This is a genomic window from Lacticaseibacillus rhamnosus (assembly GCF_900636965.1).
Taxonomy (GTDB): domain Bacteria; phylum Bacillota; class Bacilli; order Lactobacillales; family Lactobacillaceae; genus Lacticaseibacillus; species Lacticaseibacillus rhamnosus.
The window spans coordinates 2,882,712-2,988,387 of sequence record NZ_LR134331.1 but is presented as its reverse complement, the minus strand read 5'-3'; the positions used below and the strand labels follow the sequence as shown (position 1 = coordinate 2,988,387).

Annotated in this window: 91 protein-coding genes, 1 tRNA gene, 1 riboswitch and 1 other annotated feature (1 of these 94 running past the window's edge); of the genes, 52 read left to right on the top strand and 40 right to left on the bottom strand. The window is 46.7% G+C overall.

Features of this window, described 5'->3' with window-relative positions:
- Nucleotides 1-745 precede the first annotated feature (745 nt).
- From rpmH to mnmG, 6 genes are all read left to right on the top strand, one after another.
- On the top strand, nucleotides 746-886 hold the full coding sequence (gene rpmH, locus EL173_RS15015; protein WP_003568442.1) for a 50S ribosomal protein L34: 141 nt from the start codon (nucleotides 746-748) through the stop codon (nucleotides 884-886).
- Between the two features lie 760 nt (nucleotides 887-1,646).
- Nucleotides 1,647-2,003 carry a ribonuclease P protein component gene (gene rnpA / locus EL173_RS15005; protein WP_005685694.1) on the top strand — a complete coding sequence of 119 codons (357 nt, stop codon included), beginning with the start codon at nucleotides 1,647-1,649 and terminating at the stop codon, nucleotides 2,001-2,003.
- A gap of 29 nt (nucleotides 2,004-2,032) precedes the next feature.
- The gene (gene yidC, locus EL173_RS15000; protein ID WP_005685695.1) at nucleotides 2,033-2,869 is read left to right on the top strand and encodes a membrane protein insertase YidC; all 837 of its coding nucleotides are present in this window, start codon (nucleotides 2,033-2,035) and stop codon (nucleotides 2,867-2,869) included.
- A 17-nt stretch (nucleotides 2,870-2,886) separates the two neighbouring features.
- The gene (gene jag, locus EL173_RS14995) at nucleotides 2,887-3,654 is read left to right on the top strand and encodes an RNA-binding cell elongation regulator Jag/EloR (RefSeq protein WP_005685697.1); all 768 of its coding nucleotides are present in this window, start codon (nucleotides 2,887-2,889) and stop codon (nucleotides 3,652-3,654) included.
- Nucleotides 3,655-4,127: 473 nt separating this feature from the next.
- Nucleotides 4,128-5,516, top strand: coding sequence for a tRNA uridine-5-carboxymethylaminomethyl(34) synthesis GTPase MnmE (gene mnmE / locus EL173_RS14985; protein WP_005690409.1), 1,389 nt, complete (start codon nucleotides 4,128-4,130; stop codon nucleotides 5,514-5,516).
- A gap of 40 nt (nucleotides 5,517-5,556) precedes the next feature.
- Nucleotides 5,557-7,458, top strand: coding sequence for a tRNA uridine-5-carboxymethylaminomethyl(34) synthesis enzyme MnmG (gene mnmG, locus EL173_RS14980; RefSeq protein ID WP_014571747.1), 1,902 nt, complete (start codon nucleotides 5,557-5,559; stop codon nucleotides 7,456-7,458).
- A 125-nt stretch (nucleotides 7,459-7,583) separates the two neighbouring features.
- Here the strand turns inward: mnmG and EL173_RS14975 are convergent, their stop codons facing one another.
- Nucleotides 7,584-9,203: an ATP-binding cassette domain-containing protein gene (locus EL173_RS14975; protein ID WP_015764796.1), complete on the bottom strand. Its 1,620-nt coding sequence runs from the start codon at nucleotides 9,201-9,203 to the stop codon at nucleotides 7,584-7,586.
- A 299-nt stretch (nucleotides 9,204-9,502) separates the two neighbouring features.
- Here EL173_RS14975 and EL173_RS14970 point away from each other — a divergent pair, with 299 nt between their 5' ends.
- The 5 genes from EL173_RS14970 (at nucleotide 9,503) to EL173_RS14950 (ending at nucleotide 12,722) form a co-directional block, all read left to right on the top strand.
- Nucleotides 9,503-9,721 (top strand): hypothetical protein, encoded by a 219-nt coding sequence (locus EL173_RS14970; protein ID WP_005690413.1) that lies wholly within the window; start codon nucleotides 9,503-9,505, stop codon nucleotides 9,719-9,721.
- A gap of 139 nt (nucleotides 9,722-9,860) precedes the next feature.
- Nucleotides 9,861-10,067: a hypothetical protein gene (locus tag EL173_RS14965; RefSeq protein ID WP_014571746.1), complete on the top strand. Its 207-nt coding sequence runs from the start codon at nucleotides 9,861-9,863 to the stop codon at nucleotides 10,065-10,067.
- Nucleotides 10,068-10,271: 204 nt separating this feature from the next.
- Nucleotides 10,272-11,036 carry a threonine/serine exporter family protein gene (locus tag EL173_RS14960; protein WP_005690417.1) on the top strand — a complete coding sequence of 255 codons (765 nt, stop codon included), beginning with the start codon at nucleotides 10,272-10,274 and terminating at the stop codon, nucleotides 11,034-11,036.
- 1 nt (nucleotide 11,037) lies between these two features.
- Nucleotides 11,038-11,526, top strand: coding sequence for a threonine/serine exporter family protein (locus EL173_RS14955; RefSeq protein WP_005685708.1), 489 nt, complete (start codon nucleotides 11,038-11,040; stop codon nucleotides 11,524-11,526).
- Entirely contained in the window at nucleotides 11,523-12,722 is a 1,200-nt protein-coding gene (locus EL173_RS14950; protein ID WP_014571744.1) for an amidohydrolase, read from the top strand. The genes EL173_RS14955 and EL173_RS14950 overlap by 4 nt, the downstream gene beginning before the upstream one ends.
- Before the next feature lie 209 nt (nucleotides 12,723-12,931).
- On the opposite strand, the gene EL173_RS14945 is transcribed toward EL173_RS14950, so the two are convergent.
- The 3 genes from EL173_RS14945 to EL173_RS14935 form a co-directional block, all read right to left on the bottom strand.
- Entirely contained in the window at nucleotides 12,932-13,129 is a 198-nt protein-coding gene (locus EL173_RS14945) for a hypothetical protein (RefSeq protein ID WP_005690424.1), read from the bottom strand.
- A complete protein-coding gene (locus EL173_RS15195; RefSeq protein ID WP_014571743.1) occupies nucleotides 13,122-13,298 on the bottom strand; it encodes a hypothetical protein in 177 nt (58 codons plus the stop codon). The genes EL173_RS14945 and EL173_RS15195 overlap by 8 nt, the downstream gene beginning before the upstream one ends.
- 380 nt (nucleotides 13,299-13,678) lie before the next feature.
- Complete coding sequence (locus EL173_RS14935; protein WP_019728286.1) at nucleotides 13,679-14,764, bottom strand: iron-containing alcohol dehydrogenase family protein; 1,086 nt, start codon at nucleotides 14,762-14,764, stop codon at nucleotides 13,679-13,681.
- Nucleotides 14,765-14,956: 192 nt separating this feature from the next.
- Here EL173_RS14935 and EL173_RS14930 point away from each other — a divergent pair, with 192 nt between their 5' ends.
- From EL173_RS14930 to EL173_RS14895, 7 genes are all read left to right on the top strand, one after another.
- Nucleotides 14,957-15,556 carry a type IV toxin-antitoxin system AbiEi family antitoxin domain-containing protein gene (locus EL173_RS14930; protein ID WP_005690430.1) on the top strand — a complete coding sequence of 200 codons (600 nt, stop codon included), beginning with the start codon at nucleotides 14,957-14,959 and terminating at the stop codon, nucleotides 15,554-15,556.
- Nucleotides 15,553-15,678: a hypothetical protein gene (locus EL173_RS15365; RefSeq protein ID WP_005690432.1), complete on the top strand. Its 126-nt coding sequence runs from the start codon at nucleotides 15,553-15,555 to the stop codon at nucleotides 15,676-15,678. Before EL173_RS14930 ends, EL173_RS15365 begins: the two co-directional genes overlap by 4 nt.
- 81 nt (nucleotides 15,679-15,759) lie before the next feature.
- Nucleotides 15,760-15,978 (top strand) — a binding site (T-box leader).
- Nucleotides 15,979-16,273: 295 nt separating this feature from the next.
- Nucleotides 16,274-17,113 carry a MetQ/NlpA family ABC transporter substrate-binding protein gene (locus EL173_RS14915; RefSeq protein ID WP_005690435.1) on the top strand — a complete coding sequence of 280 codons (840 nt, stop codon included), beginning with the start codon at nucleotides 16,274-16,276 and terminating at the stop codon, nucleotides 17,111-17,113.
- 29 nt (nucleotides 17,114-17,142) lie between these two features.
- Nucleotides 17,143-17,925 (top strand): carbon-nitrogen family hydrolase, encoded by a 783-nt coding sequence (locus EL173_RS14910; protein WP_014571739.1) that lies wholly within the window; start codon nucleotides 17,143-17,145, stop codon nucleotides 17,923-17,925.
- A gap of 66 nt (nucleotides 17,926-17,991) precedes the next feature.
- A complete protein-coding gene (locus EL173_RS14905; protein ID WP_014571738.1) occupies nucleotides 17,992-19,161 on the top strand; it encodes a pyridoxal phosphate-dependent aminotransferase in 1,170 nt (389 codons plus the stop codon).
- A gap of 265 nt (nucleotides 19,162-19,426) precedes the next feature.
- The gene (locus EL173_RS14900) at nucleotides 19,427-22,585 is read left to right on the top strand and encodes a leucine-rich repeat protein (RefSeq protein ID WP_019728397.1); all 3,159 of its coding nucleotides are present in this window, start codon (nucleotides 19,427-19,429) and stop codon (nucleotides 22,583-22,585) included.
- A 96-nt stretch (nucleotides 22,586-22,681) separates the two neighbouring features.
- On the top strand, nucleotides 22,682-29,581 hold the full coding sequence (locus EL173_RS14895; RefSeq protein WP_020752329.1) for an MBG domain-containing protein: 6,900 nt from the start codon (nucleotides 22,682-22,684) through the stop codon (nucleotides 29,579-29,581).
- Nucleotides 29,582-29,680: 99 nt separating this feature from the next.
- On the opposite strand, the gene EL173_RS14890 is transcribed toward EL173_RS14895, so the two are convergent.
- The 3 genes from EL173_RS14890 to EL173_RS14880 form a co-directional block, all read right to left on the bottom strand.
- Nucleotides 29,681-30,916: a hypothetical protein gene (locus tag EL173_RS14890; protein ID WP_014571735.1), complete on the bottom strand. Its 1,236-nt coding sequence runs from the start codon at nucleotides 30,914-30,916 to the stop codon at nucleotides 29,681-29,683.
- Between the two features lie 123 nt (nucleotides 30,917-31,039).
- On the bottom strand, nucleotides 31,040-31,471 hold the full coding sequence (locus EL173_RS14885) for an SRPBCC family protein (protein ID WP_005690452.1): 432 nt from the start codon (nucleotides 31,469-31,471) through the stop codon (nucleotides 31,040-31,042).
- A 71-nt stretch (nucleotides 31,472-31,542) separates the two neighbouring features.
- Nucleotides 31,543-32,364: a helix-turn-helix transcriptional regulator gene (locus tag EL173_RS14880; RefSeq protein WP_014571734.1), complete on the bottom strand. Its 822-nt coding sequence runs from the start codon at nucleotides 32,362-32,364 to the stop codon at nucleotides 31,543-31,545.
- A gap of 164 nt (nucleotides 32,365-32,528) precedes the next feature.
- On the opposite strand from EL173_RS14880, the gene EL173_RS14875 reads away from it, so the two are divergent.
- The gene (locus tag EL173_RS14875) at nucleotides 32,529-33,446 is read left to right on the top strand and encodes an NADP-dependent oxidoreductase (RefSeq protein ID WP_005690455.1); all 918 of its coding nucleotides are present in this window, start codon (nucleotides 32,529-32,531) and stop codon (nucleotides 33,444-33,446) included.
- A 14-nt stretch (nucleotides 33,447-33,460) separates the two neighbouring features.
- Here the strand turns inward: EL173_RS14875 and EL173_RS14870 are convergent, their stop codons facing one another.
- The 9 genes from EL173_RS14870 to nagB all read right to left on the bottom strand — a co-directional run bounded on the left by EL173_RS14870 (nucleotide 33,461) and on the right by nagB (nucleotide 41,622).
- Nucleotides 33,461-34,654, bottom strand: a complete 1,194-nt coding sequence (locus EL173_RS14870; RefSeq protein WP_005690456.1) for an ABC transporter permease — start codon at nucleotides 34,652-34,654, stop codon at nucleotides 33,461-33,463.
- Nucleotides 34,641-35,330, bottom strand: a complete 690-nt coding sequence (locus EL173_RS14865; RefSeq protein WP_005685721.1) for an ABC transporter ATP-binding protein — start codon at nucleotides 35,328-35,330, stop codon at nucleotides 34,641-34,643. The genes EL173_RS14870 and EL173_RS14865 overlap by 14 nt, the downstream gene beginning before the upstream one ends.
- The gene (locus tag EL173_RS14860) at nucleotides 35,323-36,393 is read right to left on the bottom strand and encodes an efflux RND transporter periplasmic adaptor subunit (protein WP_005690458.1); all 1,071 of its coding nucleotides are present in this window, start codon (nucleotides 36,391-36,393) and stop codon (nucleotides 35,323-35,325) included. Before EL173_RS14860 ends, EL173_RS14865 begins: the two co-directional genes overlap by 8 nt.
- Nucleotides 36,394-36,770: 377 nt before the next feature.
- Nucleotides 36,771-37,952, bottom strand: a complete 1,182-nt coding sequence (locus tag EL173_RS14855; RefSeq protein WP_005690460.1) for a spr1629 family repressor/antitoxin — start codon at nucleotides 37,950-37,952, stop codon at nucleotides 36,771-36,773.
- 11 nt (nucleotides 37,953-37,963) lie between these two features.
- Complete coding sequence (locus tag EL173_RS14850) at nucleotides 37,964-38,740, bottom strand: spr1630 family ClpXP-sensitive toxin (protein WP_014571732.1); 777 nt, start codon at nucleotides 38,738-38,740, stop codon at nucleotides 37,964-37,966.
- A 328-nt stretch (nucleotides 38,741-39,068) separates the two neighbouring features.
- Nucleotides 39,069-39,245 carry a hypothetical protein gene (locus EL173_RS14845; RefSeq protein WP_005685725.1) on the bottom strand — a complete coding sequence of 59 codons (177 nt, stop codon included), beginning with the start codon at nucleotides 39,243-39,245 and terminating at the stop codon, nucleotides 39,069-39,071.
- A 10-nt stretch (nucleotides 39,246-39,255) separates the two neighbouring features.
- Nucleotides 39,256-39,516, bottom strand: coding sequence for a hypothetical protein (locus EL173_RS14840; RefSeq protein ID WP_005685727.1), 261 nt, complete (start codon nucleotides 39,514-39,516; stop codon nucleotides 39,256-39,258).
- A 331-nt stretch (nucleotides 39,517-39,847) separates the two neighbouring features.
- On the bottom strand, nucleotides 39,848-40,633 hold the full coding sequence (locus tag EL173_RS14835; protein WP_014571731.1) for a Cof-type HAD-IIB family hydrolase: 786 nt from the start codon (nucleotides 40,631-40,633) through the stop codon (nucleotides 39,848-39,850).
- A 278-nt stretch (nucleotides 40,634-40,911) separates the two neighbouring features.
- A complete protein-coding gene (gene nagB / locus EL173_RS14830; protein ID WP_005685729.1) occupies nucleotides 40,912-41,622 on the bottom strand; it encodes a glucosamine-6-phosphate deaminase in 711 nt (236 codons plus the stop codon).
- 468 nt (nucleotides 41,623-42,090) lie between these two features.
- Here nagB and EL173_RS14825 point away from each other — a divergent pair, with 468 nt between their 5' ends.
- The 5 genes from EL173_RS14825 to EL173_RS14805 all read left to right on the top strand — a co-directional run bounded on the left by EL173_RS14825 (nucleotide 42,091) and on the right by EL173_RS14805 (nucleotide 48,669).
- Entirely contained in the window at nucleotides 42,091-43,908 is a 1,818-nt protein-coding gene (locus EL173_RS14825) for a PTS mannitol transporter subunit IIBC (RefSeq protein ID WP_014571730.1), read from the top strand.
- Nucleotides 43,909-43,943: 35 nt separating this feature from the next.
- Nucleotides 43,944-46,001: a BglG family transcription antiterminator gene (locus EL173_RS14820; protein WP_005690479.1), complete on the top strand. Its 2,058-nt coding sequence runs from the start codon at nucleotides 43,944-43,946 to the stop codon at nucleotides 45,999-46,001.
- A gap of 4 nt (nucleotides 46,002-46,005) precedes the next feature.
- Nucleotides 46,006-46,449 (top strand): PTS mannitol transporter subunit IIA, encoded by a 444-nt coding sequence (locus tag EL173_RS14815; protein WP_005685732.1) that lies wholly within the window; start codon nucleotides 46,006-46,008, stop codon nucleotides 46,447-46,449.
- Between the two features lie 3 nt (nucleotides 46,450-46,452).
- A complete protein-coding gene (locus EL173_RS14810; RefSeq protein ID WP_005690481.1) occupies nucleotides 46,453-47,607 on the top strand; it encodes a mannitol-1-phosphate 5-dehydrogenase in 1,155 nt (384 codons plus the stop codon).
- Nucleotides 47,608-47,715: 108 nt separating this feature from the next.
- On the top strand, nucleotides 47,716-48,669 hold the full coding sequence (locus EL173_RS14805; RefSeq protein ID WP_005685734.1) for an alpha/beta hydrolase: 954 nt from the start codon (nucleotides 47,716-47,718) through the stop codon (nucleotides 48,667-48,669).
- Nucleotides 48,670-48,836: 167 nt separating this feature from the next.
- On the opposite strand, the gene EL173_RS14800 is transcribed toward EL173_RS14805, so the two are convergent.
- Nucleotides 48,837-49,766 (bottom strand): alpha/beta hydrolase, encoded by a 930-nt coding sequence (locus EL173_RS14800; RefSeq protein ID WP_005685735.1) that lies wholly within the window; start codon nucleotides 49,764-49,766, stop codon nucleotides 48,837-48,839.
- Nucleotides 49,767-49,966: 200 nt separating this feature from the next.
- On the opposite strand from EL173_RS14800, the gene EL173_RS14795 reads away from it, so the two are divergent.
- The 6 genes from EL173_RS14795 to EL173_RS14770 all read left to right on the top strand — a co-directional run bounded on the left by EL173_RS14795 (nucleotide 49,967) and on the right by EL173_RS14770 (nucleotide 54,922).
- On the top strand, nucleotides 49,967-50,887 hold the full coding sequence (locus EL173_RS14795) for a ribose-phosphate diphosphokinase (RefSeq protein ID WP_005685736.1): 921 nt from the start codon (nucleotides 49,967-49,969) through the stop codon (nucleotides 50,885-50,887).
- Between the two features lie 205 nt (nucleotides 50,888-51,092).
- Nucleotides 51,093-51,165, top strand: a tRNA-Lys gene (locus EL173_RS14790).
- Nucleotides 51,166-51,399: 234 nt separating this feature from the next.
- Nucleotides 51,400-52,329 (top strand): HAD family hydrolase, encoded by a 930-nt coding sequence (locus EL173_RS14785; protein ID WP_005690529.1) that lies wholly within the window; start codon nucleotides 51,400-51,402, stop codon nucleotides 52,327-52,329.
- A 178-nt stretch (nucleotides 52,330-52,507) separates the two neighbouring features.
- On the top strand, nucleotides 52,508-53,188 hold the full coding sequence (locus EL173_RS14780; RefSeq protein ID WP_005714251.1) for a type 1 glutamine amidotransferase: 681 nt from the start codon (nucleotides 52,508-52,510) through the stop codon (nucleotides 53,186-53,188).
- 172 nt (nucleotides 53,189-53,360) lie between these two features.
- Nucleotides 53,361-53,759, top strand: a complete 399-nt coding sequence (locus EL173_RS14775; protein WP_005685739.1) for a hypothetical protein — start codon at nucleotides 53,361-53,363, stop codon at nucleotides 53,757-53,759.
- A gap of 308 nt (nucleotides 53,760-54,067) precedes the next feature.
- Complete coding sequence (locus tag EL173_RS14770; protein ID WP_005690533.1) at nucleotides 54,068-54,922, top strand: NAD(P)-dependent oxidoreductase; 855 nt, start codon at nucleotides 54,068-54,070, stop codon at nucleotides 54,920-54,922.
- A gap of 812 nt (nucleotides 54,923-55,734) precedes the next feature.
- Here EL173_RS14770 and EL173_RS14760 read toward each other — a convergent pair.
- Nucleotides 55,735-56,709, bottom strand: coding sequence for a D-2-hydroxyacid dehydrogenase (locus tag EL173_RS14760; protein ID WP_024129619.1), 975 nt, complete (start codon nucleotides 56,707-56,709; stop codon nucleotides 55,735-55,737).
- Between the two features lie 252 nt (nucleotides 56,710-56,961).
- On the opposite strand from EL173_RS14760, the gene EL173_RS14755 reads away from it, so the two are divergent.
- Nucleotides 56,962-57,477 carry a hypothetical protein gene (locus EL173_RS14755; protein ID WP_005690541.1) on the top strand — a complete coding sequence of 172 codons (516 nt, stop codon included), beginning with the start codon at nucleotides 56,962-56,964 and terminating at the stop codon, nucleotides 57,475-57,477.
- Between the two features lie 183 nt (nucleotides 57,478-57,660).
- Here the strand turns inward: EL173_RS14755 and EL173_RS14750 are convergent, their stop codons facing one another.
- Entirely contained in the window at nucleotides 57,661-58,350 is a 690-nt protein-coding gene (locus tag EL173_RS14750) for a response regulator (RefSeq protein WP_005690542.1), read from the bottom strand.
- The gene (locus tag EL173_RS14745; RefSeq protein WP_014571729.1) at nucleotides 58,328-59,872 is read right to left on the bottom strand and encodes a Spo0B domain-containing protein; all 1,545 of its coding nucleotides are present in this window, start codon (nucleotides 59,870-59,872) and stop codon (nucleotides 58,328-58,330) included. The genes EL173_RS14750 and EL173_RS14745 overlap by 23 nt, the downstream gene beginning before the upstream one ends.
- Nucleotides 59,873-60,028: 156 nt before the next feature.
- Between EL173_RS14745 and EL173_RS14740 the strand changes: the two genes are divergently transcribed.
- From EL173_RS14740 to EL173_RS14725, 4 genes are all read left to right on the top strand, one after another.
- Complete coding sequence (locus EL173_RS14740) at nucleotides 60,029-61,354, top strand: 2-hydroxycarboxylate transporter family protein (protein ID WP_014571728.1); 1,326 nt, start codon at nucleotides 60,029-60,031, stop codon at nucleotides 61,352-61,354.
- A 36-nt stretch (nucleotides 61,355-61,390) separates the two neighbouring features.
- A complete protein-coding gene (locus EL173_RS14735) occupies nucleotides 61,391-62,569 on the top strand; it encodes an NAD(P)-dependent malic enzyme (RefSeq protein WP_014571727.1) in 1,179 nt (392 codons plus the stop codon).
- Nucleotides 62,570-62,789: 220 nt separating this feature from the next.
- Nucleotides 62,790-63,038 carry a hypothetical protein gene (locus tag EL173_RS14730; RefSeq protein WP_005690549.1) on the top strand — a complete coding sequence of 83 codons (249 nt, stop codon included), beginning with the start codon at nucleotides 62,790-62,792 and terminating at the stop codon, nucleotides 63,036-63,038.
- A gap of 93 nt (nucleotides 63,039-63,131) precedes the next feature.
- Nucleotides 63,132-63,422 carry a hypothetical protein gene (locus EL173_RS14725; protein WP_005690552.1) on the top strand — a complete coding sequence of 97 codons (291 nt, stop codon included), beginning with the start codon at nucleotides 63,132-63,134 and terminating at the stop codon, nucleotides 63,420-63,422.
- Between the two features lie 177 nt (nucleotides 63,423-63,599).
- Here the strand turns inward: EL173_RS14725 and EL173_RS14720 are convergent, their stop codons facing one another.
- Nucleotides 63,600-64,616, bottom strand: coding sequence for an IS30 family transposase (locus EL173_RS14720; RefSeq protein ID WP_019728331.1), 1,017 nt, complete (start codon nucleotides 64,614-64,616; stop codon nucleotides 63,600-63,602).
- A gap of 412 nt (nucleotides 64,617-65,028) precedes the next feature.
- On the opposite strand from EL173_RS14720, the gene EL173_RS14710 reads away from it, so the two are divergent.
- Nucleotides 65,029-66,423, top strand: a complete 1,395-nt coding sequence (locus tag EL173_RS14710) for an aspartate ammonia-lyase (RefSeq protein ID WP_005690556.1) — start codon at nucleotides 65,029-65,031, stop codon at nucleotides 66,421-66,423.
- Nucleotides 66,424-66,634: 211 nt separating this feature from the next.
- Here EL173_RS14710 and EL173_RS14705 read toward each other — a convergent pair whose 3' ends face one another.
- From EL173_RS14705 to EL173_RS14690, 4 genes are all read right to left on the bottom strand, one after another.
- On the bottom strand, nucleotides 66,635-67,744 hold the full coding sequence (locus EL173_RS14705; protein ID WP_005690558.1) for a glycosyltransferase family 4 protein: 1,110 nt from the start codon (nucleotides 67,742-67,744) through the stop codon (nucleotides 66,635-66,637).
- A 546-nt stretch (nucleotides 67,745-68,290) separates the two neighbouring features.
- On the bottom strand, nucleotides 68,291-70,456 hold the full coding sequence (locus EL173_RS14700; protein WP_005690560.1) for a transglutaminase-like domain-containing protein: 2,166 nt from the start codon (nucleotides 70,454-70,456) through the stop codon (nucleotides 68,291-68,293).
- On the bottom strand, nucleotides 70,449-71,441 hold the full coding sequence (locus EL173_RS14695) for a DUF58 domain-containing protein (protein ID WP_005690561.1): 993 nt from the start codon (nucleotides 71,439-71,441) through the stop codon (nucleotides 70,449-70,451). The genes EL173_RS14700 and EL173_RS14695 overlap by 8 nt, the downstream gene beginning before the upstream one ends.
- Before the next feature lie 4 nt (nucleotides 71,442-71,445).
- Complete coding sequence (locus tag EL173_RS14690; RefSeq protein WP_025014114.1) at nucleotides 71,446-72,381, bottom strand: AAA family ATPase; 936 nt, start codon at nucleotides 72,379-72,381, stop codon at nucleotides 71,446-71,448.
- A gap of 224 nt (nucleotides 72,382-72,605) precedes the next feature.
- Between EL173_RS14690 and EL173_RS14680 the strand changes: the two genes are divergently transcribed.
- Entirely contained in the window at nucleotides 72,606-73,229 is a 624-nt protein-coding gene (locus tag EL173_RS14680; RefSeq protein WP_005690568.1) for a stage II sporulation protein M, read from the top strand.
- A gap of 176 nt (nucleotides 73,230-73,405) precedes the next feature.
- Here EL173_RS14680 and EL173_RS14675 read toward each other — a convergent pair whose 3' ends face one another.
- Nucleotides 73,406-73,954 carry a GNAT family N-acetyltransferase gene (locus EL173_RS14675; RefSeq protein WP_005690569.1) on the bottom strand — a complete coding sequence of 183 codons (549 nt, stop codon included), beginning with the start codon at nucleotides 73,952-73,954 and terminating at the stop codon, nucleotides 73,406-73,408.
- 206 nt (nucleotides 73,955-74,160) lie between these two features.
- On the opposite strand from EL173_RS14675, the gene EL173_RS14670 reads away from it, so the two are divergent.
- The 3 genes from EL173_RS14670 (at nucleotide 74,161) to EL173_RS14660 (ending at nucleotide 78,095) form a co-directional block, all read left to right on the top strand.
- The gene (locus tag EL173_RS14670; RefSeq protein ID WP_015764789.1) at nucleotides 74,161-75,621 is read left to right on the top strand and encodes an amino acid ABC transporter substrate-binding protein/permease; all 1,461 of its coding nucleotides are present in this window, start codon (nucleotides 74,161-74,163) and stop codon (nucleotides 75,619-75,621) included.
- A 282-nt stretch (nucleotides 75,622-75,903) separates the two neighbouring features.
- A complete protein-coding gene (locus EL173_RS14665; protein ID WP_014571724.1) occupies nucleotides 75,904-77,358 on the top strand; it encodes an amino acid ABC transporter substrate-binding protein/permease in 1,455 nt (484 codons plus the stop codon).
- Complete coding sequence (locus tag EL173_RS14660) at nucleotides 77,355-78,095, top strand: amino acid ABC transporter ATP-binding protein (protein WP_005687898.1); 741 nt, start codon at nucleotides 77,355-77,357, stop codon at nucleotides 78,093-78,095. Before EL173_RS14665 ends, EL173_RS14660 begins: the two co-directional genes overlap by 4 nt.
- A gap of 138 nt (nucleotides 78,096-78,233) precedes the next feature.
- Here EL173_RS14660 and EL173_RS14655 read toward each other — a convergent pair whose 3' ends face one another.
- The 5 genes from EL173_RS14655 to EL173_RS14635 form a co-directional block, all read right to left on the bottom strand.
- Nucleotides 78,234-79,100, bottom strand: coding sequence for a fructosamine kinase family protein (locus tag EL173_RS14655; protein WP_005690576.1), 867 nt, complete (start codon nucleotides 79,098-79,100; stop codon nucleotides 78,234-78,236).
- Between the two features lie 110 nt (nucleotides 79,101-79,210).
- Nucleotides 79,211-79,987, bottom strand: coding sequence for an AAA family ATPase (locus EL173_RS14650; protein ID WP_014571723.1), 777 nt, complete (start codon nucleotides 79,985-79,987; stop codon nucleotides 79,211-79,213).
- A 31-nt stretch (nucleotides 79,988-80,018) separates the two neighbouring features.
- Nucleotides 80,019-81,533: a PH domain-containing protein gene (locus EL173_RS14645; RefSeq protein ID WP_014571722.1), complete on the bottom strand. Its 1,515-nt coding sequence runs from the start codon at nucleotides 81,531-81,533 to the stop codon at nucleotides 80,019-80,021.
- On the bottom strand, nucleotides 81,526-81,996 hold the full coding sequence (locus EL173_RS14640; RefSeq protein WP_005714237.1) for a PH domain-containing protein: 471 nt from the start codon (nucleotides 81,994-81,996) through the stop codon (nucleotides 81,526-81,528). The genes EL173_RS14645 and EL173_RS14640 overlap by 8 nt, the downstream gene beginning before the upstream one ends.
- Nucleotides 81,997-82,476: 480 nt before the next feature.
- Entirely contained in the window at nucleotides 82,477-82,800 is a 324-nt protein-coding gene (locus tag EL173_RS14635) for a hypothetical protein (RefSeq protein ID WP_005687889.1), read from the bottom strand.
- Nucleotides 82,801-82,951: 151 nt separating this feature from the next.
- Between EL173_RS14635 and EL173_RS14630 the strand changes: the two genes are divergently transcribed.
- The 4 genes from EL173_RS14630 to EL173_RS14610 all read left to right on the top strand — a co-directional run bounded on the left by EL173_RS14630 (nucleotide 82,952) and on the right by EL173_RS14610 (nucleotide 86,190).
- Entirely contained in the window at nucleotides 82,952-83,290 is a 339-nt protein-coding gene (locus tag EL173_RS14630; RefSeq protein ID WP_005687888.1) for an iron-sulfur cluster biosynthesis family protein, read from the top strand.
- A gap of 70 nt (nucleotides 83,291-83,360) precedes the next feature.
- Entirely contained in the window at nucleotides 83,361-84,077 is a 717-nt protein-coding gene (locus EL173_RS14625; protein WP_015764788.1) for a DUF975 family protein, read from the top strand.
- Nucleotides 84,078-84,609: 532 nt separating this feature from the next.
- Nucleotides 84,610-85,887 (top strand): ABC transporter substrate-binding protein, encoded by a 1,278-nt coding sequence (locus tag EL173_RS14615; RefSeq protein ID WP_014571718.1) that lies wholly within the window; start codon nucleotides 84,610-84,612, stop codon nucleotides 85,885-85,887.
- Nucleotides 85,888-85,914: 27 nt separating this feature from the next.
- The gene (locus tag EL173_RS14610) at nucleotides 85,915-86,190 is read left to right on the top strand and encodes a hypothetical protein (protein WP_014571717.1); all 276 of its coding nucleotides are present in this window, start codon (nucleotides 85,915-85,917) and stop codon (nucleotides 86,188-86,190) included.
- A gap of 112 nt (nucleotides 86,191-86,302) precedes the next feature.
- Here the strand turns inward: EL173_RS14610 and EL173_RS14605 are convergent, their stop codons facing one another.
- Both EL173_RS14605 and EL173_RS14600 read right to left on the bottom strand, forming a co-directional pair.
- Nucleotides 86,303-87,049, bottom strand: a complete 747-nt coding sequence (locus tag EL173_RS14605; protein ID WP_005685051.1) for an amino acid ABC transporter ATP-binding protein — start codon at nucleotides 87,047-87,049, stop codon at nucleotides 86,303-86,305.
- A 3-nt stretch (nucleotides 87,050-87,052) separates the two neighbouring features.
- Nucleotides 87,053-88,660, bottom strand: coding sequence for an ABC transporter permease subunit (locus EL173_RS14600; protein ID WP_014570209.1), 1,608 nt, complete (start codon nucleotides 88,658-88,660; stop codon nucleotides 87,053-87,055).
- A gap of 97 nt (nucleotides 88,661-88,757) precedes the next feature.
- A riboswitch (Lysine riboswitch) is annotated at nucleotides 88,758-88,931 on the bottom strand.
- A gap of 222 nt (nucleotides 88,932-89,153) precedes the next feature.
- Here EL173_RS14600 and EL173_RS14595 point away from each other — a divergent pair.
- Nucleotides 89,154-91,259: a glycoside hydrolase domain-containing protein gene (locus EL173_RS14595; RefSeq protein WP_005690597.1), complete on the top strand. Its 2,106-nt coding sequence runs from the start codon at nucleotides 89,154-89,156 to the stop codon at nucleotides 91,257-91,259.
- Here EL173_RS14595 and EL173_RS14590 read toward each other — a convergent pair.
- From EL173_RS14590 to EL173_RS14570, 3 genes are all read right to left on the bottom strand, one after another.
- Nucleotides 91,245-91,856 carry a hypothetical protein gene (locus tag EL173_RS14590; protein WP_005690599.1) on the bottom strand — a complete coding sequence of 204 codons (612 nt, stop codon included), beginning with the start codon at nucleotides 91,854-91,856 and terminating at the stop codon, nucleotides 91,245-91,247. The two genes, EL173_RS14595 and EL173_RS14590, sit on opposite strands and share 15 nt — an antisense overlap.
- A 1,089-nt stretch (nucleotides 91,857-92,945) precedes the next feature.
- Entirely contained in the window at nucleotides 92,946-93,518 is a 573-nt protein-coding gene (locus tag EL173_RS14575) for a hypothetical protein (RefSeq protein ID WP_019728550.1), read from the bottom strand.
- Nucleotides 93,519-93,854: 336 nt separating this feature from the next.
- Nucleotides 93,855-94,199, bottom strand: a complete 345-nt coding sequence (locus EL173_RS14570) for a hypothetical protein (RefSeq protein WP_015764785.1) — start codon at nucleotides 94,197-94,199, stop codon at nucleotides 93,855-93,857.
- A 149-nt stretch (nucleotides 94,200-94,348) separates the two neighbouring features.
- Between EL173_RS14570 and EL173_RS14565 the strand changes: the two genes are divergently transcribed.
- A complete protein-coding gene (locus EL173_RS14565; RefSeq protein ID WP_005690608.1) occupies nucleotides 94,349-95,224 on the top strand; it encodes a helix-turn-helix domain-containing protein in 876 nt (291 codons plus the stop codon).
- Nucleotides 95,221-96,069: a helix-turn-helix domain-containing protein gene (locus tag EL173_RS14560; protein ID WP_005690610.1), complete on the top strand. Its 849-nt coding sequence runs from the start codon at nucleotides 95,221-95,223 to the stop codon at nucleotides 96,067-96,069. Before EL173_RS14565 ends, EL173_RS14560 begins: the two co-directional genes overlap by 4 nt.
- A 176-nt stretch (nucleotides 96,070-96,245) precedes the next feature.
- Here the strand turns inward: EL173_RS14560 and EL173_RS14555 are convergent, their stop codons facing one another.
- Nucleotides 96,246-97,265, bottom strand: a complete 1,020-nt coding sequence (locus tag EL173_RS14555; RefSeq protein ID WP_005690612.1) for an Rgg/GadR/MutR family transcriptional regulator — start codon at nucleotides 97,263-97,265, stop codon at nucleotides 96,246-96,248.
- Between the two features lie 90 nt (nucleotides 97,266-97,355).
- Here EL173_RS14555 and EL173_RS14550 point away from each other — a divergent pair, with 90 nt between their 5' ends.
- The 5 genes from EL173_RS14550 (at nucleotide 97,356) to EL173_RS14530 (ending at nucleotide 102,295) form a co-directional block, all read left to right on the top strand.
- Complete coding sequence (locus EL173_RS14550; protein ID WP_019728549.1) at nucleotides 97,356-98,627, top strand: MFS transporter; 1,272 nt, start codon at nucleotides 97,356-97,358, stop codon at nucleotides 98,625-98,627.
- Nucleotides 98,628-98,861: 234 nt separating this feature from the next.
- Nucleotides 98,862-99,839 carry a mannose/fructose/sorbose PTS transporter subunit IIA gene (locus tag EL173_RS14545; protein WP_005685036.1) on the top strand — a complete coding sequence of 326 codons (978 nt, stop codon included), beginning with the start codon at nucleotides 98,862-98,864 and terminating at the stop codon, nucleotides 99,837-99,839.
- A 25-nt stretch (nucleotides 99,840-99,864) separates the two neighbouring features.
- Nucleotides 99,865-100,677 carry a PTS mannose/fructose/sorbose transporter subunit IIC gene (locus tag EL173_RS14540; RefSeq protein WP_005685035.1) on the top strand — a complete coding sequence of 271 codons (813 nt, stop codon included), beginning with the start codon at nucleotides 99,865-99,867 and terminating at the stop codon, nucleotides 100,675-100,677.
- 17 nt (nucleotides 100,678-100,694) lie between these two features.
- Complete coding sequence (locus EL173_RS14535) at nucleotides 100,695-101,606, top strand: PTS system mannose/fructose/sorbose family transporter subunit IID (RefSeq protein WP_005685034.1); 912 nt, start codon at nucleotides 100,695-100,697, stop codon at nucleotides 101,604-101,606.
- Between the two features lie 323 nt (nucleotides 101,607-101,929).
- Nucleotides 101,930-102,295, top strand: a complete 366-nt coding sequence (locus EL173_RS14530; protein ID WP_005685032.1) for a DUF956 family protein — start codon at nucleotides 101,930-101,932, stop codon at nucleotides 102,293-102,295.
- Nucleotides 102,296-102,410: 115 nt separating this feature from the next.
- Here EL173_RS14530 and EL173_RS14525 read toward each other — a convergent pair whose 3' ends face one another.
- From EL173_RS14525 to EL173_RS14515, 3 genes are all read right to left on the bottom strand, one after another.
- Nucleotides 102,411-103,340 carry an aldo/keto reductase gene (locus EL173_RS14525; RefSeq protein WP_005712070.1) on the bottom strand — a complete coding sequence of 310 codons (930 nt, stop codon included), beginning with the start codon at nucleotides 103,338-103,340 and terminating at the stop codon, nucleotides 102,411-102,413.
- Between the two features lie 64 nt (nucleotides 103,341-103,404).
- Nucleotides 103,405-104,595, bottom strand: coding sequence for an MFS transporter (locus tag EL173_RS14520; RefSeq protein ID WP_019728352.1), 1,191 nt, complete (start codon nucleotides 104,593-104,595; stop codon nucleotides 103,405-103,407).
- Nucleotides 104,596-104,687: 92 nt separating this feature from the next.
- Nucleotides 104,688-105,676: the 3' portion of an MFS transporter gene (locus EL173_RS14515; RefSeq protein WP_005690620.1), read on the bottom strand. Its footprint extends 433 nt past the window's final position; the window shows 989 of its 1,422 coding nt (coding positions 434-1,422); its start codon lies beyond the right edge, outside the window — the gene reads right to left on this strand; the stop codon is at nucleotides 104,688-104,690.

Here is a 105,676-nt window from a genome sequence, read left to right as displayed (position 1 = left end):
AAACGCCCCTCCTCTAATAACGGTTGGCATCGGCGTCCCAAAACCGATAGCCAACATTGATGGTAGTCAAACATAATGATTAGCGCACAAAAAGCCAAGGCAACCGCAAAAGTTGTCGACAGGTGGATAAGTGTACACTAGTTTCGATTTAGGTAAAGCCAATCAGTTACCCAAACGCCGCAACAAGCGAGATAACGGCATTATTTAGGCGAATCAGCTTAGTTAGATCATGGATTTTCGGTTAGTGCCAAAAATGTTCTGCAAAAATAAGTTTAGCATTGCAGAAAGGAGTTTTCCACAGAAATCACAGTTTTCCACAAACAAAAAATCGAAAAAGAAACAGGGTGCGAACAAATTATCCCCAAGGCTGAGGATGATTGCAGCCAAAATCCCCAAATTGCAAGTTATGCACAATTTGTCTGTGGAACCAAAACCTTGTAGCCGTAAGTGTTTCACAAGATATGAACAGGCGATTTACAGCCTGTGGATAACTATGTAAACATGGATGTGAACTTGCAAATTACTTGTGCGCAGCCTGTGCATGAAATAAGCTTTGTATTTTAACAACACACAAGTTATCCACAAACCCGATTGCTGCAACTGACCCAGTTCAAATCCTAAAAAGATGTACGATGTCAGTGAAAAAGCCTTGACGCGGCTTGCTTCCTCGTGTAAACTCGGATGATGTCTGATAATGCAAGTCATCTTAATAAGATAAATCGGTTTTAACTAGGAGGTGTCGTCAATGACAACCAAGCGGACTTTCCAACCAAAGAAACGTCATCGCGAACGTGTTCATGGTTTCATGAAGCGGATGAGCACAAAGAACGGCCGCAAAGTTTTAGCACGCCGTCGCGCTAAAGGACGTAAAGTATTATCTGCCTAAGCCACTGACCGCGTCAGTGGTTTTTTTTAGAGCAGAGCGCGAACCAGCGCGGTTAGAAACCGGAGTATAAGTGGCTTCAGACCCCAATGGCCGGGTTTTGGCCATTGGGGTCTGAGGTCCTTATACGCAGGTTTCTGCGCTGGAGAGCGCGTTTCGGAGCCGTAATTGGTCGGCCGGGCTTTGGCCATTGCGGCTCAGGTCCTTATACGTAGACTTCTGCGCCGGCGAACGCGTTTCAGAGCCGTAATTGGTCGGCTGGGCTTTGGCCATTGGGTCCAGAGGTCCTTATACGCAGGTTTCTGCGCTGGTGAGCGCGTTTCGGAGCCGTGATAAGGTCGGCCGGGTTTTGGCCATTGCGGCTCAGGTCCTTACACGTAGACTTCTGCGCTGGTGAGCGCGTTTCGGAGCCGTCAACAGTTGCGATAGGCAGCTCTGTTACAGAGAGCGCGTTGTCTGCAATCAATCGGTACGTTCTTGAACCACTCGCAACATCACCAAGCGACTAATTAGCACAGCAAAGGCAGTCACCCAAAAACGCTTACCCGCATTTTTCCATGAATGACCCGGCACCGCGTTTAACCCATGCGCTGACACGTCACAACCAATGAACGGCAATGACCCGATTGTTGGTCGTTGTCGTTCATTTGCGTTTATGAGGCTGTTTAGCGGGCTGAAAAGAAACCTGTCGTTAGCCGCTGATACATATAGGAAAACATCTTGTCATCTTGTATACTTAGAACCAGATTGTGAGGGAGCATCATTGCGCAAGTCATATCGGATCAAAAAAGAAGTTGAATTTCAAAATGTGTTTGACCATGGTGATTCGGTTGCCAATCGTAATTTTGTGATCTATCACATGAAACGCGATCAACCGCATTTTCGGGTGGGCATCTCTGTAGGCAAAAAAGTCGGCCACACTGCCGTCATGCGTAATCAGATAAAACGCTATATTCGCCAGAGTCTGTTGGAGCTAAAGCCTGAGATTGATCCCCAGACTGATTTTTTGGTTATCGCGCGTAAGTCCGCTAATCAGCTTGATATGGCTGAGACAAAGAAGAACCTGATTCATGTCATGCGGTTGGCGGGCATCCTGAACGAAGATATCGAGGTCATTTGACCATGTTGAGATTAAGAGAGGGATTATTTGTGAAAAATCGTCAATTCAAACGCCTGCTCGTCATTGTGAGCATGCTGAGTCTAGTCTTTCTTCTGACTGCCTGTGGAACGGCGCCGGTGTCAGAAAACAGTACCGGATTCTGGGATCGCTATGTGGTTTATACTGCCGGTCAATTTGTTATCTGGCTGGCCAATTTGTTTGGCGGAAATCCTGGTGTCGGGATCATCGCCTTTACCTTAATTATCCGGATTTTGATTTTCCCGTTGAGCTATCTGTCCATCAAGAGCATGGCCAAGCAGCAGGAAATCGCCCCGCAGTTAAAAGAACTACAGAAAAAATACAGTTCAAAAGACACCGAAACCCAAACCAAACTCCGCGACGAGACGCAAAAGCTTTATGCATCAGCTGGCGTTAACCCGGTGATGGGCTGTTTGCCGATTGTGATCCAGATGCCGTTCCTGATCGCACTATATCAAGCGATTTTACGAACTTCTTCATTGCAATCCGGGACTTTTCTATGGATGAACCTGTCACAACCTGACCCATTGTGGATTATGCAGATTCTGGCAACCTTATTTACGTTGGGAACCAGTATTTTATCGATGATGGCCCAACCGACCCGCAATTCAAGCAGCTGGGTGATGATGATCATTTCACCGGCTATGATTTTTGTATTCTCCGTTACCTTACCAAGTGCGCTGGCCATTTATTGGGTTGTTACCAACGCCTTTTCAATGGTTCAGCAATTGTTGATTCAAAATCCATTTAAGATTCGGCGCGAACGTGAAGAAAAAGCACGGGCCGAGAAGGAAAAAGAACGCGCACTTAGAAAAGCGTATAAAAAAGCGACCAAACGGCGTAAATAACAACGGGAGGAAGCAAGATGCCAACCTTTCAAGGCAGTACGATTCAAAGAGCCATTGAGGCCGGACTCAAGCAACTGGGCTTACCGCGTGATGCCGTGAGCGTCCAAGTGGTTCAGGAAAATAAGAATGGCTTCCTTGGATTCATGCGCAAGCCAGCGATTGTTAACTTGAAACCACTCGAACCACCGGCAGATCCCGCGCCTGATCCTAAAGCAAAAGAACCTGCCACCGGGAAATCAAGCGCCGGCAAACTGGCGGTAGCGTTAACTGATAGCGCCGGTAAAAAGATTGCCAGCGCATTTAACGACATCACCACTAAAAAGCGCGATAATCAAACGGCGCTGGCGATGGTACAAAGTTATTTGGAAGATATTACTAGCGGCATGGGCATCAAAACCCAAGTCAGCAGCGAGCGCCAAGGTAATACCGTTACCTTCCAACTCAAAACCGATGAGGAAGGCTTGCTAATCGGCAAACATGGCAAGATTATCAATGCGATTCAATACTTAGCGCAAACCGAGTTTAACCATTATGGTAAAAGCAAGTGGACCATCATGCTGGACGTCGGCGACTATCGCGAACGCCGCCAAGCAACCGTGACCCGCTTAGCTGAACGAACCGCGCGCGAAGTTCTGGCAACCGGCAAAGCCATTTACTTAGACCCAATGCCATCGTTTGAACGCAAGGCGATCCATACAACACTGGCGGACAATCAATACGTCGACACCCATTCCGAAGGCGTCGATCCCCGGCGCTATGTCGTCGTCACCCCCAAACGCCCATAACTAACTTTTGACAAGTAAGCAACATTTCAGTATGATGATCACAGTTTAATCACGATGAAGTAGTCAAAGTGCTTTATCCAGCCTTTTCTAACGATAGGGAAAGGCTGGGTTCTGCGCTTTTTTTGTGAGCGCGAGCCGGAGCGGTTAGGGACCGGAGTGTAAGCGGCCTTGGTCGTGATGGCCGGTCTTTGGCCATTGCGACCAAGGTCCTTACATGCAGGTCCCTGCGCCGGGGAGCGCGTTATGATCGAGCGCGAGCCGGAGCGGTTAGAAGTTGGAGTGTAAGCGGCCTCAGACGTGATGGCCGGTCTTTGGCCATTGCGACTGAGGTCCTTACACGCAGACTTCTGCGCCGGGGAGCGCGTTATGATCGAGCGCGACCCAGCGTAGGATTCAAACGTCTCACACCGCGGCATCCACCCATTTTCCAACCAACACAGCGATTCTCACATCATCAAAAGGAGTTTTTGCATATGGCGACATCTATTACGGCTTATGACACAATTGCAGCCATCTCGACACCACCTGGCGAAGGGGCGATTAGTATTGTTCGTTTAAGTGGCGAAACGGCTGTTGCCACTGCCAATAAGGTTTTTAAAGGCAAAGATCTCACCCAAGTTAAAAGTCATACCATTCATTACGGTCATATTGTCGATCCCGAAACCGGTGATTTGATTGATGAAGTCATGGTCAGCGTTATGCTGGCACCAAAGACGTTCACGCGTGAAGATGTTGTGGAAATTAACTGTCATGGCGGGATCGTGGCGACCAATCGGATTTTGCAGTTGTTGCTTGGCGAAGGGGCGCGTATGGCTGAGCCGGGGGAATTCACCAAGCGCGCCTTTTTAAATGGCCGCATTGATTTGACTGAAGCGGAATCGGTGATGGATCTGATCCGGGCAAAAACGGATCGCGCTATGCAGGTGGCTGTCAATCAGCTTGATGGGAACCTGCACCATTTAATCAAACAGCTGCGGCAGGAAATTCTTGAAGTGTTGGCTCAAGTCGAAGTTAATATCGACTATCCGGAGTACGATACGGACGAAATGACAACTAAAATGCTTTTGGAAAAGGCTCAAACCGTCAAAAAGGCGATCGAGCAGCTCCTAACCACTGCCAGCCAAGGAAAAGTGTTGCGTGAAGGCTTGGCCACTGCCATTGTCGGCCGGCCAAATGTTGGGAAAAGCTCGTTACTGAATCACATGTTGCACGAGGAAAAAGCGATTGTGACCGATGTTGCCGGAACGACGCGCGATGTCCTTGAAGAATACGTCAATGTTCGCGGGGTCCCGTTGAAGCTCGTTGACACAGCTGGGATTCACGACACCACCGATAAAGTCGAAAAAATCGGCGTGGAACGTTCTCGGCAGGCCATTACGCAGGCAGATCTGATTTTACTGGTTTTGGATCAAAGCGAGCCGCTGACAACGGAAGACAAGCAGCTGCTTGCGGCAACGGCTGATAAGAAACGGATCATCGTGTTGAACAAACAGGATTTGCCTGCGCGTTTAGACACGGCGGCGTTGCTGCAATTGGTTGATGCCGATGAAATCATCAAAACCGCCATTCCAACTAGTGATGGCATGGATGCACTGGATGAGCGAATTGCCAAACTCTTCTTTGGCGGCATTGAAAATAGTCAGGGAACAGTCATGGTCTCCAACGCGCGCCAAATCGGCTTATTGCGGCAAGCTAGCAAAAGCCTGGATGCGGTCATGGCCGGGATTCATGCCGGGATGCCAATTGATTTGGTGCAAATTGATATGACCGCGGCATGGGACAAGCTTGGCGAAATTACCGGCGAAAGTGCCCCAGATGAATTAATTACCCAACTATTCAGTCAGTTCTGTCTGGGTAAGTAGCGCATGAGCGTGTGAAAAACAGATGCTTGGAGGAAAACAGATGCCTGAAGTAAAGAAATTTGAAGCCGGCACTTATGATGTCATCGTTGTCGGTGCTGGTCACGCTGGTTGTGAAGCGGCCTTGGCTGCAGCACGCATGGGCGAAAAGACATTATTACTGACGATCAGCCTGGAAATGTTGGCATTTATGCCATGTAATCCCAGCTTAGGCGGTCCGGCCAAAGGAATTGTGGTCCGTGAAATTGATGCCCTCGGCGGTGAAATGGGGAAGAATATTGATCGGACCTACATCCAGATGCGCATGCTCAACACGGGTAAAGGTCCGGCAGTGCGCGCATTACGTGCCCAAGCAGATAAAGCGGCCTATCACCGCAGTATGAAACACGTCATTGAAGATACGCCGCATTTGGACTTACGGCAGGGACTCGCTACCGAAGTGCTGGTCGAAGATGGTAAGGCAGTCGGCATCGTGGCTGCTACCGGGGCCATTTATCGCGCCAAGAGTATTGTGCTAACAGCTGGCACCAGTTCCCGCGGTAAAATTATTATCGGCGAACTCATGTATAGTTCCGGCCCTAACAATAGTCTGCCAAGCATTAAGCTCTCTGAAAATCTGGAGCAGCTGGGCTTTAAGCTGCGCCGCTTCAAAACCGGAACTCCGCCGCGTGTTAATGGCAATACGATTGACTTTTCCAAAACCGAAGAACAACCAGGCGATAAAACACCGAATCATTTTAGTTTTACAACGCCGGATTCGGTTTATCTCAAAGATCAGTTGAGTTGTTGGATGACGTACACCAACGCGACGACTCATCAGATTATTCGGGAGAATCTGGATCGCGCGCCGATGTTTTCCGGCGTGATTAAGGGAGTCGGGCCGCGTTACTGTCCATCCATTGAAGATAAAATTGTTCGCTTTGCTGATAAGCCGCGGCATCAATTATTCTTGGAACCTGAAGGCCGCGACACCTCGGAATATTATGTGGGGGACTTTTCAACGTCCATGCCTGAGGAAATCCAGTTGAAAATGCTGCACAGTGTGGCGGGATTGGAACATGCCGAACTCATGCGCGCTGGTTATGCCATCGAGTATGATGTTATCGAGCCATGGCAGTTGAAGGCAACGTTGGAAACTAAGGTTGTGCGGAATTTGTATACCGCCGGACAAATGAACGGTACCAGTGGTTATGAAGAAGCTGCCGGGCAGGGAATTGTGGCCGGGATTAATGCTGCCCGCCGCGCTCAAGGCAAAGGACCCTTCACGTTGAAGCGTTCAGATGCTTATATTGGCGTGATGATAGATGATCTCGTGACAAAAGGAACGAATGAACCTTATCGTTTGTTAACCAGTCGCGCCGAGTATCGGTTGTTACTGCGTCATGACAATGCGGATCTGCGCTTAACGCCAATGGGACATGAACTTGGCCTGATTAGTGATCAACGCTATGCAGACTTTTTGGCTAAGCGTCAAGCCATTACCGATGAATTAGCACGCCTTGAGCACACCCGCCTGAAGCCCAAGGATGTCAACCCGTGGCTTGAGGCTCATCATTTTGCCCCACTTAAAGATGGGGTCTTAGCCAGTGACTTCTTGAAGCGTCCGGAAATCAATTATCAGACGCTAGCGCAGTTCTTACCGGAAACCCCAACCTTGGATCATCGGGTGATTGAACAGGTTGAGATCCAGATCAAATACGCCGGCTACATCGCCAAAGAAGAAGCTAGTGTGGCCAAGTTGAAACGGCTTGAAGGCAAAAAGATTCCGGCGCGCATCGACTACGAAGCGATCAATGGCTTAGCAACCGAGGCACGGCAAAAGCTGGTTAAGATTCAACCGGAAACCATTGCCCAAGCAAGCCGAATCAGTGGTGTCAATCCGGCTGATGTCGCTATTTTGTCCGTGTATATTGAACAGGGACGAATTAGTAAGGTGGCACAGTAACGGGTTGCTGGAGAAGGTACTAAGAATATTTGTATTAAAAAAACCGCGGTCAGTGTGATCGCGGTTTTTTTAATACAAAACTGCTCCCGGTAGATTCTTTACACCTATGCAGAACACCATGGCGATTAGCTAGTAAGCGATGCACCCAGTAAGTTCTTCTTTACGTGAATCCCGTTTTCTTTGGCTAACGCGCTATCGTAATGGTGAGCGACTTCGATGACAATTGAAGGGAGTGAGTACATTAATTTTCTGATCTTATAAGCATTCGCATCATCTAGGTTTGCAGAAATTTCATCGAATAAGAAGATGGGGCTTTGTCTTAATAATCCTCGAGCAATCGCGATTCTTTGCGCCTGCCCGCCTGACAAATTGGAGCCATTGTCGCGGATGTGTGTTTCCAACGCATTGCTACCTAGTTCGCGATCTAAGCCGACTAAATTCAAAATATGATGAAGCGTTTCATCCGAGTAATTTTGATACAACGTAATATTTTCACGCAAAGTTGCATTAAACAACCATACATCTTGGGAAACCAGAACAAAATCACCTGTAGTAATCGGGCGCCCCTGGAAGCGAATCGAGCCGTTTGTCGGTTTTATTCTTCCGGTAATGGTCTTTAACAGTGTCGATTTACCAATACCAGAGGGACCGGTTACAATGATTTTTTCACCTGGAGCCAGAGTTAGGTTTAGATGGTTGAATATAACGTGCTGGTCACGCTGAACCGATAAGTTATTAATTGCTAATGTTTTCGGATCTTTGGCGGCGGGCTGAGATTCCTTGGCGTTAGGCGTAAGAAAGACATTTTTGACAATAGGCACGCGTCGTAACTTTTCAGTGCTGACAATCTTGGTTTGAATCTGCGTGAGTTGGCGAATACCACTGATTACGGAGTCTGCGGTTAAAGTTAACGTCACAATAATGCCTTTAGTGACCCCAAACCACCCATTTCTTAAAAAGATAATGCCAATAAAGATAGGGGATAAATAAGCAAAAATGGCAAACGACCATGACACAAACTGAATCCAATACTGGTACGTGTTCATTCGTTCATACTCAGCTTCTTCAAGGTTAAGCTTGTTGTTAAAGCGAGCATAAAAGGCGGGTCCGGCCCCAAAATTAATGATGTCAAATCTGCCGCGAAATAAATCCTTAATGATGAGCATCAAATCAGCATTGGCATGTGTCCATTTCTCGGTTTGGCGCGTCAGTTTATTTCTGCCAAAAGCGCTTGGCAATAGCGATATTAATGAAAACAGTAGATAAATTAAACTTAAAACGAAATTAAGTTTGAGTAGGACAATCACCGATCCAATTAAAGTAATACTGCTTTGAAGGACTGTTAGCAACGACTCAAAGTAGCTTTGTTCAACTTGTTTGGCTACACCGTCAACACGGTTAATGACGTCGGATACTTCAGATGACTCGGAAAGTGACTTCGAGAGGGCATCATCAAAATAGTCCTTCTTTAGTGCTTGGTTAAGTAACCTAATGGCTCGTTGTCCGGCTTTGACAAAGTAATATTCGGCAACGGCAGTGATCGCAAAGGAACCAACAGCAAAGAAAATGAATTCAGCTAGCTTCAGGTTATCCGAAAAGTCAAGTTCAACAAGCTGGCCCAAAACCAAGCCTGACAAGAGTTGCTGGAAGGCACTAGCAAGCGCAAAGCAAACAAGTTTGACTTTTAATAAGGCGGGTAATTGATGCGACACCCAACGCAAATTGATTTTTCTGTATGTATTCATTTTAATCACTCCTTGCACGCTATCAAAACCCGTTGCTAAAGCGGAGTCGCAAAATTGAAGGAAGTGTATCAGTATATGGACGAAAACGACTCCTAAAGATATTAGTTACCAGTCAACCCCTTTTTTTGAGATTGTCAAGATAAACCGCGAACAAATTGCTGAACTAGGGATTAAACGAGCAGAAGTTGCCCTATGAAAACAAATAAATTTATATTATGCTGGTAGCTGTATTAGCTATACCACCTAGTCAATTTTCAAGTGTCGTTCGTGCCCGCGTTTAAAAGGAGTTGTCCAGTTTGATGAAGCAAAGTCTAGTCCAGTCTGTGTGGTTTGTTTTCCTGTTGATCCTAGCTTTTGTGCCTATTTTCGGCATTTTACCCGGTGTTTATCTGTTAGTAACCAGTCAACATGCAGTTAACTTGCAGCCGATGAAGGGATGGATCAGAGGGGCGCTTGTTACTCAAGGATGTTACGTGGTCGCACTGCTTTTAATTGCGGTCTTCTTCGTCCCGCGGTAATCTTCATTTGTGTGCCGCCGATAGCCGCTGAGGCAGGATTTTTGTGCTGGAGGCAGAACCTTGGTATCCTGAGAGCGGTCAGCGATATTCGCGATGAATGGCGACCAATCGCAGGCACAAATTTGTGAGGTATACCGGTATGATCGCTTTTTTACCCCGGATCTTGTTGTCTGGGCTCATGCTACTGATGGTTGTGATGTTGGTACTCTGGCTGTTTGCTATTTGGAAGAAAAGCCAGTTTTCGCTCCTGTTGAAATGCGCGCTGACGCTGTTGATCGTCGTGCTGATGCTGGCAACACTTTATGTCATTTTAGGCATCTTATTGTTTGCGGTTAATACGCCTTAGTTGGATGAACATAACGTATGCTGAGAAAAAGTGTTTGCTTAGGCAGGCACTTTTTCATTGGTTAACACTAGAAACCAATGAAACTAATTTTCGACTTCGTTAGTACGTTTCAATAAAAAACGTGGCAGGTTGCTTGCCACTGACGCGAAAAAAGCCGACAATTAGTAAAACGCCATGCGATAACGCGGTAAGGAGCAAGGGATCATGAGCCAGCCTGATACAGAGGAAATCTTAGAGGTATGCGGCAAGGTCGGGGAGATCATGCTCAATGCGGGCGCGGAAACGTCCCGCATTGAGACGACGGTTGAATATATTGGCCATGCTGCCGGTGCCAAGGTGGCTTGTTATGCAACTATTACAGCTGTTTTTGTCAGTTTGGAGAATGAAAGCCGCACGCGATTGATCAAATCCTCTTTGGGTGGGTTTAATTTACAGAAAGTCGATGAATTGAATCAGCTTTCCCGTGAGTTTGTGGCGCATCAGATTACGTTTGATGCCCTGAAACAAGAAGTGGCCCGGATTGAGCGGCAAGTGATCAATTTTCCTTGGTGGGCGCGGATACTTGGCGCTGGCTGGGTGTCGGTGGCGCCGATGCTGCTTTTTAAAGCGACCAATGGCGACTTGGCTTGGGCTTTTTTTGTCGGGATCTTTGGTTATCTTGCGGCTGAGTTGGTTGCCCGGAAAACGACGACGCCTTATTTTAAAGAAGCAACAGGTGCGTTTGTGGTGGCCATTTTAGCGGAGTTGCTGGCTAATATTGGCTGGGGTGCCAGTTCGGGGAACATTATTATCAGTGCCTTGATGCCGTTGGTGCCGGGGGTGGCGATTACCAATGCGATTCGGGAAATCTTGTCGCGTCAGATTATTAGCGGCATTGTCCGAACAGTTGATGCGGTTTTTGTTGCCGGGGCGATTGGTTCTGGCGTTGTCATTGCCATTGTGTTGACCCAAGTCGTAGGGGGACGGTAACGTGCGATTATTGGTTGAGTTTATCGTGAGTGTTTTATCAAGCATTGGTTTTGGCGTGATCACCAATATTCCTAAACGGGCATTGCTACCGGCAGGCATTACGGGTGGCGTGTCGTGGTGTGCGTATTGGCTGATTAGTCTTCAGGATCATAGCCTAGTGTTGCCTAACTTTACCGCAACGGTGGTGATTGGCTTGTTAGGTAATTATTTTGCCATCCGTCATCGGGTGCCGGTCAATACCATTTACATACCAAGCTTAGTCTCACTTGTCCCAGGCGGCATTGCGTATCTAGGCGCGCGTAGTTTTACCATGGGAAAAGCCGCGAGTGCAGCCCAGCAGATTTATAATGTCATCTTGATTGCCATGGCCTTGGCAGTCGGGTTTGTCGTGGCGGAGGTTATTTTCAAAGCCATGCGCCCATTTTTGATTCGTTTCATTGCTAAGTTACCTAAAGTTCAGACAAAATCACGGAGGGGAAAATCAGCATGAGTTTATTGGCAACCTTGTTACAGGCGCTGGAAGACGATGAACAGGAAATGATTGCGATTCGCCGGCATCTGCATGCACATCCGGAAGTATCGTTTCACGAGAAACAAACGGCTGCTTATATCAAAGCCTATTACACTGCGTTGGATATGTCAGTCGTGCCATGTGGTGACGGTTATGGCATGTACGTCGATATTGAAGGCGGGCAGCCGGGGCCGAAATTGGCGTTACGGGCGGACTTTGATGCCTTGGCGATTCAGGAAGATAATGAGCTCCCGTTTAAATCGCAAAATCCCGGGGTCATGCACGCTTGCGGCCATGATGCGCACACGGCTTACTTATTGGTATTGGCCAAGGAATTGAACAAAATTAAAACCCAATTGTCAGGTTCGATTCGGATCATTCATCAACCTGCAGAAGAAGTATCGCCTGGTGGGGCAAAAGGCATGATTGCAGCTGGGGTCTTAGCTGGGGTTACAAATGTCATCGGAGTTCATGTGATGTCGTCAATGCCAACGGGACTCATCGGCTATCATACTGGCGCAACCCAAACTGGCCGGGCCAATTTTACCGATACGATTATCGGCAAAGGCGGCCACGCTTCCATGCCGCATTTGAGCAACGATGCGATTGTGGCTGGCAGTTATTTGGTCACGGCGCTCCAAACGATCGTATCGCGGCGAATCGATCCTTTTGATACGGCCAGCGTCACGATCGGTTCGTTTGACGGAGTTGGCTCATTTAACGCCATCAAACAGGCGGTGGTGTTAAAAGGCGACGTGCGCGTGATGAAGGAAAGTACCCGGCAGACAATTCACCAGCAGATTGTGACGATGAATCACGGGTTGGAAGCCATGTTTGGGGTACAAACCAAGCTGGATTATGACGATAATTATCCGGTTTTAATCAATGACGCAACGTTGACGAATCAAGCCATGACAGCGATCAAAGCAGCCAAAATTCCCCAAATCACGGCGATCAAGGATACCGGTGTTCAGGATCCGTCTGAAGATTTTGCTTATTTTGCGCAGAAGGTTCCCAGCAGCTTCTTCTACATCGGCTGCCAGCTGCCTGATGGCTCAAACCATCCCCACCACAGTCCTGACTTTATGCTGGACGAAGATGCCATTCTAATCGCGGCTAAGGCTGTGGCTGCGGCGACATTGGGGTATTTGGATCAAAATAAAACCGTACAGTAGTGGCAAAAAATTAGTTGTAAGCGGCTGATCCCTTTGACATTACGAGATGCTACGGGACAAAGTTATGTGACGAGCTGCTAAGGAGATTAATTTGGATTAGAAAAAAGAATCGAAGCACTTTGCTGCGATTCTTTTTAAGTTGGAATTGTTTGGAATTCTTTGCCAAATACTGCAATTCAAGTTCTTTTTGTTCCCTTCGCTTATCCTATTCATGATTTCTGGTCTTCGTCTGCGAATCGCTTGGTCAATATTTCTATTATTGTAACAACTATCCAAATTATTGGGATTATTGTTAATATATTTAAAAGAGATTGCATCAATGTCGCACCAAGCAGCATTCCGAGACCAATATTGGCCAAGGCGAGAATCACCCAAAAGACAAGCTCAAAAACAGGTTTGCTAAACATCAAAAGCTGCGCCTCCGACACCATCCAAATGATCCAATCTCTCAATAACTTCCGGATTTTTGGATTTTGCACCTGATCCTGCGACAGTGGCACTGGTGAGGTACTTTCGCGCACCAACGTGGTTAATGGTTTGTCGTTTGGCTGCCTTCACAATAGTAGCGTTCTTCATGTACATTTCCCCCATCGATCAATTCATGACGTTGCGTTCCTGTCATTAAAGCATCGGTTTCCTTACGCATAATATAGAACAACAGATCGGTAACGGGGCAAAAATATTTTAACGTTGGGTTTTCCGGAATAACCGTCATTTTTTGGAACAAATAAACGTTAAATCGAGTTTTCTCTACGTTAATTTAAGGAAAAATTCAAGCATGTGATGATGTACTCCCAGATCTTTACTAGTTTCAAAAAGGTGAGCCAGACTCTCAGTAATGAAACGAACAAATCAAATCTAGCCGCAGATGTTATACGGAGGATTAAAAAAGCCTTAGTGAGCATTTCCCCACTAAGGCTTTTCAACATCACTAACCCGCTGAACATATCGGTTGATTATGCAGCCGCTTCACTCGTAACTGCTTCGACTTTTTCCATTGCAGCCGCAACTTTTTGCGGCGTCAATGACTTGTCGACTAAGATGAAGGTTTCTTCTGGCTTGGCTGCAAATTCGGCTACTTGAAGGATTTTTTCAGCAACATTTTCGGTAACGTGTAAATCTTCAAGGTTTGTCGGCAGGCCAATCTTTTCATAGAAAGGCAATAATGATCGGATCTCGTCATCGTCACCGGTTTCGGCCAGCTGAACTAAGATACCATAGGCGACTTTGGAGCCATGTAAAACAGCGTGGGTTTCCGGCAAATATGAAAGTCCGTTATGCGTCGCGTGGGCACCTGCAGCACGACCGTCAATACCGCCAAAACCACCGACTTCACCAGCAAGGCCGATGATGGTGTCAGCAACTGCTTCAAACGCTGGCGTATCACGACCGGCGTCAAGATCAGCTAAGGCTTGCTCGGCGTTTTTAAACAGAATTGCCTGAATGGTCTTGGCGGAGGCGCGACTCAATTGACCGTAAGCATTCAGTTGATCGACTTTGTGGCGGGTGATGCCGTCCATTTCGTACCACTTGGCAAGCGTGTCGCCAATCCCGGCAACGAAAAAGTCGTGCGGTGTGCTAAGCAGCAGGTTGTAATCGACCAAGGTGATGTAGGCTGATTTTTTAAAATATTCTACGTAACTGAAGGTGTGGCCCTGCGCATGATAAATGGCGGCCAAGGGCGTGAAGGGTGCACAGTTAGAGGCGAGGGTAGGGATACTGACGAGTTCAGCGCCCAAAGTTTCGGCCGCGACTTTCGCGGTGTCGATCAAGCGGCCGGCACCAATACCCACCACGGCATCGGCTTGACCGATTTCGTCAGCCAAGGCATGACCGTTCTCGTCACTGGCAGAGCCATCATAATGATAAATCGGTAAGTTCAACTTGCCAGGATAAGCCTTGGTGAAGGCTGCGAAACTTTTCTCGCCAGTAATGACGACTGGGTTGGTAAAATCCTTTAAGATCGTATCCAAGTATGCAAGTGCCCCCGCTTCACTGACAAACCGATTAGCGCCGGGACGCAATTCTAAATCCAGCTTCATCGACAAAACCCCTCTCATGTAAATCTCATTTAATGTGATAATTGTTAACATACGCGATGTTATCAATGAAGTCAACCTTAATTTTTAAAAGTTGAAAGTTTCTCAGTATTGAGGGAGAAAGGGGTGTAGACATTTTCGCTTATCGAATTGTTTTTAAAGTGATATACTAACTAATGTGGTGGAGGTTAGTATATGAGTCGAATTAGTGCCAACTTAGCTAAATTAATGAATGATTACACTTCATTCACGTTTGGAACTGCCAGAAGATACAACGTCAGTGCGTATCAACTAGAGAAGAGTATTTCCCAAGGTGTTTTAACAAAACTGAGTATAGGAACGTATGTGGTCTCAGGATATCTAGAAGACGAGATGAGTATTATATCTCAGCGTTTTTCACGAGGGGTATTTTCACAAGAAACAGCACTTGCTTTTTATGATTTAAGTGACGAAATGCCTTGGCGATATACGATGACGTTCCCAAGAGGCTATCACGCAGCCCCTAATGCTTTGAAAGACAATCATATTCACGCACAATACCGAACTGGTCGTTACTATTCAGCAGGCATCACGACAAAGTTAACAGCTGATAAGAATAAAATTTCGATCTACTCTGTTGAACGAGCACTGCTGGATGCCTGGAATTCTCCGAATACTCAGCTTTATGTTAAAAATGATGCGGCAAAGCGTTATATGCAACGAAAAGACAGAAATTATCAAGAGCTGCTGACTCTGGAGAGAGAACTGTATCCAAAATCGACGCTTTCAGAAGTTTTGGAGGTTATTGCCCAATGACGGCTAATCAGATACTCGATAAAATCAACCAGCGAGCTCAAAATCTTGACCTGCCTAAACAATATTTCCAGAAAATGTTTTACTTGGAAAGTTTCTTAAAGCAAGTGTCACAGTTGCTGTAGGAACAGAAAAAACAAAATGCTTGACATTTCCCAGCGACGCAGATAAACTGCTTTCAACTTTAAAAATAACTGATAAAATGATGAAACATCATGAAGTGGAGAGTAATCAGCAACGCAGCTTTAGAGAGTCGATGGCAGGTGGAAATCGATGCAGGCGTCTGATGAAAATGACCGCGGAATGGATTCGGCGATGAGTCGGGTACGCATTAGGCCTGCGTTAAACGGTCTCGGTGTCAACAGGCATCGTAGAGGTTACACGGTAACGAACCAGGGTGGTACCCCGACATTGTCGGCCCTGCTGAATCAATTTTTTGATTCAGCAGGGCCTTTTTTTGTTAAGCGTGAGCCAGCCCGCTTAGAAACCGGAGCATAAGTGGCCTTGGTCGTGATGGCCGGGCTTTGGCCATTGCGACCAAGGTCCTTATGTGCAGGTTTCTGGGCTGGCGAACGCGTTATGGCTTGAGCACCAGCCGACCCTAGTGACCATGTTATCTTTTTCGTTTTCTTAATCCGCTCATCCCGTCCATCACTCTTATCAGTAACGCAAACACACCCATGCGCACATAAAACGCATGACAACAAGGAGGCATTTTTAATGAAGAAATGGGTGAAGTTAGGGTTTTCAGCGGTCGTTGCGCTCAGTCTTGTGGTGATTCTAACGGCATGTGGCACAAGTCAAGCCAGTAGCAAGTCTGCCACTGATCAATTGTCGGACAAAACAATTACGGTGGGTGTCACAGCCGGCCCGCACGAACTGATTATGAAACAGGTCGCAAAATTGGCTCAAAAAGACGGTTTGACGATCAAATTGAAGCAGTTTACCGACTATAACAGTCCGAATGTGGCGTTAAACGATGGCGATTTAGGCGCAAACAGCTATCAGACCCTACCTTTTTTAAAGGAACAGATTAAGTCCAAGAACTTTAAGATTACGCAGGTTTTCAAGACCGTTGCGTTTCCGATGGGCGTTTATTCCAAGAAGATTAAGGATTTGAAGGCGCTCAAAAAAGGCGATTCGATTGCGGTACCAAACGACCCGTCTAACGAGTTACGAGCGCTGCAACTTTTTGAGGCTGCGGGCGTTATTAAGCTCAAGGCTGGTATCAGTCAGAAGGCAACTAAGGCCGATGTCGTCTCCAATCCGTTGGGGCTGAAAATTGAAGAACTGGAAGCATCACAGTTACCGACCCACTTACAGGATGTGACCGCCGCTGCAATCAATACGAATTTTGCATTTGATGCCGGCCTCACAATCAATCAAGATGCAATTTACCATGAAAAGACGACGAACAACCCGTATCCAAATTATTTTGTTGTCCAGACCAAACACCGTAACGATAAAGTGATTAAGCAAATCAAAAAATATTATCAAAGTCAAACGATTAAAGATTACATCGCTAAGAAATTTAAGGGTTCCATTGTCCCGGCATTTTAGTGAAGCAATCAACCAAAAGAGGGATTGAAATGGCGCAATTAACAATCGCATTAGCCCAAATAGACATTGCATTTGGTCAACCGGAGAAGAATTTTCAGACGGTTGCCAATGCCGTGGCTGAAGCGGCACAACAAGGCGCAGAGGTCGTTGTATTGCCGGAAATGTGGAATACCGGCTATGATCTCGAACATCTGACCACCACCGCGAATCCGGATGGGTTGCGGACGAAGGCGTTCTTGAGTGCGCTCGCCCAGCAGTATCATCTGGCAATTGTTGGCGGGTCAGTTGCAGCAGCCGAAAATGGGCACTTTTATAACCGGAGTTTGACGGTTGATCAGCGTGGTCGGCAACTTGCCAAGTACGATAAGGTGCATCGGTTTCGCTTAATGAATGAAGAAAAGTTTATCACAGCCGGAGCAACGGCAGATCATTTTACCCTCGGTGTTCCGGCCAGTGTGGCAATTTGTTATGACTTGCGCTTTCCCGAGTGGTTCCGGCGCATGGCCAGCGATGGCACCCAGCTGTTCTTTCTCCCGGCAGAATGGCCAACACCAAGATTGCCGCAATTTAATGCCTTGCTAGCCGCACGCGCCATTGAGAATCAGGCATATGTGGTCGCGGTGAATCGTGTCGGTAACGATCCGAACAATGCATTTGGCGGACAAAGCCAGGTGGTTGATCCTTTTGGTGAACGGCTGTTGAAGTTAGACGATCAGCCACAGGTAAGGATTGTGACAATTGACCTTGATCGCATTGCAGCCGCGCGCCAGCAGATCCCGGTTTTCACAGATCGCCGGCCGGAACTTTATTAAGCCGTCAGTAAAGGTCGCATCGTTGGGCAATCGTTAATGCTAATTTATTAAAAAGGGGCTTATCCAGTGACATTTTCAGAATCAGAGGTGCTTCAGGCACTGCCGAAGCAATTTTTTGCCAGTTTAGTCAAGCATGTCAATGAACGGATTGCGGCTGGTCATGACGTGATTAATTTGGGTCAAGGCAATCCGGATCAGCCGACACCCGAAAATATTGTTCACGCGACGCAGCAAGCAGTAGCGCGGCCCGGGAACCATAAATATTCGCTTTTTCGCGGACTGCCGACATTTAAGCAAGCAGCGGCCGAGTTCTATGCGCGGGAATATGGCGTTACGTTGGATCCGGAGAAGGAGATAGCGGTTTTGGGCGGTTCCAAAATCGGCTTGGTCGAATTACCGCTTGCACTCATGAATCCCGGGGAAACGATTCTTTTGCCGGACCCGGGCTACCCGGATTATCTATCGGGGGTGACGTTAGCGCGCGTGAAATTAGTCTTAATGACGTTGACCGCCGAAAATAATTGGCTGCCTGATTATACGAAAATTAAACCGGAAGTGGCCGCGGCTGCCAAACTGCTGTATCTGAATTATCCTAATAATCCGACAACCGCGGTGGCTACCCCGGAATTTTATGACGAGACGATCGCCTTTGCCAAGGCCCAGCAGATTGGGATTGTCAGTGATTTTGCTTACGGCGCGCTTGGATTTGATGGCCAGCGTCCGGTGAGTTTTCTGCAGCAGCCTGGTGCCAAAGATGTCGGCATTGAGCTATACACGCTGTCCAAGACCTACAATATGGCGGGATGGCGGTTGGCCTTTGCTGCTGGCAATGCCGACATGATTGAAGCGATTAATCTGATTCAGGATCATCTGTTCGTCTCGGTTTTTCCGGCGATTCAGGAAGCAGGGATTGAAGCACTCCTCGGTGATCAAACGTCAGTCCCGGCACTGGTCGACTTGTATCAGCAACGGCGCGATGCCTGGTTTTCTGCCACCACCGCGATTGGTTGGCACGGTAAAAGTTCACCGGGGACTTTTTACGCATGGATGCCGGTACCAGCTGGATACACCAGTCAGACGTTCACCGAGTTATTGCTCGATCAGGCGGATGTGGCAGTTGCGGCTGGTAACGGATTCGGTCGCCATGGAGAAGGTTATGTCCGGATCGGCTTGCTCACGAGTCCGCAGAGGTTGCAGGAAGCGGCGGAACGGATTGGAAGGTTGGGGTTATTTTAAAACGTTAAGGAAAGGTGCCTGGTCAACTAGTTGATCAAGTGTCTTTTTTATTTGCTTTAAATGTTAATGTTATTTTCGATACTGCCAGTAAACCGAGGCGGTATCGGGGAATGCAATCTATTAATAAAATGATGAACGGTGAAAATGTGACCCATTTGTTATGAAAATGATATAAAATAAATGGTAAGTACTATGATTCTACAATATTAGGATTTATGCCTTTTTTTGTATTTTAATGTGGTAAATAACTAGGAGGGGTCATATCGTGAAGTTCGGGTCTAAACGGACGGTGGCTGCTTTGCGAACAAAACAAACAGTGCATGTTCGCTTTCGAATGTACAAGGCAAAGAAGCGCTGGCTAATTGCAGGCACGGCATTATTATTGATGCCTGCACTTTTTCAGCCGGGGCAGGAGGTTCACGCTGACAGCAAATCCCCACAAACGACAGCCGTTACCAGTCAGTCCGGTGCTACAGCAGAAACGACTGCAAAAACAGCGACTGGTAACACACAGCCAGCCGGCACAACAACGCAAAATACAGCGGCTGCTTCAAGTAGTGCGGCTGTCAACGCTGCTAGTTCTGCAACTCAGTCATCTGCATCAAGCATCGCTAGTTCAGCTGTAGCGTCAACCGGCGATTCAGCAGCAAGCACGAGTGATGCAACCGATTCGAAGTCGCTAGCGACAGGTTCGGCAGCAGTTAAACCGCAAACGGTGACCCAAGAAGACCGCTCACTTGCATCCGCAGCTGTTCAGACAACTTCGGCCGCAGCATCATCGACGGCTTCATCTGCATCGTCACAAGCATCCTTAGCAGCACAATCGGCAACAACAACTCAGGCCAACACGCAAGCTCCGGCCAATGCAACAGCTGCTGAAAGTACGCAGACCATTGGCGACTATACCTACAGTCTTGATACGGCAAACGGTACAGCAACGGTTACCGGCCGCGCCAACGCCAACGTCACCGATATTAACATTGGCGCGTCTGTTACCTATAATGGCCAAACTTTTAAAGTGACGGCGATTAACAATGGCGCTTTTGCAACGCTTAATAATTTGGGTAATGTTAATGTGGCTGATACCGTCACGTCCATTGGCGAAAATGCTTTTGCATACAGTCAATTCACAGGCAATATTACAATTGAAAATGCTATTGATGTTGGTAGTGCAGCTTTCGCTAGTGTAAAGGCGGTTTCTGTCACTCTTAATGGCACTGCCAATATTGGAACAAAGACCTTCGCTTATGCAAACTTGAGTGGTGGTATAACCATTGCTGATGCTAAGACTATCGAGACACAGGCATTCTTTGGTCTTACAGCTTCATCTTTAAAAATTGATGGTCAAGCCGATATTAGCGAGTCTGCTTTTGAGTCTGCCAATATTGCTGGGGATGTTACCGTTAATAATGCACAGACGATTGATAAAAATGCATTTGCTAGCCTCAAGGCGCAAGCGCTCACTATAAATGGACAAACCGATATTGGTGAGGGAGCGTTTATATACGCCCAAATCACAGGTTCTGTTAATATTACAGGCGCAAATACGATTGGTGATAATGCTTTTCAGTTTGCTAAGGTAACAGACGCTATCAATGTGCCAGATAACGTTGCACTTGGTGAGAAGGCTTTTTATCAAGTGTATGCGGCATCACTATCACTGAATGGCGCGGCAACGACTTTTGGCAATCAAGCCTTTGCCATGTCGAGAATTGGTCAGGTGACGATCAACGCAGCAACTATTGATCAGCAGGCGTTTTTCCATCTTTATACTGATCAGTTAACATTTGGTGATGATGTTCGCGTGATCACGGATGGGGCGTTTCAGTTTATTGAAAATACTAAGGAATTACCGCAAATTGACGGAAAAGATAATCCGAAAAATCAAATTGACTCACTTAATCTCTCGGCTAATATTAAGACAATCACGAATGCAGCTTTTTATGCTGCTAAAATTACGGTAATTACAGTGGCACCTGACAGTCAGCTAACGACGCTTGGGTATCAAGCCTTTGCCTTTGCAACTGTAACTTCAATGGATATGCCTGATTCATTAGAGCAGATTGGTGACCAGGCTTTTTATGGCGGGAAGCTTGTGAAAGTAGCGTTTGGACCCAAATTGCAGTCAATTGGTAATCTGGCCTTTGCTGAATTTGGCCCACTAGGGAATGCTGACTTTAGCCGAGCAACGGCACTTGAGACAATTGGAGATAGTGCCTTTGCATACAATACTATCAATAATGCAATTGCATTTCCGGCAAAACTGGTCTCAATTGGCAATGCAGCGTTTGTTGGCAATCGAATTCCGGCATTGAAATTAAATAACGGTTTGCAAACAATTGGGGACACGGCTTTTGGATACAATCAGATTCAAAATGAGCTGGTTGTACCAGATAGCGTGACTGATATCGGGAAGTACGCGTTTGTTTACAACTCTATCAGCAACCTGACATTAGGTAACGGGTTAAAAACGATTGGTCAAGAAGCCTTTGAAGCCAATGTCATTTTAAATGCGCTGACAATTCCGAGCAGCGTCACGACCATTGGGGCAAAAGCTTTCAACGTTAATTTGATGCCTAAAGTGATCATTGCAGGCGCACCGGTCATCGGTAAGGAAGCTTTCTCAACGAACCGGATCACGGTTTTACAAGCAAGCACTGCGCAGCCAGCTACACCAGATGCGCTCAATCAAAGTGCAGATGCTTATACAGACTCAGCCCACGTAAGCCTAAGTGACTTCTTTGATGTCGCCATTTCTGGTGTTACTCACCAAGACATCGTTGTTTCAAACATCAAAGGTTCGAATGGGGTCAAAGTGACCTTCGATACGGCAAGCAAGTCATTTAAGATGCCAGCGCAAACGCAGGGATTCAGTTTTGACTGGTCTTTGAAAGGAAACGATGGGGTCACATATACAGGTCATTACAATGTTCATCTTGATGATCCGGTGATTCGTGCCCATGATATCAGTCTTTTCACCGGCCAGGTTTGGAAGCCGGAATTGAATTTTATAGATGCAGTCAAACAAGATGGCACCAGTGTTCCTTTAAGCGAACTGACATGGACGGTCACGGATGAAAACGGGAAGATTGTTTCGGAGAAAGATAAGAACGGTATTGTTACCGGTGACGTGGATAATACGCAGCCGACAACGTATACGGTGACATACACTTACGGCGCTGAAAGCGGTTCGGCGAAAATCTATTACAATCAGCGTCTGGCAGCTTCTTATGCGTTGGTCGGGACTCAAACCACAACGGCAACAGGCCAGCCAATTACAGTTGATACCAAGCAATTTTCATTAAGTTTGGGTGAAGGCTTTGATGCTGGGACACTTCAGCTGAGTGATCTTAATTTCTTTGACGCCAATGGTAATCAAGTTGCCGCTGATGCGCTGACGGCAACTGGTGTTTGCACCGTTTAGCTTTCACAAGCCGCTTGGGATCGCATTGCTAAACTGACTAATGACGACGGTCAGTCTGCGGCTAATTTTAACTTTACGGGTACAAGTACGGCACAGTTGATTATTGGTCTGACAGCAACCGGCAAGCTTGGTAATGGCGGATTTGTATATGATGGGACAACACTGGCCAGTCAGGCTAATGATTTAGCAGTCACGGTGGTCTTGAGTGATGGTACGCAACAAACGATGAACTTGACAGCTGCAGATATTACACTGGTCGAAAAAAATTCGGCAAATGCCGGTACGTATCACTATTTGCTCAACAGTGTCGGTTTAGCACGGTTGCAAGATCTCCTCGGAGAAACTGTCACAATTGACCAAACTGAAATTAATCAAGTTTCTGGTACGATCACGATTACACCGGCCGAAGCTACAGCCAGAGGAAGCAATGTCTCCTTTGTTTATGACGGTCAAACTAAGGCCAGTGACGCTAAGGGGATTCAGGCAACGCTTAAACTTGGAAATTCGAGTCGATCAGTGGCATTAGCCTCAAGCGATATTGTTGTCAATAATGACGGATTAAACGCTGGACAATATAGCTATAAGCTAAGTGACGCCGGTATTGCTAAGTTACAACAAGCAGCAGGATCTAACTATCTGGTAGACACAACCGATTTGTCAGGCACTGTTACGATTACACCAGCAGCGGCCACAGCCACGGGCAACGATGTCACCTTTGTTTATGATGGACAAACCAAAGCGAGTGGGGCTAAAGGTATTCAAGCCGCATTGAAACTTGGAGACACAGAGCAAAGGGTAGCTCTGTCTCTAGCAGATATTGTTGTTAATAATGACGGTGTCAATGCTGGTCAGTATAGCTACAAGTTAAGTGAGACTGGTATCGCTAAGTTGCAACAAGCAGCGGGAACTAACTATCAGTTAAGCACGACTGACTTAGCGGGTAACATTACGATTACGCCAGCCGTTGCCACAGCAGATAGCAATGACGTTTCGTTTGAGTACGATGGTAAGACAAAAGCCAGTGAAGCTAAAGGTATTCAAGCCACGGTTAAGCTGGGTGAGTTTGGACAAGTTGTTGCTCTAACATCGGCTGATATTGTTGTTGTGAATGATGGTGTAGATGCAGGCAAGTACAGTTATCAGCTGAGTGACGCTGGTAAAGCCAAGTTACAAGCAGTAACTGGAAATAATTATCAGTTGACTGCAGACGATTTGGCCAAGGTTGCTGGAACTATCACGATCACGCCAGCTACCACCACAGTTGATAGCAATGACGTTTCATTCGAATACGATGGTAAGACCAAGGCCAGTGAAGCCAAAGGAATTCAAGCCATAATCAAACTAGGCGAAGGCGAAAAGACCGTTTACCTGACGTCAGCTGACATTGTTGTTGAGAATGATGGTGTAGATGCAGGTCAGTACAATTATCAGCTGAGTGATACTGGCAAAGCCAAGTTACAGTCAGCAACCGGAAATAACTACCAGCTAACGGCAGACGATCTAGCTAAGGTCACGGGAACCATCACGATAACGCCGGCCGTTGCCACAGTGGCCAGCAATGACGTTTCATTCGAATATGACGGCAAGACGAAAGCCAGTGAAGCCAAAGGTATTCAAGCCACGGTAACGCTAGGTGAAACTGAAAAAAAGGTTGGCCTGACATCGGCTGATATTGTTGTTGCCAATGACGGAGTAACCGTTGGTAAATACACTTACAGTCTGAGCGACAGCGGTAAAGCTAAGTTACAAGCGGCAACAGGAGGGAACTATCAGTTAACGACAGAGGTTTTGGATAAGGTTTCAGGAAGCATCACAATCACCCCTGCTGGAGCAATAGCAACAGGCAAGGACGCTCACTTTGAGTACGATGGAAAAACGAAAGCCAGTGAAGCTAAGGGCATTCAAGCGATTTTGACTATTGACGGGACTGAAAAGACCGTTGACCTGACCTCGGGGGACATTGTTGTTGCGGATGATGGTGTAGATGCAGGTCAGTACGGGTACAAACTGAGTGACACTGGCAAGGCTAAGTTACAGTCGGTAGCAGGGAACGACCATCAGCTAACTGCAGACGATCTGGCTAAAGTCACGGGAATCATTACGATCACGCCAGCCGTTGCCACAGCGGCCAGCAATGACGTTTCATTTGAGTATGACGGCAAGACAAAGGCCAGTGAAGCTGCAGGTATTCAAGCCATGGTTAAGCTGGGTGAGTCTGAACAAGTTGTTGCTCTAACATCGGCTGATATTATTGTTGTGAATGATGGTGTAAATGCAGGTCAGTACAGCTATAATCTGAGTGATGCTGGTAAGGCTAAGCTACAGGCAGCAACCGGAAATAACTACCAGCTAACGGCAGATGATCTGGCTAAAGTCACGGGAACCATTACGATCACGCCAGCCGTTGCCACGGCAAACGGCAATGACGTTTCATTTGAATATAACGGCAAAACCAAGGCCAGTGAGGCTAAGAGTATTCAAGCTACAGTCAAACTAGGCGAAACTGAAAAAACGGTTGACCTGACGTCAGATGATATTGTTGTTGAGAATGATGGTGTAGATGCAGGCAAATACAGTTATCAGTTGAGTGATGCTGGTAAAGCTAAATTGCAGGCCGCAATCGGAAATAACTATCAGCTAACTACAGAAGATCTGGCTAAAGTCGCGGGAGCTATCACGATCACGCCAGCCGTTGCCACAGCAGATAGCAATGACGTTTCGTTCGAATATGACGGCAAGACGAAAGCCAGTGAAGCCAAAGGTATTCAAGCCACAGTAACACTAGGCGAGACTGAAAAAACAGTTGACCTGACGTCAGCTGACATTGTTGTTGAGAATGATGGTGTAGATGCAGGCAAATACAGTTATCAGTTGAGTGATGCTGGTAAGGCCAAGCTACAGGCCGCAACCGGAAATAACTACCAGCTCACGGCAGACGATTTAGCTAAAGTCATGGGAACCATCACGATCACGCCAGCCGCTGTCACAGCAGACAGCAATGACGTTTCGTTCGAATATGACGGCAAGACGAAAGCCAGTGAAGCCAAAGATATTCAAGCCACGATAGCACTAGGCGAAACTGAAAAAACGGTTGACCTGACGTCAGCTGACATTGTTGTTGCCAACGATGACGTAAACGCCGGTCAGTACAGCTATCAGCTAAGTGATGCTGGTAAGGCTAAGCTGCAAGCCGCAACTGGAAATAACTATCAGTTGACTGCAGACGATTTGGCTAAGGTTGCTGGAACAATCACAATCACGCCAGCTACCACTACAGCGGATAGCAATGACGTTTCATTTGAATACGATGGTAAGACCAAGGCCAGTGAAGCCAAGGGTATTCAAGCCACAATCAAATTAGGCGAAATTGAAAAAACGGTTGACCTATCGTCAGCTGACATTATCGTTGCCAATGACGGAGTAATCGTTGGCAAATACACTTATAGTCTGAGCGACAGCGGCAAATCTAAATTACAGGCGGCAACAGGAAGTAATTATCAGTTAACGACAGAGGCTTTGGATAAGGTTTCAGGAAGCATTACAATCACCCCTGCTGGAGCAATCGCAACAGGCAAGGATGCTCACTTTGAGTACGATGGAAAAACGAAAGTCAGTGAAGCTAAAGGCATTCAAGCGATTTTGACCATTGACGGGACTGAAAAGAATATTGACCTGACCTCGGGGGACATTGTTGTTGCGGAGGATGGCGTAGATGCAGGCAAGTACAGTTATCGACTGAGCGATGCTGGTAAAGCTAAGTTACAGAGGGAAGCAGGGAGCGATCATCAGCTAACCGCAGACGACTTGGCTGAAGTCACGGGAACTATCACGATCACGCCAGCCATTGCCACAGCAGATAGTAATGACGTTTCATTTGAATATAATGGCAAGACCAAGGCCAGTGAAGCTGAAGGTATTCAAGCCACGGTTATGCTGGGTGAGTCTGGACAAGTTGTTGCTCTAACATCGGCTGATGTTGTTGTTGTGAATGATGGTGTAGGTGCAGGCAAGTACAGCTATCAGCTGAGTGATGCTGGTAAAGCTAAGCTACAAGCCGCAACCGGAAATAACTACCAGCTTACGGCAGACGATTTAGCTAAAGTCACGGGAACCATCACGATCACGCCAGCCGCTGTCACAGCAGACAGCAATGACGTTTCGTTCGAATATGACGGCAAGACGAAAGCCAGTGAAGCCAAAGATATTCAAGCCACGATAGCACTAGACGAAACTGAAAAAACGGTTGACCTGACGTCAGCTGACATTATTGTTGCCAACGATGACGTAAACGCTGGTCAGTACAGCTATCAGCTAAGTGATGCTGGTAAAACTAAATTGCGGGCCGCAACCGGAAATAACTACCAGCTAACTGCAGACGATCTGGCTAAAGTCGTGGGGACCATCACGATTACGCCAGCTATCACCACAGTTGATAGCAATGACGTATCATTCGAATATGATGGCAAGACCAAGGCCAGTGAAGCTAAAGGTATCCAAGCTACAGTTAAACTAGGCGAAAGCGAAAAGACCGTTGACTTAACATCAGCCGACATTATCGTTGCTAATGACGGAGTAACCGTTGGCAAATACACTTACAGTCTGAGTAGCAGCGGCAAAGCTAAGTTGCAAACCGCAACTGGAAATAACTACCAGCTAACGGCAGACGATCTGGCTAAAGTCACGGGAACCGTAACGATCACACCAGCCATTGCCACAGCAAACAGCAATGACGTATCATTCGAATATGATGGCAAGACCAAGGCCAGTGAAGCTAAAGGTATCCAAGCCGTAGTCAAGCCAGGCGAAAGCGAAAAGACCGTTGACTTAACATCAGCCGACATTATCGTTGCCAATGACGGAGCAACCGTTGGCAAATACACTTACAGTCTGAGCGACAGCGGCAAAGCTAAGCTGATAGCAGCAACCGGAAATAACTATCAGCTAACTGCAGACGATCTGGCTAAAGTCACGGGAACCATCACGATCACGCCAGCCGTTACCACAGCAGATAGCAATGACGTTTCATTCGAATATGACGGTAAGACCAAGGCCAGTGAAGCCAAAGGTATTCAAGCCACGGTAACACTAGGCGAAACTAAAAAAACGGTTGAGCTGATGTCAGCTGATATTGTTGTTGAGAATGATGATGTAGATGCTGGCAAGTACAGCTATCAGCTGAGCGATGCTGGTAAAGCTAAGCTGATAGCAGCAACCGGAAATAACTACCAGCTAACGGTAGACGATCTGGCTAAAGTCACGGGAACCATCACGATCACGCCAGCTACCACCTCAGTTGATAGCAATGATGTTTCGTTCGAATATGATGGCAAAACCAAGGCCAGTGAAGCTCAGGGCATTCAGGCCACAGTCAAACTAGGCGAAAACGCAAAAACCGTTGCGCTAACCGCGGCTGACATTGTTGTCGTCAATGACGGGGTCAATGCTGGCCAGTACGGCTATAAGTTAAGTGCTGCTGGTATGACAAAGCTACGCCAGGCAACAGGAAATAATTATCAATTTAAAAAGGAGGACTTAATCAAACTTGGCGGCACGGTCACGATCACGCCAGCTACGGCATTAGCTGATCTGAATGATGTTTCATTTAGTTATGATGGACAAACTAAGGCGAGTCAGGCACACGACTTAACTGCCAACATCAAACTTGGTACTAAGGTTGTTTCGGTACATCTGAACGCCACAGACATTCTTGTAACCGATGATGGTGTGGGCGTAGGTCAGTACCAATACAAATTGGATGCTAACGGAATCGCTAAATTACGTCAGGCATCAGGTGATAATTACCAATTTGATGCCAAAGTCTTGGCGGGATTGACTGGTACGATTACAATCAAACCGGTTACCGGTGCGGTGACGGTTAATGACACGTCTTTTGTTTATGATGGTCATACTAAAGCAAGTGCCGCCGCGGGATTACAGGCAAGCCTTTACCTGCCGCAAGCCGAGGCCAAAACAACGATACAACTGACTCGGGAAGATATCCTTGTGACAAATGACGGCACAGCAGCAGGTACGTATCGTTATCGGTTGAGCCAAACCGGTATCGCCAAGTTACAGAAGGCTGTTGGCAAGAACTACGAGTTAGATCAAGATGAATTGGCGGGATTGACCGGCACCATTACGATTACGCCGCTAACGGTGAATGCCACAGTTAATCATGGTCAGTTCCAATACAACGGTGTCACTCGTGCAAGTCAAGCAGGCGGATTAGCGATAACTGTCCAACTGCCAGAAAAGTCTCAAAAGATCGCCTTGACGAACACAGATATTGCAGTTGAAAACGACAGCGTCAATGTCGGGACGTACACGTATCATTTGACAGCAAGCGGGCTGGCTAAATTGGCCGTAGCGATTGGTCCTAATTATCAGGTTACTGATCAAACGTTCAGCGGAACCATCACCATTACACCAGCGCCTATATCTGCAACGCTCAGTGGTCGTCAAAAGAAAACTTACGATGGCCAGCCAGGCGCTTTGAATGACGACTATTATCGGTTAGTTTTGGGTGACGGAACTGAAATTCAGCTTCAAGCCGGCGATCTGATCTTTGTAGACGGTCAAGCTCCTGTTAATCCGGGAAGCTATGCGGTAGCTCTCAGCACATCTGGCCTGCAACGAATCAAGGCGTTGTTGCCAAATAATCTGTTGAAAAATGTTAACACGCAGCAGGCTATTTTTGAGATTGTTGCCTTGCCAAGTCCTGATCCTGGGACCGGAACAACGCCGGATACGCCGGGTCATCACTTGCCGGATACCGGAACGGATACTGGGACAACGCCGGGAACGCCTGATCATCACTTGCCGAATACAGGCACTGGCACCCAACAGTCCGAGATCTCCACGCATAATGGAACGAAACATCGACTTCCACAAACAGGCGATACTCAGTCACAAACACTAAGCCTCATGGGATTGTTGCTGGCAACGATGAGCGGCTTATTCGGATTAGCTGGCCGGAAACGGAAAGCGCACCGTTAACCGTTTTGTTAAAAATGTAGTGATTAAAAAGATCCTATCACGATGAGTTCTACTCATGTGGTGGGATCTTTTGTTATGGCAAAAACTAGGCGCAAAAGCTTACAGTGGTACCGCTACGCCTTGGGTTAACCCTGATTTGATTTTGGCAAAAGCCGGGTCTGTTAGGAAAGCACTGATGAGTTGCCGCATATTGATGTTACTATCCTGAATCTCCGGCATGTTTGGCGTAATGGTTGTGCCTGTCACAGTAAGATTGTACTGGCTGGCGAGACTGGTGATAGCTTGCTTGGACTGATACATGTTGTAGAGTTTAACGGTTTCACCCTGAATAAAGGCGTAGAACATATAATCGGATTGATTCACAGACGGAATCGTCTCGGAAAAGACGATTAATTGTCCACTGGCGCCAGATACTAGATGATAGCTGTATGTTTCATCGGTACTGTTGGCATATTCAGCCACTTGATAAGTTTGCAACCCGTTCATGGTCCAGTACATCGTGAAAAGTAGGGCAGCTCGGTCGGCATCGGTCAGGTTTGCCAATGCGACAGCCGGGGCAAGTGGTGCCTTTTTCATGTCATCAATCGGGTAGGTTGGCTGCGTGGTTTGCGGTGTTGAACCGGAGCTTGCATTGCTTGTATTTGACTCGGTGTTTACTGATGGAGCCGAGGTACGACTTGAGCTGGGGGATGCAGGAACCGATTGAGACTGTGGTTGTGATGTTGCGTTGTTTGGCGTTGGAAGCCAGTCGAATAGACCGGTTAAGGCAAGAAAGATGATACCGACGATGAGCACTGCTTGAATACCGAGCTGTAAATGATACTGATTTTGAAGTAACACAGCGGGCGTCCAGAAAAGGTCAGTGGGGCCGCTGGCGTGTTCGCTGTCTGCTTTAACTAGTTTCTGGTAACGCCACCGTGACAGGTACAACCAAACGACTCGACTCACCAGTGCCAGCAACATGCCGATCAACAAAGAAGTGTTTTGAATGGTTGTATTGAGCTGTGAAGAAACATGGAGCGCTTGACCGCGAAGTAACGAATTTCCCAAGCTAACCGTTGAATCAGGTTGAAAGTGAACAACGACGGCGTTGACTAAGCAGATGGCAGCGAGGATATCCGAGACAATGGCAGTAGTGCGTAAGTTGCGCTGTCGATGGTTAGCGCGAAAAATACCGCGCATGTAAACACTGCGAGCCCTGCGAATTTGATTGGGAAACATCATTTTGTGCTGTGTGAGCTGTTGATCAACGATGCGATTGGTGTTGAGATACTGTAGCAATGTCAGGATCAGTAACACGATAATTAATAAGCTGAGAAAAAGATAAAGCGCCATGGATATCTCCTTTAGGTTGGACGTGTTCTGATTATAACCCACATCGTTATCTGCCATGAGCTATCTTGGTCATGATAGCAAAAACCGTCGCGACTTTTGCGCGACGGTTTCGTTATGCAGTTTTCATTTTGTTTCGTAGGCTAGGCGTTCGACCAAGGTAGCAAAGTTGGTTAGATTTTCGTAAAATGCGTGTTTGGCAATCGGAGCAAGTAATTTTAGTGGCAGATGGGTATCAGTTGATTCAGGTACAGCCAAGGTTTCCGTCACAACCGTTTGATCGTCAGCGGTGGTGAATGTAAACGTCAAGTCATAGGCAAGACGGCCTTCAGTACTATGGTAAGTGATACTGTCAGCGGCTGTTGTGACAGTGATCATTTCGGACTGATTAAGTGCGGTTGTTTGACGAATAATCTGAAATTGATTTTGGTCTTCAGTGACTGTATCGATTTCCGGAATCCACTTAAGCATTTGCGTTGGATCGGCAAGCATAGCCTTGACCTCGGTTGCATTTGCGTGAACGGCGATAACATTGGTAAATAAGTTTTTCATCATCATGGAGCTCCCTTCTTTTGATACTTTGAGAATAAGCAGAGAAGGGACTTTATAAAAATAAGAATGCTGATATTTTAGAAGTCGTGGAAAATCGTATCCCCAAAAAGCTCTTTAAAAATCGCCGCTCGCTGACTTGCTTCACGTTGCGTGTCAGCATTCTTGAGCTTTTGTGCAGCAGATGCAAGTAGGTAGTAATCGTTGGCCAACATATAATGAGAGCCGTGTGCAGTTGCAAAATCGATCCCTGCCTGCAGTTGGTTGGCACATGCAAGATAGTCGCCTGCTTTATATGCAGTGTATGCATGAAGGTAGAATAAACTATTTAGATTTGGTGCATAAGCGGTTGTTTCAAGTTCTTCAAAGGCGGTTGAAAAATCGCGGTCGGCTGCTTTTTTCTGACCGGCAGTCGCTTCTATAACGGCCTTTGTCGCAAAACTTAAGCGATCTAGCACTGTCAATGGTGTACCGGCACTGTGCTGTGCTAAAGCCAGTTGAATATGCATCAGTGCTGATTGATGATGGGTTTGATATTCAGCGATACTCAAGTAGTAATAGTAAGCTTCGGTTTGCGCGGCAGTTGCAATGGCTGCTGAAGTAGTGGGTGATTGCAAGAAAGCTAATAACGCCTCATATTCATGAGCATTACATAAGCGATCCAACTTAGCATTCAAATCAGCGGTCTGACTAATCGCGTAATTTTCCGCCAAACTTAAGGTTTCAAGACTCAGACCAAGGCGCCGGCATAAAGCTAGTGTCAGCGCTACGTTAGGGATGTACTTGTCATGTTCGATTGCGGAAAGCATGGCTTGTGAACAGATCCCAGTAGCAACAGTCTTCTGCGTTAGTTTTTGAGCTTTGCGGGTTTGTTTCAGGATGCTACCGATAGTGGTTGTCACAAGTTGTCCTCCTTTGACGTGTTGGCAAACAGCCGCATATTGCAAGCAGCGAACGAACCATCTGTGCTTACTAATAGACGAATCGGAAATATTAGTATTCTTATTATATCTTGCCTGACGGACTCGCTAGACTTGGCGTATCAATATACGAGGGAGTCCTTAAAATGAAACAGATTATTCAAACGAATTACAGTGGTATTGATGGCTTGAAAATTGTCGACAAGCCTAAACCTGCAGTTTCACCATTGAGTGCTTTGGTTCAAGTGAAGTATACACCTGTTTTGCCATATGATTGGATGACAGAAGAAGGCAAGCTAAAACAAATGCGTCCGGTCAAACTACCATTGACTGTAGGCTATGCGTTTGCGGGCGTGGTTCAGGCAGTGGGTCTGTTACGCGACCGACATTTGGTAGGACAAAATGTGATCGGCGTGCAACCAAGCGGCGCCAATCAAACGTATCTTGATTCACGATTGCCACCGTTTCTTTTTCCTGTGCCAGCAGCAACAACTTTGCAAGCGGCAGCCACGCTTATTGGCGGTGCCGATGCTGCGATGTTAGCAGTCCAGACGGCAGCGGTTGAAGCGGGAGATACAGTTTTAGTAACAGGCGCTTCAGGAGGGGTAGGAACATATCTGATTCAGTTATTGAAAAAACGACAAGCCCGGGTGATCGCACTTGCTAGTACGATCAATCATGACTTTGTCGCTTCTCTTGGCGCAGATATCGTTGTGAATTATGAACATGACTTGGCAGCGCAACTGCATCGGGTGACGCCTCCAAATAAGATTATTGACACTGTAGGGCAACCGCAATTGTTGCACTTACTTGCTGAAATGTTTGACCAGTTTGCATTATTGTCCTTGTCAGTGCCTGACTTTCAGTTACGTAAAGCCGGCCAAACATTTCGATTTACCAATGGCACGATAGGGATTAATGGCTACCGACAATTACTCATGATGTTAGCCGATGGAACGTTAACAGCGCATATCCAAACGGTTTATCCATTTGAAAAGATTCGGGAAGCGCAGTGGCAATCCAAAGTCGCACATTCGCAAGGACGGATATTGGTAAGTTTCTAGCGGCCATCTAAACACTACGATTTCAAAATATCAATCAAATTCTTGTTAGCCGCACTTTTTGCCGGTAGCAAGCCGAAGACGATCCCGACGATGCTGGAAATTGCAAAGGTTCCGACAATCGAGCCAACCGTGACAACCGGTTTGAAGGGTAGGAACATGGCGATGAGCCACGCATCCATGGCCCCGACAAGTAGACCGATGATGCCACCGGTTAGTGTTAACATGACGGACTCTAGCAGAAACTGTTTCATAATTTCGGCCGGTGTGGCACCGACTGCCATTCTGATCCCGATTTCCTGCGAACGTTCTGAGGCCGAGATGTACATCATGTTCATGACGCCGACACCGGCAATCAAAAGGGAAATTCCGGCAATGGCGCTGACAAACAAGGTTAAGCCGCTGATGACGTTACCGATTCCCTTAAGCAGTTCGCCGTAATCGAAGTATTCATAGCTGCCACTGCGATGTTCACTGCCGGATTTCTTTAACTGCTTCACGACATTTTTGGTCAGTTGGCCGACATCACTGCCGCGTTTGTAGGTGATGGCAAGTTTGCGTCCTTCTTGTGAAAGCTGACCGGCGCGATAGGCTTTTTCCGGAACCAGAACTTCGACGTCTAATGCCGAATAATTAGACTTGGGTGGGCTGAAAACCCCAGCGATATTGTAACTTTTAGTGCCTAGGATTAGTGAAGAGTGTAAGGCGGCAGAATTACCATGGAAAATCTTCTTGGCCAGATTCTTGGAAATCAAGGCGTCCTGACCGTCTGCTTGTAAGGAATCCTGATTAAAACCGGATCCGGCGATAAGCGAAACGTTGGGTTTGGTTTTATTCACTAAAGTCACTGACATGGTGGTGTCGGCATTTGCTAATTGCCCCATGACTTGCAGACGTTCTTTTTCATGTTTGATGACGACTTTTTGGATTTTATCCGGTGCGGTTTGCTTGGCAAGGGCGACATCGCTTTCCTTAAAGCCCGCATCGGCGTCACCGCTGCTGTTGGGATTAAAGGTGATTTCGGCGGTTTGTTGTCCCTGTGTATCTGCTTGCAGGTTTTTGACGGTCGCGGCTTTGATGCCGTTACCTAACGACAGGATGGTCACCACTGAGGCAATACCGATGATAATCCCCAGCATGGTCAGGAAACTGCGCCGCTTGTTAGCTGCCAATGCGCGAAAAGAAATTCGAATCAGCTCAGTTAGTCGCATGGGCCACCTCCGTGTCACTGATGATCTGGCCATCCAGGACCTTGATCATACGGTCACTTTCCAGCGCCACATGTTCATCATGGGTGACCATAATGATCGTACCGCCTTGTCGGTGCAGTTTTTTGAAAAGTTGCATAATATCTTCTGAAGTATGGCTGTCTAAAGCGCCGGTCGGTTCATCGGCAATCAGAAATTGCGGCGAATTCGCCAGCGCGCGGGCAATGGCCACACGTTGCTGCTGGCCACCGGATAAATTGCGCGGCAGCTTATCTTCGACTCCCGGAAGGCCAACCGAATCGAGCAGCTCGGCGATTCGTCCTTTAACTTCTGATCGGCGCTTACCACCATAACTTAGAGGAATGAGGACATTTTCAAATATATTCAGATTATGGATCAGACTGAAGTTTTGAAAAACAAAGCCGACATTACGATTGCGCATATGTGAGGCGGTTGTGGCATTGAAGTTGGCGACATTTTCGTCTTCAAAAAGATATTTGCCCTCAAATGCCGTATCAAGAAATCCAATGATGTTGATCAGCGTTGTCTTTCCGGATCCGGAAGGCCCCATGATCGCGACAAACTCGCCTTGGTCGATGTGCAGATTAATATCCTTGAGAACGTGAAAAGCGGTATCACCTTGGCCGTAACTCTTATTGACATTTTGAAGGTCAATCATCGACAGTCACCTTCGCTCCGTTTTTGATTGACTTGGTCGGACTTTGGAGGATGCGATCGCCGCTGTCGAGACCTTCAGTAACTTCATACATGTTGTCTTTTTTGGTATAAGTGATCTTAGTCCGGACAGCACGACCATTGACGACTTTATAGACAGCACCTTGACGGACAGCGGTTTTAGGGATCTCGAGGCCGCCTAATGGCAAGATGATGCTGACAGACTGACCATTGAGGAAGCCTTGATCCAGTTTGGCCGTCACTTCATATTTAGCCAGATTCGGCTTACTGGATTTGGCGGGATCACTACTAATAAAATCAATCGCCGTTGTTTGTTTCGTCTTCGTTGAAAGTGCCTGGACGGTTGCGCTTTGTCCCACTTTGACATCATTGTAATCAAATTCGGACACTTCGCCGACTGCCTCCATGTCTGAAGAGGTTTCCGTGATGCTTTGACTGCCATTTGATTGATAGTCGATATATAAGCGGCCGGCAAAAGGCGCTTTAACGGCGGTGTTTAGATCCTGTTGCAATTGATTCAGCTCCTGTGTGGCTTGGTCAACACTTGCAGCTGCATCCTGGCGATTGTTTTGGGCTTCCGTAAGTTGTGACTGAATCTCGGATTTTTGTGGATCGTCTGCAGCCAGTTGATTCAGCGATGTTTTCAGTTGGTTAATTTGGTCATCCAATTGCTTTTGGCTGCGTTGCTGTTTTGCGAGTGATTGCGTGGCAGTGGCAATCTTTTGCTGGACATCGGGATGATAGACCGTCAATAACTGTTGGCCTTCCGCGACCGTGTCCCCGTTTTTGACGGTGAGATTTTGGACGGTGCCTTCTGGAATATCGATCTTTTGCGAACGGACAGCTTGTACCTGGCCGGATAACCGCAACTCATGGCGTTTGACCTGATAAGTCGTGAGGGTAGCCGGCGCAGTTGTCGGTTTTGTTTGCTTCTGCTGAGTTACGAAAAAGATAATCGTAACAACGATGACTGCCAAAACGCCGATTCCGATAATGACCAGTCGTTGTGAGATGCCTTTATGCTTGTTCTGTCTGTTTTTCATCATGCTGCCTCCGTGAAAACGTATTTCGTCACCGTGCTGTTGGTGTCAGTATACGGATTGAATTGGTTAACGTCCAACCATAAACTTTGTGAAGTTCATGATGTTTGGTTGATTAAGAAACTAGCTCGTGATGATAAAAACGTTTATAAAATCATAAGAATATACAGGGGCAAACACTGTCACCAGTTCGACTATGCCAATTGAGTCTTGGCGTCAAGTTGATGGTTGAAATAACAGATTTCACCAAAAACCGGATGTTAAGATTTTTTGAAAAAGTTCCACGTGAAACCAAAAACGAGTGAATCTCCGTTTTTTATTCTCCAGAGACTCACTCGTTTTTAATTGGTTAGGGATGATGACAATAACCCAAACATAGCAGATTAAATGCTTGAATTTCTATTGAAAGACTGCGGGAACGCAATAATATTATGGTGATTCACATACTGATGCTGTGGCTGATATTTCTCAAAAAAGTTACTATCCAGAGCAAAAAGGCGGGTAACAAATGTAGGTCGGACATGTAGTCTTTGATAAAGATCATTGAGCGTTAGTATGTGCTGATTAAACAACAGTGTGATCAAAGCACGCAATTTGCCGGGGCGTACGGGGATCAACTGATCATCTAGAGGTTCCATTAATCGGTATCCTTTTTTATTGCGTTGCCCAAAGAAATAGCGCTGTTCTTGATAACTCATCAGCCCAAGATCATAGGCGTGCATTGCCATAGCAACAATTGAAACCTGATATTTACGTTTTAAGTCAAGGTAGTAATCAGGATTTGAACGGCGATACAGCGCCTTGAAATCATGTGTAAAGTCTTCAAGTGGCAGAAGTAATTCAGCAGCAAATGTGTGGGCTTCGTGCTCAATTTGCTTATATTCGGAGGGGGTTAATTCATCGAAATCAAGCGTCTTGTGGAGCAGTAAATGACCTAATTCGTGGGCAAGATCAAAATTACGCCGAACTGCTGATTTCTTGATGGAACCCAATACAATCCAGGCACGGCCGCTGTCAGCAATCGTTGAATAGGCATCAATATCACTACCGAGATCTTTTTCAACAATATAAATGCCTATTTGTTCAAGCTTGGCCATTAAGTCATGATTATCCTGAAGTTTTAAAAAATTTCGTGCTACTTTTGCCACTTTGCGAATCGGTGAAGGCTCATGCTGATTTAGTACCAACTGATGGACCAGTTTTTGAAGCTGATCAAATCCGGTGGGGCTGGTGCGGACGAACTGTTCAAAATAACTTGTCAGGTCATCGGCAAAGTCTAAGTAGCGTGCTTCTAATTTAGTCTTTTTGCGACTTGAATGGTCAGATGTTCTGAAGGCTATTTTTTCTTCATGGACAACGTGTTTCGGGGCGCTTCCGCTTATTAAAAAGAGCATTTCGACGTTAAAAATTTTTTGAAATGTGTTTAGAATTTCTATTTTCGGCATGACATTGTCGTTTTCGTATTGCCAGACAGCCTGCTGGGTGACGCCAATGACATCACTTAATTCTTTACGTGTATAGCCGTTTAATTCTCGTAGGGCCTGGAGTTTTGAACCAATAAACATATTAATTGCCGCTATTCAGCGTCTGCCTCCATTTCTGTTTCCGGATCAGCATTAATTTCGTAGCCAAACAGGGTGTTTTGTTCATATGCTGCGTCGGGCACCTGATCAGACTGAATCGGCTCAACTTCCTCAAGGCTGATCTGGAATGGACTGTGTTTGATTAAAGGGGTTAAGTCTTGAATGGGTTTCAAAGTCATTTCGGTTTGATTCGGCATCGTTAGTTCAATATGCTTGATCATTTTGCTGTCGTTATCTACCGCGTAAGTCACAATGTAGAATTTTGAGAACGGTGATGATTTTTGAGCTGTTTGATTCATGAGACTTACAACAGCATTGTTGGTATCAGGCAAAGCTAGTTCCAGCTGAATGACGCCATTAGTTTGCCGACTGCTTAGTAAGCCGGCTGCACTCAACTCATTATTGATGCCGGCTAATTGATAAAGATAATTATTTTTGTCTACAGTCGTATTCGTATTATTGAATCGACGCTTTAGCTGCCGCGCATTTTTAACAATGATCAATGAGCGATGATTGCTTTGTTCGTGGATAAATTGAATGTATTCCCAAGCGTATCCGGCCTTATCGGGTTGACTACTAATTGAAGGTTCCTTACTGACTAGTTCGCTAATCTTAGAGTCGATGAAATTGCTCCGGGTCCAGGCAAACGCACCGCTAATAGTCAAAGACTGCTGTTTCTGCTTACGCTCAGCAAGGTAATCCTTATAGCCGCCCATTAAACCATCAACCAACTGTTGTGCGATCGAAGCAGGGATTTCCAAATGATGCATACAAACGCCCCCTCTGTGATTTTTGCTTAATTTTATCATAGAAGTTTAAATGTTACCGCAAATAACGACTATTTTTTAAAGTAAGCACCTAAATAGGGCATGAATATGAAAATCGACCTTCGAGTGACAAGATACGTCTTCTCGAAAGCCGATTAGCTTAGCAGGATGTACATAGCTTATTAATGCTGGTTTCTTTCTTAGCGTGCTTTTCAGTGGCAGTCGGTAGCTTGGCTAGGTTGTCAAAATATCACTGGGCGTTGTGACATTCGATAGATACCAAGCAGATCGTAATGCCATACTTGGCAGCATCGCAATCAGGTTTTCTAAATCAGCGAACCGTCAGCAAACTGATACCGATGGCTAATAACAACACCGCAACCACGGATTGAACGCTAATCTGCCATGTTTTGAACGTCTTAGTGCGCCATTCCGCAATAATAATCGTTAACGTCATGACCAAGGCGACTACGACCATGATTAACAGTTGCAAAACCAGACTATCCATGTGAACACCTCTAAACTTCTAAATCAAAATAGGGATTAAGCTTCTTTTGAATATTGTGAATTTGAATGAGATCGATCTGCGGAAAGAGCCGATAGATAAACCCGGCGAAATTATCGCGATGATATTTGTAGTTCATCCGAGCCATCCGATGCTGCCGATTTTCGGCGGTAATCTCCCAAACTTCTAAATTGTAGTCCGCATTCTTAACGATACTGATATAAGTATGTTGATTGATCCAAACCACAGGATGCATTGTCGATTGTTCTAACATAACGAGACCCCTCCATCAGCAGATTTATCGATGTTGCAGCGTTACTGATCGGTGATACGACCACGCCCAAATAACGTGCAACATGCTTTGAGTATAGCAGAAAAATCGCGCAGTTGCGGTCTTGACTTTACCCCGTGAACACGTTATAGGAAGTTGCAGAAATGTTGATATATCAATGATCTGCCGTCAAAAATAAAAATATTTTCACGACTGAATACCAGTTTTTATTATGGGAACATTTGTTCGAATAGTCAACCTGAAATTTGGTTAAATGATGGCTGAGAAGAACCAAAAAACCTCACCGCATGTGGCCGATGAGGTTAAAACCGAATTAAATCAAGTTGAAATGCGCGAGTGCATTGGGAATGCCATGACTACGGTAGTCATCGGTTTGATAGTCAGCAACGGCAGCAACTTTAGGATAAGCATTACCCATCGCGATCCCGGTATCGGCTGCCTGCAAAAGGGGAATGTCGTTATACCCGTCACCGAATGCGTAGGTAGGAATATCGCGCAATGCGGGTTGATTCAGCAAGATGTTCATGCCAGTACCTTTAGAAATGCCGCGATTAACGACATCAAAGGTGTAATGTGAGTTACGGTAGAAGGTCATTTCCGGAAAATCCTTAATGAATTGTTGTCCGACTTGATCGCCGGCATCGGTCCAAGGTACAAACATTAGTAGCATGCAGACGGCTTCATGTTTGTAAAAATCGGGCTTAATCGGCGGCGGGGTTTGCCGCACCTGAGCGTAATTATCAGTGGTCAACTCATTGTGTCCCGTTAAGGCTGATTGGTCACTTGTATACATCGCGACCTGAATATTGCGGGCAGCACTAGCATTAAGAAACCGTGTCAGTTGCGGCTCACCGATCACGCTTTGGAAAATATGCTCGCCTTCCAGGAAAATATCACCACCATTTGCTGCAATGGCGCTTCGAACACCGGTAACGGCCATGATGTCATCGAGTTCGTAGTAGTTGCGGCCAGTAGCAATGACAGGCAAGACATGGTTGGCTTCGAGCGCTTTTAGTGCAGCAACATTTTCCGGCGGGACCTGTTTTTCATCATTCAGCAGGGTTTTGTCTAAATCAAAAAAGACAACAGCTTTGTACATAGTTTCCTCCATATATAAATTAAGATGATGGCCTCATTCTACCATGGATCTGCCTAGGTGTGAGCCGTGGCGGGTAAACAAACAAACCGCTTACACAAAAGCCGCGCAGACAGACAATTCAGCGCGGTGATTTAGGACGTTGAGAATCAGCAACTTCCTATTAAAGAAGCAGAAACAAAATTCGACCCCAGATAAAATTCTCCAGGGTCGAATTTTTAATGTTCACCTGCGCAAACTAATGTGGCCGCTCACGCCATTAAATGGTGCTGAATGGCTGATTATTTGTGGCTTAACTTACTTGCGGCAGCCTTGTCCAAGATAACGACAACATCTGGATGCTTTTGCAAAATAGATGCTGGCACGTCGTTGGTAACAGGGCCTTCGATCATCTTTTGCACGGCATCGGCCTTATTTTCGCCAAATGCCAAAAGCAAGATCTTTTTGCTCTTCATAATGGAACCAATGCCCATGGAGTAAGCATAGCGTGGTACGTCGTTTTCGTTTTCAAAGAAGCGGGCGTTGGCGTCAATGGTGCTTTGGGTTAAAGGTACCTTCCGGGTTTCGGCATCAAATGGTGAGCCTGGTTCGTTGAAGCCAATGTGACCATTGCGGCCAATACCCAAGACTTGAATGTCAATTGGGTGATCGGCAATCACTTTGTTATAACGCTTGGTTTCTTCTTCTGGATCCTTGGCAAGACCGTTTGGCACGAAGGTTTCCTTAAACGGTTTCTTGTCAAAAAGATGGCTCTTCATGAAGTAATGGTAACTTTGATCATTGTCCGGTGACATACCCACGTATTCATCCAAGTTAACCGAGGTCATGTTACTGAAATCAACGTCACTGTTTACCATTGCCTGATACATGGTGACCGGTGTGCTGCCAGTAGCCAAGCCAAGCACCTTGGCACCGTTGTCCATGCCTTGCTTAATCAATTCAAATGCGTATTTTCCTGCTTCTGTATCATTATCAAAAACTTTAACATCCATGATTGATATCCCCCTTATCTGGTCTAGTCCAATATAACACCATAAAATGCCGCTGTCAACAATGGTCTATACCTAATTTGCATTCTTTTAAAAATCCGGCGCTGTGGCTAAATCGCCATCGCATTGTAAACCAGATCACGAATGAGCGCGGCTTTATGATTAACGCTGGCAGTTGAAATAGCACTGAGATGTTCCTGACTTAGATAGAAGAAACTGATTTTTCTTTTTCAAAAAGCAATCCACAGGGCTTAATTGAAGGCGAGCAACAGCGTCTAGATTTAGATAACTTGTGAAACAGATAACGAACACTGTTACTATCTGACACGTATGATTTTGACCCACAAATAGTGCTGACGCGATTGATGCTGAATATTTGGCACAACTAACTGTGCCAAAGTAGCTTTTGTCAGCGATTACATAAAGCGGTTACAATAATCTTCGTAAACAAGGGAAAGGAGAGTGTTTGCTTTGGAAGCTAAATCAGCAAACACGCCGGCAACAGAGAAGAAGAAATTCAATCTGAAGGCCGGTATGCAATCATTCGGGACCAAGCTTTCCGGCATGGTGTTACCTAACATCGGCGCCTTTATTGCTTGGGGCCTCATTACTGCCATCTTCCTTAAAGGTGGCTGGCTGCCAAATGCGCAACTAGCAAAAATGATCACGCCAATGGTCACTTACCTATTACCATTGCTCATCGCTTTTTCCGGCGGTTCAATGGTAGCAGGTCACCGTGGCGGCGTTGTTGGCGCCATTGCTGCAATGGGGGTTATTGTCGGAACCAATGTCCCAATGTTCATTGGGGCAATGGTGATGGGCCCACTAGGCGGCTGGTGTATTAAGAAATGGGACGATCGGGTCCAAGACAAGATTCGCCAAGGTTTTGAAATGCTGGTCAATAACTTCAGTGCCGGCATTATCGGGATGCTATTAGCAATTGTTGGCTTCTTCTTAATGGGACCGATCATTTCCGGCTTGACTAACGCAATGGCAGCCGGCGTTGATTGGATTATCAATCATGGTCTGTTATGGTTAGCAAATATTTTCATTGAACCAGCTAAGATCCTGTTTCTAAATAATGCGATCAATCAAGGGATCTTAACACCGCTTGGGATTCAGGCAGCAGCTGAACATGGTAAGTCCATCCTGTTCCTGCTTGAACCTGATCCGGGTCCGGGGCTTGGTGTCCTGCTTGCATTTGCCTTATTCGGTAAGGGTGCGGCCAAAGGTTCTGCACCTTCAGCCATCATCATTCATTTCTTAGGTGGGATTCACGAAATTTACTTCCCATATGTTCTAATGAAACCGGCATTGTTCCTGTCAGTTATGGCTGGTGGTGTGACTGGGACGACCTTGTTCTCAATCTTCAATGTTGGCTTAAAGAGTTCGCCATCTCCCGGCTCCATCCTATCGTTGCTCGCGATGTCACCGGTTAATATCGGAAACTATATCGGCTTAATCGTTGGGGTTACTGGTGCCACTGCCGTTTCCTTCCTGATTTCGGCATTCATCTTGCGCCGCGATAAGGGTACTGGCGATGAGTTGGCAGCCAGTGAAGCGAAGATGAAGTCGATGAAAGCTGAAGCTAAAGGTCAGGATGTGGCTGCTGCTAAAGATGTCATGAGCCAGGCTAAAGGCATTAAGCAAATTATCTTTGCTTGCGATGCCGGCATGGGCTCCAGTGCCATGGGTGCTTCGATTCTTCGTGATAAAGTCAAGAAGGCTGGTTTGGATCTGTCGGTTACCAACACGGCCATTAGCAACTTGCAGGATAAGCCGGGACTCTTAGTTGTGACGCAAGAAGAATTGGCTGATCGGGCTAAGAAACAAACGCCTGATGCAGCACACGTCGCTGTTGAGAACTTCTTGAATAGTCCTAAGTATGATGAGATCATTGCTAGTTTGAAGGCTGAAGCAGTTGGCGGGACAGATGAAACCGCAACTAAAGAAACGCCAAAAGCTAAGCAGGAAACGCCAGAAGACGAGCTTAACGATATCGACTTCGATAAGATTACAGAAGTAGACTTCCTGCATCACGATCAAAATATCGGCTCGGCAACTATGGCACAAGCGACATTCCGCTCTGAGTTGCGAAAACTCAACAAAGACGTCAAGGTTCGTAATGTTGCGATCGGTGAGATTGATGATAAGGATCATGTCTTAATCATCGCATCGAAAGAAACTGCCCGGCGTGTTAAATTACAATTTGCCAATGTTCAAGTCTATACCGTGGATGGTCTTTTGAACGCGACGAACTATGATAAACTTATTGAGAAATTGAAATAAGCGAGGTCGAGTTGCGGCCGTCTGGGGCGAAAAACATGTTACTAACGAATCGTGAACAGGAAATGATCAGACTGATGATGAGCCAGCCCGCCGGCATAAGCCGCGACGAGCTGGAGCGACAGCTGGGTGTCAGCCGCCGGACCATTTACCGTGAGCTTTCGCAACTGGAACATGATATCGCAACGGTGAATTTGAAATTGGACAAAGGCAATGGCAGCTCGTACCGGATTGTGGGAGCAGCTGCTGATTTAGCCAGTCTATCTGCAGCCTTGTCACATCAACGGCAAGATCTCACCTTTGATCCCAGTCAGCGGCAGAGTGCGCTAACACTGATGTTGCTGACAACGGATGAAACTTTGACGATGACAGCCTTAGCTGATGCGGTAGATGTCAGCATTACGACGATTAAGCAAGATCTGGATATTCTCGAACCGGCGTTAAATGAATATCATCTTAAGCTGAATCGGCAAAAAGCAGCTGGTATCTGGATCGAAGGACAAGAAGGTGATATTCGCCGGGTTCTGGTCGGCGTCTTGAATGCTGAAATTAATCCGTATGTGTTCTTTCGCTTCCTAAACGATCCGCAGCAAGACTTTGATCCGGTGGCGAACTATTTCATTGAACGGTTACCGCAAGAAGAATTACTTGCTGCTAACACCGCACTGTCTCAGATTAAAGCTTTAGCGGATCTAAATGACAATCAACGTAAAGCAGTGCTACTAACGGTTGCAATTAATACACGAAGATTGCGTGAGGACCATCACGTTAAACCGCAGCAGCATTTTGATCAGGAACGACTGTTTCAGGATCAACAACTGGCGCTACAATTCCTAGCCGAGATGGATTCGACAATCCGCGAAAAAGTACGTGTCGGTGATTATCAATTCCTTGCCATCGAACTGAGTAATATTCGCGGCGGGTTGGCAGGCGAACCGGTTGATCAATTTGATTTAACCATCAACCTTGAAGTTCAGGATCTTATTCGGGAAGTAGCCCGATCATTTCCCGGGAAATTTTCCGGGAACCCACAGCTTTATTCCTCATTACTGGCTCATGTCCAACGAACGGCTGGAGGGGATTGGCTGTCTGGTGTCACAATGACCAATCCCGTACTTGCTCATTTGCAAGATGATTATTCTGAACTTTACCAAGCGGTTCAAAAGGCGGCTGACCATGTTTTCGGCCAAGGAGCCTTCACTGGCGACGCGCTTGCCTATCTGGTTTTATACTTCGCTTCGGTTTTGGATCACGCGCCAGCAGAAAAGCCCGTTGCGGTGCTATTGGTTACTAGTGATGGACCCGGAACCGGCAGCTTGATTGCTGGAAAGTTGCGTGTGCAGGTACCGGAAATCCGTAAGATTAAGATTGTTCAGGTGAGTGATTTACCGGAACAACAACTTGAACATTACGATCTGGTCCTTGCTACCATGCCGCTGCCGGGGTTTAAGCATCAGTACTTGGTGATTACTCCGATATTGGGACGCGAGGAAATAGCGGAAGTGCGCCGGCTTGTTCAGCGCGCCACACCTAAACAAGTGCGGCCGTTGAATCAACCGTCACTGGACCAAACAGTTACCGCCTTTGAGAGCCTAAAAACCATGGTGATGGCAGCAGATGGGTTACTACAACACTTTGCCGTCAACGACTTGAATGAGCCGGTCACCACGATTGCTGCTGCTATCGATGCGATGCTTGCTCGGTTACCGACCGTTGTCGTTGAACCGCCAATTGTCAAAGAAGCACTGTTAAAAAGATTGGAGTTAGCGCCGGTTGGCATCCCGAATACAGGTTTAGCAATGATTCACACGAGTAGTCGCGGTGTCACAACCCCATATATCGGGGCGTTTGATCTCAAAACAGCGATACCTTTAGCGGCAATGGACATGGGCACGATCCAACTGCAGCGGATTCTCCTGTTGCTGACGCCGAATCCTGTTCCACAAGAAACATTGACCCTCCTGAGTGCAGTTAGCGCCAAGCTAGTTGCCTCACCAGCGGACATACAGCTTTTTGAAAAAGGCCACTATAGTCAGTTATATCAAGTGATGACAGAAGTTTTTATGCACGAAATTCAAAAAATTGATCGAAGGTGACATGATGAAAGGACTTGACGTAAAGACGATCAAACTTGGTCAAGAAGCCAAGACCAGGGAAGAAGCCATTCGTCAGGCCGGCCAACTCTTGGTCGACAATGGCAACGTTGAACCGGGTTATATTGATTCAATGATTGATCGTAATCGTGACGTTTCAGTGTATATGGGTAACTTTATTGCGATTCCCCATGGCACTGAAGACGGCATGAAATATATTAAAAAGACCGGTATTTCGGTCGTTCAATATCCGTGGGGAGTTGATTGGTCGGATGATCCGGCTGATGAGAATCTCGTCACCGTTGTGTTCGGCATTGCCGGATTAAACGGCGAGCATCTCAAACTACTCTCACAAATTGCGCTTTATTGTAGCGATGTTGAAAATGTTCAAAAACTGGCCGACGCACAAACGCCGGAAGAAATCGTCAATTTACTGAAGGAAGTTGAATAAATCATGATGGAAGCAGTACATTTTGGTGCAGGTAATATTGGTCGCGGCTTTATCGGTGAAACGCTTGCCGCTAATGGATTCAAAATCAATTTTGTCGATGTTAACGAGACGATTATCAATGCGTTAAATCAGCGCGGGGAATACACCATCACTTTGGCCGCCCCGGGTGAAAAGAAAATTCATGTGGACAATGTTGACGGGTTGAATAACGCCAAGGATCCTGAGGCAGTTGTGAAAGCTATTGCCCAAGCCGACTTGGTTACGACGGCGATTGGCCCGAAGATTCTCCCGATCATTGCGCCGCTGATTGCTCAAGGTTTGCAAGCACGCGCGGCCGCTAACAACCACCAACCATTAGATGTGATTGCGTGTGAGAACATGATTGGCGGATCACAGTCGCTGAAGAAGAGCGTTTATGAACATCTTGATGACGCCGGCAAGACCTTTGCTGATACGTACGTTGGCTTCCCTAATGCAGCGGTTGATCGCATTGTCCCGCAGCAAAAACATGATGATCCATTAGCGGTTAGTGTTGAAGACTTCAAAGAATGGGTTGTTGACGAAAGCCAGATGAAGAACCATGATCTGAAGCTTAAGACCGTCGATTATGTGCCTGATCTCGAACCATACATTGAACGCAAGCTCTTCTCAGTCAACACTGGCCACGCAACCACGGCTTACACCGGCAAGTACTTGGGCTACAGCACGATCGGTGAAGCCATCAAGGATCCTAAAGTCTTCAATCAGGCCAAGGGTGCACTTGCCGAAACCCGCTCGCTGCTTTTAGCTGAATTCAAGAACTTTGATGAAAAGGAACTTGAGACTTATCAAAATCGGGTCTTGCAACGGTTCCAGAACCCGTATATTTCCGATGATATTTCGCGAGTTGCCCGGACGCCAATTCGTAAGCTTGGCTACAACGAACGCTTCATCCGACCGATTCGGGAACTGAAGGAACGCGGTTTGGATTACAGCGTCTTGATGGATACGGTTGGCATGATGTTCCATTATGTTGAACCTAATGATGCCGAAGCCGTTAAACTTCAGGCGATGCTCAAGGATCAGCCATTGGTAGACGTCATTAAAGAAGTAACCGGGTTAAAAGATGCTGCTTTGATTGATGAAGTTGAAGCAAGTGTTAAATCCAAGGATCGTTAAAAAACGGGCTTAAAATCAAACGATTAGACTGTCGGGTGACGCACCGGCAGTCTTTTTGCGTTAATATAGGAATAACCTTTTAACACGAGGAAATGGAGGCATTCGTTAATGGCAGATGAAGAGGCAATGTTGGCAAAAGTTCAAGCGAGCTGGGCGCAAACGGCTGCTCGGGATAAGGCACGGTACGCGGATGAACGGGTACCGGAAGATGTTCATTGGGAGACGGAATATCGGTACGAACAGTCGGCTGATCCGCAGCAAACCCTGAACCTGTACTATCCGGCCAAAAGACGCAACGCAACCATGCCGACCGTCATCGATATTCATGGTGGCGGGTGGTTTTATGGTGATCGTAATTTGAATCGTAATTATTGCCGCTATTTGGCTAGTCAAGGATACGCAGTGATGGGTATGGGCTATCGGTTGTTACCGGATGTTGATTTACGCGGCCAGATTCAAGACATCTTTGCTAGTCTGCGCTGGTTATCGCATTTTGGCCCTCAACGCGGATTTGACCTTGACCATGTGCTTTTGACCGGGGATTCAGCTGGCGGCCACCTGGCGTCCTTGGTTGCCTGCATCCAGCAGAGTGCGGAGTTACAGGAACTCTTTGGTGTGAGTCGGGTTAATTTCAACTTCACCCTGGTGGCGCTGGTTTGTCCAGTCGCCGAACCAAGTAAGCTTCCCGAAGCAGCCGGTGACATGAGCGATATGGCCGCGTTTTATCTGGACAAGTTAAGCGGCGGCGATCAGGCACTGGCCGATCACCTGAATTTCTCGCAGGTTGTCAAAGGCTTGGACCTGCCGCCGTTTATGCTGATTGGCGGGCAAAATGACAGCTTTTACTTGCAAAGCCAAGCCTTGTTGAAGGTGTTCGATGCTAATCACGTCACCTATACAACGAAGCTATGGCCGGCAAGTGCGGGGCCGCACCTTAAGCATGTGTTTAATGTTCAACATTGGGAATGGCCGGAAAGTATTGAGACGAACTTGGAGATGCTGCGGACGTTTGATGCGTTAAGCAAGCAGCAAGATCAAGCTGAAGAAAACGAATTTGAATAGTCTGCGGAAGTGGCAGTCATAGCAGCCACTCATCCGGCGATCTAAAAAGACTCAGAGGCGATCTGAGTCTTTTTAGATTAAAAAAACCGCGCAGTTTGAAGGCTACGCGGAGGAAACGGCAACGAAACTTAGCTACCACATGATGGCTATTATTGGGACTGCTAGCGCTAAAAGAAAATATCCAAAAATCGCTTCACGTGCGCTTGATAGGCCGCGGGGTTAATCCAGTAACTTTCGGCGTGGGCCGCACCCGGGACAATCCAGAGCGCTTTGGGACCAGCGGAGGCAGCGTAATTTTCGCGGCCCATTTTGGTTGGCACATAAACATCTTCAGCGCCGTGGATGACTAGTAATGGCAGGCGGTTTCGCGTTAAAGCCTGACGGACGTTGACCACGCGGAGAGGATAACCTAAGCGCCGATAATTGATGAAGCTGGCTAATGGTACCAGTGGCAACGGTGGAAGGTGGAATTGCTTCTTTAAAAGATAAGCCAGTTCCGTTTCAACATCCGTGTACCCGCAATCTTCAATTACGGCCTTGACCTGTTTCGGCAAACTCGGCTCGCCTGCGACCAATGAAACCGTGGCGCCACCCATGCTCGTGCCAAACAGCAATAACTGGGCATCGTTGCCAAGCCGGTCAAGAATGCGTTGCAGCCAGCCAAGGTAATCAAGCCGATCCAACCAGCCAAAACTGATGTACTCGCCATCAGATTCACCATGGCCACGATCGTCAGGCAACAACACATTGAAGCCCAAGTCGTAAAACATGTGGGCAAAGTTACTCATGGTAATCCCGGTGCCCTTATAACCATGACCGATAATCACCGCTTTTTGACTACCGGGATGCGGCAGCCAAAGTGCTTCAAGCCGCTGATTATCCGGAGCTGTCATATGCCAGGCTTCAATATGCCGCTGACTTTCAACCCAGTGGACATGACGGTAATATGATGAGGCGTATTTTTGCATGGAGCTACGGGCATCAGGAATGTAATTGATTCGCCGAAATGCATATTGGTAAAAACGCTCAGCAGTTGCTAAAGTGCCCGCTGACAACAACAGTGGGGTTGCAAGGCCGATCAAATGGCTTTGTTTCATGATAAAGAGCCTCCCATTTCCTAGTCTTGCAGTTGGATCAAAGCATGGCAAATGCTAAAGCGGACGATTGCCGAAGCCTTGCTTATGAATCTGCAAATATTCTGTTATTACTTTAACTCATTGCATAACCAGTCGCAATTTCTCGATTTATCTCGTATAATAACATTGCAAACCGTTAAATGTGAAAAAGGGAGAAATCGATGCACGAATTAAAATTATTCAGTCTCAATGGCAATCGACCACTCGCGGAAAAGATTGCGGCCGAAGTGGGTTTACCGTTATCGCCCGCTCGAGTGAATCATTTTGCCGATGGAGAAGTTCAAATCGAGCTGCCGGAAAGTGTTCGTGGTGCTGATGTTTATGTCATCCAATCGGTCTCTGATCCAGTGAATGAAAACTTCATGGAGCTCATGATCATGGTGGATGCATTGCGCCGCGCAAGTGCACACCATATTAACGTGGTCATTTCATACTATGGCTATGCGCGTGCTGACCGCAAAGCACGATCACGCGAACCGATTACTGCAAAACTGGTCGCCAATATGTTGGAAATGGATGGAGTCGATCGGATTGTGGCGGTTGAACTGCATGCCGACCAGATTCAGGGATTCTTTGACATTCCAGTTGACCATCTGAAAGCCCACCGGTTAATCGGCGACTACTTCAGAAAGCTGAATCTTGGCGATAATGTGGTCGTCATCGCCCCTGATCATAGCGGAACCAAACAGGCGCGGGCATTGGCAGAAGAATTACATACGCCAATTGCGATTGTCGACAAACGTGATCAGGAACACATCGGCGTGATCGGTAACGTTGAAGGGATGCACGCCATTGTGATTGATGACCTGATTGATACAGGTGATCGAATCGTTGACTCCTACAAAGCCTTAAGTGCAGCTGGTGCACTAGATGTTTATGCAGCTGCTACTCACGGCGTCTTTTCACGCGGGGCCGTTGATCGGATCAAACATCTAGGATTGAAGAAGGTTGTCATCACTGACACGATTCAACTCGATCCCAAGCATCAATTCGAAGGACTCGATCAAATTTCTGTTGGCCCGATGCTAGGCAAGGCCATCAAGTTGATCAACAGCAATCAGTCCATTCACGTTTTATTCTAACAACTTTTAAAAGGCGGCCGCGGCCGTCTTTTTGCATGTCAGCATGGCTCAAAGCAAGTCGGCAATACGCCATAGAAAAGTCTGTCGAAGGCGTCAAAATACCAAATTGAACGATTTTTCGCAAAAAAGTTCGCAAAACACTTGCGCCAGTAAGGGGTACATGATATTATATTTAAGTCGTGAAGCGCGACAGACATAAATAAATGGGTGGTTAGCTCAGCTGGCAGAGCAACGGACTCTTAATCCGTGGGTCCAGGGTTCGATCCCCTGACCACCCAGAATAGATAAAAAAATCACGATTTGTAAGTATAAAATATGCTTGCGGGTCGTGATTTTTTTTGTTGCTGAAGTGAATAAACATTTTTGCATTTAGTCGGTGACACTACTGGATTTTTCTTCTGGAGTGTCGATGAGTCAATGTTTGACGAAGACGAAATCGAAGCAGCGGCGGAAGTATAATGATGATATCAAAGGTTGAACTAACTTTTTAATAAATTTGGAGGTTTACAGTCATGGTGAAACGATTGTTGAGTGCCAGTACCAGTGAAGTCATGCAGTTTAATGGGCAGCAGTTAAAAGAAAGCATCAAAGCCAGCGAAGGCCGAATAATTGTGAGTGAAAATATCGTGACGCAAGAGAATCTGGATAGCATTACGACGGCAGAAATTGCGGCTGCTTTTGGGGCGGATATGATTTTGTGTAACCGGTTGGATGTGAATGATCCGAAAATTTTCGGTCTTTATCCGGGTGAACGGCATCTTGCTGCTGCGCCTAAGCATGATGGCAAAGCGAGCATTGACCGATTGAAGAAATTGGTTGGGCGGCCAGTGGGGATTAATCTTGAACCGATTGGCGATCATCCTAACATGATGGAACAACAGATTGCGATTTTACCCGGCTGTACCGCAAGTGAGGCTGTCATCAAAAAAGCAGAAGCAATGGGTTTTCAGTTCATGGTTCTAACCGGGAATCCGGGCACGGGGGTCACTAATGAAGCGATTATCCATAGCATTACCGTGGCCAAGCAATACTTCAGCGGCTTGATTATTGCGGGTAAAATGCATGCTTCCGGAGTTGATGAACGGATCATGACAGCAGAAACGGCCAAAGACTTTATCGAAGCAGGAGCCGATGTGATTTTGGCGCCAGCAGTTGGCTCAGTGCCGGGATTTGACGAAGCCGATTTAACCGAAGTCGTGAAAGTGGTTCATCAGTTAGGCGGCTTGGTCATGAGTGCGATCGGTACTAGTCAGGAAGGCAGCGGCAGTCGGGTGTTGCAGGCAATGGCAATTCGCAACAAAATCTGCGGTGTCGATATGCAACATGTCGGCGATTCCGCTTGGGGCTTTGAGTCGCCGGTCAATAATTTATACGCCGTCAGCAAAGCAATTCGTGGGGAACGGCATACGATTCAGCGGATGGCGCGGTCGATTAATCGCTAATCACAGTAGCTTGTGTGATGGAAAAAAGATTACCGTACTGGCTGCAAAGATGTAAGCGTAACTCGTCACTTGCTTTTTGAGATATAAAATTTCCTGAGTAAGTGTTAAGATAAAGCATCTTGGGTAATTGCAGGCGAAACCCAAATCAAACATTGCCGGAGATGTGAAAGGATTTAAAATGCGAATTAACGTTTTGCAACACACTCCCAATGAAGGTCCGGGGGCTATTAAGACTTGGGCAGATTTTTACGGACATGAGCTTTACGTTTACCATCCTTATCAATTTGACGGCACATTACCAACCGCTTCTGAAACAGATTTGTTGGTTGTTTTAGGAGGACCGATGAGCCCAAATGACGATATTGATTGGATTAAGGCGGAGCGTCGTCTTATTAAGACACTGTTGAGCCAGCATAAACCAATCTTTGGTGCTTGTTATGGCGCGCAACAAATCGTAAAGACGATGGGCTATCAAGTTAGCAAAGCACCGGCTAAAGAGGTTGGTTGGGCGCCTGTACATCTACAAACGCATATGATTCCCGGTTTACCAGATTCGTTGCTGGCTTTGCATTGGCACGAAGAAATGTTTCAAGTTCCGGATGAAGCGACGTTGTTATTCAGTAATGAATTGTTAAAAAACCAAGGCTATTTACTTGGTGATCATGTAATTGGTTTACAGTTTCATCTGGAACCGCAAGCTGATGATGTTCGCGAAATAGCAATTAACGATGCGGCTTATGCTTTAGACGATAACGCTTTACATCAAACGGCCGCAGAAATTATGCGCGTCGATCCACCAGAGGCTAACCGCTTAGCCATCTTCCGTATGCTGGATTTCATAACTACGCCAACAAAATAGAACTTGAAAGAGTCGTCTCAGTGAAGAGGCGGCTTTTTCTTTAAGGATTGACTACCGAGCTGTTTACTTCTCCTTTTTAAAGATAAATTGTACACTATTAAATAACGGGGCGCAGCAGATCAGAATGCGTAGGCCAGCTGTTGACTGACACAAGTGAAGGGCAGTGAAAATCATGCACGAAGACCTGGGGAGTTATGCTTATGTTCAGCGGGTGTATAACGCTAATATGCGCTTGGCGGCTTATAAATTACCGCGAACTGCTGAAAATGGAACCGTGACTTTAATTGCTGACGAGCTCATCAACTTGACCATGCAAATTGAAAATGGCCGCGTCAAGAAGATTACGATCATCGCGACCAATCCGCGCTCATCGGTTTACATGCAGGTGTTTGAAGGGTTTGAATTCGGCTTCAATGCGGTCAGTACGTGGATTCAAAATTATGAAGAAACAACCCGAACACATGGACCTTCGCAAGGTGTTGTGAAAGGAATTTTGGCTGACTATAACACGACCAAGGACAATGTTTTGACCGTGAGTCTGACGCGCGTGTCAGGCAAGGCACCAGAGTAATCTGGCTGATACGGACGCCGATCTTTAGTTGCGAAAAAATAAGGATCGCCAAATAAGTGGATTTTAAAAATAACGAATCGGCGCGAGGCAGCGTTTTTTGCGTCTTGGCAAAATTAAAGCCAGCAAGTGAGCTTTGTTTTTGAAATCGGCTTTTAATCATGCTAATTTGAAGATGATACAGCGGAAAATGATTCGCCCGGTTGCGTGATGATTATGCACAAATGTTTTATCTTTTTATTGCTGGAAGTTATTACAACCCTTTAATAATTTTGTTGGGAGCTTAGCCTTAAATTGAAAGGAAAACAGCCATGAAAATAACATTTATCGGTGTTGGCGATATGGGTAGTCAGATCGTGCCGCATTTGGCCCAGGCTGGTTATGATGTCGTGATTTGGGACAAAGAACCGGCTAAAATGACGGCACTGACTGGGGACCATGTTCGGGCGGCGACCTCACTGGAAGATGCGGTGACCGCTTCTAAAATCATTATCACGTCGGTCATGTCAGCTGATGTGCCAGCATTGCATATCGGGACGGTAGATGACCCGGGAATTGTCAATTATTTACAGCCGGGCAGCACGCTGATTGTCACTTCAACATTGGATCCTCGAAAAATCACCGCGATTCAAAGTGCCATGCCAGCACATGCGACTTTGCTAGATGTGCCGATGATCGGCGGGGTGAAATATGCTCGTGAAGCCAGTCTGGTGCTGATTGCAGCTGGTGACAAGCAAGTGGTAGAGACAGTTGCGCCGGTTTTGGAGACCTTTGGCAAGATCAGGTATGTTGGTGACCAAGGCAACGGCGCTAAGCTAAAGTTGATCACCAATGTTGCGATTATGGCAGCCGAAGCCGGTATTCGCGAAACCTTGGATTTAGCTGATGCATACGGCATTGACTATGAAACCACGCTCGAATTGTTACAGATGGGACCACTTAAGCCAGTCGTACTCCGGGCGCTAGACGAAAGCAATCCGCGGCCACTCAAAGACTCGGTTGCTGATGAAGTCGAATTAGACAACGCGACCAAGGAATTTGTCGACTTGCCAATCGCCACGGCGGCCATGAAACGCTTGCAAAAAGCGGTTGATTCAGTTGACGGCGAAGCGAAATTTATCGATATTACTAACAAGAAGACGGCGCTGCCAAAAGCTTCGGAATAATCATGATATATCGCAAAAGGGACAACTCTTTCACGCAAAGGGGGTCTCTTTTTTGGTTGTATCAATGCTTAAAGTGAATCCTTGGTATAAAAGTTCCTGATCGTGACGTTGACCAGTTCCGCACTTGCAAACGGTTTATGTTCAAACAGGTGTAAAAGAACCCTTTTTCTAAATCAAAAAAATAAAAAGCCCCGGCCATTTCATTTTGACCGTTCGGCTTAAGAGAGCTCATCAATTCTGATCGTGGGTTTTTATACTGACTAAAGCTCCATTTATTATTAGTGACACCAAGGGTATAAGGAACGACAAAGTGTTTGTTTTCAGCAGATAAAACGTTATAAGGCAAAGAATGATGATTAAAAGAGAGGCAACTTTTGAGAAGGAATAACCTGTATCGCCATTTACTTGCTTAACAAACCCCAAATTTCCATAGATGATGAGGAAGGAACTGGCCGCGACTAACTCGGGTTTTTGAAATATGCCACCGAATAGAAAGAAAATGTAACCTAAATTCAGAGAAACTGCGACCCCAATAGATTGGAACGGTAATGAATGCCTTAACCACATGAATACACCCATAGCTGAAGAAAACAAGTACAGTTTTAGAGCCTTCGTATTAAGCAAAGGTTTTCTCTCCTATCATTTTAAAGTGTCATTCGAAAAAATTGAAGGTTTGAGTGCATTTATTAATGTCAATAGCCTTGCCAGCTTCACTATAGCTTAGTGCTCAGGAGAGTGTTTCTGCATACCGAGATTTAAAACAACTGATCCCAAACTTTACTTGTCATCACTGTAAAGGGTGTTCTTCGCTTTTAGTGAAATGCTTGCACGTTGACGACATTTTGCGGTGTGCCTTTGAGAAAGGCCGTTAGATTAGCAATCGTGAGTGCCAATAATTTCTCTCTGGTTTCATAGGGAGCCCAAGCGATATGTGGTGTTATATAACAATTTTTAGCGGTTAAGAGGGGATTGTCCGGTTGAATGGGTTCCTGTTGTGAGACGTCCAGTCCGGCAGCAGCAATTTTTCCCTGGTTTAATGCCAATGCAAGGTCATTTTCATTGATGAGTTTACCGCGGGCGGTGTTAATGATGATCACCCCTGGACGCATTTGTTCAATTGTTTCACGTCGAATCAGATTAAGGGTTTCCGGTGCTTGCCGGACGTGCAAACTAATGATATCAGCGGTAGTGAGTAATTCCTTTAGACTAACTTGCTGGCTCATTTGATTGTCATGCGTTTTGGGCCGCCGATCATAGAAAACTACCTTCATTGAAAATGCATGGGCAATGGAAGCTACTTTTTGAGCGATTCGGCCATAGCCAACTAATCCAAGGGTTTTCCCCGCTAATAAGGTCAGCTTTTTTGCCCAGAAAGTAAAGTCGGGACTCGCTTCCCAACGGCCTTCATGAACAAGTCGATTGTGAAGCCCGACATGACTGGTTATCTCTAGGATGAGGGCAAAAGTGAATTGAGCGACGGCATCGGTTGCGTAGATAGGGACATTGGTCACAGGAATTCCTCTGGCACTTGCTGCCTCAACATCAATCACATCATAACCGTCTCCCATGACACCAATATATCTAAGATTGGGCGCCTTGCCAATAATCGCTTTAGTCAAAGGTGTCTTGTGCGTTAAAACGATCTCTGCATCACCAATTCTAGCTAGGATTTTCTGCGTATCGTTGACCGGTGTGCGATCGTAAAAATGACATTCCCCGAGCTTCTTTAAAGCACTCCAATCTAAATCGCGGTTCAATGCATAGCCATCGAGTAAAACAATCTTTATCATCTATAAAACTCCCTCGTATAAATACTTCCTTGATATCGATCTAGTACTTTCACGGTGAGTGTGTTTCACGTGAAACTGCCATGAAATCATTTTTGGAAAATCCTGAAATTTCTATAACTTTCAAACTGATAGCGGTGGATCACTGAAAAGAGATATTATACTGAAATCAACATATCTTGATTGTACGACTTAGCTAGATCAAACGGGAGGAAACACTTGAAAAAGAGGAATTTGGTGGCAATATCAGCGATGATTGGATTAAGTGTTTTGTTGACAGTCAGCTCGATTGCGATGAGCCTTTATGGTCCAAAGAATAAGCGTGATCCTGGGGCCGATGCAGAGGGCTTTTCAATCAAACTGCCTCGGCATTTTGAAATCACAAAATCCGGCGTTGGGCCTTTTCTAATCGAACGGATCCCACAAAAACGCCAAACGACCACTGATGCCAACACGCTGCTTTATCATGTGCAGGCAGCGGGCTGGAATCGCCGAATGTTGGTTGTGAAGTCAAAAGAAGATCATAACTATGATTTTCGAAAGTCTGGCATAAATGGTAAAGGCTATGCATTAATCGATCTGAAAACAGGTGAACATAGCTGGTATCGCACGTTGAAAGGGATGCAGAAGAAGCATCCACAAACGCACCAGATTCAGGTGCAACCGTTAGATCGTTATCATTGGCGGGCATCGGCACAATCACAGAAGACTAAGGACGATCCGGTCATCACATCACGGGTCTTCACTAACATGGTCACGGGTCACTAATCAGTAAGTCAGCAAGCATCGTCAGTGGCCAAAAATAAGTCAAGAAGCACCTCGGCCAATATCAAAAGCGTTAACGCGATCAACTAGTTAGTTTGATTGACGTTAACGTTTTTTATGTGGCCACGTTATAGAAAGGCACTGCGCTAACCTCCAATTAGCCGTACTGAAGATTTCCGGATTAATTTACGACCGCATCGGCAATGGCGCTATCACCTGATAAGTCTTGAATGGACGGCCGGTCTTGCGGTAAATCGTATCACTTTTCAGAAAGCGATGATCCTCCAAAAAGTTTAGATACTTTCGAACCGAGACGTGCGATAAGCCAGTTTCAGCGGTTAATTGTGCGACCGTAAAAGATGATGGCAATTGTTGAATTGCGGCTTGAATCATTTTCAAAGTTGCTTTGCTTAGACCTTTATCCAAGTCGCGAATGGAAGAAGCGTGCGTGTGTGGTTCTAAATAAGCATCGAGTTGACTTTGATTCAATTGCTGACTGACCAGCGCTTGATTTTTCGTTTTAAAACGCTGGATGCTTTTTTCGAAGCGTTCCATCGTGAAAGGTTTGATAAGGTAATCAATGACACCCAGATGTAAGGCGTCATTTACGATTTCGACTTCATTGGCTGCGGTGATTAAAATAACATCAACCATTTGCTTGGTGCGGCGTAGTTCGGTTAAAAAGTCGATCCCATTACCATCTTTCAGGCGAATATCCAGAAGAATGAGTTGAATCGAACGGCTTGCCAGCAGTTTTTTGGCCTCGGCAATGGTCTCCGACGAGTAAATCGTCTCAAAAGTACCAAGCTTTTCCAGATAGTTGCGATGAATAAATTGCACCATGGGATCGTCTTCAACGATGAGAATGTTGGTCATTTTTTGCCTCCTCGTGGTAGTCCACCACCAAAGTCAACACAAGTGGTTCGGCTGGACTTAGGGTGGCTGTGCCATGCAAATCAGAAAGTAATTGTTGGAAGTAATCTTGATGAATCACTGACAACAACGCGTTACGGCTAAGCGGTTGTGCTAGATGATAGGTGATGGTCAGTTGGTCCTGAGCATAATCGAGCTGAATCAGAATGGTCGCAGGCAAATCTTGCTGTAAAAGACCAAAGTGCAGATAACGGCTGAGGGTTAAAAGTGATTTAGTTTCGCTAACATTGGGATTGGCAGGCAGTTCTGGCACGATTTCAAAGTTGAGCGTTGTTTTACGTTCCGCAAATTTCTCGCGTTCGCCAATCATGAACCCAGCTACGAGCGGATTTTTTACTAACAATGCGAGGCGATTAGCAAATTCTTGTTCCGGTTTCAAAAGGTCTTGTAAATAAATCGCCAATTCATCGTACTGTTTGATCGAAACCAATCCGTAAATAACATGCAGCTTGTTCATAAACTCATGGGATTGGCTTTGCAGTGCGTTGGCATAAGCTGTGGTGTTCGCCAGCTGATCGGCAACGAAAATAGCCTCAGTGGCGTTGCGTAAAAAGATAACGTAACCGATTTTTTGCTTCTTCACGATAATTGGTGCGGCTGAGAACAAATAATCCTGACCATCTTGCTGATAAAACTGCTCGGTCTTGACCGTCAGCTTAATGCGTTCCGGATGGGCAATTAAAGTGGTTAACGGCCGGCCAATAAATGCTTGTTCATGAATGAGGTGGCGCTGCAGTTTGCTGGCAGCTCTATTAACTAGCACAATCGTCTGGTTGAGATCCACAACAATTACCGGATCTTTGGTTTCTTCCAGCATGGCATTACGTTCCTCAAGCAACCGAGCAATTTCTTTAGGCTCAAGATCGTGTAGTTGCCGCTTAATGTAATAAGCCACCAAAAAGGCGATGAGGATGCCCATAACGATGCCGACTAGTAATGCCAAGCGAAAGCCGTTTTGGGAGTTATGAATGAGCATTTGTAAGGCCGTGACTTTAATGCCGAGTGCCACTACCCCAATTTGTTTGTGGTTTTGGTACACAGGAACAAACCCACGTAAGGAGCGCCCTAGGGTTCCGCGTTGCACGGAAACATAGGCGTGTCCCTGCAAGGCGCGAACCTCATCCCCACCTCGAAAATGGCGGTTAATCTGCTTTGGATCAGGATGGGTGAGGCGAATCGCTTGCATGTTCATGATGACAACAAAGTCGAGTTTGAAGTTTTTGGCAACAGAATTGGCGTAAGCGCGCGTTGCCGGATCAGCCTTATTGGCCTTAAGCGCAGAAATGACACGTGGTTCTTGAGCCAATTGGCGGCCGACTGACAGTAAAAGTTGACTTTCACGCGTCTCGAACTGCTGGCGATTTTCCAATAAGGTGAAGCCATAGACTGTGAAAACCGTCACTAATAAAGTTGAGGTGAAGATGAGTGACAGCCAACTCCAGAGGCGCCATCCTTTTATTTTCAAGCCTTTCACCTTCCTCCGTCAGAAGTTATTGTTTGTGAATCACTCAATAATGGCTTAAATAAATGCTTTGATGCTTAAAAAAGTTAAATAATCTTCACTCTTTAAAGCGCTTACATTATGCTGCGGATAGTAAGAGTCCTAAGGGGGGAAAAGAAAATGGCGAGTAAAACGGGAACACCTAGCGCACCGGAGAGTTCACAAAGTAAGTGGATGGCGATCAGGATTGGTTCCGTGCCGTTGCCAGTTTATCTGGTGATGGCCATGGTGATCATCCTTGCCGGCGCGATGCAGCAGCTGCCGGTCAATATGCTTGGTGGCTTTGCAGTGATTCTGACGATGGGCTGGTTGTTAGGGACAATTGGTGCCAACATTCCGGTGGTTAAGAATTTCGGCGGGCCAGCCATACTGTCGTTGTTAGTCCCATCGATCCTTGTGTTTTATAACGCCCTGAATCCGAACGTGTTAAAAGCAACTGACATGTTGATGAAGCAAGCAAACTTTCTTTATTTCTATATTGCATGTCTAGTCTGTGGGAGCATTTTGGGGATGAACCGCAAGATCCTGATTCAAGGGTTGATGCGGATGATTATTCCCATGATGCTTGGCATGATTCTGGCGATGGGTGTGGGCACTTTGGTTGGCGTGTTATTGGGTCTGGAGTGGAAGCATACGTTGTTCTTCATTGTGACGCCGGTTTTGGCTGGCGGCATCGGGGAAGGCATCTTGCCGCTGTCTCTAGGATACAGCACGATCACAGGGACGACCAGCGGCGCGCTTGTGGCTCAGTTAATTCCGGCAACGATTATCGGTAACTTCTTTGCCATTATGTGTTCAGGTTTATTGAATCGGTTGGGAGAGAAGCGTCCGGAGTTATCGGGGCAGGGACAGTTGGTTCGACTGAATGGGGCAGAAGATGACTTGGCAGACGCGTTGAAAGACGATACGGGACCGCTTGATCTAAAAATGATGGGTGCAGGCGTCCTCACGGCATGTACCTTGTTCATTTTAGGGATGTTGTTGCAATCCGTGACTGGCTTTCCAGGGCCGGTTTTGATGATTGTTGCCGCGGCGATTCTGAAATATGTCAATGTCATTCCGGGTGAAACCCAACGAGGCGCCAAACAGTTATACAAGTTTATTTCCAGTAATTTTACGTTTCCGTTGATGGCGGGATTGGGTTTACTATACATTCCGCTAAAAGATGTTGTTGGCATGTTGAGTTGGCAATATTTTATCATTGTTATCAGTGTGGTGCTCACTGTGGTTTCCACCGGTTTCTTCGTAGCGCGGTTCCTGAACATGAATCCGGTTGAAACGGCTATTGTGACGGCTTGCCAGAGCGGGATGGGCGGTACTGGCGACGTGGCTATTCTCAGTACGGCGAATCGGATGAACCTGATGCCATTTGCTCAGGTGGCAACACGCTTGGGTGGCGCGATTACGGTTATTTCAATGACGGCGATTTTGCGGATGATCTTTTAAATCGACTAGTTTCGAAACTTAAGGAGGATGATTCACATGGCAAAGAAGGATTTTAATCAACTTGCGCTAGATCAAGCAAAAATAAATGGCGGAAAATTGAGTGTGGAACCGAAAGTACCAATTGAGACGCGCGATGATTTGAGTATTGCGTATACTCCAGGCGTCGGGGCAGTTTCTTCTGCTATTGCCAAGGATCAGTCGCTCGTTTATGACTTAACCACTAAGAAAAATACGGTTGCAGTTGTCAGTGACGGTTCGGCGGTTTTAGGGTTAGGCAATATCGGTGCCGAAGCTGCGATGCCGGTGATGGAAGGAAAAGCCGCTTTGTTCAAACGGTTTGCTAAGGTTGATGCCGTGCCGATTGTGTTGGATACGCAAGACACTGAAGCAATCATTGCTGCGGTTAAAGCCATTGCACCAACATTTGGCGGGATCAATCTTGAGGATATCAGTGCGCCGCGGTGTTTTGAAATCGAAACACGGCTCATTGATGAACTCAATATCCCCGTGTTCCATGATGATCAACACGGCACTGCGATTGTGGTGCTCGCCGCTTTGTACAATGCCTTGAAAGTAGCGGATAAAAAGATTGAAGACATTCGCGTGGTGGTTAATGGCGGCGGCTCGGCGGGGCTATCCGTTGCCCGGCGATTCTTGGCAGCCGGGGTCAAACACATCATAGTGGTGGATAAGGTGGGCATTTTAGCTGAAAAGAACGCTGATCAACTGCCACCACATCATGCGGCGATTGCTAAGATAACGAATCGCGAAAACCGCACCGGGACGTTAGAAGATGCCTTGAAAGGTGCGGACGTCTTTATTGGGGTATCGGCGCCGCACATTCTCAATCCGGCGTGGATCAAAACAATGGCGCCCAAACCGATTATTTTCGCCATGGCCAATCCGGAACCGGAGATTTTCCCGGATGAAGCGTTGGCGGCTGGTGCGTATATTGTCGGAACTGGGCGCAGTGATTTTGCAAACCAGATCAACAATGTGCTCGCTTTCCCAGGCATTTTCCGCGGCGCTCTGGATGCTAGGGCACGCAAAATTACAATTGACATGCAGATTGCCGCGGCTAAAGGAATTGCCAGCTTGATTCCGGATGATGAATTGTCAACCACGAATATCATTGCTAATGCGTTTGACGGGGATGTTGCTGAAGTGGTAGCAGAAAGCGTTCGGGACGCAGCAAAAGCAACAGCGAAAGCCTAGAAATCAATTTAGAAGCTTCCTTACAAGGTCGATGACGATTGCGTACGGGGGCTTTTTGCTTGGCGTTATCTATAAGAATTAAGACATTAGGTGAAAAAAGAATTTGTCGGCGTAGTTATAGCTGAAATGAACGTTAAATGCCGAAATCCCTACGTTTAAATGTTGTTGGATCAAATGATGACCGCCTTTGTTATGCTTATACCTGTAGGGAGGGATAAGTGTGGCACTCAGTGATGATCATAAGGTTAAATCTCAAGATGGATTCGCGCACAGTGAAATGAAACGAAAAAGGCGAGCGGTTTTTGGGCCGCTGGGTTTACTTTTTATGTTTGAGTTTATTAATCTTTATCAACTCTTTGAAGATGGAGAATTATTTACTTTTAAAGGATTACGAATACTTTTCGCTTTGTTTATACTTGTTTTCCTAGTTGTTATATTTTCCAAGAATTTAAAAAAGCCTGCACGGTAGACAATGAAGATGGAAAAGTAAGACTCAGGTTTCGGCAGTGCTGCCGTTCCTGGATTGTCTGGTTTTAATCTTATAGAAGCGAGTTGTTCGGATATGAATCACTTAATTGCGGTTTTCCTGATTGTAGCAGTTTTATCTATTGGCCCTTTAATTTGCTTTGTAGTCATTCATAGAAAAAACAAGCGACTGAAGGCACTTGTTCTCGGCATACAAAGTCTTCAGGAAGAAAAGATGTTTACGCAGCGTGCTCTCGATAACGTCCTGTGTGGCATCGTTTCTGAGAAAGTCACTGTTAAGCATGATGGTTCCTTGGATTTGTCCAACTTTATGTCATTTAATAGTTTGGAAAAGTTATATATAGTTTTGGAAAACAATAATCCATAAAGAGTGAAGTAGGGATGATTGCCATCGCAAGGGTTCTTAAGTGGTAGACGCTGCCGTCAAGAAGCTAGAAGCGTTCTTGACGGCAGCGTCTTTTTGCACTCGGAAAAAAAGTTGCAAGCCTCAATTTTCAAGTCAAGTGCAACGATGATAACGAATTCTTGATAGTGGTCTAGGCTGTTACGCCATGCATCGGTAGTAATCGCATGGGCGAAGATAGTTCAGAATACGTCTGGGACGATGGTTCAGTGCGGATTGGACTGCTTGAATTTCAACCAGGGTAACTGCTCTGAGAGACTTCCCTTTCGGGAAGAATTCCCTAAGCAGTCCATTGGCGTTCTCGTTTGTGCCACGCTCCCAAGGCGAGTACGGATGTGCGAAGTAAATCTGGGTTCCAACAATCTCTGATAACTTGGCAAACTCGGAACCATTGTCAAAAGTGATACTCTCAAATTCCTTGGCCCCGTAGTCGTCGATCGTGTCCTGCAAGGCTTTAAGGCAGGTGCCCGCATGATAGTCAGGAATCTTGACGATGATCTCAGTCCGGCTGTACCGTTCTGTGAGCGTCATTAATGCTGGCTCATCAGCTAAGCGAATACCTTTGACCAAGTCGCCTTCCCAATGTCCCACGCCTGTGCGGTCATTCACGGCCGCAGGACGCAACTCGATTGAGTCGCCGTATATCTTCTTATTCTTGCGCTTGTGGGCGTTCTTATAGCCTTTGATGCGGCGTCGGAGCTTCTTGGGAAGTGTCATGTTGTCTAGCTCAAGCAGCCCGGCGTCGATGTAGCGATACACAGTTGTCGTTGAAGGGCAAGCCTTGCCCTGGTCGCGATAGAAGTGTACGAAGCTATCAACGCTGTGTACGCGCGGCTTACGAGTAAGCTCCCTGGCGAGAGCCTTGAAGAACGCACGGCCGGTCTTAAGAAAGGCGTAGTGACCGGTTCTATCGCGTTTACGGTCGTGCATGGCTTGGGCAGTTTCCGCAAGATAGACTTGATGCGAGTGACGCTTCGAGTCGAGCTGAGTTACAGATCCACGCGTGATTTCTCGTGAGATTGTCGCTTTACTGCGATGAAGCTTCTGTGCAATCACGGTCGCGGTGTCACCAGCAGCCTGAAGGGCCTGAATTGTAGCACGGTCGCTAAAACTGAGTTGTTGGTAATGCTTGTGGGTGTTAGTCTGAGAGTGGGTCATGAAGATTCCTGCTTTCTTGTTTAGCTAGCACTAACAAGAATAGGTCTTCATGGCCTTTATGGTCTAGTCGTCAGGGTGTTGCACTTGAATTGTAAACTGGGGAAAAAAGTTGCAAGTGAGACGCTGTATTTTTCAAGTTCTTGATATTCAAAATAGTAATGTCACTGTCCGGACTCATTTTGGTTACCTTTTTTGACTCATGTCAGGCGCATCAAATGATTGGCCAGTGGAACGATGGCGGGCGCTTGCCTGTTTCGATAAGGTAGATCGCGACCAACAAGATGGTAAGAAAATTGCTTAATTGGTATACTTTTTAATCTACTTGTCAGACTAGCTTACATTAAACGTTGACGCTTTTTGGAACACGCATATACTAAGAACGTAAATATTGGTATATGAAAGGGAGTTCACAATGCGTATCGAGGAAGATTGTATTGGCAAGCTGGCAGTAGATGAGGATGTTTTATATGGGATCCACACGACCCGCGCACTGGCGAATTTTCCAATTAGTCATGAACGGACCGATGCTTTGCTTTTTAAAAGTCTGATTATCATTAAAAAGGCGGCGGCACAAGTGAATGCAGCTGGCGGGACATTGTCAGCCGCTAAAGCGAAAGCAATTGTTGCGGCATGTAACAGCTTGTTGATGGGTGAACATCGTGATGCACTGGTGGCGCCGGCGATTCAAGGAAGTGCCGGGACTTCGGTTAATATGAATGTTAACGAGGTCATTGCCAACTTGGCCAGTCAGCATACCGCTGAGCCGGTGCACCCGAATGACGATGTGAATCAGAGTCAGTCAACGAATGATACTTATCCCACAGCCGGGAAAATGGCGGCTTTGCAAGCTTTGCCGCCATTGCAGCAAGCCTTGACCTTTTTAATTAAGTCGTTGTTGGTCAAAGCAGACGAGTTTGCGGACGTGGTTAAAGTCGGGCGCACACAATTGCAGGATGCAGTGCCAACTACATTTGGTCATAGTTTTCATGCGTATGCCAGTTTGTTCCAGCGCGACCAAAAACGGTTGACGCGAGCGGCGGAAGATTTACGCCAGGTCAATTTAGGGGGGACGGCAATCGGTACCGGGTTGAACGCGACTCCTTATTATCGCGCGCACATTGTGTCCCAGGTTAACCGGCTCATTGACTTAAAGCTTGAGTCAGCTGATGATTTGATCGATGCCACTCAGAATTGTGATGTCTTAGTTGCCTTTTCCGGAGCAATGAAGGGGTTGGCGACGGATTTATCTAAGTTTGCTAACGATTTGCGGTTGCTGAGCAGTGGTCCGCAAGCTGGTTTGAATGAACTTCATTTACCGGCGAAACAGGCAGGGTCTTCGATTATGCCGGGGAAGGTGAATCCGGTCATCCCTGAGGTCGTCAATCAGATTGCTTTTCAGGTTATCGGGCAGGATTTAACGATTAGTATGGCAGCAGAAGCAGGGCAGTTGGAACTAAATGCCTTTGAACCGATTATTTTCCGTGACTTGTTGCAAGGCGAGCGCTATTTAGCCCGAGGCATTGACACCTTGACAACGAATTGCGTGACTGGATTAACCGTCAACGAAGCGCAGTCTGATGAAAATGTGCAACACTCGGCGATTAGCGCAACGATTCTTAGTCCGTACCTTGGCTATGAAGCGACAACCAAACTCGTTAAGACCAGTCTTAAAACCCACATTGCCATTCCTGAACTTCTTCGCCGGCAGCACCAACTGCCAGATGAGTTGATCAAGCGACTGTTCTCACCAGCAGTCATGACAAACCAAGAGCCAATTCCTAAAGCGGCTGCAGTCGGTAAGAATTGATGTGATTTCCTACCAAGTGACACAACTGTTCCACATGAAACAAGCATCTTCGGTTTAGGTGTTTCATGTGGAACTTTTTGTCATCAACAATAGGTTTCACGTGGAACGTACAAGCTTTCTATAATCTAATTCACTCAAAAAAGCACCCGCGGATTTTCCGTGAGTGCTTTTTTGATGAAGCATGGTAACTTTTGGAGAACTGTACTGCTAACTATCCGGCAATTGAGACGTGTGTTGGTTGGTGCTCAATAATCGGCATCCACTGCGACACAATGTTTTCCGGGCTAAAGTGGCTGGCACGTTCCAAACTTTGATGGGCGTAGTGCTGGCGCAAATCGGTTTGGTTAATCATTTTCTTGAGGTTAGCAACAAAATCCGGGACATCCTGCGCTTTGGTCAGCAGGCCATAGTCGTTGTTGCCAAGGTATTCGCGGGAACCGGTATTTTCCATGGCAACAACCGGTAAACCTGAGGCCATAGCTTCGCCGATAACCAGCGGCATGCCTTCCCAACGCGACGTGGATACGAAGATTGAAGCGGCACGGTAATGATCACGCAAAGCCTTATCTTTTAGCGGTCCTTGATAAATAAGCTTGTCACTGACGTTAAAATAGTCGATCAGGTCATAGAAGTTTTTCATGTCTTCATCGGTTCCAGCGCCGGCAATTGCGATCTTCCAGTCGTCCGGAAGTGAAGCGGCGGCCTCAAGCAAAAAATCGATTCCTTTGTGGGCGATGGCGATTCGGCCGGTGAAGGCGATGCGGTGGGCGTTTAGATCAGCTTCACCAGTAGGAACAAGGGTGAGCGGATTGTAGATTTTAACGGTACGCGGATTGAAACGCTTATAGGAATTCAAATCGCTTTCGGTTAACGTAACGAGTGTATCGACAGCTTGCAAGCCGCCTTCAAACTCAGCTTGCATCTGGACATAGTAATCTTCCATGTAAGTAGCGTAGTTGTTGTGCATCCAGCCAATGAGATTAACGTCTGGCAAAGCCCGTTTAATCAGCGGAGCAAAACTCGTTGTTAAACCGGCTGGTAAGATAACTGTTTGAAAGTGCTGATCCCGAATTGTCGTGATCAAATCCGCAATTTGGTCATGATAGTGGGTGTATGGGTCACTACCAAAAAAGTTTAAAAGTTTAGGATCGGTTGGGCGCGGTGCGATGAGCAGAGGTGCGTCCAACTCAAAGTAGGCAGGGGCATCTGCTAAAGTATAAAAACTAACATCGTAGTGCTTGACGAGGTCGTTACCTAAAACGGTTGAAGCGCGTTTAACGCCATCCATGACGATATTTTCTAGAACGATCATAACTTTCATAAGTGTTCGCCGCTAAGATCAGCGGCTCCCCCCCTTTCTTCTGAGTACGTTACGAGCTGACTGCAGCGTCCAGTCGAAGTGGCACAACTACTAAAAAAATAGTAGCGGGGTCATAACAGTTTTTGGTTCTTCTGAGAAACTGTTTATATTATCATACGCGCTTTTTATTAGTAAGTGCAAGTTTTTTCTCGCAACCGTTGATTTATCAAGGGTTGTGAGTGCTTGTTTCATTTAGAAAAAAGGGATTATGATAAGTGGCTGAATTGTTTGCGTTCTGTTTCACGTGTAACTGCAACTTAAGCTAAGACGTTGCTTATCTATCTTATAACCTAAACTGAAAATTCACAAGAAAATTTTTTGCTTTTCGACTGTAACCGGCAATTTAGTGAGCGCGAGCCAGCCCGGTTAGAAACCGGAGCATAGGTGGCCTTGGGCGTGATGACCGGGCTTTTATGCTGATTTTCCTAAATGGCGCAAAGGAATGGATGAGCTGGGTTTCGTGGCGAAAAAGATTAAACCGAGTGTTCCACGTGAAACAACCTCGCGCTATGATTTATGCTTTTTTGAGCGCTGCCACCAATAACGATCATGTACAAGTTGCTTAGTGAGTGCTTTCCAATGAGGTCGCAATATGGCTGTGTTAACCGGCAGATTGCCAAAAACTGTTTCTTCATAAGCCTTGGTTAAGTTAAACATATACGCTTGCTGGCCTAATCGTTTATCGATGGCCTGAGCATAATCATCAAGCGACTGGTTCACGGGTCGTTTCTTGACCCAACGTAACGCCCGAAGAAGTATGCGATAACGCGCCGAAAAGTTTGTCGATCCCAGTCCGATTCCTAATATCAGCATGACGAGCGCTGGTAACTGCCAGACACTTATCAACAGTAGAGCTAATAAGATGATGAACAATGATTTTTTTAGCCAACTCAGGCGGTTGAGAGACGGCCGAGATTGTCGTTTCGTTTGTTTGGACACTGTACTGGCGGACACACGCGAACTGGACGAGGATGAATTGCTAGTGCTGGACGGCTGAACGCTTTCAGTGCCGCTGCTACTGGGACTTGGAGGCGAAACATTTTCATCGGGAGTTGCCGGGTCACTGAAGCCTGGTGTTGGTTCAAACGGCAGCCAGCCTAAGTTATCGAAGTAAACTTCCGGCCATGAATGGGCATTGCTGTTGCGAATCACGTATCTTTTCTGATTTCCGGAACCACCGAGCAATGTGCCAGTGTTGAATCCCTTAGCCCAGCGCGCTGGCAAGCCGATACTGCGACATAGTACAACCATTGCCGAGGAGAAGTTATCACAGTAACCGATGGGCGAATCAAAAAGAAAATAATCCACATAGTCCCGGGTTGGCGGGGTGCGGCGTGCATCGGTTTTTGAATACGTGAAGCGTGGATCTGATTTGAGATAATTTTGGACAGCCAGTACCTTTTCGTATGGGGTCGTGGCCTTGGCGGTGATTCTTTTGGCAAGTGTTCTGATCCTTTTTGGCAGGGTGCGTGGCAATTGTAGATAACGGGACGCAACCTTTTGACGGGAACTGGTCGCCGCGGCCAATTGTGCTGCTGAGATCTGTTTTGGTTGCACCTGAATGTCCAATCGCTGAAAACGTGCTTGGTCGGTTGTTTGCATGCGGCGGGTTTCCGGATTGAGCAAAAAATCGGTCGTGGGATCGGGTTGGCCGCCGGTGAAGGTCAATTGACCATAAGGAAGCGGTAAATAGGTTTTACCACCGTTGAAAGTTAAGGCCGTACTTGTGGCAGGCCCGTAATCGATAGTAGCCGCCGAGTCGCGCATGGTGGCACCGTCTAATGGCATACTCTGGTTTTGATCAGCACCAGCCTGCCAACCAGTACCGGTATATTCTGCATCAACGGCAACGCGATAATAACTGGCTTTAGCACTGGTTGCCGTGAAAACCGGAGTGGGGTCATCGTAGACCGGTCCTCCCAAAACGCGGCTATTTTCAGTAAAGCCCGTTCGTCCGGGGCCGTTGATATAAGTCTCAATACCGGCATAAAAACCACGCTGATTTAACCGGTCACGAAAAGGAATCGACACATTTGCCAGCTGATCATTTAGTGGGGTCGCCGATGAAAGCCAAGCGAGGCCAAGCGTTAGTCCGCTTATGAAGACACATCCCAGTAAGAACGGGCGCCAATGATCAGCATAAAGATGGAGCATCGCCATCAAACCGGTTACCAAAGCCAACTGGATAAATTGAATGGTTAATTCGCTGCCGTTAAAAATGTGCACAGCCACCAGATAACTAAGAACGATGGCAATAGCGCCAGGATAGAAACGAACCACAACCGTTAACAGCAACAGAAAAGCTACCAACGTGATCACCAGCGTCATGCTGAGGACGGTTGGAACATCGACGCCGCCAGCCTGCACGAATTTTCCGGTTGCACTGGTAAAGGTGTGTAAATACGCCGTGAACCACGAAACGCCAAATGGCTGCTTCAGCGGCAGTACGCCCCAAAGCCCACCGATTGTCGTGCCGCAGCCCAATAGCAGCCACCATGGCCATTGGCGCGGTAGTAGCACGGCCAAAAAGTCAATCAGACTCATCATCAGGATATAGACGATTAATGCGCGTGGGTGGGCGATTGGATTGATAGTAGCAAAAGGTTCTAAGAAAAGCGCAAGTAGCCACCATGATAACAAAACTGCTAAAAGTCGTTGCAGCCACTTAGGCATGGTCGCCACCTCCTGACAGTGTTGCCACGGTTGTCACAGCCGGAGCAAGTACTTGTTGAAACGGGACGGCGGTTGCAGTGTTGGCAGCGAGAATTAGGTAGGCGCGTTGGTGACCCGGGGCGGATAAGTCATGCAGCCATTCGACATTGGCGCTGCCCTTAGGTTCAAACCCTGCAAGCAAAGCATCTTGTTGACCACGAAAAACACGCGTGAGCCGCTGATCCAGCAAAAAGCCATCCCCACTAAAGATTCCGGTATCCATTAAGCTTGCAAACAAACTTAGTCCCGCCTCAACAGACAGTGAAGGACTGATGATGAGCAGCAAGGTCCAAGCGGTCTGGCTTTCATGTTCATCATCGTGCACGATTAATGAATCAGCGTGGGCACTGATTTTCCAGGCGATTTGCTGAATGTTATCACCCGGGAAATAATCACGGAAATTTTTGATCCGATCACTTGGCAGACCTGCTTCCGAAGCGGCCATTTTTTGAACAAAATGGTCGGCCATCCGCGCAGCAGCTTCAGGCTGACGGGTAGGGCCCACGGTTAGCGGCGTCGTGAGCTGTAAGGGTAGTGTTTTGCGGAACCAACCAAACCAATCGGTCACGGTCACGCTGAAAGGAAGTTGGCGATAAACACCGCGGGGTAATTGTAACGTGATTCTGGCTGTTCGCTGACCGCTGGGAAGGTGCCAAGTGCTGGTTTTAGCAGCATCTAATAAAATTAAATTAGGCAGCCATTTGCCGTGCGTCAGCGTAAAGAAACGCCGAGCTGGCCGGTTGGCAATTAAAGTGGGGTTGTCAGCGGTAAACTTAAGGCGCCGTCGCAATGGTAGTAATAAGGGAAGAACGAGGAGCAGCAACAACACGAACACAAACTCGCTGACAAACCAACTCGTCGGCGAATTAAACGCCATGCCAAAACAGATTAGGCAGCCAAAAATGGCGACAAGGGCACTGTTCAGAAAAACGTTACGCCAATGCATGGGTTCACCTCCGAATTGGAGCGGCGGTATGCTGAAGAATCTCGGTTAACAGATCGGCTGATTTTACAGTCGGGTCTTTAAGAATCAAGCGATGGCCAAAGACGGGAATGACCAAATGCTGAATGTCAGAGGGCTTGACGAAGGATCGTCCGTTGAGCAGGGCAAACGCTTTTGCTGCTGACACTAAGGCAATCCCACCACGCGGACTGATGCCTAGTCGAATTCGCTGATCGGCGCGGGTGGCTTGAACCAGTTTCAGGACATAATCGGCAATGGCGTCAGTGACTGTGATGGTTGGCACGATTTGTTTACTTGCAGCCAAGCTAGCCGCATCAAGGACGGGTTTCAAATTTGCAATCATGGTTTGCCGATCAGGACTGACAAGGAGACTTTTTTCTGCGGCCGCATCGGGATACCCCAGGGATAGGCGTAACATGAAACGGTCTAATTGCGCTTCTGGTAACGGATAGGTGCCGGCGTAATCGGTGGGATTTTCCGTTGCCATGACGAAAAAGTCAGGCGGAAGCGGATAAGTGCGGCCATCGACAGTAACTCGGCCTTCACCCATGGCTTCCAGTAACGCTGCTTGGGTTCTTGGTGTGGCGCGATTGATCTCATCGGCCAGCAAAACGCTTGTGAAGATTGGCCCGCGTTGAAATTCAAATGCATTGGTGGCCCGATTGAAGATTGAGGTACCTAGAACATCGCTAGGCAGCATATCAGGCGAAAACTGAATTCGGGAAAAGGGTATGTCCAAGGTTTTGGCGATGGTTTGAACGAGGGTGGTTTTACCAACCCCGGGAATATCTTCAAATAAGACATGGCCGCCAGCTAATAAAGCGGTAAATGCCAGCAAAATCGGCATCGGTTTACCAACGACGACTTGTTCGACCTGTTTGCGCGCTGCGTTAAAAGTTGCTTGTGCTTCGCTGATTTCCATCACGATCACGACACCTCCATGCGGCCATTATTCAGTAAAATTGTGGAAACAGCAAGTCACAAGCTGAGGCCGTCAGTGGCAACCTTTTTGCTTCTTCCTGCAGTGTTGGCAATCAGTCAAACTCATGCTGATGTTGTTGGCGGTAATCTTCTCAATAGCGCCTTATTTCAGCGTAGGGTATACTATAGCCTGACCCCATAAGCAGACTGATTGGAGGGGACCATATGAAAAAACGGTTGACGTATCACTTGGATATTATCGGGCATTATTTGTTGGTAGGCTGGCTCTTGTTTATTGCGATTACCATTATGGTGAGCTTACTTACCTACATTGTGATGGATGCGAATCCGACATTTATTCACCAAATTGTGACCGGATTGTCAGACAAATTTGCAGAACCAAAAGACAATCTCCATGCTTTTTGGATGATCTTGCTTAATAATGAACGCGTTGCTTTGGGGCTGATGCTAATAAGTATGATCCCGATTCCATTTCTTTATTGGCTTTCGTATGTGGTGACATGTGCGTCAGTCGGCTTAGTCATGGGCGTTTATGCAGCCAAGATGGGTCTCAGCGGAGCACTAGCCGCATTTGCTTTGGGAATTCTACCACACGGCATTCTTGAAATGAGCGCTTTGATTATCGGTGTGACCCTAGCAGCACAAGTCAATCGCGCACTGCGTCATTCAATCAAGCGTTTCTTTTCTGATGCTCATTATGAAAAGTCACCGCTGGATGTCAAAGCCATTGCCTTACAATATGTTTGCATCGTCGTACCCATGATTGCAGTGGCAGCGTTGATTGAAGGTTTTGTGACCCCGGTACTTTTGCGACTGATTGTTCATTGATAGCTGATGGATGTTTGTCTTGAACCGAGTGTCAATCTTTTTTTGGCAACATAAACTAAAGCGAATGAGTTCTCCTAAAGTTTAAGGAGACTCATTCGCTTTTTAAATGATTCGTGGGCCACTTTTCAATAAGTGCCCGTTTTGAAAAATAAGCGCTTAATGTTTCTCGTGGAACATTAAGACCATTCTGACCGAAGCAAGGAGTAGGTGTTTACGTCAAGAAAGTCGCCATTGTGATGCGGATCTTCCTGACGTAAAATGCCGTCCAAATGAAACCCGGCTTTTTCGGCGACGTGATTGCTGGCATCGTTGGTGACGGCTGCATTCAGTGTCAGCTTATTAAGATCGTAATCATGAAAAGCAATATCAGCCATGGCTTCGACTGACTTATGCATGATACCCTTGCCACGCGCAGATGATGTCAGCCAGTAACCGATATCGGCCTTATGATGAAGGGTGTGATCGATGGTATTGAGACTGATAATACCAACCGGGGCATCAGCTTGGTGAATGACCAAATGCAGCGCGCGTTGTTCACCGAAGCTTTTCAAGGTGGCAGCTAAGAAATTGATTTCATCATCGGCAGTTAACGTGGTAGCAACCCATGGTAAAAAAGCGGCCAATGAATCGCGACTAGTTTCGATTTGCTCGAATAAAAGCGGGCCATCAATTTCCGGACGAGGTAGTGCTAGTTTCAGGTCATAATCAATTAGGTAGCTAAACATGGCTTCATCCCATTTTCTTATTAGTTTCTCTTAGTATAAAACAATCTTCTTCTCAGTGCGCATGGACAAGCTTTCAGAAAATCGGTAGACTTGGTAGCTGTGAATACGGCAAAATGTTTTTTGGGCTCAGTCATAAAGGGCCACTGCCGGATCACGATGGTTGATTTGTCGTGGTGTTAAGTAAATATGAGAAAGATGGTGTTTTCATGAAACGGGTTTGGAAGTGGTGCGTAGCTGGGGTGGCTGCGTTGATACTGACACTGAGTATGGCGATGCCGGTATCAACGCACGCGGCGAAGAAAACATATGTGATTGGAACGGATGTCACTTATGCCCCGTTTGAGTTTGCCGATAAACATAATCAGTATGTCGGGATCGATATTGATCTCATGCAGGCAATTGCCAAAGCGGAAGGATTTCGTGTCGACATTAAGCCATTAGGATTCAACGCAGCGGTGCAGGCATTAGAAGCCCATCAGATTGACGGGGTGATTGCCGGCATGCAGATCACGCCGGAACGTAAGCAGAAGTTTGCGATGAGTGATCCATATTATAAAACGGCCGTCGCAATGGCAGTCGCGAAAAACAGTGGGGTTAACCAGCTTAAAGATTTGCGCGGTAAACGCGTTGCTTTGAAGACTGGTACCGCAGCCGCGGACTTTGCGATGAGCTTGAAGTCTAAATATGGCTTCAGCACAGTGACATTTGATGATTCCAATAATATGTATCAAGACGTCATCACCGGCAATTCAGTGGCCTGTTTTGATGATAAGCCGGTGTTGCAATATGCCATTGCGACTGGTTTGAAGCTCAAACTTGCCGGACCTGAAAGTAAGGCCAGCTATTACGGCTTTGCCACTCAAAAAGGGCGCAGTGACGAACTTGATCAAAAGTTTAACGCCGGCTTGAAAAAGGTCAAGGCTGATGGTACTTATGCCAAGATTGTTGCCAAGTATCTTGGCAATGGTACACAAGCAGCGCAAAAGCAGACAAGCGCCAAGACCCAAGACACTGATCGGAGTTTTCTAGGTTTATTGCGGGAAAACTGGGGCACCTTGATGAACGGGCTGCGGGAAACTATGGTCGTGACCATTGTGGCTATTTTCTTTGCGACTGCCGTTGGGATCTTGGTTGGGTTGTTAGGTGTTTTACCGAATCGGTTTGCTCGCGGGGTGGCGACGACATTTATTTATATTTTCCGCGGTTTACCGTTGCTGGTGCTAGCGCTGTTCATTTACACCGGCGTACCAAGTTTAATCGGTTCCAAGATACCGGCGTTTGTTGCCGGGATCATCACGCTGACGCTGAATGAAGGGGCGTACACGGCAGCTTTTGTCAAAGGTGGTATTCAGGCAGTGGATGTCGGCCAAATGGAAGCAGCCCGCAGCTTAGGCTTACCATTTGGAAAAGCGATGCGGAAAGTCATCCTGCCACAAGGGATCAAGATTATGATTCCGAGTTTCATCAATCAATTCATTATTACGCTCAAGGATACTTCGATTCTGTCTATTATTGGTATTCTGGAATTGACGCAAACCGGGAAGATTATCATTGCCCGCAACATGGAAGGGTTCAAGATTTGGACCATGGTTGCGCTGATTTATCTGATTATCATCACCGTGCTGACATGGCTTAGCAACTGGGTACAACGACGCATGGAGGTCTAGGCCGGCTACGTAAAATAATGTGACAAATGTAAGGAAAGCTAACATCAACGCTGGACAGCAACTATTTAGTTCCGCTAGCATAGGATAGTAAGTTTAAAAATCGAACTAGTGCGAGGAGATGAGCTGCGCTTGGCCGCATACTTAAACAAGTAGGTGGCAGAACCAGACTCGGGCAGCAATGTACTGAGTGACGGTGGTTGGCGCACAACCAGTTATTTTTAAACTGGCGCATGCAATAACGGCCTAATGGGCTGGTAATCATTAGAAAGCGTGGTGTTTGGGTTGAAGCGGAAATGGCTGCTAAGTCTGCTAGTCGCCTTACCTTTAATGCTCGGGGCATTAATCCCCGGCAAGACGGTGGCGGCAGCACAGAAAACATATACGATTGGAACGGATGTCACTTTTGCACCGTTTGAATTTGCCAATCAGGATAACAAGTATGTCGGGATTGACCTTGATTTGATTAAGGCCATTGCCAAAGAGGAAGGATTCAAGGTCGAAATCAAACCGCTGGGGTTCAATGCAGCGGTGCAGGCGCTTGAAGCAAAACAGATTGACGGTGTGATTGCCGGTATGTCCATCACACCAGAACGTAAGCAAAAGTTTTTGATGAGTGATCCGTACTATAAATCCGGCGTAGTCATGGCCGTTGCCAAGAAGAGTAAGATCAAGTCGTTAAAAGATTTACGCGGCAAACGCGTTGCCATCAAGACCGGAACGGATTCGGCCGATTATGCCAATAGCATTAAACAAAAATACGGCTTTACGACCGTCACTTTTGATGACTCGAACAACATGTATCAGGATGTCATTACGGGTAATTCGGCGGCGTGTTTTGAAGATCAGCCAGTCATGCAATACGGTATCAATAACGGCATGGCACTGAAGCTTGTCGGTAAACCGGCACGTGAAGGTTCTTACGGGTTTGCAGCTTCTAAGAATAATCAGGCATTGATCAGCAAGTTTAATACCGGCCTCAAGAAGCTGCGGGCCAATGGGCAATACGATAAGATCATCGAGCACTACCTTGGCAATGGCAGTGCCGAATCGCAAAAGACCGCCGCTGGCAACAGTCAGACCACTGATCGGTCATTTATCGGCTTACTGAAAGCCAACTGGTCGACCTTGATGGATGGCCTGCGTGAGACCATGGTCTTGACCATTGTCGCCATTTTCTTTGCTACTTTGGTCGGCATTTTGATTGGCTTCTTAGGGGTCATTCCAAATAAGTTGTGCCAAGGCATCGCAACGACATTTATTTATATTTTCCGCGGACTGCCGTTGATGGTTCTGGCACTCTTCATTTATACCGGGGTGCCAAGTCTCATCGGATCAAAAGTACCGGCATTCATCGCCGGGATTGTAACCTTGACCCTAAACGAAGGGGCGTACACGGCGGCGTTTGTTAAAGGCGGCATCCAAGCCGTCGATCCCGGACAGATGGAAGCGGCGCGCAGTTTAGGGTTGCCTTTTGGGAAAGCGATGCGCAAAGTGATTCTGCCACAAGGGATTAAGATCATGATCCCGAGTTTCATCAACCAGTTTATTATTACCTTGAAGGATACGTCTATTCTGTCCATCATCGGCTTACTTGAACTGACGCAAACCGGGAAAATCATCATTGCCCGGAACATGGAAGGGTTCAAGATTTGGACAATGGTCGCGTTGATTTACTTAATTATCATTACCCTATTAACCTGGCTGAGTAACTGGGTTCAGAAGAAGGTGAAAGCATGAGTCAGTATCGAGTTGAAATGAAAAATGTCCACAAGAGCTTCGGCGATAACGATGTGGTCAAAGGCGTTAATTTAAACGTTGCAAACAATGAAGTTGTTGTCATGATCGGGGCGTCTGGTGCCGGGAAAAGTACCGTTTTGCGGATGATCAATGGTCTTGAAACGGTGACAAGCGGCGAGATCTTGATTGACGGTGAAGACATTGCCCATAAAGGAACGAATATCAATAAAGTTCGCGAAAAAATCGGCATGGTCTTCCAGCATTTTAACCTGTTCCCGAACATGTCGGTCATGGGTAATATTACGTTGGCTCCGATTGAACTAGGCATTGCCAGCAAAGAAGAAGCAACCCAACAAGCTAAGGAGATGCTTGAAGTGGTTGGCTTGACCGATAAGGCAGATGCGATGCCGGCACAGCTTTCCGGTGGCCAACAACAGCGGGTGGCAATTGCCCGGGCATTGGCCATGCATCCGGATATTATGCTGTTCGATGAGCCGACCAGTGCTTTGGATCCGGAAATGGTTGGCGATGTCTTGGGCGTTATGCGCCGACTCGCTAAACAAGGGATGACGATGGTGATCGTTACCCACGAAATGGGCTTTGCTAAAGAAGTTGCCGATCGGGTGGTCTTCTTTGACAACGGTACAATCCTTGAACAAGGGACACCGACAGACATTTTCGAGCATCCAAAAGAGGAGCGTACTAAGAGTTTCTTGAATAAGGTTTTGAATGCCTGAGGTTGTTCAAATTTAAGCATAGATATACTAAAAAATCGGTTCGGGATATGATCCTGAACCGATTTTTGAGTGGTATTTTCGAAATTGCTGCCACATTTCCCGGGAAATAATCCGGATGCTTAGCAGGAAATGGGAGTCTCATGCCAAACCGTGGTCTAAGATGCGGTCCATGACGGCGGCGACACTGCCAGCATAGCCCATGCCGAACTTATCAAGGTGAACCATCAGATAATACAGCCGGTAGAATTCGAGCCTGAACTGATAGCCGGGATCAAGGGGATAAACTTCCTGATAGCCCGTGTAGAAGTCTTGGGTGAAGCCGCCGAAAACGGTCGTCACGCCGATATCGAGTTCGCGGTCGCCATACAAAGCGGCCGGATCAATTAACGCCGGCTGACCGTCTGCTGTGAACATATAGTTGCCACCCCATAAGTCGCCGTGCAATAAGGACGCCTCACTATGATGCTGATTAAGCGTTTTTTGAATGATGGTTCGAACCTGTTGAAAAGTTGTCTGATCGGCTGCTTGCCACAAGCCTTTTTGACGCAGATGGGCGGAGAGCTTGTCGAGGCGTTGATGGATGAATAAGTCAGCCCAGGAGTCGGTCCAGTCATTGGCAAACGAAACGCTGGTGCCGGCATATGGATAGTCGAAGCCAAAGCGGCCAGAGGGTTCGTGGTGTTGATGTAAGTGGGCAACCAAGTGACCGAGATCACGCTGCGAGCCACTGCCGCTGGTCAGGAAGCTAAGCAGCAGGTAGCCATCACCTTCAATGGTGTCATTAGCAATCACCCGTGGAGCCAGAATGTCTGCCTGCTCAAATGCCTCTAACCCGGCAATTTCGCCGGCATAGAAACTGGCCGGATAGCCTGGTTGAACGAGTAGAAAATAAGGCTTTTCCGCGGTGTCAACCCGATATGCTTGATTGACATCGCCTCCGCCTACTGGTGTGATCGCGGTAATGTGTTGCAACGGTAATTGCTTAGTCCAAGCTGCTGTTAGCATACAACTTCTCCTTTCATGGATGCGTTTTGGCATCGGATTTCCCTTTGATAAACAATGTCAGCTACTTGTCACCTTCAGCTTAAAACACTTTTAGCGATCATGCCAATCGCTTAGTCGTTGAGCAGGTGATAGACGAAACGTTGCGGGTCATCTAAGAAGTTACGCAGAAAAGTGATATGGTCGATTTGATCATAGTGAACGGGTGCCAAGGTGTCGCCTAATGCGAGCAGTTGGGCGTCAGGATAAGCCATCAGGATAGGGGAATGGGTACTGATGATAAACTGTGCACCATTTGCGACTGCGGCATGAATCAGGGCTAACAGGCTGAGCTGATTTTCCGGCGTCAAGGGGGATTCTGGCTCGTCTAATAAATATAAAGCGTTGGCATGCAATCGCGCCCGAAATAAGGCCAGAAACGCCCGGCCGTGGGATAAAGTGTCTAAATCTACCTGATACAAATGTTTGATTGCGCTTAGGGTATTGAGATAGGGCAGGCGCTCCAAACTTTGCGGGGCGAGATGTTCAAGTTGCGTTTGCGCGTACTTGATGTGGCCGCGGGTGGCGCGAATGAATGAAATGAAATCATCGGCGCGAAAGAAAAAGCCGGCTTTGGTCCGATATGTCCACGTTAGCTTAAGGTGGCGGGCCAAGGCGCGGCTATTGTCATACTCAGGGTCGTCTTCCAAAGCGGCACCACTCATGAGGATGGCATTGTAATTGGCAGCGATCGCATTGAGCAACGTTGATTTTCCACTACCATTGTCGCCGGTTAAAATGGTCACCGGACGGGTCAGGATTAATTCGTGAAAATCGGCTTGCCAAGGCAAATTAAACGGGTAATCGCTGTGATGACGTGGTGGTGCGTATTCGATCTTGGTGAGTAGCAAAGGAAAGACTCCTGACTTTTAAAGTGACTGATTAAGGCAATGGTTGGTACCAGCTCATGATGCGTTTAGCTAAATCGGCTTTCATGTACCGTGAACTGACACTCTGATCGTTATTGCCTTTGCGGATGTGAATTTCCAGATGTGCCATTTTTCGCGGTTTCATCCACAGCGACTGTTTGAAACTCATGGCTTGAATATCCTTCTTGCGCACAAAATAACGTTGCTTTGTCCAAGTCTCACCCACTTGGATGACGAGCTGATCGGGGGCGGCGATGCCGATTGCCGCATTAGCCCCGGCGTATTGGCCTTGTAAAGCCACGATGACAAGCCACAGCAAGCCAACCGGCAAGAGCCACAGCCACCAGCTAAGATGCAGCCATAAGGTACTGGCTAAGATAGCCGGCAAGACGATCAGGCCAAAATTACCTAGCACGATGTTTCGCACATAGTACCAGCGATGACGAGTCGGTATCGGCTCTAATTCAGGGGCGGCGGTTGGTAACCAGCTAATGAATGTTTGCATGGTCGTTAACGCCTGTCGTTGCCTGATGACGGGCATCAGAACCAAATCATCGTTTTTTTCATCATCGGCAGCACTTGACGCCAGAAGTGCCTGAACCGTGCTGAGATGAAACCACTGCCGTAACACGCTTTGTTTGAAGCGTACGGCTTGGACGCGGGACAGTTGGGCACTGACGGTGTTGGTCTGGAAAAAGCCACGACTGGTTTGCAATTCGTTACCGGTTCGATCAAGCGTGAAGTGGTAATAGCGCTGCAAAATGTTCAGGTAAGAAATGGCAAAGCCGAGCACTAAGACGATAACCGTTAAGGCAATAATCAGATAAATGGCCAGTCCGGTTAGCGCGTGTTCAGCTTGCTTATACCAGCTATCGGGAAGGTATTCTTGAACCTTTTGTACCAGCCAGAGAATCCCGGTAATGATGGGAATGAACCCAAGCGAAGTGAGCGCATATTGATTGAGATCATGTGCATTGATTTTGTAGGCAGCGTCTGGGGTTTTTGCCGCCGGTGTTACTTCGGTTTGCGCGCCCTCAGTCGTAGGGTCACTAGCCGAAGTTGTTGGTGTATCAGTAAGCCCTTGCCGATAACGATTGATGGCATCCGCTACCGTTGTCGGAACGGCGGCCAGCATCCCTTCAGCCTTCTTGGATTCCTTCCCGGCCGTTTCAATAGAGACCTGCTCCAGGCCAAGCGGTTTTAAAAAGAACCACTGCCGGCGCTGAACGGTTTGAATACGGCCGTATGGGATATGATTGATTTTTCGAATGAAGACTCCGCTATTGATGGTCAAGCCGTCTGGTGCGACTAAGTAGGTAAAGCGCAAATAATGCACGATGGACCAAAGCAGCGTTAATACCAAAATGCCTAATACCAGACTGATCCAGAACAAAAATTCTTGGGGCTTCATATCATTCTTCAAGATTGAAAAGCCGCCACTGACAAATAGCGGCCACCAAGCAATAAATGACATCAGCCAATGAATGGGGATGGCAATGGGTGCAAGGCGTTTGGGTTTGTCATTCATTGCGCGCCTCCTGGGCCAGTTGTAGAATCTGATTTCGCAGTTGATCTGCAACCGGTCGAGTAACACCGTCGATAACATGTGCCGTGCTGGCCGTTTCGATATTGACTTGCTGAAGTTCCTGCCATTGCAGCAGCGGCCCGGCTTCTAAGGTCACATTTTGAATGCGGGCAATCGGAATGGCTTCATTTTTTTGAAAGAAGAAGCCTTTTTGTAGGAAAACGGCTGTGGGGGTAATGTTGTACCGCCAGAAACGGTAGCGATAGGGCACTAAAGCAAGACGGAAAATCAATTGTAAAATGGCAAATCCCATGGCGCCTATTGCTAACCACAGCGACCAATGCCAAAAATGCCACGCCGCAATCAAAAGTAAGCCGGCAATTAGAATGACCAAAGCCCAGATTGCGGCACTGGCACGCCAGATTCGTTGAATGGTGGCCGGTAAAGCCTGTCCTGTTTGTTCCATGTTGTTCGTCGCCTCCGTTTTCGTCAGGATAGCAGAAAATTGGTCTAAACGAAACCGTTTACGCTTCAAAAGTGTTGGAATAACGGAGGTTTTTTAACGAATGCCAGTCGAAACCGGGTGCACTCTTGTGAGATAATAACCACAACGCGTTCGCCAACCATAACGCGTTCACCGGCGCAGGAATCTGCGTGTAAGGACCTTTGTCGCAATGGCCAAAACCGGGCCATCACGCCCAAGACCGCTTACACTCCGATCCCTAAGCGCGCCGGTTCACGCTCCATAACGCGTTCACCGGCGCAGGAATCTGCATGTAAGGACCTTTGTCGCAATGGCCAAAACCGGGCCATCACGCCCAAGGCCACTTACACTCCGATCCCTAAGCGCGCCGGTTCACGCTCACCATATAAAAAAATCCTCCTGTCATTGGTAGCATACGTTGCTTACCGACAGGCGGACTTGTAAGGATGAAGCACCGTGATGTTAAACTAAGGGCGCATAAACGAATTCGATTAACTGTTTTTTCATGGCGATGTTGATACCGGTGATGGGCTGCTCGAGAATCTTTTGATATTCTTCGAGAACATCATAAGGCAGTGGCGTCAGTAAATTGAGATCATCAATCACGTCACTGACGCGGTCGGTGGTGCTGAGATCAACGAAAATGTCGATCTTGTTGAGGCAGTCGATTAATAAGTCTGTCATGCCAGCATCAGGCTTGCCACTTTGATCGGTGACGACAACCTGTAAATGATTGACTGGTGCATGATCGATCTGGACAAATTTTAAAGCCGAATAAATATTCATTGGCACACCTCGTCTTAGCTAGCTAAATAACATTGGAACTCGTTACTCCAATTCTAGGCATTTCGATAAACTTTTACAAGCCAGTTGTATCCTGGCGACAATGGATTCATAATGGGGAAAACAGGGATTATGATACTAAAAGGGGCGGAATATGGAGCTTAATATATCTGCACAGGCAGCAGCTCGGTTGGCGCCGCTATTACGCGCGGATCGGGTCTTGATTTTAGATTTAAATGATGGCATCGGCCCTTATTCACGGTCGTATCACGATCCAACGCAAGCTAAATTCAGTCTGCTGATATTGCCGCGCCGTAATGTGCCAGATGTATTTGATGCGCACCTTGATTCCCCAGTCGGACCGGTGTTGATTAAGAGTTACACCTGTGGACTTTTTGATACCAAGACCGAGTTGACCGTTAATGGGGATGAATTTACTTTGTTGCGCGGAAAACCGCAACTTAATCCAAAGGTGCCGCTAAAATTCGTCTAGAATGGTCGCTTTCTGTTATGATAGCCCCAGCGGTGACAACATGTATCGTCGTTAGAAGGGGGCATTATCGATGGATCGGACAGCATTAAAAGATCAAGCTAAGGCGGAGTTGAATCCCAATTTCAGCTATTATTTACTTATTAGTTTACCGGCGTTGCTTTTGACAGGGTTGGCGGCAATTGTCCCGTTTCCAACGATTCGAGAAGCACATCACGGTGAATGGCAAATACTGGTTAAAAGTCGCCTCGATACAGTCACAGGTAGTCATATGAATGAATACTTGAATATGTGGCAATCAATTCTCATCTTTGTCTCGCTTTTAGGATTACTCTTGATGATTGGCGTCGGCTTTGCCATGATAGATGGGCTGCGCGGCCGCTCGGATCATCATTTTGGTTGGCGGCAGATGTTCAAAATATTTGAACGAGGCGAGTATTTTCTAGGCAGCCTGCTTATTGGTTTATTGCAGTGGGTCTGGGTCTTCCTGTGGACATTGCTACTCATTGTTCCGGGAATCGTCAAAGCCTTGGCATATTCGCAGGCACAGTGGCTTTATCGTGATGCCATTGACCGCGGGCAACCGATTGGCTATACCGAAGCGATTACCCAAAGCCGGCAGCTGATGGACGGTTACAAATGGGAATTTTTCGTCTTGATCCTGAGTTTTCTCGGTTGGTGGCTGCTCGAACTGATTACATTTGGCTTAGCGGCTATTTGGGTCATGCCGTATCGAACCATGACTTTTGCGAATTTCTATCTCAAGTTGAAGGACAAACAAGCAGCATAACACAGCATAACTTGGTAAAAGAAAGCGGGATTGATTCTCGGCTTTCTTTTTTTGTGAGCGCGAGCCGGCGCGGTTAGGGACCGGAGTGTAAGTGGCCTTGGTCGTGATGGCCCGGTCTTGGCCATTGCGACCAAGGTCCTTACATGCAGGTCCCTGCGCCGGGGAGCGCGTTATAGAAAGTGAGCGTGAGCCGGCGCGATTAGAAGTCGGAGTGTAAGCGGCCTTAAGCGTGATGGCCGGGCTTTGGCCATTGCGCTTAAGGTCCTTACACGCAGACTTTTGCGCCGGGGAGCGCGTTATGGGCGTAAACCAGAACATAAGCGGCCTCAGACGTGATGATCGGGATTTGACCATTGCGACCAAGGTCCTTACACGTAGATTTCTGCGCTGGCGAACGCGTTATGATAAAACAAAATCCCCTAGCTGCCGTGAGTATTGGTATACTGTATGTGGTTTCTAGATGATTGGTAGCCGGACGGGGCCGGTAAGTTAGCGGGCCTGTCCATGACACAACGCAATGATGGAGGGAATCATGATGAAGAGACGTTGGTTACTTGGTATTGCGACCGGATTGATGGCATTGGCGCTGACCGCTTGCAGCAGCGGTGGCAGTTCAACATCCAAAAGCTCTAAGGGTCCGGTTACCATTACGTTTTGGCATCGCATGACCGGTAATTACAACAAGGCACTGGAAAGTTATATCAAGACTTTCAACAGTAGCCAGAAGCAGTATAAAGTTGTTGCAACTTCGCAAGGTTCATATGATAATCTGCAAAAGAAATACTTAGCATCGGCCAAATCCAGAACGTTACCGACGATTGGGCAAGTGACGGACACGATTATTCCGGAATACGTTCATGACGGGATGTTGGTCAATATTGATCAGCAGGTGAAGGATCAGTTTTCTTCTGCTGAATTGAAGTCAATTTATCCCGGGATCGCCACCAACCTGAAATACCATGGCAGCTATTATCAGATTCCGTTTGCTACTGGCACTCGGATCATGTTTTACAATAAAGACATTTTAGACAAGTATCATCTCAGTGTACCTAAGACTTGGTCAGAACTCGAAAAGATCGGGCAGCAGCTCAAAGGTGACGGTATCACCGGCGTTGCCTTTAATAAGAGCTATGACTTTGAGTTTGAAACGCTGGCTTATGATGCCGGCAACCGCCTGATTACCCCTAAGTATCAGGCCAAGATTGATACGCCGGCCAGCATTAAAGCGATGACGGCGATTACCAGCATGTTGCAAGACAAGACGGCCGTCACCGCTGGGTTGGATAACTACTTTAATGTGCCATTTGTCCAAGGCAAGATTTTTGCCGGCTTCGGTTCCAGTGCCACGATTCAGCAGATTGCAAGTACTGCACCTAAAGACATGCACTGGGGCACCGCGGTTATGCCGAGTTTTGAAGGCAAAGCCAGTTCGGTTCTAGGCAACAACGGCATTTCCGTATTCAAAGGGGCGTCGGCAGCACAGATTAAAGGTGCCGTTAAGTTTATGAAATTCTTGATGAGTAAGAAGATTCAGACGCAATGGGCCAAGGCGAGCGGGTACGTGCCAGTTGTTTCCACCGCAACAAAGTCGAGTGCTTATCAGGCATATCTGAAGGCCAACCCACCATATCAAGCTGCGATCAAGGCTTATGACGACGCCTTTTCATCAACGCCATTCATTGGCTATAACACCTATCGTAATAACCTTCTGGATGCTGTTGACCAGACCGTTTCCAAGAAGGCGGCCCCGAAGACGGTTTTGACCCAGTTACAAAAGCAGGCAGAAACCATTTTGAAAGATAATCGTTAACGAACCGATAGAAAGTAGGCCGTGTCCATGACAACATTCAAACGGATATTAAAACGCACCCTGATTTATACGCTGCTGGTCTTGGGCCTAGCCGTACTGATGACGTTTGGCTATGTCGGCTATCAAGACGTTACGGCTGGAAAAGGGTACCTGGCGCTGCGTTATCTTGTTTTGACGGCAGAGTCAGTCGTGGGCGGCTTTTTTCTATTTTTAATCGTTGTCAGTTTAGACACATGGCGGGAACATCGGGAAAAGAAGCGTGAGCAGACGGCTTCAAAATCAAATAAGCCGGTCAAACGGTGAATCTGTCACGGTTATACTTGAATACTAACCGGCACCAAAAACGCGACCCCGGAAATTCAGGGTCGCGTTTTTGTATGCCTTTTTCAATTAAGAACTGCGCGCACTTGAATCATCATACCCGATTCAAATAACGCTTCAGGAATTCCTTGGTCGCTTGTTGTTGCGGATTGCCGAAGATTTGATCCGGTGTGCCGGATTCGGCAATGACGCCATTATTCATGAAGACGACGCGATCGGAAACTTCGCGCGCGAAGGCCATTTCGTGGGTCACGATGATCATCGTCAGCCCGGTATGCGCCAAGGCCGTCATGGTGTTTAACACATCATCGACCATTTCCGGATCAAGCGCACTGGTTGGCTCATCAAACAAGAGGACTTCAGGATCCATCGCCTCGGCCCGCGCAATCGCCACCCGCTGTTCCTGCCCCCCGGAAAGCTGATCCGGTTTAGCAGCAACAAACGGGTCCATGCCGACTTGTTTCAACAATTCCAAGGCATGCGTTTTGGCGGCAGCAGCGTCACGCTTCAAAACGGTTTGCTGCGGCACCATAACATTTTGCAAGACGGTCATGTTGTTGAACAGGTTGAAACTCTGAAACACCATCCCAACCTTGGCACGATAGGTACTCAGCTTGACATCATCTCCCAGAATACTTTTGCCATGAAAAAGTATGTCGCCGCCAGTGGGAGTTTCCAAAAGATTAATGTTCCGCAGCAGCGTTGATTTACCGGATCCGCTACGACCAATAATGGAAACGACTTCGCCCGCTTGAACATCAAGATTGATATCGGTTAGAACTTCGTGGTTACCAAAAGCCTTTTTAAGGTTCTTGACTTGGATTAAAGGTTCGTTTGCCATCAGTTAGTCCTCCTTTGCCGTGCTGATTTTGGGTGTTTCGACCTGCATTTGATTGTTCATCACATTGTAATCTTTTGGACCATCGAGATGCTTTTCGATGAGACGGAATAATCGGCTGATGGTGAAGGTCATGATGAGGTAGATGCCACTCACAATCAGATACGTGTGGAAGAACTGGAAGCTTTGTCCGGCAATCGTTTCGCCGCTGAAGAACAGTTCGGAAACCGAGATGACGGATAACACTGAAGTATCCTTAATGTTAACGATAAATTCGTTGGTGACCGCGGGCAGGGAGTTGCGTACCGCTTGCGGTAGAATCACCTTCATCATGGTTTGCAGATGGGTCATGCCAAGCGCATTGGCTGCTTCAAACTGACCTTCATCAACGGAGATAATACCGCCACGGATAATTTCGGAAATATAAGCACCCGTGTTAATTGAGACGATCAATAACGCCGCGGTTGTCCGATCCATGTTCAGATGCCAGGCTTGAGCCGCACCATAGTACAAAACCGCTGCCTGAACGATCATTGGCGTACCACGGAAGACTTCAATATAAACGGACAGCAGCCAGTTGATCACGGCCCGTAACCCACGCTGACCCAGTTTCTTTGGCTTTGGCGTGGTTCGAATAATACCGACCAGCAAACCGATGATAAAGCCAACAAGTGTCCCGACCAAAGAAATCAGCAGCGTCATGCCGGTACCGCGCAATAGCATGGGACCATACTGTTTCATAATCGCCATGAACCAGTTGCCGCTTTTTTCGGTTGACGGCTGATTATCAACGGCTTCGTTCATCAACCGTGCCCGTTCTTTTGTAGAGATCGTAGCAAGCAACTCATTAATCTTGGCCTTATTAGGATCATTTTTTCGCAGGCCGATCGCTAAGTTAGTATCACTGGCATCGGTTTTAAAACCCTGACCCTTGGCAAAATGGATATACATCAGATTCGGATTCGCACGTTCGGCAGTAATCCCTTCTGGTACTTCGGAAACATAGCCATCAATCGTGCCGGATTCCAAGGCCACGCGCATGGCTGGAAAATCGTTCATCGCCGGTTCCTTGACAACGCCTTTGATTTGATTAATCGCCTGATAGTGATAGGTGCTCAGTTGGGCAGTAATCTTGGCGCCTTTGAAATCGGCAATACTTTTGGCTTTGGCATATTTACTATCTTTGCGGACGACCATCGTCAGGTTGGAAATATAGTACGGATTACTGAAATCGATGGTTTTGCGACGATCTGGCGTTGGCGACATGCCGGCAATAATGGCATCGATTTTGCCAGAAGTTAATGCAGGCGGCAGACCATCCCATGATGTTTTGACCACCACAACCTTCTTGTGCAACGCCTTGGCAACTTTGCGGGCAATTTGAACATCGTACCCGTTTGCGTATTCTTGGCTGCCTTGAATCTTAACCGCATTGTTGGCACTCGTTGTTTGCGTCCAGTTGAACGGTGCATAGCCGGCCTCCATTCCGACTTTAAACGTGTTGTCATCGCTGGCAGCACTGACAGGTGTTGCGGCAAAACTGCCAAGCAGGAGGCTCAATGCGAACCCTAGCACGCCTAAACGCGCAACCCAATGTTTTCTCATAAGTGACATTTCTCCCTTCTTGTAGTGGGAAATAGAGCTGGAACCAAAAAATCGACCTTTATTGATACCGCAATAAAGGTCGATTCCATCGATTTTAGTCATGAACCAGAATCATAGCGCCCCGAAGCAACCAGCTTCGACAGTCCATGGGTTATGCGCCCATGGCCCAATGCGAATCGTCCGAATACGATTCAACATTTCGGCGGCGGCACTTACGACTGGTTCAACATGACTCGGCACTCCCCAGTTTTCGTTGCCCACCGCAACCTCTATTTCTTGGTGGTGTATTTAAATGTCAAAAACGAGTGTAGCGGAACGGGAACGGAATGTCAATTTTTGTGGAGTAATCGTAATCGCTAACTTGGTTTTTGTGCGATCAGAAGTTTATTTAAGAAAAGTTTGGACAAAAAGAAGTCTCCGCAGTAGAATTAAATCGAACGTGTGTTCTGTTTAATTCGATGACAGACGTGTCACCTTAAAATTTGTAAAAGAGATTTTTAAAATGGCAGATGAAGCGGTACTAGCCGTTCAAAAATGGCTTAATAAAACGTATAGCAGTGTTTCTGGTTTCACGACAGCGCCCGAGAACGGACAAACTGGATGGCCCACTATTTATAGTTTGCGGATGGGGCTACAACATGAAATTGGTATTAGCGCTATTGGTGAAGGATTTGGCGATGCAACCAAGACAGCATTAGCTTCGGTGGTAGGCAGTTTGAAGCCCGGTTATAAGGGCAATATCGCCCAGCTCATTCAAGGCGCCTTCTGGTGTAAAGGCATCAATCCTGGTAGCGACTTTAATCAGGACTTTTCTGATGCAACAGAGCAAGCTTTCAAAACACTACAGCAGAATGCGGGTATTACCGCAAATGGCGTAGTTACAGTTAATCTTATGGCGGCATTGTTCGATATGGCTGCATTTACCTTGGTTACTGGGGGATCGGAGAAGGTTCGGTCAATGCAGCAATATCTTAATGGACGGTTCAGTAATAACATTGGCATTCTACCTTGCGATGGCATCTATCAACGTGACACTAACACAGCTTTGATTTATGCATTGCAAAGAGCTGAAGGGATGGCTGCTGATGTTGCAAATGGTATCTATGGGCAGAAGACAATTGACAATTGCCCTGTTTTATCTGAGGGATCAACAGATACTGACGCCGTTCGCATCCTACAATACGGTCTGTTAGTAAATGGTTTCACAGACATTCCGACTAATGGCCAATTCACCAGTGCAGTTGGCGATGCAGTGGCTGCCTTTAGCACAATGATGAACCTGGAACCAACCACAGGAAGAATCGCTGGTAATCGGGTTATTAAGGGCCTATTAACTAGCAATGGTGATACAACACGCGATTCAATCGCTTGTGACACATCTAAGCAACTGACGAGTTCTGATGTTGCATTGTTACGTAAATATGGTTTCAGCATTGTCGGGCGATACCTAAAGGGGGCAGTAGGGAATGCTTTTACTCCTAAGAATTTGACTGCGTCTGAGATTAAATCAATTACCGATGGCGGTATGAGCATTTTTCCAATCTATCAAGATGGCGGCGCCGACATTAAATATTTCACCGAAACTCAAGGTGTGCTTGATGCAATGACGGTTGCTTCAACTGCACGAGTTCTTGGCTTTCCTAATAGCACTATTATCTACTTTGCTTGTGATGTTGACATTCTGGAAGGCGATATTGAGGCAACTGTGGTCGCTTATATGCGGGGTGTCAATTCAGGGCTTGCCAAATCAGGCTTTCGTGCTGGAATCTATGGCACGCGAAATGTTTGTGCACATGTCTTAAAAGCGGGATATGCGGTGCGCTGTTTCGTATCCGATATGTCAACGGGCTATTCAGGTAATTTAGGTTATGCAATGCCGTTAAACTGGAGCTTCGATCAATTTATTGAGTACAGCATTGGTGACATTCCAATTGATCAGGTTGCAACGGATGTCAAAATTAGTGATCCGGGCACGAAGACATTCACGCCTGGTGCCTTACCGGACTCAGCAAAAGTAGTTGTTGCTAATGACTTGATGAATGGCTTGATTGACGATTTGGTAAATTTCTCAGCAGGCAAAGATTACATGTTTCCAATGCCGAGCCCAGGTGTAATCGCTACTTGGTCAGTAGATTTTACGGCTGGGAACGGCCCTATTGGTATTAAAGATGGCAAACTGGATAGTGTAGCATTGCAGAAAAAATTCGAGTCGAATTTTGGAAACATTAAAGATGCAACCAGTTATCAAGCTGTAATTGATCAGTCGAAGGTAATACAAGTGGGGGCAAAGATTTCGCAAGGGTCAATCGACTACTCAATTAAAACAGACCAAATTGGGACAGTAGAGTTAGATATCACCGTAAACGTTATCAAAGCTAAAAAGCTTTCAAATGTTGATGTGAATATTGCGGTTAACTGGAAGATCAAATTTATGCCTATCTATTGGCAGAATCATCCTGAGGTTAAGGTCGCCGAGCGTCCAGTGTTTTCAACAGGTTTTTCCTTAGATTTAGCTGGAAATATGGGAACAAACTATCTTTCGGCGGCAACAAGTTTGGTCGCGACAGCGGTGATTGTTGGCGGGGCGCTTATTTTAGTGTTTGCCTAACAAAAGATAGGTTGGTGTGATACGGGAAGTTGAAAGAGGAGAATAATTTACTGAATTGAAAAACATGAAAATGCAAAAAAGCATTGCTAGTAGAAATAATAATCCGACTATGTTGGCCTGATTTCGGCGGATGCTTGCACTTGGTTTAGCAGAATCAAAGAAATCACAAAATTTTAGTTTGTATTTCTGTTGATGATACGCCTTAATTTGGCGTATCATTTTTTGCTGATCAGTTAGCTGGGCTAGGATCAAACTGATGATTCCAATTAACATGAAACAAATGGTAATGGCAATTAAGCCTAGATTAATTTGGTTTGAGAAATTATTCAGGTTTTTGAAAAAGAGAAATAAGCCAATAAAATAGCAACCAATCCCTATAAACGTGGTGAATTTAAACGCTTGTGATAAGCGGGCAATTTGATCATCTTCGGTTTCTAGGAATCTATACGGATTATGGAGGGGATCACCAAATGCTTTCGTCAATAGTCTGTCATGGAGCTTAAACTTGTGCCGGATAAAGAGTGAATAAAAGGCACAGCAAAAGCTTGCGATGAGAAACAGTATGGCATAAATAACCCAACTATATAGTGAAAACATAGAAACGTCACTACCTTTCGAGCGATATCAAAAAATAACGGGAAGCAATTTTCTGATGGTAACAAAGTCTGCTTTTACCATTCAAAGAGTCTTTTGGAGTATGTCAATTGTCAGCATCTGTAACTTTAATGAAGACAATGATTTAAAATTAAGAACGTCAGGGAAGCTTAAAGGCCGAACCAAAATCAAGAGAATACACCAGGCGGACAGTGTCAGGAATAATATTGATCCAAACTAATACTGTGAAGAAATCCTCTAGAAATGTCTAAATAACAAGAATAGATTGCCATACTCAAAGGAAGTTTGACAGTTCGTAGCAGTGAACTCAATTCACCGTGAAAAAATTACCCAACATTTTGGTGGATAGTTTTAACGGGATAGAGGCTGCGTTAGATCAATAAAGAGGCAGAAAAAGGAAACTATCAAGAGGGCCGAACTGGTCATTCCCAGAGTAAACAGTCTCATGCTAATCAAAGGCTGTTTTGATCCGAAGAAATCCTTAATCGGAGCAGTTAGTGACTCTTTCGCTTTAAGATGTTGGTACTCCATAATTTGGAGTATCAACTTTTTTTTGCTAGTCGATTGAAGAAGAATATCAAATACCAACGTTAAAGACACAGCACATAAGGCGAAGGGAGCGGTTCTTATTAAAGGATTCCGGTTAATGAGTTCCAAAAAAATTGAAAGAAAGAGGGCCAAGCTAATGAGGTAACCGAGTCCAATAATAACCAGCATCATTCTTTGCAAATACGCCAATTTGCCTATTTTAGAATTATTTTGTTCTCTGAATCGAAAATAACTATCATCGGAACTTTTGAAAGCCTTTTTTATACTAATATGATTAATCCTAAACTTTTTCCTTAAGTATCCAGAATAAACTGAAAGACAGATACTGAGAAATAGGGGGAAAATCGCCATTATTAACCAATTTACTGAAAAGGACAAGAGCATATCACTCGCTTTCAAGTTGGTCCTCGAGAAGACAGGGGTGCGGAAGCAACACTAGCATGCAGTGGTGTTGTTGTCGATCATAACACATCGTCACTCAATACAAGTACTAAGCCAGAAAAAGTAAGTGTAAATGCAGAGTTAATGAAGGTTAGGGATTGCTAGAAGCATAACAGTCGCAAAAATAGCGCTCCATAGACAAACTAGGTTGATAATGCTTAGGCTAAGGATACGAAAACCGACAGACGGCGCTTGACTGTCAAAAAAACTTTGAATCGGCATCGCGAAGGTTACCTTATGTTTTATTTGTTGATAATGCTTTATCTGTAATGTCATTTTTTTCTGAGCGATGACGTTAAAAAGAATCCCTAGTCCAACAGTAAAGGAAGTCACAATGATGGTTGGCCAAGGATCATCAATTGAATTATTGGAAATGACCTCTGTGATGGTCATAATTAAAAGAACGAATGTAGCAATATCGGTAAGTATAAAAAGAAGCAGCGTCACCTTTGACCAAGTTATTAACTGGCGTATCTTAGAATTGCTTTGTTTTCCAAATTGAAAGGGATTAGTTGGTGAATTACTAAAGGCCTTTTTCAGACTGTACGGATTGTAGTGAAACTTACGACGCAAATAAAACGTATAAACGGAAAGACTCCCACTTCCTAAGAGTAGCAACCAGATAAACGGAAACCAGTTTTCTACAAGGCCCAAAATTATCACACCCCTCTACGCGATTTCTTAATGTAAATGAGCACAAGTTGTTGATAAAGTGAATAACGGTGGTGCTAATCATAGCACGTATAGCGTTAGTTAGAATGTTAGAGGCGAAGTATTTTAACTTTTCTCTATACATGAAGGTGACAGCTGGCAAGGCTGAGACATTGTTAACCGATAATTAAAAGTTCAAGTTGGCAGAGTTAAGGTGCTAGAGTTAAGGTGCTTTATTACAATGCTATAGCTTCTGCTAAAGCCATGACGCATCGCTGCGAAGCTTAACCAACATTTGAAGAGTCATAGCCAGAGTTTAAGTCTGGGCAGCAATCGCTTTTACATATATGCGACTAAGAGCCTGAGCGAAAGTAGTAAAAAAGTTCCCAACGCTGAAACAAAAGCTTGTACGAGCCACCTCTTTTTGGACTTAAAAAGGCTTACCAAGGTTCCTTTCTTTGCATAGGAGATAGTTGCAACAACATTAGCAACAAAGACCACGATGCACATAAAGATAATTGCGGAAAAAGTCCATAATGTTTCACCGGTGATGAACAAGCTCATAAAAGCGCTATACGGGCCGGCAAATAGACAAGTCTTTATGAAACAGTATGCCAAGGGACGCATCTTGAGGGCGGGGTTTCTGGTGCTTAAAAAAGAAATCCAGGTTTGCGATTCGCTCATGGCTATTCTCCTTCGTTTTATTGGTGTAAACGGTGTCACACTTGATTAAAACATATCATCAGGAAGATACAAGCAAAAAGATATTTTGAAAAAATGGCAAAACGTGTTAAATTTGTTTAATAAAGTTCTCATAAAAGGGTCGGGTGCTGATGACGGAGGAAGCTATCAAAATCGGGGCCTATTTACGTACTTTGCGTCTCGAGGAAAATGATTCATTAGAAGAAATAGCGGCTGGGATCACAACGGCCGCTACTTTGTCACGGTTTGAACGCGGCGAGACACAGCTTAGTGCCGCTGTGGTTTTGAAACTGTTGACTCGATTTGACCAAGACGTGGCCTCGATTCAGCAAGGGTATCGGGCGCTCAATCAGGAGAACTTTTTTCAAGAAGTGGAACGGGCAACGGTGGCCGGCAAGTCGGCACTGCAGGCGTTGGCGCAGAAACAGTACCAGCTTTGGCGGCAAACGGGATTTATCTTTTATCGCCTGAATCAGATCAATATTTTGGCCCATAATGAATTTTCCGATCCGAGCTTTCAGACCACCACGAAGATGAAGCATGATGTGATCAAGTATTTAAAGCGGATTCGGCATTGGGGCTTGTATGAACTGGATCTTTTTGCGGCTACCTTGATGCTTTATGACAGTGAGCAGTTGGTTAATTTGGTGACCGGAATGGTTTTGGACTTGCCTGATACTAAAAGTCATCCGGTGCGGGATCAGTATTTGTGGGCTATTTTGACGAATAGTATTGCCTTGTTGATTCATCGCCGTGAGTTTGCGGATGCGACCCGTCTGTGGCATATTGCGATGAACTTGGCAATACCGCCGGACGATCTTTATTCGCGGTTGATGCTGAGTTACCAGCATCAACTGCTGATGTATCATCGTGGTCAGCATCGGGCAGCCAAAGCCGAGATCGAAAAGTTGTTGACGACATTGGCGTTATTAGATTCGCCTTTTTTTGCGCAATTGTTGACCAAAAGTTGGCAGCGGTTTCTTGAAGAGGAGGTGCGTTCGAATTGACAATTGGCAAACAGTTTAAGTTGATGCGAAAGGAACGTAAACTTACGCTAAAAGAGGCCGCTGGCGATATTTTATCGGTGTCAAGTCTGTCAAAATTTGAAAATGACACGTCTCAGTTGGCCGCTGATCGGTTTTTCCTGTTGCTGGATCGCTTGAACTTGGATTGGGATACCTTTACCCAGCCACAGTCCGATAATAAGCGGCCGTTTTTACACCGTTATTTAGTAGCTGTTCGACACGGGGATGTGCAGACGCTGGCCGGAATCTTGCGGCAATTGCCATTAGCGAACACGAATCAGCGGCTGCTTTTGCACCTGACTCTGCACAACCTGGCACCGGAGCGATTTTCGATTCTGGCTCGTGAACAAATGCAGGCAAAGACGTTATTGTTAAAAACGGCGGCCTGGTCATTGTTATTACGCTTGATTGCTCTGCAGCTAGCTGCGGTGGTTCCTTTAAGTGATTTAGCGCAGTTGACGCATGCATTTTCGGTTCAGGTGCAAAGCCCGAATACCCCGCAAGATCACTTGAATCTGGCTAACCGGACTTTTTTGACCGCAATGCTGCGTTATATTGACGCGGGACGGCGAAAAGAAGCACAACAGACACTGGCCTTCATTAGACAGGCAACGGTTGGTGATTTAGGGGTTGAATTTCAGATTGCGTGCACCAAACGCTTATTGATGATTGATGCCCCTGATCGCCGAGTTTCGATGCGCGGCCAACAGGAACTTGACGCGTTAATTGCCATGCTGCAGAAGATTGCAACGCCGGAATGGACCTCATCCTGGCTGCCGGCGCTGGAAGCACTGGCAGAAGCAAAACGCTGTGGCAAGGATGCTTAAAGCTGCGTTATGAAACAGTGTTTAGATCAAGCGTGACGTGTCAGTATCAAAGTGAGTGTTTACAGTTGAAAAGGACGTACTGCCGAGAGGATGGCGAGTGCGTCCTTTTTGGTGTGATATTGTGTTCCACGTGAAACGTTGTCAAGAAAACGGGGCTTTTGGGTGTTAACCACTGCTCACAGAAAAAGTGCGCTACTTTCAGGATCTGCAATGTTTTGATGAATAAATTTTAATAAATAACGCAACCATCGTTCCTGCCGCGGTTGATCCAAAATGTGTTCCAAACTAATGGCTTGCTGGCACAATTCAAAACCGGCAGCTGTTTGGCCGGCGACGGCTTGATACCAGCCACGAAGGAATAAAAGCAGTGCTGAATTGGCTAGATCATTGGCGTCATACAAAAGCCGTTCTGCAGTGGTAAGTGCTTTTTTGGCATCCGGCAGCTGGCGGGCATTGATGAAGACCGTAAAGGCTGAAAAGAGGGTTTTGACACGCAAAGTTCCGATTTGATTGAACGCGCGATATTTTTCGGAGCGCTTGATCGCCAGCGGTAAAAGATTATGGATCGTCTTACTAGGCAAAGCGACCATCAGATGACGAAACCAATACAGTTCAAAGTAATTCCAGACTTCAACCGTGTACAAGTAGCTGACCACGGGTTTGGCAAGCGCTTGCAACTGGGCCATCGCATCTTCAACATTTGTAAATGGCGATGGCTGTTCAGGCGGCTTAACCCGATCAATCATGGTCAAGCGAAAAATTCGAATGGTGATAAATTCGAACTGGGTTTGGCGATTGTGATCCTGAGCGTAACGTTGCTGCCAGATTTTCTCTTGCTTAAGTAAATAGCGATAGTCGGCCAATGTTGGTTCTTCAGAGCTAAAGCGATCCTGAAAAGCAAGTACCGCTTCAAAATCGCGATGAATTAACGTGTTGTACGTGAACTCCGAATCCTTGAGCGGCGGGACAATTCCGGCTTGAAGATCGCGAATGAAAAGAAACTCTTCCACTGACATATTGATACGGAAGAGCAGGTGACTGAGCCGGGAAAAGCTGATATTGGATTTGCCTTGTTCAAATTTACTAATAAACGCAATGGAATTCTGATCGTCTGCTACTTGTGCCAAGGTTTGGTGGTGATTAAGACGCAATTGGCGAAAAACGGCGCCATCAGTTGGATCGATTTTTTCTACCATAGTGGAATTTCACCTCGATGTTATTCTAAGCCGCCTACACTCAAAGTACAAACAAGTTCATCACGCAGTACAAAAAGGAGTGTGGTCGTCATGCATGAATACATGAACAATCATGGCTATCGGGCCATCTTAAACGCCAGTCTATTAAGTGGCATTGGTGATAGCCTATACAATATCGTTTTCATTATCTACGCCGCTACAATGCCATTCAAAAGTTTGGCGGTTACCTTAGCCGCCATGGCGACAAGTTTGCCGACGATGCTGTCAATGATCACCGGCAGTCTCGCTGATCGGACGCAAGCCAAAACCCGCCATATGGTAGCCGCGCGGATCGGGCAGATGTTGCTTTTCTGTGGTCTGGCCGGGATGATCGTGTTGCCTGCAAGCCTACCGTTATTCTTAGGGTTACTTGCCATCAACATCATATCCGATACGTTGGGGCAATATGGTAACGGTTTAACCTTGCCAATCTTGCACCGCTTGATTCCGGCTAAGGAACTGAATACGGCGATTAGTTTTCAGAGTGCAACAGGGACGACCGTGCAAATGGTCTTTCAGGCAGTGGGCGCCAGTCTGATTGTTCTGCTGGATCACAACTATGCACTGTTTGGGGCCATCAATGCCGTGACTTTTTTACTGGCAGCGGTTGTCTTGATCCGGCAAAATAAACGACTCAAGCAAGCCGAACCGCCTGTTGCAACCCACGTTCATCAACCGATTTTTAAAAACATCCGCAACGTGATCCGATTTCTGACAACGAATCACTTCTTGTTGGCAGTGATTATCTTTGCGATGCTGGTTAACACACTGGGCTCATCCGTTGACGGTTTGATGTCAGTCACGCTGGTTCAACAACCGATGATGTGGCTGCGCAATTTCGGGACAACTGTTGCGATCATGAACATTATCTTTTCAGTGGGACTGATTCTGGGGGCGCTATTTGCAAAAGACGGCCTGCAGCGGCTGAGCACCTTTAAGCTGTTAGGGTTGTTGATGGCGGCCATGATCGGTTTAAGTTGCAGCTTCTTTCTTCTGCGGTCACTTTGGGCAGCGATGATCTTTAGTTTTGCAACCGCCTATCTTATGGGCAAAATCAATCCACGGCTTTCAACAGTGATGATGCGACTCGTTCCGGAGCGGCAGATGGGGACGACAGCCGGGGTCATTAATCTCGTCGCGCTACTCGGGATGCCAGTGGGACAAGTGGTATTCTTCACAATTGCCAATGTCGTGAGCGCCGCAGTTAGCTGGATGGTCATGGCAGGGTTATCACTTATACAGTGTTTAGCACTTTTGGTGATGGGTAACCGCATTGCCGATCCGATATTTACCGATTTTGAAAGCGATCCCTCTAAGGCCTAGGGAACCTTTGCGATAATTGGTATCTACCAATTAGACCGATTTTAAAAAAATCTTTTTTGAAGCGTACTTGCAATGTATACGCTTCTTTTTTAGGTTTGTTTTTGAGTGAAAATGCTTGCATAGCTGTGCCCGGGACGTCATACTAAGCTATTGGGAAGCCTTGTTTTTTAAATTATTTTTGTTTTTAGCAGATATTATTTTCGAGGCAACCACAAATTTTTAGGAGGCGTAAAAATGGTCGGAATCATTCTTGCTAGTCACGGCCAATTCGCTGCTGGCATCAAGCAATCCGGTCAAATGATCTTCGGTGAGCAAGAAAAAGTCGAAGCTGTGACCTTCATGCCCGATGAAGGACCAGATGACTTGCACAAGCATCTCGAAGACGCGATCGCTAAGTTCGACCCAGATGACGAAGTATTGTTTTTAATCGATCTATGGGGCGGATCACCGTTTAACCAGGCAAACTCGATTTACGAGGAGCACAAGGATAAATGGGCGATTGTGACCGGGCTTAACTTGCCGATGTTGATTGAAGCATATGGCTCGCGACTTTCGATGGATTCTGCACAAGACATCGCTGCGCATTTGCTCGATGCCGGACGTGACGGAATCAAGATCAAGCCGGAAGCACTGGATAAAGTGAAGAAACCAGCTGCTCAGGCTGCTGCACCAAGTACGGCTAATGCTGGTCAACCGGGTTCATTCCAATACGTTTTGGCGCGGGTTGATTCACGTTTGCTGCATGGTCAGGTTGCAACGACCTGGACCAAGACAACGAACCCAACACGGATTATCGTTGTTTCTGATTCAGTTGCCAAAGACGAACTGCGGAAGAACCTGATTAAGGAAGCAGCTCCGTCTGGCGTTAAGGCGCATGTTGTGCCAATTGATCAGATGATTAAGCTGGCCAAAGATGATAAACACTTTGGCGGCCAGCGCGCATTGCTATTATTTGAAACACCGGAAGACGCCCTTCGCGCAATCGAAGGCGGCGTTCCAATCAAGGAACTCAACATTGGTTCAATGTCACATTCAGTGGGTAAAGTTCAACCTAACAAAGTGCTAGCATTTGATCAGAAGGATATCGATACCTTCCATAAGCTGGCTGATGATGGTGTGAAGTTTGACGTTCGCAAGGTGCCATCTGATCATCCGGATGACATGAATGCAATTTTGAAGAAAGCACAAGACGAACTGAATGCGCAGAAGTAATTTTTGAAACGGAGGAAGAAGACTCATGACTTTGAATTTTATTCAAATCATTCTGGTCCTCATCGTGTCATTCCTTGCTGGTATGGAAGGTATTTTGGATGAATTCCACTTCCATCAGCCAGTTATTGCGTGCACGTTGATCGGACTTGTGACCGGCAATCTGGCCCCATGTTTGGTACTGGGTGGCCAATTACAAATGATCGCTTTAGGCTGGGCTAACATTGGCGCGGCCGTTGCACCAGATGCTGCATTGGCCTCAGTTGCATCAGCTATTATTCTAGTTCTTGGCGGTCAGGGTACTAAAGGTGTTAGTTCAGCGATTGCGATTGCGGTTCCGCTGGCGGTTGCCGGTTTGTTGCTGACCACCTTAGTACGTACCTTGGCAACTGCGATCGTTCATATCATGGACCGTGCTGCTGAAGAAGGTAGTTTCGGTAAAATTGATTTCTGGCAATGGGTCGCGATCTGCATGCAGGGCTTGCGGATTGCGATTCCTGCAGGCTTAATTCTTGCTGTTGGTGCCGGCCCAGTGCGGGCATTGCTTGAACAGATGCCTGATTGGTTAACGACTGGTCTTGGCATTGGCGGGGGCATGGTTGTTGCTGTCGGGTACGCTATGGTTATTAACATGATGGCGACTCGTGAAGTATGGCCATTCTTTGCGATTGGGTTTGTGCTGGCAACAGTTAAAGAAATTACCCTGATCGGCCTTGGTGCTATCGGTATTTCACTGGCACTGATTTACTTGGCATTGTCCAAGCAAGGCGGCGGCTCAGGTAATGGCGGTTCGAATAGTGGTGCCGGTGATCCTGTCGGCGACATTATTGATAATTATTGAAAAGGAGGTTGACAAACATGGCTGAAGAAGTTCATATCACAAAAGGCGACCGAATTAAGGTTTGGTGGCGGTCAACCTTCCTTCAAGGTTCTTGGAACTACGAACGTATGCAAAATGGTGGCTGGGCTTATACCTTAATTCCAGCACTGAAGCGTTTGTATCATACTAAGGAAGATCGTTCCGCTGCTTTGAAGCGGCACTTGGAATTCTTTAACACCCACCCATATCTGGCTTCACCGATTCTGGGTGTTACGATGGCACTGGAAGAAGAACGTGCTAATGGTGCCCCAATTGACGATAAAGCCATTCAGGGTGTCAAAGTCGGGATGATGGGTCCGCTGGCTGGTGTCGGCGATCCAGTGTTCTGGTTCACGGTTAAGCCAATTATCGGTGCGTTAGCCGCATCCATGGCGATGGCCGGCAATCTCTTAGGGCCAATTTTGTACTTTGTTTTATGGAATGCGATTCGTATGGCCTTCCTATGGTACACGCAGGAATTTGGCTATAAAGCAGGTAGTAAGATTACTGAAGACTTGTCAGGTGGCTTGCTTGGTGAAGTTACGAAGGGTGCCACAATCCTTGGTATGTTTATCCTAGGATCACTGGTTAACCGCTGGGTATCCGTCAAGTTCACCCCGGTTGTTTCAAATGTTCCAAACCAAAAAGGTGCTTACATTGACTGGAGTTCATTACCAAGCGGAAAAGCTGGAGTTCAAAAGGCTTTAGAATTACAATCTCAAGGCTTGTCACTGACTAAAAACAAGGTTACGACCTTACAGGATAACTTGGATAGCTTAATTCCAGGTTTGATGGGCTTACTGCTTACCTTGTTCTGCATGTGGTTGCTGAAGAAGAAAGTTTCTCCAATCATTATCATTCTTGGTCTGTTCGTCGTCGGGGTTGTCTTCCACGTCATCGGCTTGATGTAAGATCAACCACCAAAAGTCGAACCAAGACTTCAAAAGCTCAGACACAAAGTCTGGGCTTTTGTTTTATAATGGAGAGCGTGAGCAGGAGCGTTTAGCAATCGGAGTGTAAGTGGCCTCAAGTCTAAATGGCTGGGCTTTGGCCATTTAGACTTGAGGTCCTTACACGTAGATTGCTGCGACTGCGACTGCGAACGCGTTTTGGAGGGTAAGTTTAAACTTCGCCACAAACGCATTTTGGCGAAAGTCTCTCCAAAACCAATAAACCCAACAAGCAAGGCACATCAGCAAGCACAGTCAACTTCAGTTTAAAAGGATGGCAAAAAATGGTTCAATCAATCAACACCAAATCCGAGTTAGTGATTGAAGGTACGGCCTTTATGGGAATGCCGGCCTATGGCAAGATCATGATCGGTGATAAAGGATTCGAATTTTTCAATGAAAAAAACGTACGTGACTTCTATCAGATTCCGTGGAATGAAGTGGACTGGGTCATTGCTTCCGTCATCTTCAAAGGTAAGTGGATCCCGCGCTTTGCCATTAAAACCAAAAAGAATGGGACGTATACGTTTGCAGCGAAAGATCCTAAGCGGGTTTTACGTGCCATTCGGGTGCACATTCCCGCCGAGCGAATTGTTAAGTCGTTAACTTTCTGGCAAGTCGTAAAGCGCGCCTTTACACGCAAGAAGTAGCAACGATCCCAGGCGTATAAGACAAAAAACAGCTCACAGGACTTCTTTTTTGAAGGCTGTGAGCTGTTTTTTATGGAGCGGTTTATTTTCACTGCTGGAAATCAGCAAGCGTCGGTTACTTTGTTTTGAAGTTTTTGAACAACTCATTGATCGATTCGTATTCTGCATCCCGTAGATCGACATCGAGCGCTTTAGCATTACTAGCGGCTTGTTCTGGCAGGCGGGCACCGGGGATGACAACGGCAATGTCGGGGTTCTTCATGTACCAAGCGAGCATAATCTGCGCAATTGTTGCTTGGTGTGCATCCGCAATGCCGTCAACTTCGCGAAGTGCGGCTAAAATTTCTTTGAATTCATCGGCAGAAAAGCGCTTCTTGAATTTGTCAGCATCATCAGGCCCATATTTACCGGTTAACAAGCCCGAGGCAAGGGGGAAGTATGGGACAAAGCTGATCTGATGCTCTTTTAGATAAGGGAAAAGCGTCGTTTCGGCATCGCGGTGGACAAGGCTGTAATGATCTTCCACGACATCAACTTGATCGTCTTGGTTGGCTTCTTTAATTTGATCAAGTGAGAAGTTGGAAACCCCGATAGCGCGAACTTTCCCGGCCTTACGCGCATTGGCAACTGCATTGACCGCCTCCGCCTTATCGGTTTTGTCATCCGGAAAATGAATGTAGAAGATATCGAGATAGTCGGTTTTAAGGCGCAACAAGGCGTCGTCAATTGCCTGCGTTAAGAACTTAGGATCGTTATTCGGTTTTAAATCTTGATGGGGATCTTGCGCGGCTTTGGTTGCCAAAATAATTTTTGCGCGGTCATAGCCTTGGATGGCCTGACCGATTAACGTTTCGGATTGGCCAAGACCGTACATATAAGCCGTATCGAGCATCTCAATACCATGATCCAGCGCCGTTTTCACAACCGCAAGTCCGTCTTCATCATGTAGATTCGGAAAAAGGTTGTGGCCGCCAACTTTATTGGTGCCTAAACCAAGTTTGCCGGTGACGACATGACTTTTTCCAATTGTTGTTGTGATTGCCATTTTGTGGCCTCCTCTTGTTGTCATTCAATGTCAGTTTAAGGAATACGCATTAATCGTGCAAGCGCTACCGATGATCACTGGGGGCGAAAATACTGTGTTTGGCGTTAATGATAAGTCCGGCACCAAACATGAATAGGGTCAACCCTACTGTGATCCATAATAACAGATTCCATGAGCCGGTGGTTGTTTGAATAAAACCATAAAGCACAGGGCCAACTGCAGCAAAGAGATAACCGAGACTTTGCGCAAAGCCGGATAGACTGGCTGTTTCGTACGCATCGGCGGTTTTCTTCTGGAAGAAGACGATACAGATCGCAAAAGCCGCCCCGGAAGCCACGCCCATTAGTAAGGAGAAGACCACATTCAACCCGAAGTTGGCCCCCGGGATGAGCACGCCCAAAGCCCCTAATACAAAACCGAGCATAATTCCCCAAACGCTATAGGCCATGCCATGACGCCGCTCTGCGATAAACGGAATCGACAGGGTTGCCGGCATGCCGCTCAACTGAAAAATTGTTGCCAGGTTGCCCGCAGCCAGTTGCGAAAAACCAGCCGCATGCCAAAGACTAGGAAGCCATGTCAGTAATGAGTAATAGAGAAAACTTTGTAAGCCGAAAAATAAAGCAATCCACCAGGCTAATAGCGAACGGGACACGCGCACATTTCGCCGACCGGTCGCGGCCTGATTTTTTATCGGTGCCAGGCGACGAAAGGCAAGGGCCCAGACCACTAAGCCGGCCACGCCAACTAAGGAGAAGGCAGCCATGGTGAACTTCATATGAAATTGTTGGTTCAACAGTCCTGCCAGTCCGGTTCCCAGCGATGCGACTAGCCCCATGGTAACGGTGTAGAGGCTGGTTTTGGCGCCAATCGACTGCGGGAACTGATCTTTGATGATCGCCGGCAGCAAGACATTGCCGCCTGAAATGCCAAAGCCGATGAGCAGCGTACCGATCACTAAGGCGATGAGACTAGGGATGATCCGCAGTAAGCTGCCAAGTAATAAAATAATGAGCGCAATAAGCAAGCTCCACTCATTACCGCGCCGATTTCCCATTTTGGCGATGAGTGGCGATGCTAATGCGAACATCAACAGCGGAATGGTGGTCAACATGCCAGCCATCGAAGCCGGTAACCCCAAAGTGCGTTCAATGGTGGGTAGCAGCGGCGGGATCATGGTAATCGGCAGGCGCAGATTCGCACCCACCAAAAGTATGCCCCATGTGAGCAAAGTTGTTGAATGGTTCTTTTCCATGCGTCTTTTTCCTCCTCAAAAATGTGCCCAGTGATTTTATGCTATCACTTTTTTCAGTGAAGGGGAAAAGATGCCGGGGTGAAGACGGTTCGTCAGTTCTTCTTGTGCGCCTGCCAAGGTTTGATGGTGAGCGCGATGGCAATGGCACCAAGGAGCGCTAATCCGGCCGCAACGAGCATCGCAATCTGTAAGCCGACCATGAAAAATTCCGGGTGGTTGGTGGGATAGGTCGTGACCCGGCGCGCTGCCAAGTGACTCATGGTGCCAAATAAGACCGTGGTTGCTACCGCGGTGCCGCTTACCATGCCGAGATTGCGGGCTAAGGCGTTAAAACTGCCGGCAATGCCAAGTTGCGCTTTTGGCACCACCGACATGACCACGTCGCCAATGGGGGATTGAAACAAGCCGCTTCCGATGCCGATCAAAAGCGTGCTGATGATATAGATAGTTAACGGGGCGTTGAGTTTGAGCGTGGCACCCAGCAGACTGCCGATTGCAATGAGTAGACTACCTAATAGCGCGACAGCAGGAACCTGCCATTTGTCCGCCAGCCATCCGCCTAATGGAGCAAAGAAGACCATCATCAACGGGTACAGCGACAACAGCGCCCCAGCCGCACCCGGTGTGAGCCTGCGCGCGTCTTCAAGGTAAAACGGCATCAAGACGGTACTAAAGAACTGAACCATGAAGATGAAGAAAACAGTCAAAACGCCGAGTGTAAAGATGCGGACGCGAAAGATACTCATGGGTAGTAGCGGGGCTGACTGATGACGCTCAAAGCCAAGAAATGCCATTAAGCTGATAACCGCCAACGCTAACGTGGCAAGAACGAGGGGATCACCAAAACCGCTTTGTTGCGCTAAGTTAAGTCCCCAGAACCCGCTGGCAATGGCGGTTGCTTGCAACACCATGCCGACGCCGTCATAAGCGCCGGGTTGGGGCCGACCATTGTCCATTGACCACAAGGAGATGCCTAGCGCGATCAAACCAATGGGCACATTAATCAGAAAAATCATCGGCCAGCTAAAGTGTGCCAGAATAAGTCCGCCAAGACTAGGCCCGGCAACCCCCCCCAGTGCGA

Coding starts and splice junctions, on each gene's coding strand:
- EL173_RS14885 (WP_005690452.1), bottom strand. CDS start 31,471: ATGATGATGAAAAACTTATTTACCAATGTTATCGCCGTTCACGCAAAT.
- EL173_RS14795 (WP_005685736.1), top strand. CDS start 49,967: ATGCACGAATTAAAATTATTCAGTCTCAATGGCAATCGACCACTCGCG.
- EL173_RS14670 (WP_015764789.1), top strand. CDS start 74,161: ATGAAACGGGTTTGGAAGTGGTGCGTAGCTGGGGTGGCTGCGTTGATA.
- EL173_RS15365 (WP_005690432.1), top strand. CDS start 15,553: ATGACGGCTAATCAGATACTCGATAAAATCAACCAGCGAGCTCAAAAT.
- EL173_RS14930 (WP_005690430.1), top strand. CDS start 14,957: ATGAGTCGAATTAGTGCCAACTTAGCTAAATTAATGAATGATTACACT.
- EL173_RS14910 (WP_014571739.1), top strand. CDS start 17,143: ATGGCGCAATTAACAATCGCATTAGCCCAAATAGACATTGCATTTGGT.
- EL173_RS14720 (WP_019728331.1), bottom strand. CDS start 64,616: ATGACCCACTCTCAGACTAACACCCACAAGCATTACCAACAACTCAGT.
- EL173_RS14945 (WP_005690424.1), bottom strand. CDS start 13,129: ATGTTTAGCAAACCTGTTTTTGAGCTTGTCTTTTGGGTGATTCTCGCC.
- EL173_RS14810 (WP_005690481.1), top strand. CDS start 46,453: ATGATGGAAGCAGTACATTTTGGTGCAGGTAATATTGGTCGCGGCTTT.
- EL173_RS14770 (WP_005690533.1), top strand. CDS start 54,068: ATGAAAATAACATTTATCGGTGTTGGCGATATGGGTAGTCAGATCGTG.
- EL173_RS14680 (WP_005690568.1), top strand. CDS start 72,606: ATGAAAAAACGGTTGACGTATCACTTGGATATTATCGGGCATTATTTG.
- EL173_RS14845 (WP_005685725.1), bottom strand. CDS start 39,245: ATGGATAGTCTGGTTTTGCAACTGTTAATCATGGTCGTAGTCGCCTTG.
- EL173_RS14545 (WP_005685036.1), top strand. CDS start 98,862: ATGGTCGGAATCATTCTTGCTAGTCACGGCCAATTCGCTGCTGGCATC.
- EL173_RS14525 (WP_005712070.1), bottom strand. CDS start 103,340: ATGGCAATCACAACAACAATTGGAAAAAGTCATGTCGTCACCGGCAAA.
- EL173_RS14785 (WP_005690529.1), top strand. CDS start 51,400: ATGGTGAAACGATTGTTGAGTGCCAGTACCAGTGAAGTCATGCAGTTT.
- EL173_RS14780 (WP_005714251.1), top strand. CDS start 52,508: ATGCGAATTAACGTTTTGCAACACACTCCCAATGAAGGTCCGGGGGCT.
- EL173_RS14600 (WP_014570209.1), bottom strand. CDS start 88,660: ATGTCACTTATGAGAAAACATTGGGTTGCGCGTTTAGGCGTGCTAGGG.
- EL173_RS14565 (WP_005690608.1), top strand. CDS start 94,349: ATGACGGAGGAAGCTATCAAAATCGGGGCCTATTTACGTACTTTGCGT.
- EL173_RS14915 (WP_005690435.1), top strand. CDS start 16,274: ATGAAGAAATGGGTGAAGTTAGGGTTTTCAGCGGTCGTTGCGCTCAGT.
- EL173_RS14540 (WP_005685035.1), top strand. CDS start 99,865: ATGACTTTGAATTTTATTCAAATCATTCTGGTCCTCATCGTGTCATTC.
- EL173_RS14755 (WP_005690541.1), top strand. CDS start 56,962: ATGATTGGATTAAGTGTTTTGTTGACAGTCAGCTCGATTGCGATGAGC.
- rpmH (WP_003568442.1), top strand. CDS start 746: ATGACAACCAAGCGGACTTTCCAACCAAAGAAACGTCATCGCGAACGT.
- EL173_RS14750 (WP_005690542.1), bottom strand. CDS start 58,350: ATGACCAACATTCTCATCGTTGAAGACGATCCCATGGTGCAATTTATT.
- EL173_RS14970 (WP_005690413.1), top strand. CDS start 9,503: ATGAAGCAAAGTCTAGTCCAGTCTGTGTGGTTTGTTTTCCTGTTGATC.
- EL173_RS14935 (WP_019728286.1), bottom strand. CDS start 14,764: ATGAAGCTGGATTTAGAATTGCGTCCCGGCGCTAATCGGTTTGTCAGT.
- EL173_RS14615 (WP_014571718.1), top strand. CDS start 84,610: ATGATGAAGAGACGTTGGTTACTTGGTATTGCGACCGGATTGATGGCA.
- EL173_RS14835 (WP_014571731.1), bottom strand. CDS start 40,633: ATGTACAAAGCTGTTGTCTTTTTTGATTTAGACAAAACCCTGCTGAAT.
- EL173_RS14800 (WP_005685735.1), bottom strand. CDS start 49,766: ATGAAACAAAGCCATTTGATCGGCCTTGCAACCCCACTGTTGTTGTCA.
- mnmG (WP_014571747.1), top strand. CDS start 5,557: ATGCCTGAAGTAAAGAAATTTGAAGCCGGCACTTATGATGTCATCGTT.
- EL173_RS14555 (WP_005690612.1), bottom strand. CDS start 97,265: ATGGTAGAAAAAATCGATCCAACTGATGGCGCCGTTTTTCGCCAATTG.
- EL173_RS14965 (WP_014571746.1), top strand. CDS start 9,861: ATGATCGCTTTTTTACCCCGGATCTTGTTGTCTGGGCTCATGCTACTG.
- jag (WP_005685697.1), top strand. CDS start 2,887: ATGCCAACCTTTCAAGGCAGTACGATTCAAAGAGCCATTGAGGCCGGA.
- EL173_RS14520 (WP_019728352.1), bottom strand. CDS start 104,595: ATGGAAAAGAACCATTCAACAACTTTGCTCACATGGGGCATACTTTTG.
- EL173_RS14875 (WP_005690455.1), top strand. CDS start 32,529: ATGAAACAGATTATTCAAACGAATTACAGTGGTATTGATGGCTTGAAA.
- EL173_RS14735 (WP_014571727.1), top strand. CDS start 61,391: ATGGCAAAGAAGGATTTTAATCAACTTGCGCTAGATCAAGCAAAAATA.
- EL173_RS14550 (WP_019728549.1), top strand. CDS start 97,356: ATGCATGAATACATGAACAATCATGGCTATCGGGCCATCTTAAACGCC.
- EL173_RS14700 (WP_005690560.1), bottom strand. CDS start 70,456: ATGCCTAAGTGGCTGCAACGACTTTTAGCAGTTTTGTTATCATGGTGG.
- EL173_RS14855 (WP_005690460.1), bottom strand. CDS start 37,952: ATGTTTATTGGTTCAAAACTCCAGGCCCTACGAGAATTAAACGGCTAT.
- EL173_RS14820 (WP_005690479.1), top strand. CDS start 43,944: ATGTTACTAACGAATCGTGAACAGGAAATGATCAGACTGATGATGAGC.
- EL173_RS14630 (WP_005687888.1), top strand. CDS start 82,952: ATGGAGCTTAATATATCTGCACAGGCAGCAGCTCGGTTGGCGCCGCTA.
- EL173_RS15195 (WP_014571743.1), bottom strand. CDS start 13,298: ATGAAGAACGCTACTATTGTGAAGGCAGCCAAACGACAAACCATTAAC.
- EL173_RS14535 (WP_005685034.1), top strand. CDS start 100,695: ATGGCTGAAGAAGTTCATATCACAAAAGGCGACCGAATTAAGGTTTGG.
- EL173_RS14705 (WP_005690558.1), bottom strand. CDS start 67,744: ATGAAAGTTATGATCGTTCTAGAAAATATCGTCATGGATGGCGTTAAA.
- EL173_RS14860 (WP_005690458.1), bottom strand. CDS start 36,393: ATGATGAAAAACAGACAGAACAAGCATAAAGGCATCTCACAACGACTG.
- EL173_RS14625 (WP_015764788.1), top strand. CDS start 83,361: ATGGATCGGACAGCATTAAAAGATCAAGCTAAGGCGGAGTTGAATCCC.
- EL173_RS14635 (WP_005687889.1), bottom strand. CDS start 82,800: ATGAATATTTATTCGGCTTTAAAATTTGTCCAGATCGATCATGCACCA.
- EL173_RS14570 (WP_015764785.1), bottom strand. CDS start 94,199: ATGAGCGAATCGCAAACCTGGATTTCTTTTTTAAGCACCAGAAACCCC.
- EL173_RS14725 (WP_005690552.1), top strand. CDS start 63,132: ATGAATCACTTAATTGCGGTTTTCCTGATTGTAGCAGTTTTATCTATT.
- EL173_RS14775 (WP_005685739.1), top strand. CDS start 53,361: ATGCACGAAGACCTGGGGAGTTATGCTTATGTTCAGCGGGTGTATAAC.
- EL173_RS14805 (WP_005685734.1), top strand. CDS start 47,716: ATGGCAGATGAAGAGGCAATGTTGGCAAAAGTTCAAGCGAGCTGGGCG.
- EL173_RS14675 (WP_005690569.1), bottom strand. CDS start 73,954: ATGTTTAGCTACCTAATTGATTATGACCTGAAACTAGCACTACCTCGT.
- EL173_RS14590 (WP_005690599.1), bottom strand. CDS start 91,856: ATGTTTTCACTATATAGTTGGGTTATTTATGCCATACTGTTTCTCATC.
- EL173_RS14695 (WP_005690561.1), bottom strand. CDS start 71,441: ATGCATTGGCGTAACGTTTTTCTGAACAGTGCCCTTGTCGCCATTTTT.
- EL173_RS14865 (WP_005685721.1), bottom strand. CDS start 35,330: ATGATTGACCTTCAAAATGTCAATAAGAGTTACGGCCAAGGTGATACC.
- EL173_RS14610 (WP_014571717.1), top strand. CDS start 85,915: ATGACAACATTCAAACGGATATTAAAACGCACCCTGATTTATACGCTG.
- nagB (WP_005685729.1), bottom strand. CDS start 41,622: ATGGATGTTAAAGTTTTTGATAATGATACAGAAGCAGGAAAATACGCA.
- EL173_RS14960 (WP_005690417.1), top strand. CDS start 10,272: ATGAGCCAGCCTGATACAGAGGAAATCTTAGAGGTATGCGGCAAGGTC.
- EL173_RS14640 (WP_005714237.1), bottom strand. CDS start 81,996: ATGGAACAAACAGGACAGGCTTTACCGGCCACCATTCAACGAATCTGG.
- EL173_RS14530 (WP_005685032.1), top strand. CDS start 101,930: ATGGTTCAATCAATCAACACCAAATCCGAGTTAGTGATTGAAGGTACG.
- EL173_RS14850 (WP_014571732.1), bottom strand. CDS start 38,740: ATGCATCATTTGGAAATCCCTGCTTCGATCGCACAACAGTTGGTTGAT.
- EL173_RS14870 (WP_005690456.1), bottom strand. CDS start 34,654: ATGCGACTAACTGAGCTGATTCGAATTTCTTTTCGCGCATTGGCAGCT.
- EL173_RS14840 (WP_005685727.1), bottom strand. CDS start 39,516: ATGTTAGAACAATCGACAATGCATCCTGTGGTTTGGATCAATCAACAT.
- EL173_RS14690 (WP_025014114.1), bottom strand. CDS start 72,381: ATGGAAATCAGCGAAGCACAAGCAACTTTTAACGCAGCGCGCAAACAG.
- EL173_RS14740 (WP_014571728.1), top strand. CDS start 60,029: ATGGCGAGTAAAACGGGAACACCTAGCGCACCGGAGAGTTCACAAAGT.
- EL173_RS14595 (WP_005690597.1), top strand. CDS start 89,154: ATGGCAGATGAAGCGGTACTAGCCGTTCAAAAATGGCTTAATAAAACG.
- EL173_RS14950 (WP_014571744.1), top strand. CDS start 11,523: ATGAGTTTATTGGCAACCTTGTTACAGGCGCTGGAAGACGATGAACAG.
- EL173_RS14660 (WP_005687898.1), top strand. CDS start 77,355: ATGAGTCAGTATCGAGTTGAAATGAAAAATGTCCACAAGAGCTTCGGC.
- mnmE (WP_005690409.1), top strand. CDS start 4,128: ATGGCGACATCTATTACGGCTTATGACACAATTGCAGCCATCTCGACA.
- EL173_RS14605 (WP_005685051.1), bottom strand. CDS start 87,049: ATGGCAAACGAACCTTTAATCCAAGTCAAGAACCTTAAAAAGGCTTTT.
- EL173_RS14890 (WP_014571735.1), bottom strand. CDS start 30,916: ATGGCGCTTTATCTTTTTCTCAGCTTATTAATTATCGTGTTACTGATC.
- EL173_RS14975 (WP_015764796.1), bottom strand. CDS start 9,203: ATGAATACATACAGAAAAATCAATTTGCGTTGGGTGTCGCATCAATTA.
- EL173_RS14645 (WP_014571722.1), bottom strand. CDS start 81,533: ATGAATGACAAACCCAAACGCCTTGCACCCATTGCCATCCCCATTCAT.
- EL173_RS14710 (WP_005690556.1), top strand. CDS start 65,029: ATGCGTATCGAGGAAGATTGTATTGGCAAGCTGGCAGTAGATGAGGAT.
- EL173_RS14655 (WP_005690576.1), bottom strand. CDS start 79,100: ATGCTAACAGCAGCTTGGACTAAGCAATTACCGTTGCAACACATTACC.
- EL173_RS14815 (WP_005685732.1), top strand. CDS start 46,006: ATGAAAGGACTTGACGTAAAGACGATCAAACTTGGTCAAGAAGCCAAG.